The organism is Streptomyces sp. NBC_00557 (genome assembly GCF_036345995.1).
Lineage (GTDB): Bacteria > Actinomycetota > Actinomycetes > Streptomycetales > Streptomycetaceae > Streptomyces.
In genome coordinates this window covers 5,708,309-5,823,187 of record NZ_CP107796.1, presented here as the reverse complement: position 1 = coordinate 5,823,187, position 114,879 = coordinate 5,708,309, and the positions used below count along the sequence as shown (strand labels likewise).

The 114,879-nt window shown below is 70.2% G+C and carries 96 protein-coding genes and 2 pseudogenes (1 of these 98 running past the window's edge); 43 read left to right on the top strand and 55 right to left on the bottom strand.

What is annotated here, in order from left to right; translation table 11 throughout:
• Positions 1–513, top strand: partial view of a carboxyl transferase domain-containing protein gene (locus tag OG956_RS25430; RefSeq protein ID WP_330340305.1) — the 3' end only. The gene continues 825 nt to the left of window position 1, outside the view; 513 of the gene's 1,338 nt are visible here — the last part of the coding sequence; its start codon lies off the left edge, out of view; its stop codon occupies positions 511–513.
• Here OG956_RS25430 and OG956_RS25425 read toward each other — a convergent pair.
• Positions 510–4,172 carry a S8 family serine peptidase gene (locus OG956_RS25425; RefSeq protein WP_330340304.1) on the bottom strand — a complete coding sequence of 1,221 codons (3,663 nt, stop codon included), beginning with the start codon at positions 4,170–4,172 and terminating at the stop codon, positions 510–512. The two genes, OG956_RS25430 and OG956_RS25425, sit on opposite strands and share 4 nt — an antisense overlap.
• A 222-nt stretch (positions 4,173–4,394) precedes the next feature.
• On the opposite strand from OG956_RS25425, the gene OG956_RS25420 reads away from it, so the two are divergent.
• The 3 genes from OG956_RS25420 (at position 4,395) to OG956_RS25410 (ending at position 6,174) form a co-directional block, all read left to right on the top strand.
• Complete coding sequence (locus tag OG956_RS25420; protein WP_330340303.1) at positions 4,395–4,784, top strand: CU044_2847 family protein; 390 nt, start codon at positions 4,395–4,397, stop codon at positions 4,782–4,784.
• Positions 4,781–4,933, top strand: a complete 153-nt coding sequence (locus OG956_RS25415; RefSeq protein WP_330340302.1) for a hypothetical protein — start codon at positions 4,781–4,783, stop codon at positions 4,931–4,933. The genes OG956_RS25420 and OG956_RS25415 overlap by 4 nt, the downstream gene beginning before the upstream one ends.
• A gap of 203 nt (positions 4,934–5,136) precedes the next feature.
• The gene (locus tag OG956_RS25410; protein ID WP_330340301.1) at positions 5,137–6,174 is read left to right on the top strand and encodes a rod shape-determining protein; all 1,038 of its coding nucleotides are present in this window, start codon (positions 5,137–5,139) and stop codon (positions 6,172–6,174) included.
• Between the two features lie 84 nt (positions 6,175–6,258).
• Here the strand turns inward: OG956_RS25410 and OG956_RS25405 are convergent, their stop codons facing one another.
• The gene (locus tag OG956_RS25405; RefSeq protein WP_330340300.1) at positions 6,259–7,224 is read right to left on the bottom strand and encodes an anti-sigma factor RsbA family regulatory protein; all 966 of its coding nucleotides are present in this window, start codon (positions 7,222–7,224) and stop codon (positions 6,259–6,261) included.
• Positions 7,225–7,382: 158 nt separating this feature from the next.
• On the opposite strand from OG956_RS25405, the gene OG956_RS25400 reads away from it, so the two are divergent.
• Complete coding sequence (locus OG956_RS25400) at positions 7,383–7,652, top strand: hypothetical protein (protein ID WP_330340299.1); 270 nt, start codon at positions 7,383–7,385, stop codon at positions 7,650–7,652.
• Positions 7,653–7,993: 341 nt separating this feature from the next.
• Here the strand turns inward: OG956_RS25400 and OG956_RS25395 are convergent, their stop codons facing one another.
• Positions 7,994–8,416: an Hsp20/alpha crystallin family protein gene (locus tag OG956_RS25395; RefSeq protein WP_330340298.1), complete on the bottom strand. Its 423-nt coding sequence runs from the start codon at positions 8,414–8,416 to the stop codon at positions 7,994–7,996.
• A 315-nt stretch (positions 8,417–8,731) separates the two neighbouring features.
• On the opposite strand from OG956_RS25395, the gene OG956_RS25390 reads away from it, so the two are divergent.
• From OG956_RS25390 to OG956_RS25380, 3 genes are all read left to right on the top strand, one after another.
• Complete coding sequence (locus OG956_RS25390) at positions 8,732–9,151, top strand: Hsp20/alpha crystallin family protein (RefSeq protein ID WP_330340297.1); 420 nt, start codon at positions 8,732–8,734, stop codon at positions 9,149–9,151.
• A 59-nt stretch (positions 9,152–9,210) separates the two neighbouring features.
• Positions 9,211–9,390, top strand: coding sequence for a hypothetical protein (locus OG956_RS25385; protein WP_330340296.1), 180 nt, complete (start codon positions 9,211–9,213; stop codon positions 9,388–9,390).
• Positions 9,391–9,579: 189 nt separating this feature from the next.
• Complete coding sequence (locus OG956_RS25380; RefSeq protein ID WP_330340295.1) at positions 9,580–11,598, top strand: amino acid transporter; 2,019 nt, start codon at positions 9,580–9,582, stop codon at positions 11,596–11,598.
• A 161-nt stretch (positions 11,599–11,759) separates the two neighbouring features.
• Here the strand turns inward: OG956_RS25380 and OG956_RS25375 are convergent.
• A pseudogene (locus tag OG956_RS25375) lies at positions 11,760–12,937 on the bottom strand (SpoIIE family protein phosphatase).
• A 663-nt stretch (positions 12,938–13,600) separates the two neighbouring features.
• Between OG956_RS25375 and OG956_RS25370 the strand changes: the two are divergent.
• Both OG956_RS25370 and OG956_RS25365 read left to right on the top strand, forming a co-directional pair.
• Entirely contained in the window at positions 13,601–13,858 is a 258-nt protein-coding gene (locus tag OG956_RS25370) for a type II toxin-antitoxin system VapB family antitoxin (protein WP_330340294.1), read from the top strand.
• Complete coding sequence (locus OG956_RS25365) at positions 13,855–14,268, top strand: PIN domain nuclease (protein WP_330340293.1); 414 nt, start codon at positions 13,855–13,857, stop codon at positions 14,266–14,268. Before OG956_RS25370 ends, OG956_RS25365 begins: the two co-directional genes overlap by 4 nt.
• Before the next feature lie 47 nt (positions 14,269–14,315).
• On the opposite strand, the gene OG956_RS25360 is transcribed toward OG956_RS25365, so the two are convergent.
• The 6 genes from OG956_RS25360 to OG956_RS25335 all read right to left on the bottom strand — a co-directional run bounded on the left by OG956_RS25360 (position 14,316) and on the right by OG956_RS25335 (position 22,757).
• Positions 14,316–15,998, bottom strand: a complete 1,683-nt coding sequence (locus OG956_RS25360; RefSeq protein WP_330340292.1) for an SWIM zinc finger family protein — start codon at positions 15,996–15,998, stop codon at positions 14,316–14,318.
• 278 nt (positions 15,999–16,276) lie between these two features.
• Complete coding sequence (locus tag OG956_RS25355) at positions 16,277–17,515, bottom strand: IS256 family transposase (protein ID WP_330340291.1); 1,239 nt, start codon at positions 17,513–17,515, stop codon at positions 16,277–16,279.
• A 1,316-nt stretch (positions 17,516–18,831) separates the two neighbouring features.
• Positions 18,832–20,003, bottom strand: a protein-coding gene (locus OG956_RS25350) for an IS3 family transposase (protein WP_443065564.1) whose coding sequence is annotated in 2 segments (ribosomal slippage) — positions 18,832–19,739 and positions 19,739–20,003 — 1,173 coding nt in all. Because the reading frame shifts where the segments join, the coding sequence is not laid out codon by codon here.
• Between the two features lie 282 nt (positions 20,004–20,285).
• A complete protein-coding gene (locus OG956_RS25345; protein WP_330340290.1) occupies positions 20,286–20,708 on the bottom strand; it encodes a hypothetical protein in 423 nt (140 codons plus the stop codon).
• A 223-nt stretch (positions 20,709–20,931) separates the two neighbouring features.
• Entirely contained in the window at positions 20,932–22,026 is a 1,095-nt protein-coding gene (locus OG956_RS25340) for a helix-turn-helix domain-containing protein (RefSeq protein ID WP_330340289.1), read from the bottom strand.
• 71 nt (positions 22,027–22,097) lie between these two features.
• Positions 22,098–22,757 (bottom strand): hypothetical protein, encoded by a 660-nt coding sequence (locus tag OG956_RS25335; protein ID WP_330340288.1) that lies wholly within the window; start codon positions 22,755–22,757, stop codon positions 22,098–22,100.
• Between the two features lie 453 nt (positions 22,758–23,210).
• Between OG956_RS25335 and OG956_RS25330 the strand changes: the two genes are divergently transcribed.
• The 3 genes from OG956_RS25330 (at position 23,211) to OG956_RS25320 (ending at position 28,884) form a co-directional block, all read left to right on the top strand.
• Positions 23,211–24,593, top strand: coding sequence for a hypothetical protein (locus OG956_RS25330; RefSeq protein ID WP_330340287.1), 1,383 nt, complete (start codon positions 23,211–23,213; stop codon positions 24,591–24,593).
• Between the two features lie 140 nt (positions 24,594–24,733).
• The gene (locus OG956_RS25325) at positions 24,734–25,150 is read left to right on the top strand and encodes a hypothetical protein (RefSeq protein WP_330340286.1); all 417 of its coding nucleotides are present in this window, start codon (positions 24,734–24,736) and stop codon (positions 25,148–25,150) included.
• The gene (locus tag OG956_RS25320; RefSeq protein ID WP_330340285.1) at positions 25,147–28,884 is read left to right on the top strand and encodes a caspase, EACC1-associated type; all 3,738 of its coding nucleotides are present in this window, start codon (positions 25,147–25,149) and stop codon (positions 28,882–28,884) included. The genes OG956_RS25325 and OG956_RS25320 overlap by 4 nt, the downstream gene beginning before the upstream one ends.
• Positions 28,885–28,903: 19 nt before the next feature.
• Here the strand turns inward: OG956_RS25320 and OG956_RS25315 are convergent, their stop codons facing one another.
• Positions 28,904–29,560: a restriction endonuclease gene (locus OG956_RS25315; protein ID WP_330340284.1), complete on the bottom strand. Its 657-nt coding sequence runs from the start codon at positions 29,558–29,560 to the stop codon at positions 28,904–28,906.
• 171 nt (positions 29,561–29,731) lie between these two features.
• Positions 29,732–30,610, bottom strand: coding sequence for a potassium channel family protein (locus tag OG956_RS25310; RefSeq protein ID WP_330340283.1), 879 nt, complete (start codon positions 30,608–30,610; stop codon positions 29,732–29,734).
• Positions 30,611–30,878: 268 nt separating this feature from the next.
• Between OG956_RS25310 and OG956_RS25305 the strand changes: the two genes are divergently transcribed.
• Positions 30,879–31,556, top strand: a complete 678-nt coding sequence (locus tag OG956_RS25305; RefSeq protein WP_330340282.1) for a CBS domain-containing protein — start codon at positions 30,879–30,881, stop codon at positions 31,554–31,556.
• Positions 31,557–31,579: 23 nt separating this feature from the next.
• On the opposite strand, the gene OG956_RS25300 is transcribed toward OG956_RS25305, so the two are convergent.
• Together OG956_RS25300 and OG956_RS25295 are read right to left on the bottom strand one after the other, a co-directional pair.
• The gene (locus tag OG956_RS25300; RefSeq protein ID WP_330342941.1) at positions 31,580–32,497 is read right to left on the bottom strand and encodes a DUF1918 domain-containing protein; all 918 of its coding nucleotides are present in this window, start codon (positions 32,495–32,497) and stop codon (positions 31,580–31,582) included.
• 172 nt (positions 32,498–32,669) lie between these two features.
• Positions 32,670–32,969, bottom strand: a complete 300-nt coding sequence (locus tag OG956_RS25295; RefSeq protein ID WP_330340281.1) for an SHOCT domain-containing protein — start codon at positions 32,967–32,969, stop codon at positions 32,670–32,672.
• A gap of 251 nt (positions 32,970–33,220) precedes the next feature.
• Here OG956_RS25295 and OG956_RS25290 point away from each other — a divergent pair, with 251 nt between their 5' ends.
• On the top strand, positions 33,221–34,537 hold the full coding sequence (locus OG956_RS25290) for a PP2C family protein-serine/threonine phosphatase (RefSeq protein ID WP_330340280.1): 1,317 nt from the start codon (positions 33,221–33,223) through the stop codon (positions 34,535–34,537).
• Between the two features lie 476 nt (positions 34,538–35,013).
• The gene (locus tag OG956_RS25285) at positions 35,014–36,708 is read left to right on the top strand and encodes a sensor histidine kinase (protein WP_330340279.1); all 1,695 of its coding nucleotides are present in this window, start codon (positions 35,014–35,016) and stop codon (positions 36,706–36,708) included.
• On the opposite strand, the gene OG956_RS25280 is transcribed toward OG956_RS25285, so the two are convergent.
• The 3 genes from OG956_RS25280 to OG956_RS25270 form a co-directional block, all read right to left on the bottom strand.
• Positions 36,697–37,071 (bottom strand): anti-sigma factor antagonist, encoded by a 375-nt coding sequence (locus tag OG956_RS25280; RefSeq protein ID WP_330340278.1) that lies wholly within the window; start codon positions 37,069–37,071, stop codon positions 36,697–36,699. The genes OG956_RS25285 and OG956_RS25280 overlap by 12 nt on opposite strands.
• A 169-nt stretch (positions 37,072–37,240) precedes the next feature.
• Positions 37,241–37,645, bottom strand: a complete 405-nt coding sequence (locus OG956_RS25275) for a DUF1003 domain-containing protein (protein WP_330340277.1) — start codon at positions 37,643–37,645, stop codon at positions 37,241–37,243.
• 91 nt (positions 37,646–37,736) lie between these two features.
• Positions 37,737–40,121 (bottom strand): phosphoketolase family protein, encoded by a 2,385-nt coding sequence (locus OG956_RS25270; protein ID WP_330340276.1) that lies wholly within the window; start codon positions 40,119–40,121, stop codon positions 37,737–37,739.
• A 265-nt stretch (positions 40,122–40,386) separates the two neighbouring features.
• On the opposite strand from OG956_RS25270, the gene OG956_RS25265 reads away from it, so the two are divergent.
• Positions 40,387–40,554 (top strand): hypothetical protein, encoded by a 168-nt coding sequence (locus OG956_RS25265; RefSeq protein WP_330340275.1) that lies wholly within the window; start codon positions 40,387–40,389, stop codon positions 40,552–40,554.
• A 38-nt stretch (positions 40,555–40,592) separates the two neighbouring features.
• On the opposite strand, the gene narI (OG956_RS25260) is transcribed toward OG956_RS25265, so the two are convergent.
• From narI (OG956_RS25260) to OG956_RS25235, 6 genes are all read right to left on the bottom strand, one after another.
• Positions 40,593–41,360, bottom strand: a complete 768-nt coding sequence (narI, locus tag OG956_RS25260; RefSeq protein WP_330340274.1) for a respiratory nitrate reductase subunit gamma — start codon at positions 41,358–41,360, stop codon at positions 40,593–40,595.
• The gene (gene narJ, locus OG956_RS25255; RefSeq protein ID WP_330340273.1) at positions 41,357–42,019 is read right to left on the bottom strand and encodes a nitrate reductase molybdenum cofactor assembly chaperone; all 663 of its coding nucleotides are present in this window, start codon (positions 42,017–42,019) and stop codon (positions 41,357–41,359) included. Before narJ (OG956_RS25255) ends, narI (OG956_RS25260) begins: the two co-directional genes overlap by 4 nt.
• A complete protein-coding gene (narH, locus tag OG956_RS25250; protein ID WP_330340272.1) occupies positions 42,016–43,725 on the bottom strand; it encodes a nitrate reductase subunit beta in 1,710 nt (569 codons plus the stop codon). The genes narJ (OG956_RS25255) and narH (OG956_RS25250) overlap by 4 nt, the downstream gene beginning before the upstream one ends.
• A 1-nt stretch (position 43,726) precedes the next feature.
• Complete coding sequence (locus tag OG956_RS25245) at positions 43,727–47,467, bottom strand: nitrate reductase subunit alpha (protein ID WP_330340271.1); 3,741 nt, start codon at positions 47,465–47,467, stop codon at positions 43,727–43,729.
• A gap of 198 nt (positions 47,468–47,665) precedes the next feature.
• Positions 47,666–48,139: a hemerythrin domain-containing protein gene (locus OG956_RS25240; protein ID WP_330340270.1), complete on the bottom strand. Its 474-nt coding sequence runs from the start codon at positions 48,137–48,139 to the stop codon at positions 47,666–47,668.
• A 22-nt stretch (positions 48,140–48,161) separates the two neighbouring features.
• Positions 48,162–49,409, bottom strand: a complete 1,248-nt coding sequence (locus OG956_RS25235) for a nitrate/nitrite transporter (protein WP_443065604.1) — start codon at positions 49,407–49,409, stop codon at positions 48,162–48,164.
• A gap of 303 nt (positions 49,410–49,712) precedes the next feature.
• On the opposite strand from OG956_RS25235, the gene OG956_RS25230 reads away from it, so the two are divergent.
• A complete protein-coding gene (locus OG956_RS25230; RefSeq protein ID WP_330340268.1) occupies positions 49,713–50,156 on the top strand; it encodes a pyridoxamine 5'-phosphate oxidase family protein in 444 nt (147 codons plus the stop codon).
• A gap of 49 nt (positions 50,157–50,205) precedes the next feature.
• Here the strand turns inward: OG956_RS25230 and OG956_RS25225 are convergent, their stop codons facing one another.
• From OG956_RS25225 to OG956_RS25200, 6 genes are all read right to left on the bottom strand, one after another.
• Positions 50,206–51,240, bottom strand: coding sequence for an Acg family FMN-binding oxidoreductase (locus OG956_RS25225; RefSeq protein WP_330340267.1), 1,035 nt, complete (start codon positions 51,238–51,240; stop codon positions 50,206–50,208).
• Between the two features lie 131 nt (positions 51,241–51,371).
• Positions 51,372–51,818 carry a hypothetical protein gene (locus OG956_RS25220; protein WP_330340266.1) on the bottom strand — a complete coding sequence of 149 codons (447 nt, stop codon included), beginning with the start codon at positions 51,816–51,818 and terminating at the stop codon, positions 51,372–51,374.
• Positions 51,818–54,421, bottom strand: coding sequence for a multicopper oxidase domain-containing protein (locus OG956_RS25215; protein ID WP_330340265.1), 2,604 nt, complete (start codon positions 54,419–54,421; stop codon positions 51,818–51,820). Before OG956_RS25215 ends, OG956_RS25220 begins: the two co-directional genes overlap by 1 nt.
• On the bottom strand, positions 54,418–55,680 hold the full coding sequence (locus OG956_RS25210) for a TIGR04053 family radical SAM/SPASM domain-containing protein (RefSeq protein WP_330340264.1): 1,263 nt from the start codon (positions 55,678–55,680) through the stop codon (positions 54,418–54,420). Before OG956_RS25210 ends, OG956_RS25215 begins: the two co-directional genes overlap by 4 nt.
• 648 nt (positions 55,681–56,328) lie before the next feature.
• Entirely contained in the window at positions 56,329–56,850 is a 522-nt protein-coding gene (locus OG956_RS25205) for a hypothetical protein (RefSeq protein WP_330340263.1), read from the bottom strand.
• A gap of 87 nt (positions 56,851–56,937) precedes the next feature.
• Positions 56,938–57,756 carry a DUF2249 domain-containing protein gene (locus tag OG956_RS25200; protein ID WP_330340262.1) on the bottom strand — a complete coding sequence of 273 codons (819 nt, stop codon included), beginning with the start codon at positions 57,754–57,756 and terminating at the stop codon, positions 56,938–56,940.
• Positions 57,757–58,413: 657 nt separating this feature from the next.
• Here OG956_RS25200 and OG956_RS25195 point away from each other — a divergent pair.
• A complete protein-coding gene (locus OG956_RS25195) occupies positions 58,414–58,734 on the top strand; it encodes a hypothetical protein (RefSeq protein ID WP_330340261.1) in 321 nt (106 codons plus the stop codon).
• 37 nt (positions 58,735–58,771) lie between these two features.
• Here the strand turns inward: OG956_RS25195 and OG956_RS25190 are convergent, their stop codons facing one another.
• Entirely contained in the window at positions 58,772–59,455 is a 684-nt protein-coding gene (locus tag OG956_RS25190; protein ID WP_330340260.1) for a TetR/AcrR family transcriptional regulator, read from the bottom strand.
• 164 nt (positions 59,456–59,619) lie between these two features.
• On the opposite strand from OG956_RS25190, the gene OG956_RS25185 reads away from it, so the two are divergent.
• Positions 59,620–60,303 (top strand): SDR family NAD(P)-dependent oxidoreductase, encoded by a 684-nt coding sequence (locus OG956_RS25185; protein ID WP_330340259.1) that lies wholly within the window; start codon positions 59,620–59,622, stop codon positions 60,301–60,303.
• 129 nt (positions 60,304–60,432) lie between these two features.
• Here OG956_RS25185 and OG956_RS25180 read toward each other — a convergent pair whose 3' ends face one another.
• Positions 60,433–61,341: a helix-turn-helix transcriptional regulator gene (locus OG956_RS25180; RefSeq protein ID WP_330340258.1), complete on the bottom strand. Its 909-nt coding sequence runs from the start codon at positions 61,339–61,341 to the stop codon at positions 60,433–60,435.
• A 250-nt stretch (positions 61,342–61,591) separates the two neighbouring features.
• Here OG956_RS25180 and OG956_RS25175 point away from each other — a divergent pair, with 250 nt between their 5' ends.
• The 11 genes from OG956_RS25175 (at position 61,592) to OG956_RS25125 (ending at position 73,931) form a co-directional block, all read left to right on the top strand.
• Complete coding sequence (locus tag OG956_RS25175) at positions 61,592–62,593, top strand: alpha/beta hydrolase (protein WP_330340257.1); 1,002 nt, start codon at positions 61,592–61,594, stop codon at positions 62,591–62,593.
• A 118-nt stretch (positions 62,594–62,711) separates the two neighbouring features.
• Positions 62,712–63,734, top strand: coding sequence for a zinc-dependent alcohol dehydrogenase family protein (locus tag OG956_RS25170; RefSeq protein WP_330340256.1), 1,023 nt, complete (start codon positions 62,712–62,714; stop codon positions 63,732–63,734).
• Positions 63,735–63,882: 148 nt separating this feature from the next.
• On the top strand, positions 63,883–64,593 hold the full coding sequence (locus tag OG956_RS25165) for an SDR family NAD(P)-dependent oxidoreductase (protein ID WP_330340255.1): 711 nt from the start codon (positions 63,883–63,885) through the stop codon (positions 64,591–64,593).
• 267 nt (positions 64,594–64,860) lie between these two features.
• Positions 64,861–68,559, top strand: a complete 3,699-nt coding sequence (locus tag OG956_RS25160; protein ID WP_330340254.1) for a nitrate reductase subunit alpha — start codon at positions 64,861–64,863, stop codon at positions 68,557–68,559.
• 1 nt (position 68,560) lies between these two features.
• Positions 68,561–70,096: a nitrate reductase subunit beta gene (narH, locus tag OG956_RS25155; RefSeq protein ID WP_330340253.1), complete on the top strand. Its 1,536-nt coding sequence runs from the start codon at positions 68,561–68,563 to the stop codon at positions 70,094–70,096.
• Positions 70,093–70,869, top strand: coding sequence for a nitrate reductase molybdenum cofactor assembly chaperone (gene narJ, locus OG956_RS25150; RefSeq protein WP_330340252.1), 777 nt, complete (start codon positions 70,093–70,095; stop codon positions 70,867–70,869). The genes narH (OG956_RS25155) and narJ (OG956_RS25150) overlap by 4 nt, the downstream gene beginning before the upstream one ends.
• A complete protein-coding gene (gene narI, locus OG956_RS25145) occupies positions 70,866–71,639 on the top strand; it encodes a respiratory nitrate reductase subunit gamma (protein WP_330340251.1) in 774 nt (257 codons plus the stop codon). Before narJ (OG956_RS25150) ends, narI (OG956_RS25145) begins: the two co-directional genes overlap by 4 nt.
• Complete coding sequence (locus tag OG956_RS25140) at positions 71,636–72,271, top strand: vitamin K epoxide reductase family protein (protein ID WP_330340250.1); 636 nt, start codon at positions 71,636–71,638, stop codon at positions 72,269–72,271. Before narI (OG956_RS25145) ends, OG956_RS25140 begins: the two co-directional genes overlap by 4 nt.
• Before the next feature lie 59 nt (positions 72,272–72,330).
• The gene (locus tag OG956_RS25135; protein WP_443065603.1) at positions 72,331–72,687 is read left to right on the top strand and encodes a DUF6457 domain-containing protein; all 357 of its coding nucleotides are present in this window, start codon (positions 72,331–72,333) and stop codon (positions 72,685–72,687) included.
• 45 nt (positions 72,688–72,732) lie between these two features.
• Positions 72,733–73,578 (top strand): class I SAM-dependent methyltransferase, encoded by an 846-nt coding sequence (locus tag OG956_RS25130; RefSeq protein WP_330340249.1) that lies wholly within the window; start codon positions 72,733–72,735, stop codon positions 73,576–73,578.
• Between the two features lie 14 nt (positions 73,579–73,592).
• Positions 73,593–73,931 carry a cupin domain-containing protein gene (locus OG956_RS25125; protein WP_330340248.1) on the top strand — a complete coding sequence of 113 codons (339 nt, stop codon included), beginning with the start codon at positions 73,593–73,595 and terminating at the stop codon, positions 73,929–73,931.
• 63 nt (positions 73,932–73,994) lie between these two features.
• Here the strand turns inward: OG956_RS25125 and OG956_RS25120 are convergent.
• A pseudogene (locus tag OG956_RS25120) lies at positions 73,995–75,204 on the bottom strand (PP2C family protein-serine/threonine phosphatase).
• A gap of 227 nt (positions 75,205–75,431) precedes the next feature.
• Between OG956_RS25120 and OG956_RS25115 the strand changes: the two are divergent.
• Positions 75,432–75,794 carry a DUF488 domain-containing protein gene (locus tag OG956_RS25115; protein ID WP_330340247.1) on the top strand — a complete coding sequence of 121 codons (363 nt, stop codon included), beginning with the start codon at positions 75,432–75,434 and terminating at the stop codon, positions 75,792–75,794.
• A gap of 61 nt (positions 75,795–75,855) precedes the next feature.
• A complete protein-coding gene (locus OG956_RS25110) occupies positions 75,856–76,263 on the top strand; it encodes an STAS domain-containing protein (protein WP_330340246.1) in 408 nt (135 codons plus the stop codon).
• 32 nt (positions 76,264–76,295) lie between these two features.
• Here OG956_RS25110 and OG956_RS25105 read toward each other — a convergent pair whose 3' ends face one another.
• Positions 76,296–77,630: a PP2C family protein-serine/threonine phosphatase gene (locus OG956_RS25105; protein ID WP_330340245.1), complete on the bottom strand. Its 1,335-nt coding sequence runs from the start codon at positions 77,628–77,630 to the stop codon at positions 76,296–76,298.
• A gap of 248 nt (positions 77,631–77,878) precedes the next feature.
• Between OG956_RS25105 and OG956_RS25100 the strand changes: the two genes are divergently transcribed.
• Entirely contained in the window at positions 77,879–78,211 is a 333-nt protein-coding gene (locus tag OG956_RS25100; RefSeq protein ID WP_330340244.1) for a cupin domain-containing protein, read from the top strand.
• A gap of 457 nt (positions 78,212–78,668) precedes the next feature.
• On the opposite strand, the gene OG956_RS25095 is transcribed toward OG956_RS25100, so the two are convergent.
• Together OG956_RS25095 and OG956_RS25090 are read right to left on the bottom strand one after the other, a co-directional pair.
• Complete coding sequence (locus tag OG956_RS25095) at positions 78,669–79,874, bottom strand: globin domain-containing protein (RefSeq protein ID WP_330340243.1); 1,206 nt, start codon at positions 79,872–79,874, stop codon at positions 78,669–78,671.
• A 309-nt stretch (positions 79,875–80,183) separates the two neighbouring features.
• Positions 80,184–81,773: an oleate hydratase gene (locus OG956_RS25090; RefSeq protein ID WP_330340242.1), complete on the bottom strand. Its 1,590-nt coding sequence runs from the start codon at positions 81,771–81,773 to the stop codon at positions 80,184–80,186.
• A gap of 358 nt (positions 81,774–82,131) precedes the next feature.
• Between OG956_RS25090 and OG956_RS25085 the strand changes: the two genes are divergently transcribed.
• The gene (locus OG956_RS25085) at positions 82,132–82,482 is read left to right on the top strand and encodes an STAS domain-containing protein (RefSeq protein WP_330340241.1); all 351 of its coding nucleotides are present in this window, start codon (positions 82,132–82,134) and stop codon (positions 82,480–82,482) included.
• A gap of 751 nt (positions 82,483–83,233) precedes the next feature.
• On the top strand, positions 83,234–83,875 hold the full coding sequence (locus OG956_RS25080) for a carbonic anhydrase (protein WP_330340240.1): 642 nt from the start codon (positions 83,234–83,236) through the stop codon (positions 83,873–83,875).
• 404 nt (positions 83,876–84,279) lie between these two features.
• On the opposite strand, the gene OG956_RS25075 is transcribed toward OG956_RS25080, so the two are convergent.
• Together OG956_RS25075 and OG956_RS25070 are read right to left on the bottom strand one after the other, a co-directional pair.
• The gene (locus OG956_RS25075; protein WP_330340239.1) at positions 84,280–85,257 is read right to left on the bottom strand and encodes an L-threonylcarbamoyladenylate synthase; all 978 of its coding nucleotides are present in this window, start codon (positions 85,255–85,257) and stop codon (positions 84,280–84,282) included.
• Positions 85,258–85,474: 217 nt separating this feature from the next.
• Positions 85,475–86,470, bottom strand: coding sequence for an Acg family FMN-binding oxidoreductase (locus tag OG956_RS25070; RefSeq protein WP_330340238.1), 996 nt, complete (start codon positions 86,468–86,470; stop codon positions 85,475–85,477).
• Positions 86,471–86,770: 300 nt separating this feature from the next.
• Between OG956_RS25070 and OG956_RS25065 the strand changes: the two genes are divergently transcribed.
• Positions 86,771–87,166 carry an ATP-binding protein gene (locus OG956_RS25065; protein ID WP_330340237.1) on the top strand — a complete coding sequence of 132 codons (396 nt, stop codon included), beginning with the start codon at positions 86,771–86,773 and terminating at the stop codon, positions 87,164–87,166.
• Positions 87,167–87,249: 83 nt separating this feature from the next.
• Here the strand turns inward: OG956_RS25065 and OG956_RS25060 are convergent, their stop codons facing one another.
• The 5 genes from OG956_RS25060 to OG956_RS25040 form a co-directional block, all read right to left on the bottom strand.
• Positions 87,250–87,801, bottom strand: a complete 552-nt coding sequence (locus OG956_RS25060; protein WP_330340236.1) for a hypothetical protein — start codon at positions 87,799–87,801, stop codon at positions 87,250–87,252.
• A 3-nt stretch (positions 87,802–87,804) separates the two neighbouring features.
• Positions 87,805–89,475, bottom strand: coding sequence for an aa3-type cytochrome oxidase subunit I (gene ctaD / locus OG956_RS25055; RefSeq protein WP_443065693.1), 1,671 nt, complete (start codon positions 89,473–89,475; stop codon positions 87,805–87,807).
• 224 nt (positions 89,476–89,699) lie between these two features.
• On the bottom strand, positions 89,700–90,713 hold the full coding sequence (locus tag OG956_RS25050; RefSeq protein WP_330340235.1) for a 2-hydroxyacid dehydrogenase: 1,014 nt from the start codon (positions 90,711–90,713) through the stop codon (positions 89,700–89,702).
• Between the two features lie 385 nt (positions 90,714–91,098).
• Positions 91,099–93,783 carry a pyruvate, phosphate dikinase gene (ppdK, locus tag OG956_RS25045; RefSeq protein ID WP_330340234.1) on the bottom strand — a complete coding sequence of 895 codons (2,685 nt, stop codon included), beginning with the start codon at positions 93,781–93,783 and terminating at the stop codon, positions 91,099–91,101.
• Positions 93,784–93,799: 16 nt separating this feature from the next.
• On the bottom strand, positions 93,800–94,702 hold the full coding sequence (locus OG956_RS25040) for a universal stress protein (RefSeq protein ID WP_330340233.1): 903 nt from the start codon (positions 94,700–94,702) through the stop codon (positions 93,800–93,802).
• Positions 94,703–94,881: 179 nt separating this feature from the next.
• Between OG956_RS25040 and OG956_RS25035 the strand changes: the two genes are divergently transcribed.
• The gene (locus tag OG956_RS25035; protein ID WP_330340232.1) at positions 94,882–95,577 is read left to right on the top strand and encodes a universal stress protein; all 696 of its coding nucleotides are present in this window, start codon (positions 94,882–94,884) and stop codon (positions 95,575–95,577) included.
• A 35-nt stretch (positions 95,578–95,612) separates the two neighbouring features.
• Here the strand turns inward: OG956_RS25035 and OG956_RS25030 are convergent, their stop codons facing one another.
• The 3 genes from OG956_RS25030 to OG956_RS25020 are packed head-to-tail and all read right to left on the bottom strand — an operon-like array spanning position 95,613 to position 99,563.
• Positions 95,613–96,110 carry a flavodoxin domain-containing protein gene (locus tag OG956_RS25030; RefSeq protein WP_330340231.1) on the bottom strand — a complete coding sequence of 166 codons (498 nt, stop codon included), beginning with the start codon at positions 96,108–96,110 and terminating at the stop codon, positions 95,613–95,615.
• Positions 96,111–96,124: 14 nt separating this feature from the next.
• Entirely contained in the window at positions 96,125–96,856 is a 732-nt protein-coding gene (locus tag OG956_RS25025) for a CBS domain-containing protein (RefSeq protein ID WP_330340230.1), read from the bottom strand.
• A gap of 13 nt (positions 96,857–96,869) precedes the next feature.
• Entirely contained in the window at positions 96,870–99,563 is a 2,694-nt protein-coding gene (locus tag OG956_RS25020) for a bifunctional acetate--CoA ligase family protein/GNAT family N-acetyltransferase (RefSeq protein WP_330340229.1), read from the bottom strand.
• 155 nt (positions 99,564–99,718) lie between these two features.
• Here OG956_RS25020 and OG956_RS25015 point away from each other — a divergent pair, with 155 nt between their 5' ends.
• Complete coding sequence (locus OG956_RS25015) at positions 99,719–99,994, top strand: DUF5808 domain-containing protein (RefSeq protein ID WP_330340228.1); 276 nt, start codon at positions 99,719–99,721, stop codon at positions 99,992–99,994.
• A 41-nt stretch (positions 99,995–100,035) separates the two neighbouring features.
• Here OG956_RS25015 and gap read toward each other — a convergent pair whose 3' ends face one another.
• Positions 100,036–101,049: a type I glyceraldehyde-3-phosphate dehydrogenase gene (gene gap / locus OG956_RS25010; RefSeq protein WP_330340227.1), complete on the bottom strand. Its 1,014-nt coding sequence runs from the start codon at positions 101,047–101,049 to the stop codon at positions 100,036–100,038.
• A gap of 77 nt (positions 101,050–101,126) precedes the next feature.
• Between gap and ppk2 the strand changes: the two genes are divergently transcribed.
• On the top strand, positions 101,127–101,930 hold the full coding sequence (gene ppk2, locus OG956_RS25005) for a polyphosphate kinase 2 (protein WP_330340226.1): 804 nt from the start codon (positions 101,127–101,129) through the stop codon (positions 101,928–101,930).
• 14 nt (positions 101,931–101,944) lie between these two features.
• Here the strand turns inward: ppk2 and OG956_RS25000 are convergent, their stop codons facing one another.
• The 4 genes from OG956_RS25000 to OG956_RS24985 all read right to left on the bottom strand — a co-directional run bounded on the left by OG956_RS25000 (position 101,945) and on the right by OG956_RS24985 (position 105,568).
• Positions 101,945–102,817: a universal stress protein gene (locus OG956_RS25000; protein WP_330340225.1), complete on the bottom strand. Its 873-nt coding sequence runs from the start codon at positions 102,815–102,817 to the stop codon at positions 101,945–101,947.
• A 5-nt stretch (positions 102,818–102,822) separates the two neighbouring features.
• Positions 102,823–103,845, bottom strand: a complete 1,023-nt coding sequence (gene adhP / locus OG956_RS24995) for an alcohol dehydrogenase AdhP (RefSeq protein WP_330340224.1) — start codon at positions 103,843–103,845, stop codon at positions 102,823–102,825.
• Between the two features lie 28 nt (positions 103,846–103,873).
• Positions 103,874–104,779: a universal stress protein gene (locus tag OG956_RS24990; protein WP_330340223.1), complete on the bottom strand. Its 906-nt coding sequence runs from the start codon at positions 104,777–104,779 to the stop codon at positions 103,874–103,876.
• 162 nt (positions 104,780–104,941) lie between these two features.
• The gene (locus OG956_RS24985; RefSeq protein ID WP_330340222.1) at positions 104,942–105,568 is read right to left on the bottom strand and encodes a hypothetical protein; all 627 of its coding nucleotides are present in this window, start codon (positions 105,566–105,568) and stop codon (positions 104,942–104,944) included.
• A 232-nt stretch (positions 105,569–105,800) separates the two neighbouring features.
• Here OG956_RS24985 and OG956_RS24980 point away from each other — a divergent pair, with 232 nt between their 5' ends.
• Positions 105,801–107,513 (top strand): SulP family inorganic anion transporter, encoded by a 1,713-nt coding sequence (locus OG956_RS24980; protein ID WP_330340221.1) that lies wholly within the window; start codon positions 105,801–105,803, stop codon positions 107,511–107,513.
• A 46-nt stretch (positions 107,514–107,559) separates the two neighbouring features.
• Here OG956_RS24980 and OG956_RS24975 read toward each other — a convergent pair whose 3' ends face one another.
• The 4 genes from OG956_RS24975 to OG956_RS24960 are packed head-to-tail and all read right to left on the bottom strand — an operon-like array spanning position 107,560 to position 112,240.
• Positions 107,560–108,483, bottom strand: a complete 924-nt coding sequence (locus OG956_RS24975; RefSeq protein WP_330340220.1) for a carbamate kinase — start codon at positions 108,481–108,483, stop codon at positions 107,560–107,562.
• Between the two features lie 3 nt (positions 108,484–108,486).
• Positions 108,487–109,488: an ornithine carbamoyltransferase gene (argF, locus tag OG956_RS24970; RefSeq protein ID WP_330340219.1), complete on the bottom strand. Its 1,002-nt coding sequence runs from the start codon at positions 109,486–109,488 to the stop codon at positions 108,487–108,489.
• Positions 109,489–109,506: 18 nt separating this feature from the next.
• Entirely contained in the window at positions 109,507–110,721 is a 1,215-nt protein-coding gene (locus OG956_RS24965) for an arginine deiminase (protein WP_330340218.1), read from the bottom strand.
• Positions 110,722–110,749: 28 nt separating this feature from the next.
• Positions 110,750–112,240: an APC family permease gene (locus OG956_RS24960; protein ID WP_330340217.1), complete on the bottom strand. Its 1,491-nt coding sequence runs from the start codon at positions 112,238–112,240 to the stop codon at positions 110,750–110,752.
• Positions 112,241–112,793: 553 nt separating this feature from the next.
• Here OG956_RS24960 and OG956_RS24955 point away from each other — a divergent pair.
• Both OG956_RS24955 and OG956_RS24950 read left to right on the top strand, forming a co-directional pair.
• On the top strand, positions 112,794–113,249 hold the full coding sequence (locus OG956_RS24955; protein ID WP_330340216.1) for a cyclic nucleotide-binding domain-containing protein: 456 nt from the start codon (positions 112,794–112,796) through the stop codon (positions 113,247–113,249).
• Between the two features lie 27 nt (positions 113,250–113,276).
• Positions 113,277–113,981 carry a CBS domain-containing protein gene (locus OG956_RS24950; protein ID WP_330340215.1) on the top strand — a complete coding sequence of 235 codons (705 nt, stop codon included), beginning with the start codon at positions 113,277–113,279 and terminating at the stop codon, positions 113,979–113,981.
• Between the two features lie 72 nt (positions 113,982–114,053).
• Here the strand turns inward: OG956_RS24950 and OG956_RS24945 are convergent, their stop codons facing one another.
• On the bottom strand, positions 114,054–114,746 hold the full coding sequence (locus tag OG956_RS24945) for a response regulator transcription factor (protein ID WP_330340214.1): 693 nt from the start codon (positions 114,744–114,746) through the stop codon (positions 114,054–114,056).
• Between the last annotated feature and the right edge of the window lie 133 nt (positions 114,747–114,879).

The window sequence follows — 114,879 nt, the reverse complement described above, 5'->3', positions numbered from 1 at the left end:
GGTGACCGGTGCGGGGGTGCGGACCCCGACGGCATGCTGTGCGGGTTCGGCGAGCGGGACGGCCGTACCGTGGCCTACGCGGCCCAGACCGGCACGGCGACCCGGCCCGCCGGGTACCGCACGGCCGCCCGGCTGATCCGGCTCGCGGACCGGCTCGACATCCCGGTGCTGACGCTGGTGGACACCCCCGGCGCCGCCAACGACGCCGAGGCGGAGCGGCAGGGGGCCGGGGCCGCGATCGCCGAGCTGTTCGGCGCGGTGGCCACGGCCCGGGTCCCGGTCACCACCCTCGTCATCGGCGAGGGCGGCTCCGGCGGAGCGCTCGCGCTGGCCGCGCCGGGCAACACCTGGGCCACGCCGGACAGTTACTTCTCGGTGATCGCCCCGGAACTGGCGGCCGCCATACTCAAACGCCCGGAGGACGAGGTGGAGGCGACCGCCGAACAGCTGCGCATCCGGCCGCAGGACCTGGTGGAGCTGGGGGTGATCCGGGGCGTGGTGTCACCCGGCTAGCTCACGGCCACCCCCCGGACGATCTCCTGCGTCACCGAACCTCCCTGGTCGTCATGGGCGGAGGCCCGCAGCGAGACGGACGCGGCGCCGCGCGGCACCCTCAGCGTGCCGTGCCAGGAGGCGCCGGCGCCGGTCAGCGGGACGGACGTCCAGGTGCCGCCGTCGTCGTACGACACCTCCAGCCGGCCCCCGCCCAGCGTGCCGGTGTGCTGCGCCCCCGCCACGTACGACGCGCTGAGCCCGACCGGGATCCGCGAGCCGCCGCGCACCGCCCCGGCGAGGTCGGTGCCGAGGGCGTACGCGAGGTTGATCAGCGGCAGGGAGGTCCAGTGGTCCTCGGGTGCCGCCGCCGAGCGGAACGTCCACTCGCTGTGCCCCCGGGTGGCCAGTGGCCAGCGTGCCGCGTCCAGCGCGGTGTCGGTGACGGCCTTGTAGGTGTGCGCGTCGGCCGGGGCGTCCCACACGTACGCGGCGGAGCCCGCGCCCTGGCCGACGAGTGTGCCGTCGAGGTAGACGGCGGTGGTCTGGGTCATGCCGCTGCCGGTGCTCCACACGTCGCCGAACCCGGTGTGGTCCGGCCCGGAGTCACCCCAGCCGGGGGTGTTCAACCGGATCTCGTTGCCGGAGCGTTGCTGCCCCCAGCCGAGCCCGGTGCCGAGCCAGGGGTGCCACACCGGCCCGAACCAGTTCAGCACCGGACGGGATGCGCCCTCGTACCGGACGAGGCCGCCGCGTTCCTCCAGGGTGCCGTCGCCGACGGCGACGGACTCGTGCCAGAACTGGCCGGGGCCGGTGGAGACGTAGTCGGTGCGTTCGGCGGGCAGGCGGACGCGTTCCTGGAAGCCGAGGCCGACCGGGAAGGCGTCGGTGAGGGAGTAGCGGGACTCGCCGCCGTCCACCGGGCGAGCGGCGTGGAACCTCACGTGCAGCGCGGCCAGTTGACGCTTACCGGGGGCGTAGGTGAGATCCCGGTCCGGGATCGCGCCCCGGTGGCCCTCGGACAGGTCGTACACGTACGGCGAGTCGGCGGTGCCGCTCATGTCGACCCACCGCATCGCACGCAGCCGGGCCGCGTCGGCGGTGTTCACCGTGGCGATCTGCAGCGGCCGGTCGGCGTTGTCGTCGGTGCCCCACCAGGCCATCAGCCGGCCGGGCGCGTCGTCCGTCACGAACAGCGCCCTGGCCCCCGCGTCCTGCGCGGCCCGGGCGAGCGCGGCCGGGTCGGCGCCGTCGGCGAGGCGGGCGAGCACCGCCTTGCCCGAGACTCCGGTGAAGGGCCCGTCGCCGACGTCGGCCAGCGGCAGCCGGGTGTGGCCCTCGATCAGCGTGCCGCCCGGCTGCACGGTCGCCTCGCCGATCCCCTTCACCGCCAGCTCCGGCTCGGCCAGCCGCCACACCGTGCGGTACTCGAAGGAGCCCCGGGTGACGGGCGCGGTGGGCGCGGCGAAGACGCTGTCGTAGGTGAGGGGCACCTGGACCGCGCCGAACAGGTCGGCGCCGTTCGCCTGCCGGTCGTACTCCATGAGGAGCTGGCGGGTCTCGGTGCGCCGGTCCACCGTGGTCCTGACCTCGCGCAGGGTACGGCCGTCGAGGGTGACGTCCTGGTCGTGGTCGAGGGTGATCTCCGGGGCGCTGAGGAAGCCGAGGCCGAGGGAGTCGGCGCCGTGGCTGGCGTGCACGTCGAGGAAGGTGGCGAGGGCGTAGGCGCCGGGCTTGAGGCGCAGCCGCAGCGTGCCGGAGTCGCCGACACGGGCCTGCTGGGCGTCCTCGCCCGCCGCGAGCCGCTGCACGGTGAGGTCGGCCGGGGCGGGCGCGCCCGCGCGGTCCTTGACGTGGACGGTGAGCGTGTACCGCTCGTCCTCCTTGACCAGCCCGAACGCGGTGTGCGCGACGGTGTTCCCGGCCGCGTCCGCGGCGACGATCTGCCCGCTGGTCTCGCCGGCCGGCGCCTTGGATCCGTCGCCGGTGACCGTGGTGGAGGCGGTGCCGTGGGCCGGGACGGTGAGGGAGGTGTCGGCGAGGGTGGCGACGCCGTCCGGGGCGCCCTTGACGGACAGCTTCAACTCGATCGGGCCGTCGGAGGAGTTGGTGTAGGTGAGGGTGCGGGTGACGGGCCGGTCGGTGTCGGGGGGCCAGCGGTGGAAGCCGAGGTCGGCGCTGCCGGTGGCGGTGACGGACGCGTGCACGGCGTCCGGGACGCTCACCCGGCCCGCGCCCAGCTCGTACACGGAGGCGTCGAGTTGCTTCGAGGTGGACATCAGCGCGTCCTTCAGCTGCGCGCCGGTCCAGTCGGGGTGCCGCTGCGCGAGGAGCGCGGCGACTCCGGCGACGTGCGGAGTCGCCATGGACGTGCCGCTCATCGAGGTGTAGTAGCCGCTGCCGTCGGTGAGCTGGGAGCGGGCGGCGAGGATGTCGACGCCGGGGGCGGAGAGGTCGGGCTTGAGGGCGTTGTCGCCGTAGCGGGGTCCGGCGCTGGTGAAGTAGGCGGGCTGGTCCGCCGGGTCGACGGCGCCGACGGTGAGGGCCGCGTCGGCGGCGCCCGGCGAGCCGATGGAGGAGGGGGCGCCGGTGTTCCCGGCGGCGACGACGAAGAGCGCGCCGGTCTCCTTGGACAGGGAGTTCACGGCCTCGGCCATCGGGTCGGTGCCGTCGCTCGGCTCGGTGGAGCCGAGGCTCATGGAGACGATCCGGGCGTGCACCTCGCGTGCCGCCCACTCCATCCCGGCGATGATCTGGGACTCGCTGCCCGAGCCCTGGTCGTCGAGCACCTTGCCGACGGCGAGGGCGGCCTCCGGCGCGACCCCCTTCTCCGTGCCGCCGGAGGCCGCTCCGCTGCCGCCGACGGTGGAGGTGACGTGGGTGCCGTGCCCGTCGCGGTCGGCGACGTCCTCGCCGTCGACGAAGCTCTTGGTGGTGGTGACCCTGTCCGTGAGATCCGGGTGGCCCAGGTCGACACCGGTGTCGAGGACGGCGACCGTGACGCCCTTGCCGGTGAGACCCGCGTCCCAGGCGGCCCCGGTGCCGATCTGGGCGTTGCTCTCGGCCATGTCGGCCTTCACCATGCCGTCCAGCCACACCTTGGCGACGCCGTCGTGGTGCGTGAACGACCGCCAGAAGGTGCGCCCCTTTCCGGCCTCGACGGCGGCCCCGCGCAGGCTGGGCAGGCTCCGGATGCGTTCGGCGCCGGCCGGGGTGGCGGCCCGCGCGCCCTTGCCGTAGGCCACGATCAGCGGGGTCGCGTCGGCCTGGGCGTCGGTGAGCCCCTGCCGGATCAGCCCGCTCACGTCGAACAGCCGCCGGTCCAGCGTCCCGGCCCGCAGGTACGGCAGCGCCTCGTCCGGTACGACGCTGATCTCGCCGTCGCTCCGCTCGGTCCGCACGGCCCCGGTGGCCCCCTCGGGCCGCCGCACGGTGACCGTCTTCTTTCCGTGCCCGAGGTCGGTGACGGTCACCTTGTCGCCGGTGACGAGGGTGACGGTGGCGGCCCTTGCGGCCGTAGCGGCCGGGGCGGGGGCCGTGGTGTGCGGGGCCGGGGCCGCCGCCGCTGCCGGTCCGGCCGGCAGCAGGGCGCCCACCAGCCCCGCCGCCACGACCGCTCGGCGTGCGACTCGTGGGCCGGGTCTGGCCGACCCGCTGCGTCCGACTGGTCCTCTGGTCATCCACGCCTCTTCTCGTCGGTGTGTCTGTCCGAGTGGCTCGCGTGCTGGGACGAGTGTCATGTGCCGTCTGCTGCGGGGGTGTTGACCGTGCGCGGCGGAAACGTGCCCTGGCGGCTTCCCGCCACAGCCGGTGATCGGTGCCGCGGGTATCCGAGACACCGTCAGCACCGTTCTCGCACAATGGACTTGCCGTTGGACCGAGCGCGCGGGGGCGATGAAACCATGGGCAGACTGCTGGAGTTCACCACGGACGACGGCGCGGTGGTCGTCGTGGAGAGCGTGGAGCCCGGGACCGGGACCCGCCTGGTGGGCCGCGGCGACGGCGGCCCGGCGGCCCAGGCGTCCCACACCTTCGAGGGCGCCCTGGACGGGGTGCGCTCGGCGGCCCAGTCCGCGCTGCGGGTGTTCCGTGACGGCAGCCTGCGCCCCGACTCGGTGGAGCTGGAGTTCGGGGTGAAGCTGACCGCGGAGGCCGGCGCGGTCATCGCCAAGGGCGCGGCCGAGGGACAGCTGGTGGTGCGCCTGGGCTGGTCGGCGCCGCACCCGGCCACCGCACCGCCGGCCGCGCCCGCCGCACCGGCCGGCATCCCGGAGCCGACGACCCGCTCATGACGGGCGCTTCCTGGCACGCCCGGATCGAGTGCCGGGGCCGGGTGGCGGGGGCGGGCTTCCTGGTCGGCCCCCGCACGGTGCCGACCTGCGCGCACCTCGTGCACCACAGTGAGCCGGGCACCTCCGCCCGCTCGGCTCCCCCCGGCTGACGAGCCCCGGCCTTCTACCTCTCCTGCGCGCCGCACAGAGCCTGTGACACGCCCGGGGGCCGCCAAGTACGCCCGTTCGGCGGCACCCCGCCCGGCCCCCTCCAGAAGGCGCCCGCCCCCGTGCCCCGCGCACGATGCAGGGAGAGGAGGACACCCGCCGACCGGGCGGGCGCCCACGCCCCGCGCACTCGGGAGGATCCGCCGTGACCGTCAGTCTGGAGCAGTTGCGCCGCTGCCACTTCGCCGTCGACCTGGGCGCGGCCCGCACCCGGGTGTATGTGAAGGGCGCCGGTCTCGTCGTCGACCAGCCCTCCGTCGCCGCCGTGAACACCCGGACCGGCGCGCTCATCGCGGTGGGCGAGTTCGCGGAGCAGATGACGGGGCGGACGCCGGCCTACATCCGGGTCGTACGGCCGATCTCCGGCGGCACGGTGGTGGACATCGAGATGGCCCAGCGCATGCTGCGGCAGCTGATCGGGGACAAGACGCGCCGTCAGCTGCGCCGGTACCTCCGGCTGCGCGCGGCGGCCTGCACCCCGCACGACGCCGATCCGCTGGCCCAGCGGGCCACTATAGAGACGCTGGTGGGGCTGGGGGCGAAGCGGGTGGAGCTGGTGGACACGCTGATCGCCGCGGCCGTGGGCTGCGGGCTGCCCGTGGAGCGCCCCGAGGCCACCATGATCATGGTGTGCGGGGCCGCCGCCACCCAGGTGGCCGTCCTCTCCCTCGGCTCCATCGTCACCGCCGAGCGGATCCCGGTGGGCGGCGAGGCCGTCGACCACGCGATCGTGCAGCTTCTGCGGCACGAGCACGAGCTGATGCTGCCCAGCCAGGCGGTACGGCCGCTGCAGGTCGCCCTGTCGGGCAACGGGCTGACCTCGCAGGGCCCGGAGCTGACCGAGATCCACGGCCGGGACGTGGCCACCGGGCTCGCGCGCAGCGTGAAGGTCGACACCGCCGCCGTACGCGACGCGATCCAGACTCCGCTGACCGCGGTCCTCGACGGCATCGGCAAGGTGCTGCGCGAGTGCCCGCCCGACCTGGTCGCCGACCTCGCCGACCGCGGGATCATGATGGTCGGCGGTTCGGCGCTGCTGCCCGGCTTCGACCAGATGCTGCGGGAGGCGACCGGCATGCCGGTGCACATCGCCGAGCGCCCCGACATCTGTGCGGCCCAGGGCCTCGGCGCGATGCTGGAGGGCCGGATCGAGCCGCTGGTCCTCAACCCCCTGGCGGCATAGGTCCGTTCGCTCCGAGCTCGCGCCGTCCGCCCCGGGGGCGGGCCTCCCGCCGGCGGCGGAGCGGCTGACGTGCCTGGCCCGGGGTCACAGAGCCACGTAGCACCGGACCGTCGTCCCGCCGTCCGCCGCGTGGATCCGGACCAGGTCCGCCAGCAGGTTGACCATCAGCAGTCCCCGCCCGCCCGGCTGTTCCGGAGGGGCCGGGCGGCGGCCGGCCAGGGGGTCGGCGAGCTTGCCCCGGTCACGCACCTCGCACAGCACGTGCCCGGCCTCGGCCCACACCGTGACCTCCCCGGAACCGCCGCCGTGGACCACGCTGTTGGTGGTCAGCTCGGCGATGATCAGCGACAGGTTCTCCAGGGCCCTCCCGGCCAGGCCCAGCCGTTCCCCGTGCCCGGTGACCAGGTGCCGTACGACGGGCAGGCCGTCCTCGTCGAAGGCGGCGGTGAGCACGCCCGGCCCGGCGCCGGGCGCGGGCGGCAGCGGCGCGTTGTAGCGGGCGACGACGTCCTCGGGGTCGTACGCCTCGCTGCCCCGCTGCGGGCCGGGGCCCGCGGGGATGACGACCGGGTGGGTGGCGTGGGCGTCGGCGAGGGCGCGCTCGTCCAGAGCGGAGGTGTCGTACGGGCACAGGATGGTGACCTCGCGGCCCCGGAAGGCGGCGTTGATCAGCGCCTCGTGCTGGGCGCAGGCCGGGTACTCGGCGGGGCTGCGGCCGGCCCAGACGGGCTCGCCGATGATGTGGACGCGCCGGCCGGGCGGCTGGGCGTCGGCGAAGGCGCGCAGCACGCCGGGGATGATCCGCCCGGGATTGCGCCCGGCCTCCCGCATGTCCAGGAACCGTACGGCCTCGCCGTCGGCCCCGAGCGCGTCCTGGATCAGCCGCAGGTTCTCCCCCGGCACGGCGACCGCGACGGGCGCGCCGGCCGCGAGCGCCTCGCGCACGAAGGGCACGGTGCCGGCGAGGTACTCCTCCCTGTCGCCGTAGAACAGCGCGGGATGCACGAAGGGCCCGGCCGGCCCGGCGAACGCGCCGGTCGTCTCACTCATGCCGCCGACGCCCCGATCCCCGGACGCCCGGACCGCGACGGCAGGCGCGGTGGAGCGGCCGGAGGGGTGTGCCTTCGGCCGTTGCGCCGCGACGCTGCGTCAGTTCCGGCTCCTCTCCCCTGTTCTCCCGTTCGCACGAAGGAAGGTGTGCCCCGAATGTGGCTCGTCTCACTCCTCCGGTACGACAACCGCGCGCGGCGAGCACAGCCGTACCGGCGCCCATGCGCGGACACCCCGGCCGGATCCTGGGCGCGCCACCGGCGGACGTCACCCGGACCGAGCTGGATCCGACGGCTCTGACCTTCATTTCCCACACCAGGCTCCGCCGGACGGCGGCGGTGATCACGGCGGGCGCGGCCCCGGACGGCCCCGCCCTCCCGGACGGACTGCGCACCGCCCCGCGGACTGCGGTGGACGGCACGGAGTGAATACGGCTCGTTCGGGCCGTGTGCTCAGTACGGCAGGATGCGTCCGGACGGTGTCCGGCGGTCGATCTCCTGCCCGCGCGGGGCGGCGGGGCGCCGGCTGACGCGTACCCGGATGCGACGGTCCATGACGCCCTCCCTCTGCCGAAAGCGGCCCGGCGATCGACGCCGGTAGGAGGTCCGTGCCCAGGACGCGGGCCGTTCAAGCATGTACGGGTCAACCAGGACACCCGCGTACCGCTGAACCGGTGTGCGACACGGCGACGCCCCCGGACGCGGCAAGGCCCCGGGCTTCCGCCCGGGGCCTGCAGAAATCGCGCGTGTCAGCCGGCGAACCGTGCCTGTCAGCCGGCGAGTTCCTTGCGGTCGCTGCCGCCGCTGATGGCGATCTTGCGCGGCTTCGCCTGCTCCGCGACCGGGATCCGCAGCTTCAGCACACCCGCCTCGTACGAGGCTTCGATCTTCTCGGTGTCGAGGGTGTCGCCGAGGAACAGCCGGCGGCTGAACGTCCCCGCGGGCCGCTCGGTGATCACCGTGTCGGTGTCGTCGCCGTACGCGGGCTTGCGTTCGGCCTTCACGGTCAGGACGTTGCGCTCCACATCGAGGTCGATGGACTCCGGGTTCACACCCGGCAGGTCCAGCTCCACGAAGAACGTGTCGCCCTCGCGCCAGGCGTCCATCGGCATGCCGGCCGGGTGCGCGGCGGTGCCCCAGACCCGATCGACGAGCCGTTCGAGCTCGCGGAAGGGATCCGTGCGCATCAGCATCTTCATCCCTCCTTCGAGGTTTCCCTGTGTCCCTGCATCCCTCGCTCTCCTACTGCTCTACCACACCTACGGAAATTTGATGCCTGTCGGCTCAACTTTTTTCGCCATCGCCGGCCTGAGCCACTCAGCACCGGATGCCGGTTACAGCCAGGACCGGGCAGAACGTTCAAGGTCTGTTCGGCAGCTTGAGTCCCCATCTGTCAACTTCACCCAGCCTGTCCTTGTCAATTAACCTGCGGTCGGCTATATGGATAAGCGGTTCTCGTCGGACCCGTCCACGACGACCGGTATCCGGAAGCGAAGGGAGAAGTGGCCATGCTCGTGCGTCCTGGCGCCCTGGGGGATCTCGACCGGCTCACGCACCGGCTGCCGTCCGCCACCGCGGCCGACAACGTCATCCCCGCGGACGCATGGCGTGACGACGACGCGCTGTACCTGCAGTTCGACCTGCCCGGCATGGACCGCTCCAGCGTCGAACTGACCGTGGAGCGAAGCACGCTGGTGCTGACCGCCGAGCGCCGCTCCCCCATCCCGTCCGACGCGCGTCCCGTACTCACCGAGCGGCCCACCGGACGGTTCGTCCGCCGCCTGACGCTGTCCGACGCGCTGGACGCCGACGCCGCCGAGGCCGCGTACGACAACGGCGTCCTCACCCTGCGCATCCCGGTGGCCGCGCACGCCAAGCCCCGCAAGATCGCCATCTCCGGTGGCTCGCCCAAGCAGCTCACGTCCTGAGAACCGTCGCCCGGGTTCCGGGTTCCGCACGTACCGCCCCGTCGAAGGAGGTTGTCCTCGTGGCCGCCCTGCTGTGGCCGCTCATCCCGCTCGTCACCGGTGTCGCCGCGAGCGTCTGGGCGTGGAGCACCGGACGCCGCCGCCCCGGACCCGGTCGGCACGGCACCTGGGAGGACCTCGACCGCCATCAGCGGCTGCGGACCGCACTGGGCCGCCACGAGCACTGTCAGGCGGCCTGAAGGGACGGCGTCGCCGCCCCTCCCTGCAAGATCGTCCTCCCCGGCTCGTCGGCTGTTACAGGCCGTATGCGCGGGTAACCGTGCGAAGAACCCACCGCCGGCAAGCGCGCGAAGAACCCACCCCGTTTCCCGCGCCGGCGGTGGCACGACGGCCGCCCGGCGCTCCGTCGGATCGCAGAAGGGGATCGCATGACGGACATCGACGCGGAGCGGACGCGTACCCGCACCATCGACGCGGAGCGCACGCGTGGACGCGCCCTCGACGATCCGCGGGCGTCCTCCCCGCCGGCAGCGCCGTGGTGGCGGTCCTGGCTCCTGGAGGGGCTGAGTGAGCAGACGGCCCGGCATCCGGGCCCGCACCGCACGCCCCACCCCGAGCAGGAGGGGCACCGGTGGTGGCGGGTGATGTGCCTGACCGGCGTCGACTACTTCTCCACGCTCGGCTACCAGCCGGGCATCGCCGCGCTCGCCGCCGGCCTGCTGTCCCCGCTCGCCACCCTGGTGCTGATCGCGCTGACCCTGTGCGGCGCGCTGCCGGTCTACCGGCGGGTGGCCCGTGAGAGCCCGCACGGCGAGGGGTCGATCGCCATGCTGGAGCGGCTGCTGCCCTGGTGGCCGGGGAAGATCTTCGTGCTGGTGCTCCTCGGCTTCGCGGCCACCGACTTCATGATCACGATCACGCTGTCGTCCGCGGACGCCGCCGCGCACGTGACGGAGAACCCCTTCGCCCCGCACTGGCTGCACAGTGCGCACCTGTGGATCGCGCTCGTCCTCGTCGGCGTGCTCGGCGCCGTCTTCCTCAAGGGCTTCCGCGAGGCCATCGGCATCGCGGTGGCCCTGGTGGGCACGTACCTGGCCCTCAACGTCGCGGTGCTCGCCGTAGCGGCCTGGCAGGTCCTCGCGCATCCGGTGGGCATCGGCGACTGGGCCCACGCGATGACCGCGCAGCACTCCTCCCCCCTGGCGATGGTGGGCGTCGCCCTGCTGGTCTTCCCGAAACTGGCCCTGGGCATGTCCGGTTTCGAGACCGGCGTCGCGGTCATGCCGCAGATCAAGGGTGATCCCTCGGACGCGTACGAGAAGCCTCGGGGCCGCATCCACGGGGCGCGCCGGCTGCTGACCACGGCCGCCGTCATCATGAGCTGCCTGCTCCTGCTGTCCAGTCTGGCGACGACGATCCTCATCCCGCAGAGCGCCTTCCAAAGCGGCGGACCGGCCAACGGCCGCGCGCTCGCCTACCTCGCCCACCACTACATGGGCGAGGCGTTCGGCACGGTGTACGACGTGTCGACCATCGCGATCCTGTGGTTCGCCGGCGCCTCCGCGCTGGCCGGCCTGCTGAACCTGGTCCCGCGCTACCTTCCGCGCTACGGCATGGCCCCCGAGTGGACACGTGCCGTCCGCCCGCTGGTGCTGGTGTTCACCACGGCGGCCGTCCTGATCACCGTGTGGTTCCACGCGGACGTGGACAAGCAGAGCGGGGCCTACGCGACCGGCATGCTGGTGCTGATGCTGTCGGCGTCCTTCGCCTCCACGGTCGCCGTACGCCGCCAGGGCCGCCTGAGGGCGACGGCCGGCTTCGGCCTGATCACCGCGGTCTTCGGCTACACGCTGGTCGCCAATGTCATCGAGCGTCCCGACGGCATCAGGATCGCGTTCCTCTTCATCGTGGCGATCCTGGTCACCTCCTTCGCCTCGCGCGTCCACCGGGCGTTCGAACTGCGCGTCGGCGAGGTCGTGTTCGACGACGAGGCGCAGCGGATCGTCGACGAGGCCGCCGCGCACGGCCCGCTGCGGCTCATCGCCCGGGAGCCGCAGGAGCGCGGCACCCGGTTCCGGCCGGGGGAGGGCGCCCCGGGAGCGCTGCCGTCGCGGCAGGAACGGCCGATCCTGCTGGAGGTGCTCGTGCGGGACTCCTCGGACTTCACCGCGGACGTCACCGTACGCGGCGCCGAAGAGGACGGGGTGCGCCTGCTGCGGGCGCAGGGGCCGACGGTGCCCAACACCATCGCGGCGATCCTGCTGGCCCTGCGCGACCGCACGGGCGAGGTGCCCCACGTGTACTTCAGGTGGACCGAGGGCGCCCCCATCAGCCACCTCGTCCGCTTCCTGGTCTTCGGCCACGGAGAAGTCGCTCCGGTCACCCAGGAGGTACTCCGCCGCGCCGAACCGGCCCGCGCACACCGGCCCCGCGTCCACGTCAGCTGACCCGAGGACGCCCTCCACGCCACCGGCGCGGGACGAGCAGGGCGAGGAGGGCGTCGCGAGGTGTTCCGCGCCGAACTCGGTGCAGCCAGGACGGCGTCATGAGGGCCTCCTCGCGAGCCGGCTTCCGCGCGGGTTCGCGGTGCCATGTCACCAGGGGATCCTCAGTACGGCCGGGTCGTGCGGTCCAGGCGTACGACGACGATGGCGATGTCGTCGTCGGCGCCGCTGGCGAGGCCCAGGCGGGCGAGGAGGGCGTCGGCGAGGTGTTCCGCGCCGAACTCGGTGCAGGTGGCAAGCGTGGAGGTCAGTCGGGTCAGCCCGGCGTCGATGTCCTCACCGCGGCGTTCGATCAGGCCGTCCGTGTAGAGGACGAGGGTGTCGCCGGGAACGTAGGTCGCGTTGGCCTGGGGACGTGGTCGGGGCGGGCGCCCAGCGGTGGGTCGGTGGCCTGGTCGAGCAGGTCGCAGGAGCCGTCCGGGTGCAGCAGGACGGGCGGGGGGTGGCCGGCGCTGCTGTAGACGAGCAGGTGGCTGTGGCAGTCGACGAGCACCTGGACGGCGGTGGCGGCCAGTGCTCCGTCGACCGAGCGCGCGTAGAGCCCCAGGACCTCCAGTGCCTGGGCGGGACCGTGGACGGTGCGGGTGGCGGCGCTCAGCGCGCTGCGGAGCCTGCCCATGACGGTGGCGGCCATCAGCCCGTGGCCGACCACGTCGCCGACCGTGACGGTGAAGCGGTCCCCGGGCAGGTCGACCGCGTCGTACCAGTCGCCGCACACGTTCAGTGATCCGGTCGCGGGCAGGTAGCGCACGGCGATGTTCGGGTGCCGGGCGAGGTCCGGGGAGTGGAGCATGGCTTCTTGCAGGGCGACTGCGACGCGCCGCTCACGGGCGTGGGCCTGCCGCAACTCCTCGTTCAGCTGCTGCAGTTGCCGCGCCCGGGCGTACAGCTCGGCCTCCATGGCCGCTTCCCGGCCGGGACTGACCGACTGCTGGCCCGCCGTGCGATGGGCGCGGACGACGTCGGTCATGTCCTCGGAGCGGTGGATGATCCAGATTACCTTTCCGTCCGGGCCGATCACGGGCACGTTGATCGCGGTCCACCACCGCTCCTTGAACACCTCGGGGCTGCCGGGGACCGGGATGTCGTACTTCTGCAGCGCCATGTGATCGGTGTGCCCGGAGGACAGGACGCGGTGCAGCGAGGCCTTGAGCGTGTCCACCCCGTCGGCCTCCGGGTCGGCGGGGTTGTCCGGGAACGTGTCGAAGAGGTACCGCCCGAGCAGCTCGGCCCGGCTCCGTCCGGTCACCTCGCAGAAGGCCACGTTGGCATCGGCGATCACCAGGTCCGTGCCGAGCACGAGGCACGGGCTCGGAAGGGCGGAGAACACCCCTGGGTAGTCGATGTTCGGTGTCACACGCGTTTCCCGCCAGTCGCTCCCTCCTCAATCTACCGACATGTCCAGCTCCCGCACCCCCCGAGCCGCCCCTGAGCAGCAGCGGCGCACGCTCACCGGACGCACGCCGTGATCCGAACGCCGTTCCACCCGCCCCCGTCACCCGGCCCGGGCACTCCCAGCACCGCGTTTACGCACCCGCCCCCCGGCAGATCCACTCCTGCGGCGTCATCCCCGCGCTCGGCCGCTCCCCTCTGGACACGACGCTCGTGACCGACGGGACGTACGCATCTCGGCGTTCCGGTTTTTCGGTTTACCTCGCGGCGGGCCTTGCTGCTGGTGGTGACTGTGCGTCTACAGGGCTCCCATGCGATCTCAAAGGTCCAGACCAGGCCGTACCGGATCCGCATGACCATGCACGGGGGAGAAAGACAGCACAACAGCTTCAGCATGCGCCTCCCCGTGCCGCTCGAGCTTCACGAGGGGGAATCCTTTGGGCCGCATACGAGCCCTCGGCGGGACGGCAATCGCGGCCGCCGTCCTCAACCATCGCTCAGACATCAAGGATCATGTATATTGATATACGCCTACGTATACACAGGGGGCGCCATGAGCCGCACCGTGATCGATCTCGACGACGAGGCGCTGGAGGCCGCGGCCAAGGAACTGGGCACCACGACCAAGCGCGACACCATCAACACCGCCCTGCGGGAGGTGACGGCTCGCTACCGGCGACTGCGCGCGCTGGCAGAAGCCCGCGAGCTGGTCGCCGACGGCGCCCTGGACGTGGACGTCCTCCTCGACAAGAGCGCATACCGGCCGACCGGCGGGCAGGACGGGGTCCGCGACGCAGGAGCGGATGCGTGACCGTCGCCGACTACCTGATCGACACCTCCGCCCTCGCCCGCGTCCTGCTCGGCCGGACCACGGCCGAGTGGGACGACAGGATCGGCGCGGGACTCGTCGCCCTGTGCGACCTCACCGAACTGGAAGTCCTCTACTCAGCCCGCTCGGCAGCGGACCGGGAACGCGTGAAGCGCGCGCTGGACGCCCACTACACCTGGTGCCCCATGCCCGACGGCATCTACCGGCGCGCACGCGTCGTCCAGGAACTGCTCACCGCCGAGGGAGAGCACCGCAGTGCCGGCCCCGTCGACCTGCTGATCGCCGCTGCCGCGGAAGAGGCGGGGCTGACACTGCTCCACTACGACCGCGACTTCGAAACGATCGCCCGTACGACCGGACAGCCGGTAAGGACGATCGATCTCAAGGCCTGACAGACGCCGTCCAGCACGCAGTGAGCGGGCACCGGGCCCGCCCGCCTTCACAGCCCATGCCGGTCGAGAATGCTCATCAGCTTGCGCCTGCGTTTCAGTTCTGTCCGCAGGCCGGCGAGATACCCGCCGAACACCTCCTCGGTGCCCAGCGCACGATGGCAGTCACGGACGCCCTGCAGCAGCCGCGCCAGGTGCTCGTAGGCGTGGTCCCCCGTCGGCTCCTTCGCCCGCTCGACCAGCCGCAGGTACACGCCGAGCGCCTCGGCCGGGCGCGTCTCGCGCGACAGGTCGGCGAGCTGCTCCCACTGCCGGTCGTCGGCGCGGCCGGGGGCCTCCCGCCAGGCGGCGTCCAGGTCGCCGTCGTCGAGCAGCGCGTCGATCAGCACGGGCCCGCCGTACCGGCCGCCGCGCTCCCGACGGGCGTCCTCCTCCAAGGCGGCCAGCGCCGCCGCGCGCTCGGCCTCCCAGCAGTCCACAGCCCCGGCGGCGGAGCGCAACTGCCGGTAGGCGGCCAGGGACCGCTCGACACGGAACCGGTCCCGGCGCACCGCGACCGCGTCGGCCGCCCGCCCCGTCTGCGCGTACCGCACGCACACGTAGTCGACCAGACGGCCGTCGATGTACGTCTCGGCGGCACACTCCTGCAGTCCGCGCTCCGCCCAGCCGAGCGCCTCGTCCGCACGTCCCGCCGATTCCAGCTCCTCGGCGATACGCAGATGAGTGGCACCGGACGGGTCGAGGTCCTGCGCATGCAGGGCGACCAGCGCGTCGACGTCACCCGCTGCCTTGATCAGACGCTCCATCAGGTACCGCTCCGCCCAGCCGGACGGCCTGCGCCTGAGCGCCTCAGCCGCCAGCTGCCGCGTGCGGGCCAGTCCGCGCGGCCCCAGCACGTCGGCATAGTCGAGCGGATCCAGGTCTGTCACGTCGTTGCTGTCGTCGAGCACCGTGCCGACCAGCCACTCGGCCAGCTGGTCCGGATCTGGGCGGGCGACCCCGCAGGCCTCCACATGGGCTTCGGCCACCGCGGCGGCGGCCTCCCCGACCACACCCTCGGAGTCGTCGATCTCCCCGTATGCCTCCCCCAGCACCCGGATCGCCTCCTCGGCCAGACCGACCGCCTGTGCCGCCCGCCCGTCGGCGGTCAAGGCGCGCAGGGCGCTCGCCGCCTCGGCGACCTGCCGCGCATACCCGGAGGCATCCGCGTACTCGATGTAGCCGTACCGGGCGAACGGCCGCGGATCGATCAGGGCGATGATTCGATCCCGGACCGTACCGAGGTCGGAACGAGCAGCGGCTGCCCGCAGCTCCAGACGCCGACGCAGTTCCCGGTCCTCGGCGATCTGCTCCCGCACCAGCGCCAGGAGTTCGTCACGTGACAGCGCCGAAAGCCACGCCTCCAACGCGGAAGACCGCGCCCGTGCCGCGGCCCGCTGATGCGGGATCGTCTTCGCCCGCCGCAGCACGGTCAGCCCGACCGCCACACAGTGCTTGCAGAAGTTGCCCTCCTGCCCGTACGGGCAGCCGCACCACCCCGAAATGCCCTGGCCGCCACCGAGAGTGAGCTCCACCTCGTAGACATCCGTACCGTGCACCACGGCGGTGACCGAGCCCTCCCCCACCTCCAGTCCGCTCACCGCGTCCAGATACCCCAGCCCCCGCTCGAAGGACCGGGCCCCGGCCAGCGCCCTCAGATCGTCCTCGCCGAACCCCACCACTTTCCGTGCCACACCGGTATTCAACCGCGGAAGGCGCGCTGCCGACCGACCTGAACGAAGAGTGGATGGAGGCCCCGCTGCATGGGACTCGGCCTTGCCGGCCAAGGCCCGCCCCTACCCGATCGGGACAGAAATCGGCGAGACAGGCCGCCCTGCCCACCGAACCCACTGCATAGCCACATACGAGACCGCCCAGTGGCCTTCGATACACCACTCCAGCGGACGCGCCGGGATCGGTCACGTCCGCTGGAGTGGTGTATCGACGGCCACTCGGTGATCTCGTTTTGAGGCTATGCGGTGAGTTCGGTGGGCAGGACGGTCTCGTCGGTTTCTGACCCGATCGGGTGGAGGCGCGCCTTGGCCAGCAGGTCGAGTCCCATGTAGCGGCGGGTCTCGGTCCACTCGTCGTTCTGCTCGGCCAGCACCGCACCGACCAGGCGGATCACGGCGGAGCGGTCGGGGAAGATCCCGACCACGTCGGTGCGGCGGCGAATCTCCTTGTTCAGCCGCTCTTGCGGGTTGTTCGACCAGATCTGCCGCCAGATCTCGCGGGGGAAGGCGGTGAAGGCCAGCAGCTCGTGCTGGGCGGCGTCGAGGTGTTCGGCGGCCTTGGGGAACTTGGCCTCCAGGGCGTCGAGGACGTGCCGCAGCTGGGCCTTCACCGCATCGGAGTCGGGTTGTTCGAAGACGGTCCGTAGCAGCGTGGCGACCCAGGGCTGGGCGGACTTGGGGACCTGACAGAGCAGGTTGCGGGCGTAATGGGTGCGGCATCTCTGCCACGAGGCGCCGGGCAACACGGCGCCGATGGCGTCCACCAGGCCGGCGTGAGCGTCGGAGATGACGAGCTGGACGCCTGTCAGGCCGCGGGCGATCAGCGAGCGCAGGAAGGCCAGCCAGCCGGCGCCGTCCTCGGCGGTGGCGACGTCCAGGCCGAGGATCTCGCGGTGCCCGTCGGCGTTGACGCCGACCGCGATCAGGGCGTGGACGTTGATGACGCGGCCGCCCTCGCGGACCTTCTGGGTCAGCGCGTCGACCCAGACGAATGAGTAGGGTCCGGCCTCCAGTGGCCGGTTGCGGAAGGCGGCGACCTGCTCGTCCAGGTGCTTGGCCATCGCGGACACCTGGGACTTCGACAGCTGCGTGACGCCGAGGGACTCGGCAAGTTTCTCGACGCGGCGGGTTGAGACACCGAGCAGGTAGGCGGTGGCGACCACCGAGATGAGGGCCTGCTCGGCCCGGCGTCGTCGTTCCAGTAGCCAGTGCGGGAAGTAACTGCCGGACCTGAGCTTGGGGATGGCGAGTTCGACGGTGCCGGCGCGGGTGTCCCACTCGCGCCGGCGATATCCGTTGCGGTGGTTGACTCTCTCGGCGCTGACCTGCCCGTATTCGGCGTTGCAGAGGGCGTCGGCCTCCGCGGACATGAGCGCGTCGGCGAACGTTTTGACCATCGCGCGCAGCAGATCGGGACTCGCCGCGGCGAGGTTGTCTTCCGCGAGAGCGTGCAGGGGCAGACTGTCGGGTGCGGTCATCGTGCTGATCTCCTTCGGGCTTCGACACCTCGAAGATCAGCCGGTGGCCGTTCATCTATGCGGGCATCATCCCGACGCCGGAGCAAACCCCCGGATCAGGTCGAACCCGTACACCATCTCCATGGACGCAACCCGCACTTCCTGTTTTCGCAGGTCATAGCCACATGTTCATGCGGTGCCCCCCTGCCCTTTCCTGATCTTAGCCGGTCGTTCTGGCCTCTTGCGGGTCCCTGGGCGCCGTCCGGGGCCCCTGGCGGGTACCTGAGCGCCTTGAGGCATGCTGAGGCGCTTCACCGCGCACGAGGCCGCTGGTCACCGCTGCGCGTGGGTGGTGCCCCGAACAAGAGAGCAGCGGAACAGCATTCCAAAGCGCAGAGGCTCCTCCCCAGCACTCGGGGCGGTTCCTCTGTGGCCGGTGCCGTAGGCCATGACGTCCTCTCACAGCCCAGAGCGTTCGGACAGGCTCGCGACTCCTTGTGAATCAAACGCCCCACCCATGGACATCGCAGCGTGGTCCAATTGCGAGAGCGCGATGAGGGCCGGGGGCAGTACGTGAGCGGAACGAATTTCTCGAGGTCGGACGCTGGCGGCAGTGCTGGAGCTGGCGGCTTTGATTACCAGCATCGAGTGACAGCATGGTTCTGCACCCATGCTCTGGCAGGTACGGCCGCGGCTCCCGTTCGGCGCGTGTGGAAGGGTGAGGTACGACGCGTTGCGTGCGAGACGGGTCAGCCCGTTGACGACTGTTTCGTCAGCACGACGGACGGGATCGTCTTGGCAGTGCAGGCCAAACGCTCGATCGATCTCTCTCAGGGCGGGTCGAGCGAGCTCGCGAAGACGGTCGAGCAGTTCGTCCGACAGCACCATCAGCCTGGGCACGCTGAAGACCATCTGGTCCTGGCCACGTCCCCCGCCGCGTCCAGGAAAGTCCGGAGTGACCTGCCGAGGGTCCTAGACCGCTTGCGTGCTGCCGATCCTTCCAAGGCTGTAAGTGATCTGGTCTTGAACGCGGATCAGACCTCCGCTTACGAGGTATTTGCGACCCATGTGGAGCGTGCGTGGGAGGGAGTCACAGGCGCTGGTCCTTCTGCTGCGGAACTTCGGGCCTTCCTCTCCTGTTGCTACGTAGTGGTACTGGACGTCGAGCCGGATGGGTCGGACGAACGGGAAGCTCGTGGGTTGCTGCGATCGGTGTTGGTTGACGCGCAACAGGCAGATGCTTCATGGGACTTGCTGCTGCGGGTCTGCGCGAGACTCGCTGCTGATCAGTCGGCTGCGAATGTCGGGGCTTCCACCTTGATCGCGGACACCGGTTGTCATGCAGCGATGGCCAGCGTAGTTGATCTCTGTTCGAAGGCGACCGGCGCGAGGTAGCCGATTGTGGAGTGCCTGCGCCGGTGGTTGTAGAAGCCGAGCCAGCGGAAGACCGCGAGCCGGGCGGCTCGTTCGCTCGGCCAGCCGCGCCGGTCGGGAAGGATCTCCCGCTTGAGCGAGGCGAAGAACGACTCCGCGGCGGCGTTGTCCGCGGAGGTGCCGACCGCTCCCATGGATCGGAGAATCCCGGCCTGGTGGCAGGCGTCGGCGAACGCCTTCGACCCGTACTGAGCCCCGTGATCGCTGTGGAAAATGATGCCGTCCCCCTGTCCACCGCGAGTGCGGACGGCCGCGTTGAGCGCGTCGATGACGAGCTCGGCCCGCATGTGCTCGGCCATCGACCAGCCCAGCAGGCGACGAGAGAACACGTCGATGACAGTGGCCAGATAAAGGAATTTCCCGCCGGCGACGGGCAGATAGGTGATGTCACCGACCCAGGCCCGGTCGGGGGCGGACGCGGTGAAGTTCCGCCGCAGCAGATCGGGCACCGCCTGGGCGGCGGGGTCCGGGATCGTGGTGCGGTGCCGCCGCTTCAACCTCCGCCCCTGGATGCCGTGTTGGCGCATGAGTCGCTCGATGCGCTTGCGGTTCACCATCACACCGCCCGCGCGGAGTTCGGCGGTGATCCGCTTGGCCCCGTACGTCTTCCCGGACTCTGTGTGCACCTTGCGTATCCGCCGGGTGAGCGCGGCGTCGTCGGCCTTCTTCGCTGCGCGCGCCGGGGCGGTCTTCAGCCACCGGTAGAACCCGGACCGGGACAGATTCAGCACGGTGCACAGCCGCTTCACGCCAAAGGCGTCGCGATGGTCGGCAACGAACTCGAAGCGGCTCACCAGTTCGTCTCGCCCGCAAAATACTTGGCCGCCCGACGCAGGATGTCACGTTCCATCTCCAGCTCGCGGACCTGCTTGCGCAAGGCCGCGATCTCCGCGTCCTTCGCGGACTCCGCGATCGCCTCGGGCCTCTCGGCCTTCTCCGCGGCCTTGATCCACTGCCGCAGCGTCTCGTGGTTCACGCCGAGCTCGGCGGCGATGCGTGAGACAGGCCGGCCCGACGAACGGGCCAGCGCCACCGCGTCGGCCCGGAACTCCACCGGGTACTTGTAGGTCCCCACCTGGGACTCCTCTCCCTGGACTCAAGATCCAGTGTCGAGGTGTCCACGATCAAGGTGGAAGGCCCCACAGCCACGACGGCTGACGCTGCGCCGCACGCGCGTGGTGATGTAGCCATCCCTCGTGCGGCAGCCCGTCACAGTCCGGCACCTCGCACGCCCACCGCCGCGCCGACACCTCATCAGCCCGGATGAGAGCAGCAACCTCCCCACGAAGCTGATCCAAACTCATGCCGCGCGGGTCCGGCAGACTCTCAATCGCACGACGCTTCGACCACCCGCCGCTCACCGCTCGCCCTCCGACAGCCGCCGCTCCAGCTCACGCCGCAGCTGCTCCATCCGGCTCCGACGGTCCTCATCGCCCAGCTGCATGACGTCCGCCCCTTCGGCACCGTCCGCCGCGGACGCCAGTGACGACTCCTCGCCTACGGCCCTGCGCTCGACCTCGGCCGCAACCTGGAAGTAGCGCAGCAGCTCGCCCGGCGTCAGCTCCCTCGGGTCCAGGCCCTGCAGCCGAGCCACAGCCTTCCCGAGAAATGCCTGGGCCAGCTTGGCGTGACGACGGGCGATGTCACGGCGCGCCTGGCGCTGCTCGGCGAGGAACACGCGGTCCTGCTCGCGGTCGTACGCGGCCGCCCGCATCACCCACGTGTACTGCTTCGACCACCGCCCCAGGAGCGTCCGGGACTTGCCCAACTCCTGTGCCACTTTCGTGACACTCCGGGCTGGGCCGAGATCCCGGTACAGAGCGAACGCCTCGAACGCCTGGGGAGATTCATGGCTCTGGCGCTCCCAGGGGTCGACGACACCCCGGCCATCCACCGACTGGCCTTCCTTCTCCCCATGCGCCCTTGAATCACAGCCGCGTGCAGGCACAAGGGTACGGGTGGGTCAGAACCCTCACTCGTGAAGCCGCACGTCGACGGTCCGCTCAGTGCACCAAGCTCAGTGTCCTGCCGGCCTTGTGCTCACTGAAGGGTTCGCCGCCGCCCACCACTGCCGTCTTGGTCAGCCCGAAGAGCATCTTCTGCATCTCCTCCCCCGTGACGCCAAGCTCATCGGCCACGTCACCGGGGCGAATGCCCTTGGACCACAGCCCCTGGAAGACCTTGGTCAGGATCTGCGACGTCTCCCGCTTCTTCAGCCCCTGCGGCTCGTCGGTGCGGTATCCGCGCGCGCTCAGCTCGGCGCAAGTGGAGCGGTACTGCCAGTCGGTGAGCAGGCCCAAGTCGTGCATCCGGTACGTCAGCGCCATCGCAGAGACTTTCCAGATGCGCTTGCCCTGGAGGATCTGGTCGACCCGAGCTCCGGCGGGCATGTGTCCGAGCACGCTGGCGGCCGGCATCAGGAAAGCACTGGCAAAGTCGTTCGCCTGCCGCTCGGCTTCGGGCCCGCTGCAAGGACGCTCGCCACTGGCGTGCATCACCAGGTGGCCCAGTTCGTGGGCGGCGTCGAACCTGCTGCGCTCGACGGACTTCATCGTGTTCAGGAAGACGAACGGGACGCTGCCTCGCCACACGGCGAAGGCATCCACCTCCAGTGAGTCCGGCGGCAGGGAAAAGACCCGAACGCCGTGCGCTTCCAGCAGGTGGACCATGTTGGGTGCTGGAGCGTTGCCCAGTTCCCAGCGGGTACGCACCATTTCCGCGGCTGTCTCAGGGTCCGGCTTGCCCAGGGATGGCAGGTCTGGCCCGGGCAGGTGAAAACGCTCGTCGATCCAGTCGTACAACTGCGCGGCAAGGGTGCCCGCCGCCCGTGCCGAGTCCAGAACACGGGGTGGCGTCTTTGTTCGGGCACGCCACGAGATGCCCTCTGCAGGCAGCTCGTCGACCTCCGGGCCGCTGAAGAACTGCTCCGGAAAATCGAGCGCCTCGGCGATCCGCCGGACGGTAGGCGTTCGAGGCGACGTACGCCCTGTCTCGTAGTTCGACAGACTCTGCAGGGACACACCGGCCCGCTTGGAGAGTTGTGCGAGGGTCAGTCCCCGGCGCTTCCGGGCCAGCGTGATGCGTGATGGAGTCACCATGGTGGACTGCCTCGTTTGTCGGTGGTGCAGGGTGCGGCACTGACAGAACAGTGCCGCACCAGGACGGACGATCAGCGGAAGTCGACGGGGATGTCGATCTCGCCGGGTCCATCTTCGTACGGCGGTTCGATTCCGTCCATTTCGAGGACTGGGAGAGGGATGCGCCGCTTCCACTTCGTGACGTAGCCGTTCACGACCTCTCCGGGCAGCGACAGCTCGTTGTGGATGTGGACCTTCTCGCCGACCTCGATCCGGTACGAGACAAGGAACCAGATCTGGAGTCGATCAGTCTCCTCGGCACTCAGGACGATCTCGTCGCGCCGCATCGGATGAGGGAAGAGTTCGAGCTGGGCGTTGACCTCGGCGGCCCGTGCAGTGGCGGCGCCGCGCCTGTGCAGGTTCCGGGGAGGATTCGCACGCTCGCCCGTCGCCGCGTCCCCGATCATGACGCCGATGGCGATCGTCTTGTCGGAATTGCAGACCAGTTCCAGGTGGTCGTGCAGAAGCCGCTTCCAGCCCTCGTGCTGGATGTGCATCTCACGAATGATCCGGACGTGCTCCTGGTACGCCCGGGTGCCAGGCGTGTTGGCCGGATGGTTCGGCGTCGCGGTACGGCGGGCGATCTCGCCGGCCCGCAGGGCCGGGTGCAGGTACTCCAGCTTGGTGCCGAGGGCGGCAAGCTGCGCGCGATAGTCGTCAGGGTCGGGCGCAGCGACGGCGAGGACGGCCATTCAACCTCCGGGTTCGACAGACAAGACGTGATCTTATAAGAATGCTACCGCAGATGCGGTCCAGTTCTTATAAGGGTCGCCCTCCAAGTCCGCGTGACACCAAGGGACTTCGTTGCCTCGCCAACGACCCTGCCTTCAACCCCCGTTGCCGATGCTTCCAACACGCGCCGCAGACCCCGTTCGATTGCTGCGCGGCCCAGCCGACCTCCAGGCCGGACGGGCTCGGCCCGTCAGGGGATTCGGCCAATTCCCAGAAACTTCCTGTACCGCCGTTCGAACTGTCGATCCGCGTTCGACTCCTGGCTGCCTCCCCGACACGCAGCAGCATGACCGCACTTCCGGGATCTGTTTTCGGACTCTGAGCGCGTATGTCCCCTTGTGTGCGCCCCTCACAACCGGCTTAGCGTCTCGATCTTGTCGTGACGCCACCGATGCGACGTAGGGGGAGAAACCGTGGCAGAAGCAGCACAGGTGCTCGAGGAGCTCGTGCAGTCCTGGAGTGTCCAGGTCCACTCAACCAGCGGATTGGCGGGGGCCGTCGCGGACGCTGCCGCCAAGGACGACAAGGAGCGGCGCCAGGAGGGACGTGAACCGCTTCGCCGGAAGCCGGAGCTGCAGGCCCTGCCAGCCGCCGAGGTGGGGCCGTCCGTCAAGCTCATGCCGTGGGAGGTGCTGCATGCGCTGGGGCGTGCAACCGTCTTGTCCCGGCAGGGTGCCGGGCGTGGGCTGGCCGAGCACTGGGGCTGTTTGAAGTACTGCCAGGCGCTGGACGGCAGTTCCGGAAGGTACATGAAGCTGTCGGAGGAAGGGCTGAATCCGAGGCGTCACTACAAGACCGTCCAGTCCGGCGAGTTGGGCATCGGGTTCGCGCTCGCTGTCGCCGAGCGCGCCCTCAGGAGGCGTTACCCAGACCACGTGGTCTCGATCGTGGACGCGGACATCGCTCTGCAGGCGGGCTGGGCGCTGGTGGGCAAGGATGTGCAACGGCGCGACTGGGTACGGCTGCGGCCCGACTTCTTCCTGGAGGCGTGGAAGCCTGGCGAACCGTCGAAGGTCATCCCTATCGCGTGCAAGGGCACGCACGGCAAGACGCAGTACGTGCACACCCAGCTGGCGAACGCATCGGCTCAGGTGGAGGCGGTGCATGTGGGCCCGTGGAACCAGACGCCGACCCTGGTGACCTCCACGGAACTGCTCGGGCAGGGCGGCATCACCGTCCACGTCCTGCACACCCCAGGCGACGGCTCGCTCACTGTGGCGCCTGATGCGCTGGACGCGGACCACGCGCTCGACGACCGGAACTTCTATCCGGACGTCCGTATACCGGGTGGCGAGGGCGAGGACGAACAGCGCGTGAGCGGCTTCCAGGTGCTGGCGGACGAGTACGCGTGGTTCCGCACCGCCCTGGTTCGTGCAGGAGCTGCCGGGCTGATGGGCTTCACAGGCGGCGGCGAGCCCACCGCCCGATACCTGACGGAGCGACAAGGCCGACGTCACTTCGAGGGCTTCACGCATGCCGGTACGGGAATCGTGCAGGACATCGATCACGAGATCGGCGGCTTCACCTTCGTCGGCACGGACCATGTCTTCCGGTTGAACGGCACCCGGGTCGAGGCGTTCTCAGGTCTCGAGGCCAGCCTCTTCGACCACCTGCGCGACGGGCGAGTGGAGCAGTACCGGCGCGAGGCGTACAAGCTTCGGTCCAGGTGGCATAAGGCATTGCGCGACCAGAAGGACTGGGAAGGGCCGGTTTCCCTGCGAGCGGACGGCTCCGTCATGGCGATGCGTCTGCTGCCCGAACAGCCCCGGAAGCGCCGCCATCTCACCGCGCTCTGAGCGGCACCGGACGGGGGGCGTAGGTGCCGGCTGGCGCGGGTGGCCGAATGATGTCCCTGCGGATGGCTGTTGAGCCATTGCCGGGGGCATCTTCGTGCCAGAGTCATCGCAGGTAACGGATCGACAGCAAGGAGTGGTGAATGGGGGACGGGGGGCGCCGGTGGTACCTCGTGGTGCCGGCCGGTGGGGACGCGCTGCGGCAGGAGCGGCTCACGCGTGATCTGTACGTCGCCCTGGACGAGGCGGAGGACCTGGAGGTCGGGTTCGTCGACGGCCAGGCGTCGACCGAGCCCGGTCACAAGGGTGCCGGTGTCGGCGACGTCGCGCTGTGGGCGACCACCGCCACCGCGATCGCCAGGCCTGCTTCCCAGGTCCTGATCACCGCGATCAAGGAGTGGTGCGCCAAGGAACGGCACCGCAAGGTCGAGGTCACCTACGACGGGCACTCCGTCGCCATCACGGGCCGTCCAGACGCTGCCCAGGAGCGCGTGGTCCGCGACTTCCTGGACAAGGTGAGCCCCGACCGGTCCGGCGGGCCCGAGGGCGGCGGGGAGTGACGCGACTCGTCAGGCGCCGGGCCCTGCTGATCGGCAACGAGCACTATGACGACAGCCGCTTCCTGCCCCTGCCGTCCACTCGGGCGGACATCTGGGGCCTGGAGCAGGTCCTGAGGCACCGCAACATTGGCGGGTTCGGCTCCATCACTTCCCGGGACAACCTGACGGCCGACGACATGCGAATGGTCATCAGCGAGTTCATGGAGGAATGCGAGCCGGACGAACTGGCTCTGGTGTACTTCTCCGGACACGGCACCCGGCTCGTGCGCGACGGCGGGGAGTTCCACTTCATCGCCACAGACACCGACTTCGACCGGATCGCCGAGACCGGCGTCAGCGCCGGCTTCGTCAACGAACAGCTGGAGCAGGGCTGGGCCGCACAGAAGATCATGATGATCGACTGCTGCCGCAGCGGCGGCTTCGCCGTGGGTCTGCGTACCTCCGACCGGCAGCCCCTGTCGGTCGCGAAGTCCGCCGAGCAGGAACAGCCCCTGCTGACCAGCCGCGGCGTCTACGTGCTCTCCTCCTCACGGGCCGGTGAGGATTCGTACGCCGACACGGCCAGCACCGGCGAGGTACGTCCGTCCGCCTTCACCGCCGAGGTCATCGAGGCCTTGCGCACAGGCAAGGTGAGCAAGGACGGCAAGGGCGACGTGTCGGTGGAAGATCTCTTCCACTACGTCAACCGGCGCATGCGAGCCCAAGGCGCCCGTCAGGTCCCGGTCAAGTTTGCGCACGCGGTGGACGACCGCATTGTCATCGCCGACTGTCCCCTCGGCGCCGCGCCGCTGCTCGCCCCTCTCACACGCCAACCCACCTCGTCCGCCGAACAGCCAAATCAGGGACCCACTCGCAAGTCCGCACGGTCTCAGCCAACTTGGCCGCGGCTTCTGGACTACTACCGCGAGTGCCTGCTGTCCGACGAGACCGAGACGCCGCTTATGTCGGTGGGCGACCGTGAGACCTCGTACGTTTGTCTCTCCGGCACGGAGCGTTTCCTGTCCGGCGAAGTCGAGGACGACGGCTGCGTCCCCGTCCCCGCGGAGGCGGAGGCGCTGATCGAGTCGGCCACCGAGCAGGAGGCCGAGCTCTGGGCCGGCTACCCGGCCGTCGTCGTGACAGGACCGCGCGGCGGCCAGCCCTGGCGGCACCCAAAGTTCGCCCCGTTGCTGATCCGCCGCGTGGAGATCGTCTCCCAGGACGGCCAGGTACGGCTCAAGCCCTACGGTCCCGTCCAGCCGCACCCCCAGCTGGCCCGGGACTGGCTGGGCGAGGAGGAGGCCGCGCAGCTCGCCGACACCTTCCAGCCGACCTGGCATCGCGGCCAGCACGACCGCCTGGCCGTCGAGGCGAGAAAACTCCTGATGGAGGAGTTCGAGATACCGTGCGTCCAGGAGCTCCATCCTGATCAGCTTGCCGACCGCATCGACATCCACACACCCGGCCACGGCGCTCGCAACGCCGCCGTTCTCTTCGCGGCGCTGCCCGATACCGCCTACACGAAGAAGCTCCTCGACGACTTCGCCGACATCGCGGGAACAACGGACCGCATCCAGGCGACGGCGCTTGCCGCCCTCTCCCCCGACCCGTCGGAGCGCACCCGCGCGCTGGCCCTGTCGGAGCCCGAGCCGCCTCGTCTGGTGACGCCGCTGCCCTGCAACGAGGCCCAGGCTGCCGTGCTGCGTTCCGCGATGACCCGGCGTCTGACCGTCGCCACCGGACCGCCCGGCACCGGAAAGAGCCAGCTTGTGGCCAATCTCGTCGCCACAGCGGTGACCAGCGGGCAGACGGTTCTCGTAGCCTCCAACAACAACGAGGCCGTGGACGAGGTCTGGCGCCGGTGCGAGAAGCTCGTACCGGGAAGTGTCATACGCACCGGCTCGGCCCGGGCCAAGACCGGGAACTACGTCGAGACCGAGGCGGCAGGGCTCCAGGCCCTGCGCACTGCGCCGGACCCCGTGCCCAACGTGAGCACGGCGTCCATGGACGTCGACATCGCCGTCGAGCAATTGACGCGCGCTCGCCGCGACCTCGCCCAAGTCGCCAGGACCGAGAAGGACCTTCTGCAGGCCGGTCAAATGCGTGAGGAGCACGCCGAACAGCTCGGACTGCCGGTGTCCGAGCTCGCCGAGAAGCTGTCGCAGACCGAGCGCCTGGACGAGCTGGAGGCCAAGGCGCGACGGCTCGCTCACGCACGAGTCTTCGGCTCGTGGCGGCGCGCCCGCTTCCTCCACAAGACGGGCCTGGGCACATTCGAAGGCGACCGCGTGGAGGGCTGCCTTGCTCTCGCCGGCTTCGCGGCCGCCGAAGCATCCTGGCGAAGCGGATACGCACAGGTCGCCGACGTCGATGACACGGCCCTCGCTGCGACGCTCGGCACCGCCGAAGCTGGCGTGCAGTCCGCCTCACGCACACTCCTGGAAAGCACGGTGCGAACCAATGCGCGCAGCGGGCGCCAACGCATCCTCAGCCTTCTGAGCGCCAGGGACAGAAACCGCACCGACTGGCCCGCCGTCCGCGAAGTACTTCCCGCGGCACCCGGCTGGGCGGTCACCAGTCTCTCCGCTCGCCGCTTTCCTCTGGGGCCCGCACTCTTCGACCTGGTCATCATCGACGAGGCCAGCCAGTGCGCCATCCCCCACGTGCTGCCCCTGCTCTTCCGGGCCCGGCGCGCCCTGGTCATCGGGGACGCGATGCAGCTTCCCCACATCGCGAAGATCAGCCCCGAGAGGGAGGCTCTGATCCGCCGCAAGACGGGCCTGCGCTCCGACTGGCTGGAGAAACACCGCCTCGCCTACCGCCGCCACTCCACGTTCCACGCCGCCGAGCGTGCCGCGGGAGGCACGCTCCTCCTCGACGAGCACTTCCGCTGCCACCCGGACATCGCCGCCGTCTCGAACGACCTCTTCTACGACCAGGGACTGACCGTCCTCACCGACACTCGCGGCCGACCGTCCCTGCCCAGGCAGCCGATCTTCTGGTCGCACGTCCCGGGACGGGCCACCCGGCCCCCGTACGGCAGCTCCTGGGTGAACCACGACGAGATCCGGCAGGTGGACAGCTTCGTCCGCGCGCTGCTGGAGCAACTGCCGGACGAGGCCACCATCGGTGTCGTCACACCCTTCAAGCCACAGGCAGACGAACTCCGGGGCCGACTGAAGCAGTACGACCGGCAACGCGTCCGCGTCGGCACCGTGCACACCTTCCAAGGCGGCGAACGCGACGTCATGGTCTTCTCCCTCGTCGCGGGTGAGGGCATGCACGACGGCGCGATCAGCTGGGTCCACGGCCAGCTGAACCTCTGGAACGTCGCCATCACACGAGCGCGCAGCCACCTCATCGTGGTCGGCGACATGAACCTCTGGCGCGCTCGCGGGGGCGTCGCCGCCGAACTCCTCAACGCCGCCACCACCAGCGGCTCCAGGATCGACGCCCGGGAGGGAGACGACCTCGTGCGGCGTCTCTACCAGGTCATGTCCACGCAGCCTGGAACGACAGTGACGCTCGGCGAGAGCGTCAACGGGCACCCCGCCGACGTACTGATACGCCATCCAGACGCTGCCGGCCCAAGCGCCGTACTGCTCGATCGTGGCCCGGACGACGGCAGTGACGAGGCACGCCACCTGCGTCTGATGCTGCGTCGCCGCCAGCTCCTCGACGGCGGTGAGAAGGGCGGCGCGGCCCTGCGGTACCCGGCGTGGAGGCTCTACGACACCAGCACCAGCCGACTCTGAGGCGGGCCCGCGGCGCTGTTCACTTCCCGTAGGCCTGCTTCCAGCGCGTACGGTGCCGGGCGTCTCCCTGACCGCGACCGTTGACACGGCTCAGCGACAGCAGGGACGCCCCGTTGTTCCACAGACCGAGGTGATCGCGGTGGATGGCAAGAATGCTGTGCTCCACCGCGAACCTCTCGGAGGGCCGGCTGAACCTGGTGGTCGTCACGAACACCGCGACGTCGGCCTGGAAGTGCACCTTGGCACCCAGCAGGTCACGTAACTCACGGCTGGCGATGGTGCTGCTGGGCGCGTACCGCTTGCACTGGATCACCATCGTCCGGCCGTCAGGAAGCCGACCAAGGACGTCGGCGCCGTTGTCGTGGGAACCGCCCACCCGCCGGACCTCTGTGCACCCGTCCCGGCGGCACAGGGCGGCGACCAGCTCCTCGAACTCGGTTCCGGTCATCGCGTCCACGTCGGCCAGGGCCCGCCGCCCGGCCTTCACCGACTCTTCCCGCCGCCACCGACAGTCCCGGGCACGCACCCTCCGGTCCGTACGCCACAGCCACCAGCCCGCTGCGGCCAGACCGGAAAGGAGTACGCCTCCTACGACGTAGGGCCACACCTCAGACCAGAACATCACCAGTACGAGCAGCAGCCCGCCACCGCCGAGCACGATCTGCCTTGCCCCCACCCTCCATCGGCGACGGCCAACCGGAATCCGTCCACGCCGCGTAGCCATCTCAACCTCCCCCGCACCGTTCTGAACGAGAGTGTCGACAACACGCGGCAAGCAGAGAAGAGCGCGAGTCAGCCATGGCCGATTCGGACCTCTGAATACAGCTCACGCCCGAACCAGGCAAAGTCAGGGTTGAGTGACGCTGCGCCCGTGGTCAGCGGCGTAGGCGGCGAAGACCGTCGCCGATGGTCCGCCCGTGTGGAGAAAACGCTGGTCAAGGATGTCGGCGAGGTCTTCCAGTGCGTTGGCGAGCAAGTCTCCGGTCAGTCGGACGTCCGGCCGCTGCGCGGCCTGGCCGCGCTGGGCAAGGGCTGAGGCGTACCCAAGGATGGCCGCCAGGGAGGAGTGGTCCTCCCCGTCATGGAAGTAGTAGGCCTCGGCGTACTGGGTGAAGTCGATGCGGACGCGCACGACCTCGGTGGCCAAGCTGTCCAGCAGCAGCGCCCCGGCGACGCTGTCAAGCTGCTCGGTCGTCGGAGCCGAGTCGCGCAGGAGCGCCAACCGGATGGCCAGCACCCTTCTGCGGGTCAGCGCGGGGTAGATCTCGAGCACCCAGGAGACCGTGGCGGTCAGGAGGGCGAAGCCGACGAGCGCCTCCAGCGGCGAGATCAGGCGAAGCCACCCTGCGGCGGGTGTGATGTCGCCCAGCCCGAGGGTGGCGACGGTAACGAGTGACAGGTAGACGGAGTCGAGGAGTGCCGGCTGCTGCGCTGCCCTGGAACCGGGGGTGAGCGTGAAAGCCCCCGGCATGTGGGGCCAGTAGATGATCGCCCAGCCGAGGATGATGACGGCGGCCCAGAGACCGACCACCGTCACCATGGCGAGAGGGCCGACGAGGCCGACCACGCGTCTGCGGGCGCGCAGGCGCCGGGCCAGTCTCCACATCCCAGTCATGACGAGGCGGCTCAGGCCGGCATGGCGGGTGGGGTGCCAGAGGGTATGGAACAGATCTCGCAAGGCGGCCATGACCAGCCCAACCCCTACCAGCGAGACCAACCACGCCATGCTCGTCTCCCACGGGCCCGTTCCGTAAAGCAGCCTCGGCAACCCCAGGAGATGAGGATCCTCGCATCAGCCACCCGATTTTGCCCCGATTTCGGAGCGTAAGGCACGTGCTCGCCGCCGCCATGGATCGGGCCGTCTTCGCCCCGCGTGCCACCCCGCCGGTTTGCAGAGATGGTGGGCTCATACGGCCGCGAGGACCAAGGCGAAGCGCCTTCCTGTACAGCGCGCAGGCCCGGTGCTGTGATGAGGCGAGTGGAGGAGGTCTGAGATGCCCGCGACTCCGCGCCTGGTGCGCGATGTGATGACCCTGACTGTCGTGGCTGTCGGTCGCGACGCGCCCTTCAAGGAGATCGTCCGGACCATGGAGCAGTGGAAGGTCAGTGCACTGCCGGTCCTGGATGGCGAGAGACGCGTCATCGGTGTGGTCTCCGAGGCCGATCTGCTGCCCAAGGAGCAGTTCCGTGACAGCGCCTCGGGTCTCAGTGACCAACTCGGGCGACAGTGCGAAGTCGCCAAGGCGAGGGCGGTGACTGCAGCGGAGCTCATGAGCGCCCCTGCGGTCACGGTGTCCCCCGGGGCCACCTTGGCTCAGGCAGCCCGGATCATGGCCGTGCGCCACTTCAAGAGGCTGCCCGTGGTCGACGACGCGGGCACGCTGCAGGGCATCGTCAGCCGAGGCGATCTGCTGAAAGTGTTCCTGCGGTCGGACGAGGACATCGCGGAAGAGGTCCGCCGCACCGTGGTGTCCTGCCTGTTCCCCGCCCTCAGTCACACGATCCATGTGCACGTGCACGAGGGAGTCGTCACCCTCCGCGGAGAGCTCCGCGACACCTCGCTCGTCTCGGTTGCTACGCGTCTCGCCCGTGCCGTCGAAGGCGTGGTTGATGTCGAGGCGCAACTGACCGGCAAGCCCGCCACACCGGCTGGGCCAAAGAGCACGCGGTGACGGATGCGTGGACAGGCAGCCTCTCACTGGTCGGCCGGCCTGATGCGGCGGCCTGTGAGCCGCTTGGGCTGGATCGACACCCACATCTCACGCTTGCCGCCCGCCCACGGCTCGGTGTGGACGTGCTCGGCCAGCCGTCGCACGACGTCGTGCTCCGTGACGACTCGCGCAGGACCGACGAGGAGAACGCTCCAGCCCTGGCTCATCGCCTCGTCCACATGGTCGACCTCGAAGGCGACCTCCGCGCCCACAGCCGCCGCGGGCACTGAGTCGGGCATCGTCCGGTAGACGATCGCGTCCTCGATGACCTCGTAGTTCACCGGGACGACCGCTGGCCCCTCGGGGGTCGACACCGCTACACGCCCCACACCGTGCGTGGAGAGCAGAGCGCGGCATTCGTCGGGGCTGAGGTCCCGAAGCTCGGGGTGCAGAAGTGCGTGTCCCTGACCCGGAGGCAGATCGATACCGCCCCCACGCAGGGCTGCGACGCTGGTACCAAGCGCCGAGGCCAGCCGGATCAGCGTCGCCAGGCTCGGATCGGCCTGGCGTTCTTCCAGGTACGCGAGGTAGTCCGGAGCCATCGCAGCGCGGCGGGCAGTCTCTTCCCTGCTCAAGCCCTGTCGCTCACGCTCGGCAGCCACACGCCGGCCGAGGTCGCCGGGGCTCGGTCCCGCCTCCCGTGGAGTGCTGTCGGACTCGCCTCCCCTCTCCGCAGTGATCCGCCCGGAAGGCTCGTTGGTACTCCCCGGCGCGTGCTGGAGATGGCGGACGTGCGCGTCGGGCCCGGGGAACACCAGCGTCACCTCGTCTGTGTCCGACCAGCGCACGTCGTACGGCGGTGTTCCATCCGCATGGTGCAGTCCGACGATCTCTCCGTCGCGCCGGGTGGTGCCCGTCTTCGGACTTTCGATGACGAGTTGATCGCCGAGTTCAGCTCGCATGATCACCACCGTCTCCTCAAGGGTGAATCCGTAGTCGAACGTGTCACGAGCGGCGTGCCGCCCCATCTGGTCCGGCACTCGGGTGGCCGAGCGGGCCGGTCTCGGGACCGCGGCTGCGACGATGGGCGGGGGCTTCCCGCTTCTATGACTTCAGCCGCGGTGGGGCGATCGGCTACAGGGCTGAGGGCCTGGCCGCGTCTGTGGGTGATCCACGGAGGGTGGCCAGACGGCGGTGGTACTCCTCGTCGTCGATCTCGCCGCGCGCGTACCGCTCGGCGAGGATCTGTTCAGGGCCGGTCCCCGGAGGCGTCTTCTGCCAGGAGCTGTGACCTTCGCGGGGAGGGGCGGGGCGGGCCAGAGCCCGGAAGAGCAGGGCGCCGACTGTGATGATCAGCGCCCAGAACAGCAGCGTACTGAGCGACATCACGAACCAGCCCCAGCCGTTCATGCCGTGGCCATACCAGAACATCATTTTCTGCCTCGCCTTCCCAGGTCATCCGCAGTACGAGGCCCGCGGCGGCAGATCTCTCGGCATCCATCGTCGCTCGCCGCCGGCGTACGTGCGACGGGCCGGACGGCCCTGCTGCAAGGGCCACCGAGCCCCGCTCGGCACGAGTCGGTCCGGCGGGTGAGGCCCTTCCGGCGAAGGGCGATGACCAGCCCTATCGTGGAATCTGCAGCCCCGTGACGACCGGGCTGCCCGCTCCGTCACGAAGGGGCGCCATGAAGCCGGACCGACAGTCGCTCCCGCCCCGACAGCACCTGCGCGTGGACGCCGAGCCAGGGCGCGTCACAGAGCAGCTCAACGCGCTCGCCCGCGCCCAGGAACGTTTGCAGGGCCTGCTGGACGCTGTGCTGGAGATCAGCCGGGAACTGGAACTGCCAGAGGTGCTGCGCCAGATCGTGAGCACCGCGATGGAACTTGTCGGTGCCCGCTACGGCGCTCTGGCCGTCGTGAACGAGCAGCGCACGGGCCTGTCCGAGTTCATCGCGGTCGGCCTCAGCAAGAGGGAGCGGGCCGACCTGGCAGAGGTCGGGCAGCCGCAGGGCCGAGGGCTCCTGGGGCAGCTGATTCACCACACCGAACCCCTGCGGGTCGACGACATCCCCACCCACCCCCTCGCAGCAGGCTTCCCGCCAGGACATCCGCCGATGCGCACCCTGCTGGGGGTGGCGATCACCGTGCGCGGCGAGATCTACGGGAACCTGTACCTGTCCGAGCGGCACGACGGACAGCCCTTCGACAGACAGGACGAAGCGGTGGTGGTAGCCCTTGCCGGTGCCGCGGGAGTCGCCATCGATCATGCCCGGCTGTTCACTCAGGTGCGAAGCGGAGCCGAGCAGTTCCAGCGCCTCCTGCTGCCGCAACTGCCGGACCTGCGTCCTTTCACAGCCGCCGCCATCTACCGTCCGGCCACAGCTCCCGCGCACCTGGGCGGAGACTGGTACGACGCCGTCCTTCTCCCCGACAGCGCCTGCGCCGCCGTCATCGGCGATGTCGTCGGTCATGACCTTCAGTCGGCGGCCGCCATGGCTCAGACCCGTCACATGCTGCGCGCCCTGCTCTACGACCGGCGTACCCCGCCGAGCGCCGTCCTCTGCCAGCTCGACCGCACGTTGCAGGCGATCACCGACAACCCCCTGACCACGGCCTGCCTGGCCCGCATCGAGCCCCAAGCCGACACTTGGACGCTGCGCTGGAGCACTGCGGGACACCTCCCACCACTGCTGATCACCCCCGATGACCAGGCCGTGTATCTACACGCGGAGCCCGGTGTGCCCCTGGGCGTCGACACCGACCAGCCCCGCCCCGACCACAACTGCCCCCTGCCGGCGGACGCCACTCTGATCTTCTTCACGGACGGCTTGGTGGAACACCCTGCACGGTCCATCGACACGGGTCTGCGGGCCCTCCGCGCAGTGGCCACTGCCCACGCCCACCTGCCCGTCAAAGATCTGTGTACAGCCCTCGTGGACCACCATCCCAGCGACGGACACGACGACCTGGCCATCCTCGCCCTGCGCACACCGCACAGGTAGCCCGGGCAGACGTTCCTGCCTGCCGATCCGCGCCATCGACGTCACGGGGCGGCTCTCCGCACCTCACCCATGGCGCAGGCGCTCACCGACGTCTGAAAATGAGCGGTCGCCCGCCACCCCGTAGATCGTTGAAAGCTTCATGCAGCAGATCAGCAGCGACGTGGACCGGCAGCCACGGCCAAGATTCGCCCGTCTATCGGATGCCTACTGGATGTTGCCCGACTCTCCCCTGTACGACGGCATCCGAGACAGCCCGAATCGGGACTCTTATCCATGTAACACCCGATGTCACCGGGCCAAGCCGTGCGACGTCCCACCAGCAGCCAACCGCTCGTGAGCCGCGCCGATGCAAACCGCCGGGTGCCGTCCAACGGCTTCGGCTCGTCGGGCATGCTTGGGGGGTGTGCCGCGAGACGGTGAGGAGAGCTGTGGTGGACGAACGCGCGCAGGGTTCGCGTGAGGTGGAGACGTCCGGGATGTCTCCACAGCTGCGGCTGGACGCACTGCTGGACGACCTACAGCAGCAGGTCGCGCAGGTCCGGGCGGCCCGGGACCGGGTCCACACGCTGCTCGACGCGGTGTTGGCGGTCGGCTCCGACCTCGACCTGGAGGTGGTGCTGCACCGCATCGTGGAGTCGGCGGTCGCCCTGGTCGACGCCCAGTACGGGGCTCTCGGCGTGCTGGGCGAGGAAGGCACGATCAAGCAGTTCGTCACCGTCGGCATCGACGAGGAAGCCATCGCCCGGATCGGCCACTACCCGCGTGGCCAGGGCATCCTCGGCCTGCTCATCCGCCACCCGGAGCCACTGCGCTTGGCCAACCTGGCGGATCACCCGGCATCCGTCGGCTTCCCGGACGGGCACCCGCCGATGACCAGCTTCCTCGGCGCCCCCGTCCGCGTACGCGACCAGGTCTTCGGCAACCTGTACCTGACCAACAAGAAGAGCGGCGCGGAGTTCGACAGCGACGACGAGGCGGTGCTGCGCACCCTAGCCGCAGCGGCCGGCGTGGCGATCGACAACGCTCGACTCTACGACGACGCCCACCGCCGACAGCGGTGGCTGGCCGCCAGCAACGAACTGACCCGCAGCCTCCTGTCCGGCGCGGAGCCTGCCGCCGTGCTGGACTCCTTCACTGCCACCGTGCGCGAGATCGCCGGTGCGGACATGGTCACCCTGGCCGTGCCGGTCGGCGACAAGGGCGAACTCGTCATCGAGGCCGCCTCGGGCGCGCCGGCCGAAGAGGTCCGTGGGCTGCTGCTGCCTGCCTCAACTCTGGCCGCCAAGGTCTACACGTCCGGAGAGACGATCACCAGCGAGGCCGTCAGCGCCGACCCGCGCGCGGAGGGCGGCAGCGCCTCGGTGGTGGAGCTCGGACCCGCCTTCTTCGTCCCCCTCGGCACCCGCGAGCACGTCCGCGGCGTGCTGCAGGTCGCGAACGTACCAGGCGGCGCCCTCTTCACCGACGCCGTCATCGACATGGTCACCGGGTTCGGCAACCAGGCCGCACTGGCCCTGGACGTCGCCGAGCACCGGCGCGATACCGAACGCATGGTCGTACTCAACGACCGCGACAGGATCGCCCGGGACCTGCACGACCTGGTCATCCAGCGGCTGTTCGCGGGCGCGCTGTCCCTGCAGTCCACGCTGGGTCGAGTCACTGACCGGCCGCAGGTCAGCGAACGGATCCAGCGCGTCGTGAACGACCTGGACGACACCATCAAGATCATCCGCTCGACCATCTACGGTCTGCGCGAGCACGACCAGACCCGGCACGGCAGTGGACTGCGCGCGCAACTCGTGGCGGCCACCGAACAGGCAACCGAGCTGCTCGGCTTCGCCCCCGCGCTCCGCATGACCGGGCTGCTGGACACGGCCGTGTCCGCCGACCAGGCCGAGCAACTGCTGGCCGTGCTCGGCGAGGCCCTGTCCAACGCCGCCCGGCACGCGCACGCCACCAGCGTCGACGTCGGCGTCGAGGTCACCGACTCCGCTCTGCGGCTGCATGTGGCGGACAACGGCCGCGGAATCGACCCGGCGATCACCCGCCGCAGCGGCTTGGCCAACCTGCGTAAGCGCGCGGAGGAGTTGGGCGGCAGCTTCAGCGTCTCCGCTAACCAGCCGAGCGGCACCGTCGTCGAGTGGGTCGTTCCGCTCTCCTCAACAGGCTGACGCTTCCCGCCGATCGAGGGCTTCGTCGAGCGTCTCGTAGACAGGGAACATCACCGTCAGGCGGACGATGTGCAGGATGCGCAGGGTCAGAGGGTGTGTGCACACGAGCACCAGCTGTCCGCCGCGCTCGTCGGCCCTGCGGCGGGCGCGGCACAGGAGGCGCAGACCGGAGCAGTCGAAGAAGTCCACATCAAGGAGACTGACGATGACGGAGGGAGCGGCCGGTTCGGTGACGGTGTCCAGAACCGGGATGATCTCGTCCGCCGCCACGATGTCGATCTCTCCCCGCAATTCGACGACGGCATGTCCTCGCGTGCGGTAGGTGCGGATGTGGCTGCGGGCTGGCTGAGGACTCAGGCGCATGATCGATTCATCTGAGGGTAGGCAGCGGCTTCGACGCAAGGGAACTGGGAGAACGGCTCCCTAGAGTCAACTTCCCCTCAACCGGCGGGCTTTCACCACCGCTTCTTGACAACGGGCAGCCTGTATTCCGGCCAGCCAAGACGCGAACGTCGCCGAGACGCGTTGGCGGCTACGGGTCGCCGCCGCCGTCGATCAGACGCCTGTGGAGTTCCGTGGTCATCATGTGGATGGCCCGAGTCAGCTCGGTATTGGTCTTGAGCTCCAACTCCTGCTCGACGAAGTCGTGGTCGGCCTTGATCTGCTGGAAGGCCGCCTGCCGGTTCTGTCCGATCATGACGAACGTGGACAGGAAGATCGCTTCCAGTGACACCACCAGGGTCAACGTGGGCCAGGGGCTGGACTCGAAGAGCAGCATCCAGGCCGCGAAGGCGACGGCGTGGATGTAGACGAACGTCATCGAGCCGGCGAACTTGGTGATGGCGTCGGCGACGCGTAGCTGAATGTCCTCGGCACGCCTGCTGTGATGAGCGATCACCGCTGGGTGGTGTCGTACCTCGGCTACGGACTGACTCATCTCGGCGTACCTCTCACGTAGGGATCGTGCGCGCCGCACGCCCCGGCTGCCCTGTCGGGCGGCCGGGGCGTCGGGGACGTAAGACGGCTGGTCAGCCATCCCACGTCCAGTCGGCGACCTCGGGCAGGTCCATACCGTGCTCGCGAATCCAGGCGTGGTGGCGCTGGCGGGCGTCCTCCATCTGCTGGCGTACGGCGGCTGCGCGGACCGCGAGGCCGGGGACGCGGTCGATGACGTCCATGACGAGGCGGTAGCGGTCGAGGTCGTTGCGGACGACCATGTCGAACGGCGTGGTGGTGGTGCCGATCTCCTTGTAGCCGCGCACATGCAGGTTGCGGTGGCCGGTGCGGCGGTAGGCCAGGCGGTGGATCAGCCACGGGTAGCCGTGGTAGGCGAAGATCACCGGCTTGTCGGTGGTAAACAGGCCGTCATACTCGAAGTCGCTCATGCCGTGCGGGTGTTCCTCGCTCGGCAGCAGCCGGGCGATGTCGACCACGTTGACGACCCTTACCGCCAGCTCTGGCAGGTGGCGGCGCAGCAGTTGGGCAGCGGCTAGCACCTCCTGGGTCGGGACGTCGCCGGCGCAGGCCAGCACGACATCCGGTTCACGGGTACTGTCCTCGGTGCCGGCCCACTCCCAGATACCTGCGCCGCGTGCGCAGTGGACCTTCGCCTCCTCGATGGAGAGCCAGTCGAAGCAGGGCTGCTTGCCGGCCACGATCACGTTGACGTAGTCCTTGCTGCGCAGGGCGTGGTCGGCGACCGACAGCAGGGTGTTGGCGTCCGGCGGGAAGTAGACCCGCACGGCCTCGGGGCTCTTGTTGAGGATGTGGTCGACGAAGCCGGGGTCCTGGTGGGAGAAGCCGTTGTGGTCCTGGCGCCACACGTGTGAGGTGAGCAGGTAGTTGAGGGAGGCGATGGGGGCGCGCCAGGGCAGGCGTCGGGTGGTGCGGAGCCACTTGATGTGCTGGTTGACCATCGAGTCGACGATGTGGACGAACGCCTCGTAGCAGGAGAACAGTCCGTGCCGGCCGGTGAGGAGGTAGCCCTCCAGCCAGCCCTGACAGGTGTGTTCGGACAGGATTTCCATCACCCGGCCGTGACGCTCGAGGTGCTCGTCCACTTGGAGCACCTGGGCCTGCCAGGCCTTGCCGCTGGCCGCGTAGACCGCCTGGAGCCGGTTGGAGGCGGTCTCGTCGGGGCCGACGAGGCGGAAGTCGCGCCGCCCGCTCGTGGCGTGCATGACGTCCTGGAGCATGTCGCCGAGAACACGGGTGGGTTCGTGCAGGGTGGCGCCGGGCTTGTCGACCTCGACGGCGTACTTCTCCAGGGGCGGCAGGGGCAGCTCGCGCAGCAGCAGGCCACCGTTGGCGTGGGGGTTGGCACCCAGCCGGCGCCTGCCCTCGGGGATACAGGCGAGTACCTCGGGGCGCGGGGCGCCGTGCTCGTCGAACAGCTCCTCCGGCCGGTAGGAGCGCAGCCACTGCTCCAGTTGCCGCAGGTGCTCGGGGTTGTCCCGTACGGCGGCGAGCGGTACCTGGTGGGCGCGCCAGGTTCCCTCCACGGGCAGGCCGTCGACCTCGGCAGGGCCGGTCCAGCCTTTGGGGGTGCGCAGCACGATCACTGGCCAGTGCGGCCGCTCCACTACGCCGTCCTCACGGGCACTGCTCTGGATGGCCGCGATGCGTTCCAGCGCGTCGTCCATCGCGGCGGCCATCGCCCGGTGGACGGTCATCGGGTCGTCGCCGGTGACGTGGATGGGGGCGTGTCCGTAGCCGCGCAGCAGGTCGTCGAGTTCGTGCTCGGGCAGGCGGGACAGCACGGTGGGGTTGGCGATCTTGTAGCCGTTGAGGTGCAGGATCGGCAGGACAGCGCCGTCGTGGACGGGGTCGAGGAACTTGTTGGAGTGCCAGGAGGCGGCCAGCGGCCCGGTCTCGGCCTCGCCGTCGCCGATCACGCAGGCGACCAGCAGGTTCGGGTTGTCCAGGGCGGCCCCGTAGGCGTGGGAGAGCGAGTAGCCGAGTTCGCCGCCCTCGTGGATCGAGCCGGGCGTCTCCGGTGCGACGTGGCTGGGCACCCCGCCGGGGAAGGAGAACTGCCTGAACAGCCACGCCATGCCCGCCGCGTCCCGGGTGACGTCCGGGTACGTCTCGGTGTACGAGCCCTCCAGCCAGGAGTTGGCCAGCACGGCCGGACCACCGTGACCCGGCCCCCAGATACACAGGGCGTCCAGGCCGCGGGCCTTGATGACGCGGTTGAGGTGGGTGTGCACCAGGTTCAGGCCAGGCGACGTGCCCCAGTGGCCCAGCAGCCGCGGTTTGACGTGCTCGGGGCGCAGAGGCTCGGTGAGCAGTGGGTTTGCCATGAGGTAGATCTGGCCGACGGACAGATAGTTCGCGGCGCGCCAGTGGGCGTCCAGCGACCTCAGCTCATCCTCCTCCAGCTGGACGGGCCTCTGCTGCGTGTCGACGGACATCGAGGATCCTTTCCGAGTCGGGGCAGGGCTCCGGGTGCCGTGCATGCCGGTCTGCACGCCCTACCCTCTGCCGCCGCGCCGGGTACCCGACAGGGCCGTTCGGGCCACACCTGCCGCGCAGAACCAAACGGAGCATGTGTCGAAGGGAGCCGAGCCGGGGGTTCGTCACGAACACGCCCCGCTGGGCCAGCAGGCCAGGACTCATCCCGTTTATCCCACCGGAGGTCGGAAAGGCGTCCGCACACGACCCGAAGGAGGCGTACCCGTGGGAGCACTGGTCTGGCTGTTGATACCGGTCGTCGTCGGGGTGGGGGCCGCTATCTGGTCCATCCTCGTGCAACGCATCCACAGGCCGCCGCTGGGTCGTGACTTCGCCCGCCGCCAGCGGATGAAGGAAGTGCTGGAGCGGAACTCGGTCCCTGACAGGCGCTGAGGTCACAAGCCTTCAGCGGAATGCCTGCACGGCATTGGTCAGCCCACACGCTCCCAGCCGCGGCGGGGAGGGCGTGCACCGAGCTGGGTGTCGCGGCTGCGGTAGACGATGTAGGGGCGGGTGAGGTAGCCGATCGGCGCGGTGAGCATGTGGACGAGGCGGGTGAAGGGCCAGGCCGCGAAGAGCAGCATCGCGCTGATCGCATGGAGCTGGAAGAGGACGGGGGCCCCGGTCATCCGGTCGGGCTTGGGCTGGAGGTAGAAAATAGAGCGGAACCAGATGGAGATGGTCTCCCGGTAGTCGTAGCCGCCGCCAAGGAGGTTGGCCGCGACCGTGGCGGACAGTCCGAGCGCGATCGTCAGCGTCAGGGAGACGTACATCGCCTTGTCGTTGCGGGTGGTGGCGGAGAAGACCGGGCCGACGGTGCGCCGCCGGTAGATCAGGATGGCCAGCCCGCCGAGCGTGGCGACGCCCGCGATTGTGCCCAGGACGACCGCGCCCATGTGGTAGGCGTTCTCGCTGATGCCGGCCGCTTCGGTCCAGCTCTTAGGAATGACCAGGCCACCGATGTGGCCCAGCAGGACCACCAGGATGCCGAAGTGGAACAGCGGGCTGCCGATGCGCAGCAGACGCCGTTCGTAGAGCTGGGAGGAGCGGGTGGTCCAGCCGAACTTGTCGTAGCGATAGCGCCAGACGTGGCCGAGGACGAAGATCGCGAGAGCGATGTACGGCAGGACGATCCACAGCAGGATGCCGCCGGTGCCGACCTGCGCCGCCAGGATGTGGGACTGCGCGGGTGTCGTCATCGGGGGCCTCCTACGACGGGGGTGGGCAGGAACACCGGGGATGCGTATGGGTCGAGGCCGACCTCTTCCTCGGGCGGGCCGTCCGCAGCAAGCCGGAGGACGGCTTCGCGTTCGTCGCCTGCGAGGGCGGGGAGGGTGGCCGAGACGGAGTTCAGCACGTGGGCCCAGGGCGAATTGTCGTCGTTCAGGGCCAGGCGCAGCAGCTCCAGGCCGGCGCGGTGTTCGGTGAGCAGGCGGCGGCCGGTGGGAGGGTCGGTGGCGGCGAACTCGAGAACGACGGCGAGGTGGTCGGGCAGTTCGTCGTCGCCCAGACGCCACCCGCTCGCGGCGTAGGTCTGTTTCAGCCGCAGCAGGGCGATGCCGCGCTTCCGGGTGTCACCGTGGGCGTAGTACGTCAGGTACGGGCAGCAGCGTTTGCGGTGGTCGAAGGTGGCGACGTAGGCCGTGGCCAAGTCGGATGTGGTCGTCTGCTCGGCATGGGTGGTGAAGCGGAGCAAGGGGCGGGCGACCGGTTCCGGCAAGGTGGTGGCGACCCTGCCCGCCAGGGACAGGCGCTGCTCGAACTGCTCGTCGGGGTAGGCGAGAAGCAGGGACTGGGCCTGCCAGGCGTAGGGGTGCAAGGGCTCGGTGCGGGCTGTGCGCGTGGTCTTCCTCTTCATGGCTTCGGCTCGACCTCCCCACCGCCGCCGGTGGCTGTCGTCCCGTCGTCGCCGGTTGCCGCTCTGGCCGGAAAGAGGCCGGGTGGGGAGCCCTTGCCGTCCCAGTTGAGGAGGTTGACGCGAGTGGCCTTGTCGGTAGGAGCTGCGGGGGTGTCGGAGGTCTGCCGGTCCCGCAGGGCGTGGAAGTTCTCCACCGCGATGGGTGCGGCACCGCCGGAGGCCTCGCCGAACGGGCCGGAGCCTCCCATACCGGGGCCGCCCTCGTAGTCCAGGCTGCACTCGGTGGCCAGTTCCTCCAGCTTGTGGGCCTGTTCGGCGTGGGCGGGTGGGATGACGTACCGCTCGTCGTACTTAGCCAGCGCCAGCAGCCGGTACATGTCGTACATCTGCTCCTCGCCCATGCCGACTTCCTTGGGAATGGCGGCGTTGGGCTCGCGGCCGAGGTTGATGTCGCGCATGTAGGAGCGCATGGCCGCCAGGCGTCGCAGCACCGCGTCGACGGGGGCGGGGTCGCCCGCGGTGAACAGCTGGGCGAGGTAGTCGACCGGGATGCGAAGGGCATCGACAGCGGCGAAGAGGTTGCGATGGTCCTCGGCGTCGTGCCCGGTGTCACGGACCGCGTCGACCACTGGGGACAGCGGCGGGATGTACCAGACCATGGGCAGGGTGCGGTACTCCGGGTGCAGCGGCAGCGCCACCTTGTACGTGTTGATCAAGGCGTGGATCGGGGAACGTTGGGCGGCCTCGATCCAGTCCCGCGGGATGCCTGCCTTCTCCGCCTCGCGTACCACGTCCGGGTCGGTCGGATCGAGGAATACCTGGCGCTGGGCCTCGTACAGGCCGGTCTCATCGGGCGTGGACGCGGCCTCGAGAACCTTGTCGGCGTCGTAGAGGACCAGGCCGATGTAGCGAAGCCGGCCGACGCAGGTCTCGGAGCACACGGTGGGCAGTCCGACCTCGACGCGCGGGAAGCAGAAGGTGCACTTCTCGGCCTTGCCGGTGCGGTGGTTGAAGTAGACCTTCTTGTACGGGCATCCAGTCACGCACATCCGCCAGCCACGGCAGCGGTCCTGATCGACCAGGACGATGCCGTCCTCGGTGCGCTTGTAGATCGCTCCGGAGGGGCAGGAGGCAGCGCAGGACGGGTTGAGGCAGTGCTCGCAGATGCGCGGCAGGTAGAACATGAAGGTCTGCTCGAACTCGAGCTTGATCTTCTCGGAGACCTCGGCCAGGAGGACGTCCTTTTCGCCGGTAGCGGCGGAGTTGCCGAGGTCGTCGTCCCAGTTCGCCGACCAGGAGATCTTCATGTCCTTGCCGGTGATCAGGGACTTGGGACGGGCGACCGGGGTGTACTCCTGCAGGGGCGCGTTGGTCAGCGTCGCGTAGTCGTACGTCCAGGGCTCGTAGTAGTCGTCGAGCGTGGGCAGTTTGGGGTTGGAGAAGATCTGGATCAGCTTCTTGAACCGGCCACCGGCCTTGAGCGTGAGCCGACCGCGCTTGTTCAGTTCCCAGCCGCCCTGCCAGGTGTCCTGGTCCTCGTAGCGGCGGGGGTAGCCCTGACCGGGACGGGTCTCGACGTTGTTGAACCACACGTACTCGACGCCGGTGCGGTTGGTCCACGCCTGCTTGCAGGTGACCGAGCAGGTGTGGCAGCCGATGCACTTGTCGAGGTTCATCACCATCGCCATCTGGGCCATGACGCGCATGTCAGTACGTCACCTCCTGGTTGCTGCGGCGGCGGATGACGGTGACCTCGTCGCGCTGGTTGCCGGTCGGACCGAGGTAGTTGAAGGCGTACGACAGCTGGGCGTAGCCGCCGATCAGGTGGCTGGGCTTGATCAGCAGGCGAGTCAGCGAGTTGTGGATTCCGCCCCGGCGACCGGTGGTCTCGGTGCGGGGCACATCGATGAGCCGGTCCTGGGCGTGGTGCATGTAGACGGTGCCCTCAGGCATGCGGTGCGAGACAATCGCGCGGGCGGCGACGACGCCGTTGCGGTTGACCGCTTCGATCCAGTCGTTGTCCTGCACGCCGATCTTCGCCGCGTCGGCGGTGGACATCCAGATCGTGGGCCCGCCCCGGGAGAGGGAGAGCATGAACAGGTTGTCCTGGTACTCGGAGTGGATGGACCACTTGTTGTGCGGGGTCAGGTAGCGCACCGTCACGCCCAGCTCGCCCACCTCACCGAGGTGGGGTTCGCCGAACAAGGCGTCCATGTTCAACGGTGGCCGATACACCGGGAGTTGTTCGCCGAGTGCGGTCATCCAGTCGTGGTCGAGGTAGAAGTGCTGGCGGCCGGTGAGGGTGTGCCAGGGCTTGAGGCGTTCGACGTTGACCGTGAACGGGGAGTAGCGGCGCCCGCCGGTCTCCGAGCCGGACCACTCGGGCGAGGTGATGACGGGGACGGGGGCGGCCTGGGTGTCGGCGAAGGTGATCTGCTTGCCCTCGTGTTCGGCGGCAAGGTCCGCCAGCCTGGTGCCAGTGCGCTGCTCCAGGGTGTGGAAGCCCTGCGTGGCCAGGTGGCCGTTGGTGGTGCCGGACAGCGCCAGGATCGCCTCGCAGGCATGCACGTCCCGGGCCAGCAACGGGCGGCCGTCGGCCGCTCCCCCGCGCACGGTGCCGTTCTTGTGCCGCAGGTACTCCAGCTCCCGGGCGACCTTGAAGGTGATCCCCTTGGTGGTGGCGCCGAGGGAGTCCAGCAGCGGGCCGAGCGCGGCCATCTTCGCGGCGACGGCACCGTAGTCGCGCTCGACGGTGACGAGCTTGGGCATGGTGCGGCCGGGAACCGGCTCGCACTCACCGGCCTTCCAGTCGCGGACCCGGCCGTGCGGGGTCGCCAGGGCGTCCGGGGTGTCGTGCAGCAGTGGGGCCGCCACCACATCCTTGCGGACGCCCAGATGCTCGGCGGCCTGTCGGCTGAACTCCTTCGCGAGGGTCTGGAACGCGTCCCAGTCGGTGCGGGTCTGCCAGGGCGGGGCGATCGCCGGGTTGAACGCGTGCACGAACGGGTGCATGTCCGTGCTGGACAGGTCGTGCTTCTCGTACCAGGTGGCGGCCGGCAGCACCACGTCCGAGTAGAGGGTGGTGCTGGTCATGCGGAAGTCCAGGGTCAGCAGCAGGTCGAGCTTGCCGGTCGGAGCCTCCTCCCGCCACGTCACGTCCCGGGGGCGGCCCTCCGGCGGCGCCTCGGACGCGCGGACCGAGGAGTCGGCGCCCAGCAGGTGCTTGAGGAAGTACTCGTTGCCCTTGGCCGAGGAGCCGAGCAGGTTGGCCCGCCAGACGGTGAGCACACGGGGGAAGTTCTCGGGGGCGTCCGGGTCCTCGCCCGCGAACCGCAGCCGCCCCGCCTTCAGCTCCTCCACCACGTGCTCCCCCACCGCGCGCCCGGCCGCCTCGGCCTCGTCGGCGAGGTCCAGCGGGTTGCGGTCGAAGGTCGGGTATGAAGGCATCCAGCCCATCCGCGCGGAGGCAGCGATGACGTCGGCGGTGGTCTTCCCGGCGAACCGACCACCAGCCACCCCGGCCGCCGACAGGGTGTCGGCCGAGAACGGGTCGTAACGGAACTGGTCGCTGTGGAGGTACCAGTACGCGGTCTGGATCATCTGCCGGGCGGGGCGGTTCCAGTCGGAGGCGGTGGCGATCGCGGAGTAGCCGGTGATGGGGCGGACCTTCTCCTGGCCGACGTAGTGGGCCCAGCCGCCGCCGTTGACGCCCTGACAGCCGGTGAGCGTGGTGAGAGTCAGGAACGCCCGGTAGATGGTGTCGGAGTGGAACCAGTGGTTCGTCCCCGCTCCCATGATGATCATTGAACGGCCGCGGGACTCCTCGGCGTTGGCCGCGAACTCCCTCGCGATCCGCGTGGCCTTCTCCGCGTCCACGCCGGTGATCGCGGTCTGCCAGGCCGGTGTGTACGGCTGGTCCGCGTCCTCGTACGACGTCGGCCACTGGCCCGGCAGTCCGTCCCTGGCCACCCCGTACTGCGCCAGCAGCAGGTCGAAGACGGTGGTCACCAGTTGTCCGCCCACCCGGCGCACGGGAACGCCCCGCCGCAGCAGGCCCGCACTCCCGTTGGGAGCGTCGAAGCGCGGCAGCTCCACCATCACGGGCGCCTCGTCCGAGCCGTCGACGGACAGCAGCGGGTCGATGCCACCCAGGTCGAGGTTCCACTTCCCGGCGCCCGCCTCGCCGAAGCGGTCGCCGAGTGTGCCGCCCGGGACCACGGGCTGCCCGGTGGCCGCGTCCAGCAGCACGGTCCGGAACTCCGCGTGTTCCGCTGCCGCCTGCTCGCCGCCGAGATCGGCAGCGGTCAGGAACTTCCCTGGGGCGTACGTCCCCGGCTCCCGTTCCTCCAGGGTGACTACGAAGGGCAGGTCGGTGAAACGCTTGACGTAGTCCTCGAAGTACGGGGTGCGCCGGTCGACGAAGAATTCCTTGAGGATCACATGGCCCATCGCCATGGCCAGGGCCCCGTCGGTGCCCGGCTGGGCAGCGAGCCACTCGTCGGCGAACTTCACGTTGTCCGCGTAGTCCGGGGAGACCGCCACCACCTTCTGGCCGCGGTAGCGGGCCTCGGCCATCCAGTGGGCGTCCGGGGTGCGGGTGACCGGGAGATTGGAGCCCCACATGATCAGGTATCCGGCGTCCCACCAGTCCCCCGACTCCGGTACGTCGGTCTGGTCGCCGAAGACTTGCGGGGAGGCGACCGGCAGGTCCGCGTACCAGTCGTAGAAGGAGAGCATCACCCCGCCCAGCAGCGAGTAGAAGCGCGCGCCGGCCGCGTGCGAGACCATCGACATCGCCGGGATCGGGGAGAAGCCGGCCAGCCGGTCGGGGCCGTGGGTCTTGATGGTGTGCACGTGGGCGGCGGCGACCATCTCGATCGCCTCGTCCCAGCTCGCGCGCACCAGGCCGCCTTTGCCGCGCACGGACTTGTAACGTCGGGCGCGCTCCGGGTCGGAGACGATGTCCGCCCAGGCAGCCACCGGGTCGCCCAGCCGCGACTTGGCCTCGCGGTACATCTGCAGCAGCACCCCGCGCACGTACGGGTACCGCACGCGGGTCGGCGAGTAGGTGTACCAGGAGAAGGCGGCCCCGCGGGGGCAGCCGCGGGGCTCGTACTCGGGGCGGTCGGGGCCGACGGAGGGGTAGTCGGTCTGCTGCGCCTCCCAGGTGATGATGCCGTCCTTGACGTACACCTTCCAGGAGCACGAGCCGGTGCAGTTCACGCCGTGGGTGGAGCGGACCACCTTGTCGTGCGACCAGCGGTCCCGGTAGAACTCGTCGGCCTGGCGGCCGCCCGTCTTGTGGAGGGTGCGCAGGTCGGCGGAGACCTCGGCCCGGGTGAAGAAGCGGCGGGAGCGGACCAGTGCCTCCGCCACCTCGCCGTCCAGCCCGGCCCTTTCTGAGCGCCTGCGCTTCCTGTCCGGTGTCGGCTCGGTCTCCGTGGCCATCGCGCCGCCTCTTCCCGGGCCTCACGGCCCCTCGGATGCTCGCTTCGGTCCCTTCAGGGAACGCCATTCCTCGCCTTGCCACAATGACCGACACCGACACCTCCGGCCCCGGGATTTCTGCCGTGCCCGGACGCGCAGCAGTCCGCCCGGCGGCAGAGGCTGCGCCGGGCGGACAGGGGCTGAGCAGGGGGCTTCGATTCAGGCGGACGGCTCCGGCATGCGGGTGCCGACCCGGGCACGTACCGCCTCGACGGTCTCCCACTGCTCGGTGCTCAGGAACGCCAGCGCGGCCGGGAAGACGCCGTCCTGCTCCTTGAGGATGTGGTCGCGCAGCAGGTCGAGGGTCTCGATCAGCCGTCCCGGCCAGGTGGGGTCGGCCAGGTACGGTCCGTTCGCCTCGGCCAGCACGGCCTCGATGCGGCGGTGCTCGTCCTCCAGCGCGGCAATCTTCTCGGGGAAGTCGGCGGCCATCGCCGGGAACAGGCCGTGCTCCTCCACCTGGGTGTGCGGCTCCAGTACGGCGGCGATCTCCCGGACCAGCTCCGCCATGTACGCGATCTTGCCGTCGCGGTGGGCGTCGCGTACCTGGCTGATGAGGTTCACCACGGTCTCGTGCTCCAGGGTCAGTTGGTCGATGGACTCCAGCGCCTGGCAGCCGCAGTATTCACACATCGTCCTGTCCGTCCTCTCCCGATCAGTGCGTCTGGGCCGCGGGCAGGCGCCGCATGACCGCGTGGCGCACACCCGTCCCGGTGAAGGCCAGTGCCGCCGCGGCCACGACACCGAGCAGGGCCAGGCCGGCCGCGTAGGAGCCGTAGGTGCCGTACAGCGAGCCCATCACCAGCGGCGGGAGGAAGCCGCCGAGGCCGCCTGCGGCGCCGACGACGCCGGTGATCGAGCCGACCTTGTTCGCCGGGGCCAGGAGCGCCACCAGGGCGAAGACGGCGCCGCTGCCCGCGCCGAGCGCGGCGGCCATGGCCAGGAAGGCGATCGTGCCCACCGGCGCCAGGGACGGTGTGAACGCCTGCACGAAGGCTCCGGCGAGGACGACCGTCAGGACGCCGGCCAGCACCCGCACCGGGCCGATGCGGTCCGACAGCCAGCCGCCGACCGGCCGCATGGCCACCGCCAGCAGGACGAACCCGGCCATGCGGTTCGCCGCGTCCGCCTGGGTCAGGCCGTAGCCGGTCTTCAGGTAGGTGGGCAGGTAGACGGAGAAGGCGACGTAGCCGCCGAAGGCCACCGCGTACAGGGCGGACGCCTGCCAGGTGATCCCGAGCTTCAGGGTGGCGGCCAGGCGGCGGCCCATCGGCTCGGTGGGCATCGTACGGCCGGGTGCGTCGCGCAGCAGCAGGGCGGCGATCACCGCGTAGACCGCCAGGACGGCGGCGGTGATCAGGAAGGGGTTGGCCATACCGTGTGCCTTCACCAGCTTGACCGTGGTCAGCGCGCTGATGGCAGTGCCGCCCATGCCGGCGCCGAAGATCCCGATGGCCAGGCCGCGCCGCTCCGGCGGGAACCAGGCATTGACGAAGGGCACGCCGACGGCGAACGCGGTACCGCCGATACCGAGGAAGAACCCTCCCACCAGCAGTTCGGTGAGCGACGAGTGCCCGGCCAAGCCGAGGTAGAGCACCGGCACGATGGTGGCCGCCGAGACCAGCGGGAACATCACGCGCCCGCCATACCGATCGGTGAGCGCGCCCACCGGGATCCGGCCCAGCGAGCCGACGACCACCGGCACCGCCACCAGCAGCGACTGCTGGAAGGAGCTCAGGTCCAGGCTGTCCTTGAACCGCGGGCCGAGCGGGCTCAGCAGCGCCCACGCCCAGAAGTTGACGGCGAAGCCAACCGTGGCCAGCGCCAGCATCAGCCACGCCCGACCGGATACGGCCGCAGCCGTTGCCGGTCCCGCTTCCTGCTTCCTCGACGGCTGCAGCATTGCCGCCCGTCCCTTCGTCCTCGCAGTGGTGCGGCCCCGGTGATCGGTCCGGGACCGCCAGCCCGCCGACCGCACGACGCGGGCCGGTGACCTGCTGCCAATATCCGCGTGCGGACTCCCCCAGGGGGTGGGCCATCCGGCCTCATCACCCGGCCCGGCCGTCCCCGGTTTCCCGCCCGATGGGGTCGGGCCAGGGCCCCCTCGTCCGAGGTTGCCGGCAGACCTTGGCTGAAACTCTGGAGGTCAGGATCGAGGGCCGTCCGGCCCTAATGCCGCACCGGTCTACCGAGGCACCATGGACTGATGTCCCACAACGACGGCTTTCGCACACTCGACCGGCAGGAGTGCCTGCGCCTGTTGGCCAAAGCGCCGGTCGGTCGTGTCGTATACACCCGGCAGGCGCTGCCCGCCGTGCTCCCGTTGAACTTCTCCCTGGACACGGACTCCTCGGTGCTGCTGCGTACCTCGGCGAGTTCGGACCTTGTGCGCGCGATCGACGGAGTCGTGGTCGCCTTCGAAGCCGACGAGTTCGACGCCGCCTCCCGGTCCGGCTGGAGCGTGGTCGTCACCGGCCGCGCCACAGTGGTGACGGACCCCGCCGAACACGAACGGCTGTCACGGACCGGGCCACGCTCGTGGGTCGTCACGAGCGACGGGGTCTTCGTACGCATCGAGTCCGAGATGGTCACCGGCCGGGAACTGACTGGTACACAGCAGGGGATGACCGGGTCGGCGCAGCTCCGATAACGGTTCGCCGCGGCCGGGCCCGGACAGGGCCTTCAGAGCCCAGGGGGACTCAGGTCGTCGGCCTGGTGTCCCTGGCCGAGCGTGTCGAATCGGTCGCCTCCGCGGAACGGGGCGTGGTCTGCACGGAAGCGCGTGGGGTCCGGCCGCCGTCGGGGCCGTAGCCGAAGCGGATCAGTACCTGCGGATGGCACCGCTGCTGCGGAAGGCTGCTGGCCGCTCGCAGGTCCGGCCATTCCATGGCCTGGTGCAGGAGCGAGGTGCGCACTCCGTGCATGGTTGCCGTGAGCAGCACGTGCTGCAGCGCCTGGCCCGCGCGTAGCCAGTCCTCCGGTCGGTCGTGGGAGGTCCACAACAGGGCTGCCTGGGCGTGGCGTTCGAAGCGTAGGGCGGGCAGGTTCAGGGCGGGCAGCGGGCCGGTGAAGTCCCGCATTGGTATCCGCCCGGCGGCGTCTGTCGGGCCGAGCGCGGTGACGGGGATGCCGTAGGGGGTGTCCGTTCCCGGCCGGGTGATCCAGCTACGGGTCTCGGCGGTGCGTGCCGGGCTGGCGTGGTTGCGCGCCTCGGCCATGGCGGTCAGGCGCAGCAGCCTCCGGATTCCGACGAAGTCGGGCATGTGCAGCCGTGCGCCCTCGGCGTGCGCGGCCACCGCCAGCTCCGCGACGATCGGATCGGGTACGGGGCGGCCCGTGAACGGCATCCGGCTGGTGTGGCGTCGCGCGATGGCGGCGTACAGGTCCGGTTCCGCCAGTCGGCTGTCCTCCGGGCGCGGAGGATGGGTGAGCTCGATGGCGGCCAGCAGTTCCGGCTCCCCGGGATCGGGCAGCAGTCGTACGCCTGGGTGCCAGCCAAGGCGTACGGCGGCGAGCCTGATGTTGAACACGGCGGCCCCCACGGACAGATGCTGTGCGCGGCCATCGGGGTCGGCCAGCGGCAGTGACCGCTCCGGCGCCGCCCGGACCTCCAGCAGCTGGTTGGCGGGGTTCAGGCGGAAGCGCCAGGGTTGCGTGTTGTGGATGGACGGAGCTGCCACGGCCGCCGCGAGCAGCGTCTCCAGGGCAGCAGCGTCCAGGTCGGGAATGGGCACCGTGCTTCCTTTCTCGTCCGAGGCCACCGGCCGCCCTCCGCCCGCCCGAGAGGTGCAGTGGTGCATGTCTTCGCCGTGCTCTCCCGTGTTCGACGGACCAGGCAGCCCGTCATGGACGGAGTGATCGCCGCTCATGTCGCGGGCAGGGCGGTGGCGAGCAGTACGACGCCCAGGGAGCCGACGAGGGAGACGACCGCCAGGCCCCGGGCAAGGTCGGGGCGGTTCCGGGCGTGCGCGATGCCGTGTCCTGCCGCGGCGAGCATCACCACCACGAACAGCCCGAGTTTGGCCGCCAAGGTGCGGCCGTATCCGGGCTCGGCGAGCGATGCCCAGGTAACGCCCTTGTGCCAGGCCATGGCCCACCCGGTGCCCAGCTGTACCGGCAGGAACACCACCCCGGTCAGCAGCCCGAAGCGGCGGCCCGCCTCGGCGGCGAAGCGGTCCCTGGCCTCCGGCGCGAGCATGCGACGAGCCAGCGGAAGGACCACGAGGGTCAGGGCCAACTGCCCGCCGACCCACAGCACTGCACCGGTGACATGGAGGAACCGCACCACGGACCACAGACCCACCGTGCCCACTACTCGCTCACCTCCACCATGCCCATGGCCCCGGCTTCGGCGTGGCGCATGTCGTGGTCGACGAAGGAGTAGTGACCGGCCGCGGGGAACCTGGTCTCCACGAACCCTCCCTGGGCGGGGGCGAGATCGAGCGCCTGGGAGCCTCCTGGCTCACCGGGCCTGAGCAGGTAGGCGCCCTCCTTGTACACGGTGTCGAAGACGGTGCCGACGACGTGGAAGGCGATGCCGTCGCTCGGTCCGGCGGCCACCACCCAGAAGCGAGCCCGCTCGCCGGCCTGCGCCTTCAGCGGGGCCTTGGCGTACTGCGCGGCGGCGCCGTTGAACACCCAGGTGTCCGGAGTGTCCTGACGCATCTTCGCCACCTGGGCCGCGCTGCCGGGCGTGCCGAGGTACAGCTCGGAGGAGACCAGCACGTACTCGTGGTCCACCTTCTTCAGGCCGGGCGGGTCGATGATGACCGCCCCGTACATGCCGTTGCCCATGTGCTGGAGCATCGGCGCGCTGCTGCAGTGGTACAGCCATGCACCCGCCTTGTCGGCGCGGAAGCGGTAGACCAGGCGCTGACCGGGCTGGAGGGTACGCATCGACGTGTCCGGGGACAGCGAACCGGCGTGGAAGTCGATGCCGTGGCCCATGGTCGTGTCGTCGTTGACGAGGGTGATCTCGAAGACGTCGCCGACGTTCCCGTGGAGGGTGGGGCCGGGGGCGGTGCCGCCGAAGGTCCACATCTGCTGCTTGACGCCCGGGGCGACCTCGATGGTCCTGGAGGCGGCGTGCAGTTCGATCCGGTGCACTCTGCCGGCGGGCACGGGAGCCAGATCGGGATCACGGGGCTTCCATCCACGGGAGAAGTCGGCGGAGAGGTCAAGCCCCGTGCTGTCGAGGATGGTCGTATGCCCGTCATGTGGGCTGGTGGCCGTGTCCGTGGCGTTCTTCACAACGAGGGCCATCGTCATTCCGGCGGCGCGGTGGCCGGGCAGCGTGCACCATGCGGTGCGGTCCTTGGTGAGCGGCCCGAGGTCGAGGGTGCGGCTCTGCCCGTGGGAGAGGAGGGGGGTGGAGGGGCCTCCGTCGAGCTTGAGGTCGTGCCGCTGGGCGTCCTTGTTGGTGACCTTCAGCTTCAGCGCGGTGCCTGCGGTGACCTCGATCCGGCTGGGCCGGATGCGCATGTCGGTCAGGGTGACGTCGACGGTGCGCGTGGCGGTGGCGGCGCCGCTGCCCGCCCCGGCGGCGACGGCGGGGCGGTGGGTGTCGCCGCCGCTGTTGGCGAGCAGCACGGCCAGCGCGATCAGGACAGCACCGGCCGCACTGCCCACCAGGACCGGCCCGCGCGCCGAACGGCTCTCTCCGGTACGGCGCCCCGCTCGGACGAGAGCGGAGACAGTGAGGGCGATGAACACAGTTCCGGCCGTCGCGGCCAGCAGCATGCCCGCCGCGCCGGAGGGACCGGGCAGCGGCAGTGCCACCAGTGCGACGCCCCCATTGAGGGTCACCAACCGGGCCAACCAGCCTCGTTCCAGTACCGCCCGGACCGCGGCCCGCTCCTTCGGTCCGCTGCCGAGCACGATCGGCAACAGGTAGGTCAGGGCGCCGACGAGGACCTGTGCGACGACACCGATGAGCAGCACCGGGACCAGGGCGCCGACCTCCTCCCCTGCCTGGGCGAGGGGCCGGATGGTCAGGATCACCGCATCCGTGGTCACGCCGATGCACAGCCATACGACAGCTGCTCCGAACGTCCATGCGGCCGCCGCCGAGACCGGGCGTCGCCCGCGTACCGTGCGGGCGAACAGTTCCACCGCCAAGGCCAGGCCGACGGCGTATGCCACGACACCGATCACGGCCGGCGGGCGCCACCCGGCGGCCAGCCCGACGACAGTGGTCAGCAGTCCGCCGCCGGTCAGCCCCAGCACCCAGCGCGCCACCCGAGTGGTGCGTTCGGCCATGCGGACGCCCAGCACGGTGGGCCAGAGCATGAACAGGGTGCCCAGCACGGGAAGTCCGATCCAGCCGAGCAGGGTGACATGGATGTGGGCGAGCCTCAGTTCGGCGTAGTGCTGAGCACCGGCCCGTCCGGTGGCGAGCAGCCCGCCCAGGACCACGCCGACGATCAGCACCCCTGCGGCCACCCGATAGAAGTCGACGATGGGAGCGAGCCGCCCGCCCAGTGCGCCCCGGCCCATACGCACCAGCACCACCAGGTGCGCGGCGACCGCGACCACCAGCAGGGCGGCTGCGGCACCGATCAGAAGCGGCCGGTCCATCCACACGCCGACGAGGACACCCACCACGGCGAGGTTGACCCCGGCCAGCCGAGCGTCACTCCACCGTTCGTCGGGGCGGCGGGCGTGCAGCAGAGCGACGGTGAAGTGCTCGCTCCAGACCACGATGGCGGTGGTGGCGGCGCCGAGCAGGAACAGGTGGATCGCCAGCCAGCGGGCGATGGGCAGCGACTGCTGTGCGGTGGCTGCCAGCAGCGCCAGGGCCGCCCACACCACGACGACGATGTGGGCACGCAGGTGACGGGCCTTCAGCCCCGACTGCTTGAACCTGCTGGGATACCGGCCGCCGGTGGATTCGGGACGTTCGAGCTCGGTGGTCACGTGACTTCCTGTTGCTGCGTATGGCGTTCGGGCGACGGATGACGAACCGGCTCCGGTGAGGCACCGAGGCCCGCCGTACCAGGCGAGTCCGCCAGCAGCGCCGCCAGTTCCCGCTGGTGGGGGAAGGACCCGGGCCGGTATACGCACCACGGCTCCTCGGCGTACGGATCGCCCGTGACGCCGTAGGCGCGGGAGCGGGAGCCGCCGCAGACCCGGCGGAACTCGCACGCTCCGCAGCGCCCGCCGAGCCGGTCCGGGTCGCGCAGGCCGGTGAACAGCTCGGAGGTGCGGTAGATCTCGGGCAGCGGTGTCTCGCGCACGTTGCCCGCGCCCAGGGGCAGGAATCCACTCGGGTGCACGGTGCCTGTGTGTGAGACGAAGACGAAGCCGCGGCCCGCGTTGACGTCCAGCGGCGGCCGTCGTGCTCGGCGGCCTCCGGCGCTCAGGCCCAACGCGGAGGCGCGGTCGCGAAGTTCCTGATAGAGCGGGCCGAGCCCGAGCACCCTGACATGGTCCTCGCAGGCGTCCGCCAGCACCTTCCGCTGGAGTGCGACGCGGCGGAAGTGATGGGCTTCGGTCGTCTTGGCGGGGACGGTCAGGCCCACGTCGTACACGAAGTTGAGGACGTCTTCCGTCTCGGCCGGGGTGAGCACGCCGAGCTGTCGGCCACGGCCGGTCGGCACCAGGAAGAAGGCGCTCCACAGCATCGCGCCGTGCTCGACGACGAGACGGACGATGTCCGGCAGGTCCTGGAGGTTGTGCCGGGCGACCGTGGTGTTGATCTGCACCTTCATGCCGAGCGCGCGGGCGGTGTCCCAGGCGTCCAGGGTCCAGCGGTACACCCCGGGCACACCACGGAATCCGTCGTGCAGGTCGGCGGTGGAGCCGTCGAGGCTCAGCGACAGCCCGACCGCACCCGCGTCGTGCACGGCGCGCAGCCGGTCCGGGGTGAGCGTGGGCGTGCCGGAGGGAGAGACAGCGACGCGCACACCCGCCGTTTCACCGTAGGCGATCAGCTCCAGCAGGTCGGGGCGCTGGAAGGGATCGCCGCCCGTGATCACGAACAGCGGTGCCGGGGCCCCGAAGGCGGCCACTTGGTGCAGCAGCTCCTTGGCGGCAGCAGTGTCGAGCTCCCGCGGGTCACGGTCGGGCACTGCCTCGGCCCGGCAGTGCAGGCAGGCGAGCGGGCAGGCCCGGGTCGCCTCCCAGATCACGATGAACGGCCGGTCGTCGGCGTTCTGGCGCTGCCGACGGATCACTCGGAGGACGCTCACCGGTCCCCCCGCTCGGAATCGCTGCGTATCGTGCGTCCGGCCGCCCTGGAGTCAGGGCAGACGTGGCGGGCGGCCGGACGATGACCTGTCCGGCCCGTGCGTGGCGCCCGCCACGGGGGACGGCGGTGGAGACAGCCGCACGGGCGCTCGATTCGGTCGTACACGGGATACCTCCGGTTCGGTCGCCGTCAGCATCGGGCAATGAGCGACCTGGGCGCGGCGGCCGATCCGCCCATGAGGATGGGGCCGACGGTCCCTCGTTCGGTTCGCAGGACAGGGCCGAAGGGGCCGGATGGGACTAATGGGGTGAATGCCGCACCAGGTGGGTGCTGATGGCATGCGGCGCCGAGTGCCTCCCCCGCCACGGCGGAGACGCACATGATCTTTGTGCCGACGACCACCCAGGAGCACGAGTAGATGTTGTGAATTGGCTGTTCGAAAAGGGTCAACTGCTGCTTGGCGATGGGAGATTGGGGAGGCGGCCTCCGCCATGGTCGGCGATGGCGGCGGCCGCATGCGGAGATCTCGTGTCTCGCCTGCACGGGATCCTGGCGCGATTCGTCCTCGCGGCGGCCGGGGTCGTGCGGGATCCGGATCGAACCGGTCAGAGGACGGAGTGAATTCGACAGGCGGCTACCCCATGCGCCGCGGGCTCCCGCCGCCGCTCCCGTCCACGCCCAGGGCGTCCGCCGTGGCCACCAGGGCCGTACCCAGGCCGGTCAGCAGGGCACCGAGCCCAGTGACCAGGGTGGTGAGGTGCCATGCCTGGTAGGCCGACAGCAGCGAACCGCGCAGGGTTTCGCCCATGAACGCGGTCTGGCGCAGGGCGCTCAGCTTCTCGTCGTCGTTTCCTGTGGCGTGCAGTTCCTCGGTGATCTCGGCGTAGGTGCGGCCGCCGGTGGCCTGGACGAGGTGGTCCTTGATGAGTTCGGCGTAGGCGTGAGCCTGGGGACCGGTCTCCACTTGCCGGCCGGTGAGGGGGACGAGGTGGTCAGGCAGCCCGTGGTCCGGGAACGTGATCTTCTGGGCTGCCAGTTCCGTACGGATCTCCTTACGGCCGTTGCGCCCGCGCCAGACCATGACGGGTCCAGCGGCCACCAGAGCCGCACCGACCGTCCTGACCAGTGGACCGGTCCACCAGTGCGCACCATTCATGAAACGTGCCTTTCCTCTGTTCGGTGTTCGTGCGGGCCACGGGAGGTTGCGGCGCGCACGCTGCAGGGCCGCCGGTCGCGGGCCGGGTCAGTGGTGGCTGAGCCGGAGCCGCCAGGCTTCGGGACCCCGCTGCAGGTATTCCACGGCGAAGCGTCCAGGGTTGCGCTGTTCGATCTGCCCGAGCAGCGGCAGCGGGTCGTGCGGCGCGACGAGCACCATGGCCTGCCCGGCCTGGACAGCGTCCAGCGCGCCGAAAACCGTCGCATGGCGGAGGGCGTGGGGAACGGATCGCACATCCAGTTCGGGCTCGGCGGCCTCTTCCTCGCCGCCGCAGCCGCACCCTCCACCGCAACCGGTCTCCTCCCCGTTTTCCTGGGCCGCCGTATGGCTGTCGGCTCCAGGACCGCCGCCGGACCGGGTGCGGTGCTCAAGCCGGTCGTGCATGCTGGCGAGCAAGTCGGCCAGCCGGAGCCCCGGGGCCGCGGCGAGCAGGGGGAGCACAAGGCCGTTCTCCTTGGCCACGTGTTCTTCGAAGAAGACCTGAAGAGCGCGGGCGTCGGCCGCCGCGCCGGTCACGTCGGACGGGGTGCGCAGGGCGTCGACCAGCGCGGTCAGGCAGCTGTGTTCAGCGATCAGGCTCTCAACGAGCAGGCGACTGTCCGGTAGGCGGCGCGCGGCGGGGTAGAGCGCGGCTTCCTCGGCAATCGCGTGCGGCAGGATCTCACGGTCACAGAAGGCGACGAGGCCCGCACGGATTCGCTCCGCGGCATCCGGATCCCGGTTCGCCGCGGTGAGCAGCATCGCCACGCGGCCAGCCAGCTCCCCGGCCATGCGGGCATGGTGCGCCTCTGCGGCTTCGAGGGCTGTGGCGTCCTCGGGGGCCGAGGCAAGGGTGAGAGCACTCACGAGGGTGCCTCCAGTGGTTCACGGCCGGGCAGCCCGGCCAGGTGCGGGTAGAGGTGCCGGCTCGTCCGCCACGTCCTGACGTGACCCGCGGACGACGCGGCCAGGCAGGGACCAACGACGACGACGCGATATGGCGGGCGACCGTGGGCCGTGGCGGAGAGCCGGACGGTGACCGGACCGGGAGCGCGCCGTGTCTGCCGCGGCCGTAGGCACGAGAAGACGTGGCCGGGCAGCCGGGCGCAAGGGCCTTCCGGCCGTTCCCGGCCGGTCGGAAGTCAGCGTCCCCGTGCCGCTCCTGCCGCAGCTTGGGCCGAGCGGCCCTGCAACGCCGTCCAATGGTCCTCCATCACTACCTCGGGCCTGTCCGGGTGGCCGCCCGGGGACAAGAACTCAGCGCGCCCGCCCGGTGGACGGCCTCCTCGGGCCGGGCACACAGCCGCCGCGATCGCGACCCCAGCCCGCGCGTGGATGCAAGTAAGCCCCGTAGTCCTAGCTCCAACCCCGGCCGCAAGGTAGCTCGGGCTGCACGTCCACGGCTCGTCTGGTCGCCCATTGCCGCGGGGCGCCGGTTCGTTGAGCCGTTCGGGTGAATCCGTGGACTGAGGCGAGGGACGGCGGGGACGTGCGGCAGGAGTGGTCACCGGAAGACGTGGTGGCGTGCTGGACACTGGTGGACGGCGACTGGGACCTGGTGGCGAACAAAACGGTCCGACGCGGCTGGGCTTCTCTCTGGTGCTGAGGTTCTTCGAGCTCGAGGGCCGGTTCCCGGAGTTCGTTGAGGAGATCCCACCGCAGGCGGTTGAGTACGTCACCGAGTTGGTGAAGGTGCCGGCGGCGGACTTTGTTCTGGTCGGACTCAACCCGTATGGCACCTTCCACCTGGACATGGACAAGCGCCTCGACCTGGGGCTGGTCAACGCAGTACCCCGCCCTCGCGGCCAGGCGGACGCCGATCGATCGAGCGCGGAGACACGGTGACCGCGGTGTTGGGCGACGACCGGGTGGCCGGGTGCTGTCAGCTGCCCTTGCCCGGCTTTGACGCGGTGTCACCCGTCGTGCTGGCGCGGAGCATGGCCCGGTAGAGAGCGTCGTGCTCGGGCGAGGCGGGCAGGGAGCCGCGAGCGGGGGCCTCGAAGGACTGGATGAAGAAGGCCACCACGCGCCGCCACGCGTCGGGCGCGGCGTCGCCGGTGGCGTTGACGACGCCGGCGTTGGCCATGTGCATCAGCACCAGGTCAGAGGGATCGAAGTCCTCGCGCAGGCGGCCTGCGGCCTTGGCGCGGTCGATGAGCCGCAGCATGGCCTCGTACGCCTCGGTGCGGCGCTGCTCCAGGGCCTTGGCGGTGGGGAAGGTCGTGGTCAGCACGTCGGCGAAGCCGTAGTCGGCGGCCTGCATCGCGCAGGCGGTCTCGATGTAGCCGGTGAAGCCGCGCCAGGGGTCGGGGTCTGCCAGCGCAGCCGTGACCGCGTCGGCGTAGGCGTCCATGCGGCCGGCGAAGACCGCGGCGACCAGGTCCTCCTTGGTGGGGAAGTGCCGGAACAGGGTGGCGATGCCCACGCCCGTCTCGCGGGCCACCGAGGCCATGGAGGCGCTCAGGCCATCGCGGGCGAACACCGTGCGCGCGGCGGCGATGATCCGGCCCCGGTTGCGTTCGGCGTCGCTGCGCAGGGGCTGGGCGGTCGTCTCGTCCCTGTTCATGCCGCCAGTCTAGCGAATCGGAATGCCCTATCCGATTGCCGTGTTACCGTGGTCGGGACGAACCGGATAGGCCTTTCCGGAATAGAAACCGGATAGGCCTATCCAATTCATTCAGGGCTGCACAGGAGCACTCGGCTCCGTGACAGTCCGCGAAAGGATCTTCTGTGACCAGCATCGCCATCGTCGGAGCCGGACCCCAGCTGGGCCTGGCCATCGCCCGCACCTTCGGCTCCCACGGCTTCGACGTCGCCCTGATCTCCCGCAACCGGGACAAGCTCGACACCCTCGTCGGCAAGCTCGCCGCCGACGGCATCACCGCCGCCGCGTTTCCCGCGGACGTGCTCGACCGCAACGCGCTCACCCAGGCGCTGGGGGACGCCGCCGCCAGGTTCGGCGGCATCGACGTCCTGGAGTACTCCCCGGTCGGCACGTTCGGCACCACCGCGCTGACCTCCCCGACCGGCACGGAGCCCTCGCACGTGGAGTTCGAGATGAACTTCCAGCTCTACGGCGCCATCGCCGCCACGCAGGCGGTGCTGCCCGCGATGCGCGAGGCCGGCGCGGGCACGCTGCTGTTCACCACCGGCGCGGGCTCGATCGTCCCCGACCCGCGGGTCGCCAACGTCAACGCCGCCGCCGCGGCGCTGCGCAACTGGGCGATGAACCTGCACAACGAGCTGGCCGACGCGGGCACCGGTGTCCAGGCCGCGCACGTCGGCATCGACGTGTCGATCGGCACCGCCGTCATCCCCGGCCTGCCCACCGCGCAGCCCGAGCAGATCGCCCCGGTCTACTGGGAGCTGCACACCACCGCCCGTGACCAGGCCGAGCGCGTCTTTTCCCTCTGAAGCTCCGGTCGGGCCGGCGGCAGCGCCGGGGGTGGCGCTGCCGCCGGGCCCGGCCGGGCGGACCCGGTCCGCGACGAGGGCTCGTCCCCGGTCCCGCCCAGGGACGGGGACGAGTCCTTGCCGGGCCGGTCAGTCGTGCTGCAGATGCTGGCTGGAGGATGTGCTGCCCTGAGTGGCGGCCCAGGAGGCGAGCAGGCGCAGCGCCTCTTCGGAGGCGGTGCCCGGTTCGGCGCAGTAGACGGTGAGGACGTGCGCGCTCCGGTTGGGCAGGGGCAGGCCCAGGGAGTGGTAGGTCAGCTCCAGGTCGCCGACCACGGGGTGGCGCAGGCGCTTGGTGCCGTCGTGGTGGATGCGGACGTCGTGCGCGGCCCAGTGGGTGCGGAAGGCGGCGCTGAGGGTGGACAGCTCTCCGATGAGTTCGCGCAGCGCCCGGTCGCCCGGTTCGCGTCCGGCTTCGGCGTGCAGCAGCGCGGCGGTGGAGGCACAGGCGGCGTCCCAGTCGGCGAAGTAGTGCTGGGCTCCGGGGTCGAGGAAGATGTAGCGGGCCAGGTTGGCGCGGCCGTGCTCGCGGGTGGTGGGGCTGTCGTACATCGGCGCCCACAAGGCCTTGAACAGCGCGTTGTGGGCGATGACGTCCAGGCGGCCGTTGCAGACGAAAGCGCAGGCCATCGTCATGGAGTCGAGCATCCACTGCACCCGGGGCGGGACGTCGACGTCCTTGCGGCGCGGCGCAGTGCGGCGGGCAGGGCGGGCGGATTTGGCCAGGTCGAACAGATAGGTCCGCTCGTCCTCGTCCAGGTGCAGCGCCTGGGCCACGGCCGCGAGGACGTCCTCGGACACGCCGCTGATGTGGCCCTTCTCCAGCCGGGTGTACCACTCGGTGCTGACCCCGGCCAGCACGGCGACCTCCTCGCGCCGCAGCCCCGGCACGCGACGGCGGGTGCCGGCGGGCAGCCCGGCCTGCTCCGGAGTGATCTTGGCCCGTCGGCTGACGAGGAAGTCGCGGATGTCGGCGCGGTTGCCACCCTGCTGGTCCATGGCTTCCACGGTAGTCGCGGGCTGCCGGCGAGGGAGGTCGAGCTTGTCCCCCCTCAATCCGCGGCGCCGGACGGCGCGCGGACCCCAGCGGGGGGAGAGCCGGTCCCCCCGATAAGTGCGACCTTCTCCCTGCCCGGCCTGGGCGGTTTTCTGGACATGCGAGCCCCATCGGCCGCGAAGAACATGAAGCGGAAAGCGGTCCCAGCACCCCACGCGAGGCTCGGACCAGCAACGTCTCAGGAGCGAGAACATGACCACGTCGGACGGCTACACCTTCCAGCTGGACGAGAACGTCGACCGCACCCCGGTGCGGTTCAAGAACCGGTTCGGCATCGAGATCGCCGCGGACCTCTACACCCCGAAGAACGCCACCGGCAAGCTCCCGGCGCTGGCCGTCAGCGGGCCGTTCGGCGCCGTCAAGGAGCAGTCGTCGGGCCTGTACGCGAACGAGTTCGCGCGCCGCGGCTACGTGTCCCTCGCGTTCGACCCCTCCTTCTCGGGCGAGAGCGGCGGCGAGGTCCGCGATGTCGCCGCCCCCGGCATCTACACCGAGGACTACAGCGCCGCCGTCGACTTCCTCGGACTGCAGGACCTCGTCGACCGCGAGCGCATCGGAGCGCACGCCATCTGCGGCCTGAGCGGCATGGCGCTCACCGCCGCGGCCGCCGACGGCCGGATCAAGGCGGTGGCCACGGTCTCGATGTACGACATGTCGCGCAGCATGTCCCGCGGCTACAAGGACAGCTACACGCCCGAGCAGCGCCAGGAGATCGTCGACTACCTCGGCCGGCAGCGGTGGGCCGACGCCGAGAACGGCACCTTCGCACGGGGATCCCACGAGATCCCCTTCAACGCGGACGGCACCATGGCCATCTCCGACCGCATCCTGCCCGAGACCCTCCCCGAGGGCGCGGACCCGGTCACCTCCAGCTTCTTCGACTACTACCGCACCGAGCGCGGCTACCACCCCCGCTCCGTCAACTCCAACACCGTGTGGACCGCGACCACGCCCCAGGGCTTCTTCGCGTTCCCGCTGATGGCGAACATCGGCATGCTCGCGCCCCGCCGCGCCCTTCTGGTGGCTGGCGCCGACGCGCACTCGCGCTACTACTCCGAGGACGTCCAGGCGATGGCGCCCGGCAACATCGACCTGGTGATCGTTCCGGGCGCGGACCACGTCGACCTGTACGACCGCAAGGACCTCATCCCGTTCGACAAGCTCGACGAGTTCTTCACCAAGAACCTGGCCTGACCAGCATCGCCTTGCCGTACGGCAGGCGGCCCCGCCCGCCTGCCGGCAGCGAAACACCACTCACGGCCGTCAGAGCGGTCGAGCCCCGCACGCAACAAGAAGCACGGAGACGCACAACATGCGTGGAGTCATCATGCACACCGCCGGGGACGTCCGGGTGGAGGACCGTGACGACCCGAAGATCATCGAACCGACCGACGCGATCGTGAAGCTGACGGCGACCTGCATCTGCGGGTCGGACCTGTGGCCCTACCGCGGCATCGAGCCCGCCGACCACACCCTCATGGGCCACGAGTACGTCGGCGTGGTCGAAGAGGTCGGCTCCGAGGTGAAGACCGTCAAGCCCGGGGACTTCGTCGTCGGCTCCTTCGTCATCTCCGACAACACCTGCGAGATCTGCCAGGCCGGCTTCCAGTCCAAGTGCGTGCACGCCGAGTTCGTCCACGCCGGGATCGGCACCCAGGCCGAGAAGGCCCGCATCCCGCTGGCCGACGGCACCCTGGTGGCCACCCCAGGACAACCCGACCCCGAGCTGATCCCCGCCCTCCTAGCCGCCTCCGACGTGCTCGGCACCGGCTGGTTCGCCGCCGTCGCCGCCGAGGCCGGCCCCGGCAAGACCGTCGCCGTCGTCGGCGACGGCGCCGTCGGCCTGATGGCCATCCTGGCCGCCAAGCAGCTCGGCGCCGAGCAGATCATCGCCATGTCCCGCCACCCCGAGCGGCAGAAACTCGCCCGCTACTACGGCGCCACCGACATCGTCGAGGAGCGCAGCGACGCCGGCGTCGCGAAGATCAAGGAACTCACCGGCGGACTGGGCGCGCACTCGGTCGTCGAAGCGGTCGGCACGAAGGAATCGTTCATGCAGGCCGTCGGCTCCACCCGCGGCGGCGGCCACATGGGCTACGTCGGCGTGAACTACGACGTGCAGATCCCCGGCATCGAGCTGTTCTTCGCCGGCATCCACACCCTGGGCGGCCCCGCCCCGGTCCGCCGGTTCCTCCCCGACCTGATCCAGCTCATCTGGGACCGCAAGATCGACCCCGGCAAGGTCTTCGACCTCACCCTCCCCCTGGAACAGGCCGCCGAAGGCTACAAGGCCATGGACGAACGCCGCGCCACCAAGGTCCTCCTCACCCTCTGACCAACCCCTCCCCGCCGCCCCGTCCCGTCGCACAGCGCGGACGGGGCAGGGAACTGAGCAGGGGCGCCGACACGGCGGCCGCGGCAGGGCCAAGGAGAACCTGGTCATCGCGCAGCTGCACCGCAGACCGGAGACGAGGGACAGGGACATGGCATTGATTCTGGTGACCGGCGCCTCCAGCGGGCTCGGACACAACACCGCGGACGCACTGGCCGACCAGGGGCACGACGTCGTCGTCCACGCCCGCAACCAAGGCCGTCTCAACGCGGAGGCCGCCGGCCGGTGGAAAGGCACCATCGTCGGCGACCTGGCGAAACTCGACGAGATCCGGCACGTCGCCGACCAGGCCCAGGAGTTCGGCCGCTTCGACGCCGTCATCCACAACGCCGGTGTCCTGGACTCTCCCGACGTCGTCACGGTCAACACCCTCGCGCCCTACCTGCTGACCGCGCTCATGGACAAGCCCGGCCGACTCATCTACCTCAGCAGCTCCATGCACCGCGGCGGCTCCACCGACCTGCGACGCCTCACCGACGGCACCGCCTCCTACTCCGACGCCAAGCTCTGGGTCACCACCCTCGCGCTCGCCCTCGCCTCCCGCTGGGACGGAACCACCAGCCACGCGGTCGACCCCGGCTGGGTACCGACCCGCATGGGCGGCCCCGGCGCACCGGACGACCTGACCGCCGGCCACCAGACACAGGCATGGCTCGCCACACACCACAACATCACCCCGAACACCGGCGGCTACTGGCACCACCAGCGCCCCCAGGAACCTCACCCTGCGGCGCCAGACGAAGAGTTCCAGGCTCGTCTCATCCAAGCCCTGGAGAGCCACACCGGCGTCCAGCTCGGCTGACCACTCCCCACTCGAAGCGAGCCCCGAGCGACGCGGCATGCGTCGATCCGCCTCCGCGTCCACTCGCGGCGTGCAGACCGCCACCGCAGCGAGCATGTGATCGTCTCGCACAGTAGCCTCGCCGCTCTCGTACACGCACATCTCGCCCCCACTACCCGAAGGGCCCTGGGTCCCCTCGCCCCAGGTGAAGAGCGGGCCATACGGTCGGCCAAGCAGGGCCGTTCGGCCCCAGGCCCGGCTGGAATCCGACGCCTAGCGTTCGTGCTCATGGAGAACGACAAGATCGCGCGCCCCGCGCAGCGGCGCGAAGGTGACAGTTGGCCGCTGGCGGCCCGCAGGCTGCTGACCCGCCGCGAGGTCTCGGCCGACGGACGCGCTGTCTTCGGCACCGGCGACCCCTCGTGGGAGGGGTTCTACCGCGACCGCTGGGCGCACGACAAGGTGGTGCGCTCCACGCACGGCGTCAACTGCACCGGGTCGTGTTCGTGGATGGTGTACGTCAAGGACGGCATCATCACCTGGGAGCACCAGGCCACCGACTACCCGTCGATCGGCGCGGACTGCCCCGAATACGAGCCCCGCGGCTGCCCGCGTGGAGCGTCGTTCTCCTGGTACACCTACTCCCCGAGCCGGGTCCGCTACCCGTACGTGCGCGGCGCGCTGCTGAAGCTGTGGCGCGAGGCCCGGCGGCGGCTCGGCGATCCGGTCGCGGCCTGGGCGGAGATCACGGGCGACCCGGCGAAGGCGCGCGCCTACAAGCGGGCTCGCGGCAAGGGCGGCCTGGTGCGGGCCGACTGGGACGAGGTCGCCGAGCTGGTCGCCGCCGCCCACGTCCACACCATCAAGGCCTACGGCCCCGACCGCGTCGCCGGCTTCTCCCCGATCCCCGCGATGTCAATGGCGTCCTTCGCGGCCGGCTCCCGCTTCATGTCGCTGATCGGCGGCACGCTGCTCTCCTTCTACGACTGGTACGCCGACCTGCCGATCGCCTCCCCGCAGGTCTTCGGTGACCAGACCGACGTGCCCGAGGCCGCGGACTGGTGGAACGCCGGCTACCTGATCATGTGGGGTTCCAATATCCCCGTCACCCGCACCCCCGACGCTCACTTCCTCACCGAGAGCCGCTACAACGGCACCAAGGTCGTCGCGGTCAGCCCCGACTACGCCGACAACGTCAAGCACGCCGACGAGTGGCTCGCCCCGCACCCCGGAACGGACGGCGCGCTGGCGATGGCCATGGGCCATGTGATCCTGCGGGAGTTCCTCGTCGACCGCGACGTGCCCTACTTCCGGGACTACCTGCGTAAGTTCACCGACGCCCCATTCCTGGTGACCCTGCGCGAGCACGAACACGGACTCGTCCCGGACGGGTTCCTGACCGCCGCCGACCTCGGGCACGACACAGAACACGCCGAGTCCAAGACCGTCCTCCTCGACGCGGCCACGGGTGAGCCCGTCGTGCCGAACGGCTCGCTCGGCTTCCGCTGGGGAAAGACCGAACAGGGCCGCTGGAACCTTGAACTGGGCGAAGTGGAGCCCGAGTTGAGCCTACTCGACTCGGCCGAGGACCGGGTGCGCGTGGCACTTCCCCGGTTCGACGAGGGCGCCTCGGAGGGCGGCTCGGTGATGGTGCGCGGCGTACCTGTGCGGCGGATCGGCGGCCGACTCGTCACCACGGTCTTCGACCTGATGCTCGCCCAGTACGGGGTGGCCCGGCCCGGTCTGCCGGGCGTCTGGCCGCTCGCATACGACGACGCGTCCCAGCCGTACACCCCGGCCTGGCAGGAGACGATCACCTCGGTGCCCGCCGAGCAGGCGGCCCGGATCGCCCGGGAGTTCGCCCGTAACGCCGAGCGCACTCAGGGCCGTTCGATGATCGCGATGGGTGCGGGCACCAACCACTGGTTCCACTCGGACACGATCTACCGGGCGTTCCTGGCACTGACCACGATGACCGGCTGCCAGGGTGTCAACGGCGGCGGCTGGGCGCACTACGTCGGCCAGGAGAAGGTCCGTCCGCTGACCGGCTTCCAGCACCTGGCGTTCGCCTTCGACTGGCAGCGGCCCACCCGGCACATGGCGGGGACGTCGTACTGGTACCTGAACTCCGACCAGTGGCGCTACGAGGCGTTCGGCCCCGACGAGCTGGCATCCCCGCTCGGTGAAGGCCGCTTCAAGGGGAAGGCGTTCGCGGACACGCTCGCACAGGCGGTACGGCTCGGCTGGACGCCCGGCCATCCCGGCTTCAACCGCAACCCGCTGGACCTGACCGACGAGGCCGCCGCCGAGGGGCGCCCCGTCGCCGAGCACATCGTCGACGAGCTGAAGTCCGGCAGGCTGCGGTTCGCCGCCGAGGATCCCGACGACCCGGCCAACTTCCCCCGCGTGCTGACTGTGTGGCGGGCGAACCTGCTGGGCTCCTCCGGCAAGGGCAACGAGTACTTCCTGCGCCATCTGCTCGGCACGGACGCGGCAGTCCGCTCCGCCGAGACCCCGCCCGAGGGACGGCCGAAGGAGGTGGTGTGGCGGGAGGAGGCGCCCGAGGGCAAGCTCGACCTGCTGGTCTGCATGGACTTCCGGATGACCTCCACCGGGCTGCTGGCCGACGTGGTCCTGCCGGCCGCCACCTGGTACGAGAAGGACGACCTGTCCTCGACCGACATGCACCCCTTCGTGCACGCCTTCACACCCGCCATCGCCCCGCCCTGGCAGGCCCGCACCGACTACGACACCTTCCTGACCATCGCCGACCGCTTCAGCGAGCTCGCCGCCGGGCACCTCGGCACCCGCACCGACGTCCTCGCCGTGCCGCTCACGCACGACACCCCCGACGAACTCGCCCAGCCGGGCGGTGTCGTACGGGACTGGAAGACGGGCGAGTGCGACCCGGTGCCCGGCCGTACCATGCCGAAGCTCGTAGTCGTCGAACGCGACTACGCCGCGACCGCGCAGAAGATGCGCGCCGTCGGCCCCCTGCTCGACACCCTGGGCACCACCACCAAGGGCATCACCGTCCACCCGGACCAGGAGCTGGAGGAGCTACGGCACCGCTGCGGGACCGTACGGGGCGGAATCGCCGCCGGGCGGCCCTCCCTGGCCACCGCCTCCGACATGTGCGAGGCGATCCTCGCTCTGTCCGGCACCACCAACGGCCGCCTGGCCACCGAGGGCTTCCGCGCGATGGAGCGGCAGACCGGCAGCGAGGGCCTGGTGGAACTCGCCTCTGAGCGCGAGGCCGAGCGGATCACCTTCGCCGACACCCGCACCCAGCCTCGCGCGGTCATGACCTCCTACGAGTGGTCGGGCTCGGAGACCGGCGGGCGCCGCTACTCCCCCTTCGTGATCAACACCGAGCACAAAAAGCCCTGGCACACGCTCACCGGCCGCCAGCACTTCTTCGTCCAGCACGACTGGATGGCCGAACTCGGCGAGCAACTCCCCGTATACCGGCCCCCGTTGAACACCCCCCGGCACTGCGGCGACGAGCAGCTGCATGAGCACGGCCGGGCGGAGGTCACGGTCCGCTATCTGACCCCGCACTCGAAGTGGTCCATCCACTCGAACTACCAGGACAACAAGTACATGCTCGACCTGTCCCGGGGCGGCCCGGTGATCTGGATGTCCACCGCCGACGCCGAGAAGATCGGCGTGACGGACAACGAGTGGATCGAGGCGTACAACCGCAACGGCGTCGTCGCCGCCCGCGCCGTGGTCACCCACCGGATGCCCGAGGGCACCGTGTACATGTACCACGCCCAGGACCGCAACGTGAACGTGCCGAAGACCGAGGTCAGCGGCAAGCGGGGCGGCATCCACAACTCCCTGACGAGGCTGCTGCTCAAGCCCACCCATCTCGCGGGCGGCTACGCGCAGTTCACCTACGCCTTCAACTACTACGGCCCGACCGGCAACCAGCGCGACGAGGTCACCGTCATCCGCCGCCGCTCGCAGAACGTGGAGTACTGAGATGCGCGTCATGGCACAGGTGGCGATGGTGATGAACCTCGACAAGTGCATCGGCTGCCACACCTGCTCGGTCACCTGCAAGCAGACGTGGACCAACCGCACCGGCGTCGAGTACGCCTGGTTCAACAACGTCGAGACCAAGCCGGGCGTCGGCTACCCGCGCCGCTACGAGGACCAGGAGAAGTGGAAGGGCGGCTGGATGCTCGACAAGCGGGGCCGGCTGGTCCTGCGTTCCGGCGGCCGGGTGAAGCGCCTGCTGTCCCTGTTCTCCAACCCCGACCTGCCGGGCATAGAGGACTACTACGAGCCGGTCACCTACGACTACGACAACCTGGTCAGCGCCCCCGCCGGCAAGGACATCCCCGTCGCCCGCCCCCGCTCCGTCCTCACCGGCAGGCCCACCGCGATCACCTGGGGCGCCAACTGGGAGGACGGCCTCGGCGGCGCCCCCGAGCACGCGGGCGGCGATCCCAACCTGACCGGGGCATGGGCGGAGAAGGTGAAGTTCGAGTTCGAGCAGACGTTTCTCTTCCACCTGCCCCGGCTGTGCGAGCACTGCCTCAACCCGGCGTGCGTCTCCGCCTGCCCGTCGGGCGCGATGTACAAGCGGGTCGAGGACGGCATAGTGCTGGTCGACCAGGACCGCTGCCGCGGCTGGCGGATGTGCGTGACGGCGTGCCCGTACAAGAAGGTGTACGTCAACCACGCCACCGGCAAGGCCGAGAAGTGCACCTTCTGCTTCCCCCGCATCGAAGCCGGCCAGCCCACCGTCTGCTCCGAAACCTGCGTCGGCCGCCTGCGCTACCTCGGGCTGCTGCTGTACGACGCCGACCGCGTCGGCGAGGCCGCGGCGACCCCCGACGAGAAGGACCTGCTGGATGCCCAGCGCAGTGTCTTTCTGGACCCGCATGACCCAAAGGTGATCGCGGCTGCCCGCGCGTCCGGCATCCCGGAGGACTGGCTGGAGGCGGCCCGCCGCTCCCCGGTGTACGACCTGGTCATGCGCTACAAGGTGGCGCTGCCACTGCACCCGGAGTACCGCACCCTGCCCATGGTCTGGTACGTGCCGCCGCTCTCCCCCGTCCTGGACGCCGTCACCTCCGCGGGCGGCAACCAGGACGACCCCGACCACGTGTTCGCCGCCGTCACCAGGCTGCGCATCCCGCTGGAGTATCTCGCCGAGCTGTTCACCGCCGGAGACACCGACGTGGTCGCCGGGGTGCTGATGAAGCTCACCGCGCTGCGCTCGTACATGCGCGAGCGCATTCTCGGTGAGCCGGGCGACGAGACCGCGCTGAAGGCCGTGGGCCTTACCGTACGCGAGGCGGAGGACATGCACCGGCTGCTCGCCGTCGCCAAGTACAAGGACCGGTACGTCATTCCCGCCGCGCACAAGGAGGACGCGGCCGCCCTGAGCGCCATGGAGAACCGCTGCCCGGTGGAGTCCTCCGACGAGCCGGCCGAGCGGAAGGTCATGCTCGGCATCCCCACCCTCCGCCGCCGTACACCCGAAGCCCCCGCCGGAGGCCGTCCGTGAGCCCGCTGCCCGCCACCGTTCCCGCCATCGTCCGCACGCGTCTGCGAGCGGCCGTACGCCGCCCGGCCCGGCTCACGCCCGAGGAGGCCGAGGCTCGCGTCCTGCTGCTGCGGCTGTGCTCGCTGCTGCTGCAGTACCCCGACATCGAACTCACCGCCGCCCGTCCGACGCTCACCGCCACCGTCGAGGCCCTGCCGCCCTCGTCGGCCTCCACGGAACTGGCTGCCTTCACCGCCTGGTTCATCGCGCAGGAACCCGACGCGCTGGAGCGGCACTACGTCGAGATGTTCGACCTGCGGCGCAAGAGCAGCCTCTATCTCACGTACTACCTGCACGGTGACACCCGCCGCCGCGGCATGGCCCTGCTCACCCTGGCCAACCGGTACAAGGTCGCAGGTTGGGACATTCAAGGCGGCGAGTTGCCCGACCACCTCCCCGTCGTCCTGGAGTTCGCCGCCCTCACCGGTCCCGGAACGGGCGAGGCACCGCTGCGGCAGCACCGCCGCGGACTGGAACTCATCCACCGAGCCCTGACCGACGCCGAATCTCCCTACCGGCACGTCCTGGCCGCCCTCCTCAGCCTCCTGCCGCCGGCGACCGAAGCCGACCTGCAAGCCGTGGCCGAACTGGCTGCCCAGGGACCGCCCAACGAGGACGTCGGCCTCGACCCGTACGGAAGCGGGGAGTTCGCCCCGCCCGGCACCTTCGTCCCGCCCGAGCAGGCCCCGCCCACCCTCATGCCGCCCCTGTCCTCCCCGGAAGGCCTCCGATGAGCACCGCCTCTTCCCTCGTCGCAAACAGCGGACCGGACCTGCTGCTGTGGGTGGCGTTTCCCTACATCTGCCTGGCCGTGTTCGTCGTAGGGCATGTGTGGCGCTACCGGCACGACCAGTTCGGCTGGACCTCCCACACCAGCCAACTGCTGGAGAACCGCTGGCTGCGCTGGGGCAGCCCGCTCTTCCACCTCGGCGCCTTCATGGTGATCGCCGGGCATGTCGTGGGCCTCGCCGTGCCCGCCTCGTGGACCGAGGCCGCCCGCATCAGCGAGCACACATACCACACTACCGCCGTCTGGGCGGGTTCCGTGGCGGGAGTCGCCATGGTCACCGGACTCGGCATGCTGTGCGCCCGGCGGCTGCTGACCCGCCGGATCCGGCTCGGTACCGACCGCAGTGACAAGCTCCTCTTCCCTCTGCTGTCCGCCACCGTTCTGCTGGGCATCTCCGCCACCGCCGCGCACAACGTCTTCGGGCCCGGCTACGACTACCGCCAGACCGTCTCCGTCTGGTTCCGCGGCATCTTCACCCTGCAGCCGGACCCTGCGGCGATCAGCGGAGCTCCGCTGCTCTTCCAGCTCCACGCGCTGACCGCATGCCTGCTCTTCGCGGCCTGGCCGTTCACCCGCCTCGTCCACGTATGGAGCGTCCCGATCGGCTACCTCGCCCGCCCCTACCTCGTCTACCGGAGGCGGCCCACGTCGACGGCCGGTTCGGCCGCCCGGCTCCACACCCGGCCGACCCGTTCCGGGCAGCGCGCCACATGATCAACGGACCCGCCCGCACACCGAACGCCACGGCCGCACAGCGCACCCAGGGGTCGGGCGCGAGCCGCGGCACCGGCCTGGCGCTTCTCCTGACCGGCGCTCTCGGCTGGCTCGCCTCCTTTCAGCTCGCCGTGGACGACTGGCGCCTGCTCAAGGACCCCTCCTACCAACCGCCGTGCAACATCAGCCCGGTGGTGAGCTGCGGCAGCGTCATGTCCAGCCCTGAGGGGAGTGTGTTCGGCTTTCCCAACATGCTGCTCGGTCTGGGCGCGTTCGCCGCCGTCGCCGTTCTGGGTGCCGCCGTGCTCACCGGGACACGCCTGCACCGGCGGCTGTGGCTCGCGCTGGCCGCCGGGGCGCTGGCGGGGGTCGTGTTCGTGCACTGGCTGATCGTGCAGTCGCTGTACGAGGTGAACAAGATCTGCCCCTACTGCGCCGTCGTCTGGGTCGTCACCATCGCCGTCTTCTGGTGCGTGGCCCAGCACTGTGTGAACCAGGGAATCGTCCCGGTGCCAAACGGCGTCCTCCGGTTCCTCCAGGACACGCACCTGCTGCTGCTCGGCGGCTGGTACGGGGTGATCGCACTGCTCGTGCTCACCCGGTTCTGGCCCTACTGGAGCAGCCTGATCTAACCGGCCGCCGCACGGCCTCGCAGGCCGGTGCACAGGCCGTACGCACGGAAGGAGATCTCATGGACGACGTACTGGCGGAGTGGACCGCCGCCGTGAAAACCGACTTGGGCATCGACCTCGAGGTCGACCGGGCGCTCCTCCTCAGCCTCGCGGGCGACGCCGCTCATGGCGTGGCCCGGCCCGCCGCCCCGCTCACCACCTTCCTGGTCGGCTACGCGGCGGGCCGCGCGGGCGGCGGCCCCGACGCGGTGGCGGCCGCCGCCCGGCGCGCGGGAGAACTCGCGGCCAGGTGGGCCGACGAGGACGACCACCGGCCGAGCGCGTCCGGGACGCGCGACGGAGCCCGCCAGGAGCGGCCCACAGGGCCCTTCAGTCGGGACCTTCGGCCCCGGCACCCGGGCAACACATCGAATTAGGTTCACCTAAGTAAGACCGGTGCGCTCAGAGAGCGAGGCACGAACATGGCATCGACGGACCCTCAGGCCCTCCCGAACAGCATCCCCATGCCGGGCGACGGACTGGACGCCGCCCGTATGCCCGGCCACTGGCTGCTGGCCCGTCTGGGCAAGCGCGTGCTGCGCCCGGGCGGGCTGGAACTGACCCGGTGGATGCTCGACAACCTGGCCCTCGGACCGGACGATCGGGTGGTGGAACTGGCCGCGGGGCTCGGGGCCACCGCCCGGCTCACCCTCGCACGCAACCCGGGCTCCTACACGGCCGTCGACCGCGACCCCGCCGCCGTGGCGGGACTAGGCACCCTCACCGCCCCCAGCGCGACCGAGGTGGCCGCAGTGCGGGCCGACGCTGCGGACACCGGACTGCCGACCGGCAGCGCCACCGTCGTGTACGGGGAGGCCATGCTGTCGATGCAGCCCGAGCCCGCCAAGCGCCGGATCGTACGAGAGGCACGCCGGCTGCTCGCCGACACCGGCGGCCGGTACGCCATCCACGAGATGTGCCTGCTGCCCGAAGACCTCGACACCGAACACGCCAAGGAGATCACGAGGGACCTGGGCGAGGCCATCCACGTCGGCGCCCGCCCGCTGACCCCACGTGGCTGGGTCGCCCTGCTCGCCGACGAGGGCTTCACGGTCACCGCCCGCCGGAGAGTGCCGATGGCGCTGCTCGAACCACGCCGGCTCATCGCCGACGAGGGGCTCACGCACGCCGCGCGCATCGCCGGCCGGGCCCTGCGCGACCCGGCTACCCGGCGCCGCGTGGTGGAGATGCGCCGCGTCTTCCGCCGCCACCAGGCCCATCTGAGCGCGATCAGCATCATCGCTGTCCCCACCTCGCCGAAGCCCTGAGGAGAAAGACCCCCATGTCCACGACCGTGATCCAGGATCTGGCCGCCGAACTTCCCGTACCCGAGGACGGCACCCTCAGCCGTGTCCTGTACCGCGACGACCGGCTGCGCGTGGTTGGCTTCGCGTTCGCCACCGGACAGGAGCTGACCGAGCACACCTCGGCCCTTCCCGTCGTCATCCAGGTCATCAAGGGCCGGCTGGACCTTGTACTCGGCGATGAGAAGTTGGAGGCGACGCCCGGCAGTTGGATCCACCTGCCCGCCCGGCTGCCGCACACCGTCCGCGCCACAGAGCCCACCATCATGCTGCTGACCATGCTGCCCGCCGCATCCAACAGCTCGGCGGACACCTGACCGTCGCCGTACCTCTGCGGGACCGCAGCGTCCCCGTCCAGCGAGGCTCGGCGCAGTACCGCGTCACTGGTACTGCGGACGCCATTCGAAGAGCACGATGGTCACGTCGTCGCGCAGTTGGTTGCGCTGGTAGTCGAGGATGGCGTGGATGAGCAGCCGGAGCACTTCGGCCGGACGCTGTCTGGCGGCGTTGGAGCGGATGATGAAATCGGTGAACCGGTCGAGGCCGAACTCCGCGCCGTCCACGTCGTGCGCCTCCACGACACCGTCGGTGTAGAGCAGGACGCAGTCACCCGGTTCCAGGGTCGTCTCGTGGACCTTCCGGGCTGCCGGGGCGAGTGGGCCGGCCAGGCCGATCGGCGGCTGTGGAGGGCTGTCCAGCGCCCCGGCGAGCACCCGCTCGGCACGGATCAGCAACGGCGGGGGGTGACCGCAGTTGACCCAGCGCAGCACTCCGGTCTCTGCATCGAGCCGGCACAGCACACCGGTGCAGAACTGTTCGGGCAGCCAGCAGGCGAGTGCCTGGTCGACAGCACCGACGACGTCGACCAGATCGCGCCCGTCGCGGCGGGCGTTACGCGCCGCAGCCATGGCGACCGACGTGGTCGACTCGGCGATCAAATCGTGACCCATGGCGTCGAGGATCATGGTGTGCAGCACGTTCTTGACCACCGAGTGGTCGAAGGCGTCACCGGCGATGTCGTACGCCGGCTCCAGGACCGCGGTCGAGACACACCTGATGCTGCCGATGGTGCGGGGTGGCAGGAAGGCCCGCAGCATCTCTGCGGGCAAAGCCATGGTCGCGGTGCGGGTGCGGGCGGCGAGCCAGTCGCTGTAGGCGCGCTTGGAGGTGATCAGCATGGCGAGCAGATGGGCCAGCATCCGGCTACGGCGCATCCGCCTCCCGTCGAGCGAGGCGGTCCGCACCGCCAGCACACCCAGCCGCTCCGAACCGTCGACCAGAGGCACCCAGACGATGAGGCCATCGTCGGCCGCGTCCACCCGCAGGGAGACCGTGCGGTACGCCCAACCGGCCGACGAGCGATCCACCTGCAGCGGCTTCCAAGGCCTCGTCGAGAGGGACGAGCAGCCGTTGTTGCAGGTCGACGAGGTAGATCAGCGCAGTCTCCAGCCCGAGGGCCGAGGCGCACCGGTTCGCCAGGTCGGGCAGTTCGACCGGCAGAGCCGTCTGCGCCTCGATGATCAGCTCTTCCAGGCGGTTCTCGTCGACAACAGTGTCGGGACCGGCGGACGCGGGCGGTGGGTCCGGCACGGGGATCACTCCTTGCGCGGCCAGTCTCACACCGATCCGGACCTCTCTCACGTCAGGCGTGATCGCGCGGGTGCCGAACCGTGGCCCATGTGTCACGGGCGCTGCTGCGGATTCGGCTCTCGGTAAAATGGGCGAGACGGAGACATCCGCCTTCGCAGCAGGGGAACGAGGCCACGCTCCCCCACTCGCCGGTCGGTTCGGCCGGCCGATCTGGAAGGGCACCCGTCATGGCCAAACAGATCACCTGCCACAGGGTCTACGAGGAAACCTCACCGCAGGACGGCAAGCGCGTACTCGTGGACCGGGTCTGGCCCCGGGGCATGCGCAAGGAGGACGCTCATCTGGACGAGTGGCTGCGTGACGTCGCCCCGTCGAGCGAGCTGCGCAAGTGGTACGGCCATGAGCCCAGCCGCTTCACCGAGTTCCGTCGCCGCTACCTGGCAGAACTGCGCGACGCCGGGCACCGCGAGGCAGCCGGACATCTGCGTGATCTGGCGGGGCACGACAAGCTTGTGCTGCTGACCGCCACAAAGGATGTGGACCACAGCCAGGCCGCCGTCCTCGCCGAATGGCTGGCCAAGAACCGGTGACGAAGACGCGGGATGCCAACGATGAGGCTGGTGCCGTCCGGGGACGTGGAGAGGGTTGGCCATGCGAACGAACATCATCCGGCACGAAAGCATGATGGCCAGCTACGACGTGGTGAACGGCTGGACCGTTGTCGAGGTCGACGGTGATCTGGACGCCCACACTTCCCCCATGATCCGTGAAGCGGTGATCAAGCTCCTCGATGAGGGACACCGTCACTTCGTCCTCGACCTGGGCTTCGTCCCCTTTATGGATTCGATGGGGCTGGGCGTGATCGTGGCCGTCACGAAGCGCATTCGTGAACACGACGGCTCACTGCGTATCGCGTCCGTCTCTGGCCGGATACTCAAGATCTTCGACCTCAGCGGCATGCGCGAGAGCTACGAGATCCACCACTCGTCGGAGGAGGCGACGCGATCCGCTCCCTCACTCGGCAGCCTCGCGCACTGGCCGCACCCCTCCCCCGGCTGAGGGGAGGGGAAAGGTCGGAGGGAGTGGCCGTCTCATCGAGCTGGACCATCTGGGGTGCGCAGGGCGAGGACGGCGACGTCGTCGTCGAACACCTGCCGGCTTTGGGCGATCAGGGCGTCGCACAGCTCCTCCAGCGGGGCCCTGGCCAGGTGGGCGGCGTGCTCGGCCAGATCGTCCAGCCCCGTGTCGATGTCCTGGTCGCGGCGCTCGACCAACCCGTCGGTGAACAGCAGCAGGGTGGTGCCCGGCGGGAGCGGGTGCGTGTGGTTGAACCGTGGGACGGACGCATCGATGCCCACCGGGATCCCGTGCCGGGCGGGCGCCAGATAGCAGGTGCTGCCGTCCGGCCCGATCAGCAGCGGAGGCGGGTGCCCGGCGTTGCTCCAGCCAAAGGTGTACCCCTCGCGGGTCCGTTCGAGGCGGCCGAACACCAGGGTGGCGGTCGGCGGCTCCTCGAACATGGTCAGGGCGCGGTCCAGGCGCGACACGACCAGGCCGGGTGGCCCGCACCGGTCGAAGGCGAGCGCCCGCAGCATGTTGCGGATCTGGCTCATCAGCGGGGCGGCCTCGACGTCGTGGCCGGTCACGTCGCCCACCACCACACAGGTGGCGCCGTCGGGCAGGACCATGGCGTCGTACCAGTCCCCGCCGAGCCTGGGCAACTCGGATGCGGGCTCGTAGCGAGCCGCGGCCTGCAGCGGCGCCAGGTCCGGAAGAACGGGCAGCATACGGCGCTGGAAGTGCTCGGCAGCGCGTTTGAGGTGCTCGTACAGACGGGCGTTCTCGATGCTGATACCCGCTGCGCTGGCCAGTGCGGTCAGCAGGTGCTCGTCATCATCGTCGAAGGGCGTGCCGTCCGTCTTGTCGGCGAGGTAGAGGTCGCCGTAGACGGTCCCGCGCACCGTCAGCGGAACCCCCAGCAGGGTGCGCATGACCGGATGCCCGGCCGGAAAACCTGCAGAACGAGGGTGCGCGGCCACGTCCGCCACCCGCAACGGCTGCCGGTCGGCCGTCATGGTGTGCAGCAGGCCGTGGCCCTGCGGCAGGCCCATGGCGGCGCACAGGTGCGGGTCGTCGATACCCACGGTGTACAGGTCGGTCACCTTGCCGCTCTCCGAGAGCACTCCCAGGGCCCCGTAGCGAGCGCGGACGAGATGGGCGGCCACTTCCACGATGCGGTGCAGCACGGCGCGGGTGTCCGTGTCACCGCTCATCGCCACGACCGCGCCGAGCAGCTGCCGCAGCCGTTGTGGATCGAGAACGAGCGGCGACGCATGCGCGGTCACTCCGTCCCGGGCCGCTTGCCACGCCTCGCCGACCGGAAAGGCCCCGGACCGCGGACTGTCGTTGGACGGATCGTGCACCATGGTGATTCCTCCTGGCGCCGCCCGACGCCGTCATCACCTCGCCGTTCCCTGTCACCCTACGCGCTCACCCGACCTTGGGCAGGCCTCCGCGACACGGCCGGAGGCGCGGCGGTCAGCCTGTCGGTCGGTACGGTGCTGTTCGGCCTCCTCCACCGCATCACCCGGCCCAGCGCAGTCCCGAAGACGGCAACAGCGGACGCCACAGCTGCCGCATCAGCGTCCCCTTCTGACGGAAAGGACACACCACCATGCAGAAGCTCTCTCTCGACGCCCGGGTCCGCGAACACCTGGAACGGGCCGCCGCATCCTCCGCCGGCCGTAGCGCCGAGACCGTCTACGGCGGCCACGAACACGCCCTGCGCCAGACCCTCTTGGCACTGCGCTCCGGCACCGTTCTGGCCGAGCACGAAAACCCCGGCGAGGCAACGGTGCTGGTGCTGCGTGGCCGAGTACGGCTGCGCAGTGAGGAGGACGTGTGGGAGGGCATGGCCGGGGACCTGCTCCTCGTGCCGCCCTCCCGGCACAGCCTGGAGGCCCTCGAGGATGCGGCCGTCCTGCTGACCGTCGCCAAGATCCCCTGAACCGCCCCGCCGATCCTCCGTTTTCCGCAGCCGGTGCGGGGATGGGGCGCGCTCACGTACGGCTGCCCGGCAGGCGGGCTACTGCTCCGGCACGCTGATTCCCACCGCGAGCGCGGCCAGGACCCGATCCGACCTACTGTTCAGCCGGGGCCGACCGCCCTGAACTGCACGACGAGCAGCCCTGCCACGGCGGCCGCTGAGGGCGGCCGACGGTCCTTCGCCGCGACGACCACTGCCAGGGCTGCCCTTACGCGGTTCAGTTGCGCATCCCGTGGGCGTTGACCGCTGGAACCCGTGGTCGAGGCCGCTGTGCCTGGCCCCACTTCCCTCGTGGATCAGCACCGGTCGGGCCGCGCAGCCTGGCCACGCCAGGGCGACAGCGCCGGGTTCTCTGCCCATCGGATCGCCCTTGACCTGGTCCAGCCGTACGCCACTGCGCCTACGCCGTCAGGAACCCTCAGCCTTCCGCGTGGGCGAGCCACAGATCCGGGCCGAAGACCTCGTAGCGGATGCTGCGCGCCGGGACGCCGACCTGGAGCAGCTGGGTGCGGACGGCGCGCATGAAGGGCAGCGAGCCGCACAGGTACACGTCGGCGTCGGTGGGCAGGTCGAGGCCGTCGAGGTCCATCAGGCCAGTGTGGGCGCGGGGTTCCTCGGCCGCCTCTTCCTCGTACCAGAACTCGGCCTTCGCGTCGGGCAGTTGGTCCACCAGGCGCCGGGTGTCGGCGCGCAGGGCGTGGTCGGCGGGGGTGCGGTCGGCGTGCAGGACCCACACCGGCCGGGACGAACCGGTGGCGGCGAGGTGTTCGAGCATGCCGACCATCGGGGTGCAGCCGATGCCAGCGGAGACCAGTAGGAGCGGGCTGTCGGCGTCGTCGAGGACCACGTCTCCGAAGGGGGCCGACAGGGTGAGTTCGTCGCCGGCTCGGACGGTGCGGTGGAGCTGGTTGGAGACCTCGCCCTCGGGGGCGTCGGCGACGCTCGCCACCCGCTTGACGGTGATGCGCCGCAGCCGGTCGCCGGGAGCGTTGGACAGGCTGTACTGGCGGGTCTGGTGGATGCCGTCGGGCATGAGCACCCGGACGCTGACGTACTGACCGGCGCACGCCTTGGGCATGGGGCCGTCGTCGGCCGGGCGCAGCAGGAAGGAGACCACATCCGGGGTCTCCTCGCGCCGCTCCACCACGGTCCACTGCCGCCACGGCTGGCGCGGATCGACCTCGGCTTCCTGGTACAGGCGCGCCTCCTGGGCGATCAGCGCGCCGGCCATCAGCCAGTACACCTCGTCCCAGGCGGCGGCCACCTCCGGGGTGACGGCCTCACCCAGCACGTCGCCGATGGCGCGGAAGAGGTACTTGTGGACGATGGTGTACTGGTCCTCCGTGACGCCCAGCGCGGCGTGCTTGTGGGCGATCCGGGCAAGGAGGGCGTCCGGCCGGGCGTCGGGGTCGGCCAGCAGGGCCTGGGCGAAGCCCGCGATGGATCCGGCCAGCGCCCGGCGCTGCTCGCCGCTGGCCTGGTTGCCGCGGTTGAACAGGCCGTCCAGCAGCTCGGGCTGCTCGGCGAACATGGTGCCGTAGAAGCGGGTGGTGATCTCGTCCAGGGCCCCGCCGACGGCGGGCAGGGTGGCGCGAACGACAGCGGCCGACTCGGGCGAAAGCATGGAACTCCCCTGAGATGTGGATAGGTAGAGGGACGGCGTTCACCGTCACAGCCGGGATCCGTCGTGCGGGTCCGACCGGCACATCGATCATCCGGGGTAGCCGCCACCCGGAATAGGGCCGAACCGCCCTGGAGGACTGGGCCCCTCGGTCCGGTCCCCCAGGCGAGACGTGATGCCCATCACAAGACGGCAGCCCGGTGCGCCCCTTCGACGGAAGCCGGGCCTGGTTTTTCGAACGGGTCACCAACAGCAGCAGGAGGAAACCTGGGCCGGCGACGCGTCCTCACCTGCGGTCGGGCCGACTACAGGTCAGGCCAGGGCGGCCTTGAGCACGCCGATGGCCGTCTTCGGGTCGGCGAGGGCGTGGTAGATGCCAGGGATCTCGCGGTCGAGGCCGAGCAGGCCGTAGACGGCGTGCATGGCGCCACGGACGGAGTACTCGACCGTGAAGACGACGTCCTCCGGGATCTCCGTGAACTGGCCGAGGAAGGCGAAGTTCGCGGCGCCACGCGGAATGACCAGCGGTCGGTCGTGTGTGGTGCGCGGGGCGAACTGGCTGGTGATGTAGGGCAGCATCACCGGGATCACCGTCGTCGTCGCCGCGACCTGCTCCTCGATGTCCCACAGGCCGAGGTGGTTGAGCAGTTCGGTGAGGATCTCCCGGCCGGTGGCCTCGGCCATCGTCTTGCCGACGAAGTCGCCCTCGTTGTCGACGAAGAGCCCGTAGCCCCACAGGGTGTAGACGTCCTCGGGCTGTCCCTCGAAGTGCGGCGCGTGCGGTACGACAATGGACATCAGCCAGTTGGAGTCCTTGAACGTCATCAGCGCGCCGGTGCCGGGGAGGTTGCCGGACAACTCCTCGATGCGGTGCAGGAGCAGAGGGCTGCGCATGGTCAAGGTGAACGACTCCCACTTCGCCTCGTCCACGTTGCCGTAGAAGGCAGCCGGGCGCCCGAAGTCGTCCGCCTTGGCAGCGATCGTCTCCCACAGCCGCCATCCGCCGTCACGCTTGTCACGGATCAGCTCGGGTGCGGTGTCGTCACTGCCGTAGGCTGCGTCGGCGGTCATCGAGCCGAGGGTGAGGAACGCGTAGTCGGCATCGCCGAGGTCGTACGCGTCCGGATACCCGGCACGGTCGACATGGAGGCGTCGCACCCGCCGGCTGCCGTCCTCCTCGGTGACGAAGTCGACGTCGGTGACCCGCACGCCGTGCTCGAAGCGAACGCCGCGCGCCTCCAGCCAGGCCTCAAGCGGGCGGATGATCGAGTCGTATTGGTTGAGCCGGGTGCGGCGCACGCCCGCCAGGGTGTGCATGCGCGGGAACTCCTGCATGAAACGCAGGAAGTAGCGCCTGAGCTCGATGGCACTGTGCCAGTTCTGGAAGGCGAACGTGGTACGCCACATCGCCCAGAAGTTGGTCTCGAAGAAGTGCGGGGAGAAGAAGTCCTCGATCCGGCGCGCCCCGATCACCGCCTCCGGGAGCACGAGCAGCCGGGTCAGCTCCATGCGGTCCCGGGTGTCGAGGCCGTAGTCGGAGGCGTCAAGGATCTCGGCGCCCTTGCCGATCAGACGGGCCTTGGCATCGGTGGGCCACTTGGCGTTGAATTCGTGGATCTCCTCGCGCACCGACACGGTCTCGTCGGTATGGGTGGGGATGGTCTCCAGGAGGTTCCACAGGCACGTGTAGGCCTCGTCCTCCAGCATGCGGCCGCCCCGGGTGACGTATCCGGCGGGCTCAGCGCGGCCGTCCATGGAGCCACCTGCGACCGGGAGTTCCTCGAGAATGTGGATGTTCTGGCCGGGGAAGCCGCCGTCGCGTATCAGGAAGGCGGCGGCTGCCAGGGAGGCGATACCGCCGCCAACGAGGTAGGCCCGGGACTGCTGCGGAGCGTCGGTCATGACGTCCCTCCGTTCTGCCACCCACTGCCACGGGCGGCCGACTGTGGTCAACAGCCGTGCAGCGGCCCCGCCCATGAGGCGGCAGCGGTGTGCGCACGGCACAGCGCCGACGGGATGCGGTCGGCACCTGTAACCGTCAGTGAACTCGTGAGGAGGCGGTGCAGGCAGGGCCGGACGTCCCTGTTCACATGCCGACCGACCCCGTGGCTCTGCCAACGCCCTGCTCTCGACGCGATGTTCGTTGGTGAAGGCCGTGTGCTGGTCTGGTGTGTCACGCTGGTCGCTAACGGGACGGCCGATGACGGCAGATAGGCTCCGCAGAGCTCTACGCCCCTGGTGAGACGGTTTGGTACGCGTCGTGAACGATGTTCCCTCATCCGAAACAACCGTGGACAGCCATGGGTCGGTTGCGCGGATCAACGGCGCGATGGACTATCTCACGCAGCCCTGGGTCCGTGAACGGTTGCGCCAGGTGATCGCGGGCGCTGACCGGTTCGTCATCCTGGAACTGACCGGGGTGTCGTTCTGTGATTCGGCGGGACTGAGTGTCCTGCTCTGGGCCCGCGGTGAAGCCGAGGCCCACGGCGTGGTGCTGGTGCTGGCGTGCGTCCCGGCGACTCTGCGGTGCGTCCTGCAGATGACGGGGGCAGATCAGGTTCTGCGAGTCTTCGACACGGTCGTTGACGCTCAGGGGTTCCTGGGTGGCTGACGGCCCCGAGACTGGCCAATGGAACCATTGTTGGCGCTGAGATTGATCATGGCGGGCCAGCACAGGGGTGAAGTGCCGCGTCGGGTTCCCGGGAAGATCGTTGGTCGAGCAGCACACACCCGAATTGCTCGTCAGCTTGCAAAGGAAAGAGTCCGGGCCGGGCGGCCTACGCCTCGCCGCGGGCCGACGGGGAGGTGCAGGCGGTCAACATGCGCATTACCCCATTCGGCCCCACACTGAGGAGTGCTTCGCGGCACGGCGCCCGCGAAACACAGGCAGATAGCTCGTTCGCGCTCCCCCTGGGAGGCACCGTGCTCTTGATCGCCCTGTGCACGCCAATCGCGATGTTGCTGCTCCTCTTCGGGATGGACGCCTATGAGGGCCTCCTGGCCCCACCGCCTCCCGAGCCCGATGAAGCAGAAAAGCCCTGACCACAGGCCAGCGCCCGGGCAGTCAGCGCCTGGCGTGAACCCGTTGCCGTACGGCGGTCGCTCAGATCCGCCGGGTACTCAACCGTCTCGGTGCGAGCGCGGAAGAGGCAGTGCGAGGCAGGGCGGTTGCGCCGTGCACTGCGATCCGGCATCGAGGCCGCCCCGGGCCCGCGGCCTGGATGTGCCCCCCGTTATGTTTTCCGCGGTCCTGCAAGAGGGCCGCTGGCCTCCGGGGCCGAGCCACCAGCGTGGCCTTGCCCGGCGAGCCGCGGCGGAGCCAAGCGGTTCGCCAGCCGGCGCGGGGTCCTAGCCTTGCAGCCATGAGCGAGATCCAGAGCCCGACGCCCCGCGACGCCTTCGAGCTACTACTGACCGGTAACCGGCGCTTCGTCACCGGCTCCCCCGAGCACCCGAACCAGGACGCCACTCGCCGCGCCGAGATCGCACCGGCCCAGCAGCCCTTCGCCGTGCTGTTTGGGTGCTCCGACTCCCGGCTGGCCGCCGAGATCATCTTCGATCGCGGCTTGGGCGACCTGTTCGTGGTACGCACCGCGGGCCACGTCCTGGGGCCGGAGGTGCTGGGCAGCATCGAGTACGGCGTGGACATCCTGGGCTGCCCGCTGGTCGTGGTGCTCGGTCACGACTCGTGCGGGGCGGTCGGCGCGGCGTGCGCCGCGCTGGAGGAAGGCATGACACCGGCCGGGTACGTCCGGGACGTCATCGAGCGGGTCACCCCCAGCGTGCTGGCCGCGCGGGCCGCCGGACGCATCGAGCCCGAGGAGATCCTCGCCGAGCACACAAGGCACACCGTCGACCTGCTGCTGGACCGCTCCCGGGTCCTCGCCGAGAAGGTCGCCACCGGCCAGGCCGCCGTGGTGGGCCTGTGCTACCGCCTGGCCGACGGCAGCGCACAGCTCGTTGCCTCTCGCGGCCTCGATGCGGCGGTCCCCGCCGCATCCTGAGCGCCCGACCACGGTCGTTCAGCGTGATACGTGGATGAAGGAACCATCGGGCTCACAGCTCTGATCATCCGCGGAGGGACATCTCTCGGTGGTTCACGGAGCCGATCACCCGTCCAGCAGCCTCCCCCGCGCCGACCTGGCGTGGGGGCTGCGAATCGTGCCGGGCTGGGGAGCCCTCCGGCCTAGCCAGGGACAAGCACGCCCACACCGGCTAAGATCACCCGTCCGGCGGGGACTGCCGGACCGGACGGGCACCGCGCTCTGGGGACGTTCGGTCCGGCAGACCCTGTGCCGCCCTTGGCGCTGTGCCAGGGCCAGGTCAGCGCCACGGCCATCGCCGACTACGCCGTGTTTCCGGGGCGCGGTGGGCGTTCGACAGGATCATCGGACGGCATCGGTGCTTTTCAGTCGGCGGGCCGGGGCCCTGCGGCGCGGCGGAGCCGGTTGGCGATCGCCAGTCCCAGTCCCTCCTCCGCGGGCACGGAGGCGATGATGAGGTCGCACCCTTGCTGGTCGAGCTCGCGAAGGTATCCGTACAGCCCGCGCGCATAGGCGGCCATCGAAGCGGGGACCGCCACCACGGCGTGCGCCTTGACCGGGGCATAGGCGAAAGAGGTGGGAAGAAAGACGCCCACCTGGTGCCCCAGCTCCTGCGCAATCTCCGCTTCGGTGACGACCTTCTCGGGCTCGACGAGGACGACCCGCGCACGCGGCGCATAGTGCGACGGATGCTGGCCAGGCACCCGGACACGGCTCGTCGAGTCCACAGCGAGCGGGCCGCCCAGCACCGCTTCGAGTTCCTCGCGCGTCACCCCGCCAGGCCGCAGGATGCTCGGGAGCTCGCCCGTGGCGTCGACGATGGTCGACTCGACGCCGACCTCGCAGGGGCCGCCGTCCAACACGAAGTCGACGGCATCACCAAGCTCGGCACGGACGTGGTGCGCCCTGGTGGGGCTGACCTGGCCGAAGCGGTTGGCGGACGGGGCCGTGACACCGCCGCCGAACGCCGCCAACAGCGCGAGTGCGACGGGGTGGTCGGGCACGCGCACAGCGACCGTTTCAAGGCCTCCCGTCGCTTCGAGGGGCACCCGGCGACCGCGCCGCAGGACCAGCGTGAGTGGCCCCGGCCAGAAGCGTTCGGCCAACAGGCGTGCCGTCGCCGGCACGTCCTTGACCCAGTCGTCCAGGTGCTCCGCGCCGCCGATGTGGACGATCAGCGGGTGGGAGGGCGGACGCCCCTTGACCTGGAAGATCCGCGAGACAGCGGCGGGATCCTCGGCGTTCGCGCCCAGACCGTAGACGGTCTCGGTCGGGAAGGCCACCAGCCCGCCGGCGCGCAGTGCACCGGCCGCCTTCTCGATATCACTGGTTCTTGCCGTCACCCTCGCATCCTCTCACCGTCCCGCTCTCCCACATTCCGTGGTCTCTGTCGGTGTATAACGACGAGACCACGGCCGACGGCACCGCATCCAAGATCGCGCCAATAGGCCCATGGCGGTTCCGTCGTTCCTGGGCCGACTGAGGTCCCTGGCACGGAGGCGAGACGCACAGCCGAAGTAGCCTCCGAAAAGAGGCAAGTGCCTTTACCCGGCCAGATTCCTAGACGACTTCGAGGACGTCACGAACAGGGCGGCGTGGCGTAGCGGGCCCCTGTGGCCCGTAGCCGAGGCGCAGCACCATCTGTACGTGGCCTCTGCCAGCCACCGGTTCGCGGGCCAGCAGGCGCAGGTCCGGGCTCTCCAGAGCGTGGGAGGTCAGGGAGGTGGCGAGCCCTGTGAGGGTCGCCTCCAGAAGGACGCGTTCCAGTGCCTGGCCCGCGCACAGCCAGTCGGCGGGGGCATCTCCTGGTGTGCTGAGCAGCGCCAGGTGCGGATTCTTCTCGAAGGCGGTGGCTCCGCGGTCGGCCACCGGGCGACGACCGGCGAAGTCGCGCAGCGGAGCCTTGCCGTCGCGCATCCGGGGCCCGAACGCGTACTCCGGGACGCCGTCGGTGGCGACGTCCGCTTCTGGGCCGAGCCGGGTCCAGCGGTGCAGATCCTCCATGCCCGCGGGGTTCAGGGCGTCGCGGCTCTCCGCGTCGTGGACCAGGTCCAGCACGGTTTCCACGTGCCAGGGGCCGGGGAACAGCAGCTCGGCTCCCTCGACGTTGGCCGCTTTCTGCAAGGCGGCCCGGACGTCCTCGGGGATGTCCTTTTCGTCGAAGGGGTGCCGGCTGGTGTGCCGCTCGCGGATCGCGGGATGCAGGCGCGCAAGGTCGTCCTCATCTGTCGTGGGACGGCGGGCCTCGCCCAGCTGGACAGCAGCGAGCAACAGCGGCTCAACGGGATCCGGCAGCAGCCGAACCACCGAGGTGAACCCGGCATGGGCCGCAGCGACGCGGAGATTGAACAGTGCCGCTCCACAGCCGATGTGCAGCGCCCGGTTCCCCGGGTCGGAGCGAGTCATGGCCCGGTCAAGATCGGCAAGCAACAAGAGAGCACGATCACGAGCCACGTAGCGGAAGCGCCATGGCTGCGCATTGTGCATGGAAGGGGCGAACACGGCCTCGCCGACCAGCGCGGCGGCGGTCTTCGCATCCAGTTGCCGTGTGTCCATCGCGCCCTCCTCACACACCACGCGCCTTCGGCTCACGTGGCGAGTACCCAGGCTCCACAGGCGCACGTCCGGTGCTGCTGTGAGAACGCCGTTGTCACATCGTCCCGCGCTCTGTGAGCCCGTTTCCAGTATCCGGCGGGGCATCGCAGCTTTGTGCTCTTCGCCGTGGATCAGCAGACATCAGCCGTCGCGGTGCTTAGCCTGGCGCCCGCTCCTCGTCAGGTCAGGCGTTCGAGGGTGGTGAGTGCATTTTGGGGCAGGCGGACTCGTACCGGATTGTCTACCGTGGCGGAGGCTGCGATGTCGCATTCGTCCGAGGAGCGATACGACCCCCTGAACGGAGACACTCCTCAGACCGCGGATCGGGCGAGGGATGTGGCTCGCAGCTTTCTGTCCGTTCTTGCGCCCTCTGGTGGGGACGAGGCGGACGCGGTGCTGCTGGTGGTGACCGAGCTGATCAGCAACGCGGTCCGCCACGCCGGCGGCGTGACCGGTTTCGGGCTCAGGGCGGGCCCAGGGACGGTGACAGTGACAGTGCACGACGCCAGCCGCCGGCCCCCGCGGCCACAGCTCACAGATCCGAGAGAACCCGGCGGGTTCGGCTGGCTTCTGGTACAGGAGCTGGCGCTTGACGTCCAGGTCAGCGTGGGTCCCACCGGGAAGGCGGTTTCGGCGGTCTTGCCGCTGTTCTGCTGAGCGCAGCACCAGCTCGGTGCGTGGGCTGGGGTCTCGCCAGCGGCTGACCGACACGCATGGTGAAGCCGCGCTACTGCGCTTCGTCACGGACGGCGACCACTTGGGTGGTGTCGGAGCGCCCGGCCATAGAGGACCGCGAGGATGAGAAACAGTGCGACCACCGCGGAGGGCACGGCGGTAACCGCCCACCAGTCCACGCCGCGCTCGCGCTCTGCGACCGCCCCGAGGGCCGCTGCGGCCACCGCGGCGGCCAGCCCGATACCGAGGAGCACAGCGACGACGTACCGGGCACCTCCGGTGTCCCGTGGTCGCCGGACGTTGCCAAGCGCCGCCCAGTCGCGTGCGGCCTGTCGCATCTCACGGCGACGCTGCACTGCCGCCTGTGCCCGAAGGCCAACCGTGACGGCGGCGCCGGCCACCGCCACCCCGGAAGGTGTCCACCACTCTTCGCAGGCGAATAGGAGTACCGCGACGACCCCGGTCGTGGCCCAGCCGCTGAGGCAAGCCGCCGCGGCTCTGCGCCGGGCCGGCGGCCGGTCGGCTCCGGCGCGCAGGTCGGCAAGGGCCGGCAGGTACCAGACGCAGCCCGCCGCCGTCACCGTGGCGGCCCCCAAGGCGAGGACGCGTTGAGGCATGGCCTACCTCACCGCCCCTGCTTCAAGTGCCGCGATCTCCGGGTGGTGCAGGTCGAACGCCGGGGACTCGCTGCGGATACGAGGCAGGGAAACGAAGTTGTGGCGCGGGGGCGGACAGGAGGTCGCCCACTCCAGCGAACGCCCGTAGCCCCAGGGGTCGTCGACCTCGACCGGCTTGCCGTACTTGGCCGTCTTCCAGACGTTGTAGAAGAACGGCAGGATCGACAGGCCGAGCAGGAACGAACCGATCGTCGAAACGGTGTTGAGAGCCGTGAAGCCGTCGGCGGCCAGGTAGTCCGCGTAGCGGCGGGGCATGCCCTCGACGCCCAGCCAGTGCTGGACCAGGAACGTGGTGTGGAAGCCGACAGTGAGCGTCCAGAACGTGATCTTCCCGAGGCGTTCGTCGAGCATCTTGCCGGTGAACTTGGGCCACCAGAAGTGGAATCCGGCGAACATCGCGTACACGACCGTACCGAAGACCGTGTAGTGGAAGTGCGCCACGACGAAGTACGAGTCAGAGAGGTGGAAGTCCATCGGCGGGGAAGCCAGGATCACGCCGGTCAGGCCGCCGAAGAGGAAGGTGATGAGGAAGCCGGTGGTCCACAGCATCGGCGTCTCGAAGGACAGCGAGCCCTTCCACATGGTGCCGATCCAGTTGAAAAACTTCACCCCGGTCGGCACCGCGATCAGAAACGTCATGAAGGAGAAGAACGGCAGGAGGACGCCGCCCGTGACGTACATGTGGTGGGCCCACACCGTCACCGACAGACCCGCGATGGCGATGGTTGCGCCGATCAGTCCCATGTAGCCGAACATCGGCTTGCGGGCGAAGACCGGAATGACCTCGGAGACGATGCCGAAGAACGGCAGCGCCAGGATGTAGACCTCGGGATGGCCGAAGAACCAGAACAGATGCTGCCACAACAGGGCCCCGCCGTTGGCCGCGTCGAAGACGTGGGCGCCGAACTTGCGGTCCATCTCCAGCGCGAACAGCGCAGCCGCCAGCACCGGGAAGACGATCAGGACCAACACCGCGGTCAGCAGCACGTTCCAGGTGAAGATCGGCATCCGGAACATGGTCATGCCCGGCGCCCGCATGCAGACGATCGTGGTGATGAAGTTGACCGCGCCCAGGATCGAGCCGAAGCCGGACAGCGCCACGCCCATGATCCACAGGTCGGCGCCGAGGCCCGGCGAGTGGACGGCGTCCGACAGCGGGGCGTACAGGAACCAGCCGAAGTCAGCGGCGCCTCCCGGGGTCAGGAAGCCGAAGGCCGCGATCGACGAACCGAACAGGAAGAGCCAGTAGGCCAGCATGTTCAGGCGGGGGAACGCGACGTCGGGAGCGCCGATCTGCAGCGGCATGATCCAGTTGGCGAAGCCGGTGAACAGCGGCATCGCGAACATCAGCAGCATGATCGAGCCGTGCATGGTGAACGCCTGGTTGAACTGCTCCTGCGACATGATCTGCAGGCCGGGCCTGGCCAGCTCCGCGCGCATCAGCAGGGCCATCACACCGCCGACGATGAAGAAGGCGAAGGCGGTGACCAGGTACATGGTCCCGATCTTCTTGTGGTCGGTGGTCGTCAGCCACTCCGCCCACGACGGCCGTACGGCTCTTCTGGTCGTCCCTGCGGCCACGGTGACCCCGGCACTCGGCCGCGCGGTCCCCACCTTGTGTATCTGTGCCTGGTCCACCGGACGGTGCCCTCCCCATCTGCCATGTCGACGACGAGCCGGGAAGTGCCCTGGTGCAGGTATGGAACCGGCCTTCCCGGCCGCCGCATCATGATCGTCCGAGGGGTACCGGGGTCGGATAGGGCCGAACAGCCCCGGGCCGGCCGTCGGATGGGGTCCAACGGCCCCTCTTCGCGTCGCGCGGCGGGAGCAGACGTAGATCAGGGTGTCTCGGGGCGGACGAGCACGTTGTCGCCGGAGCGGCCGGCGAAGTAGTCCTCGATGTTGGCCACCGTGGTCTGGGCGATCTGCCCGACGGCGTCCCGGGTGAAGTAGGCCTGGTGCGATGTGGTCAGGACGTTGCTGAAGGTCATTAGCCGTGCGAGGCGTTCGTCGGTCATCACTTCCAGCGACTTGTCCAGGAAGAACACGCCGGCCTCCTCCTCGTATACGTCGAGGCCGACACCGCTCAGCCGTCCGGCGCGCAGCGTCTCCAGCAGGGCGTCGGTGTCCACCAGGCCGCCACGGCTGGAGTTGACCAGGATCGCGTCGTCCTTCATCAGCGCCAGGGCCTTGGCATCGACGAGGTGATGGGTCTCGGGCAGCAGCGGCACGTGCAGGCTGACCAGGTCCGCCTCGGCGAACAGCCGCTCGCGCGGCACGTACTTCATGCCGAGCGCCAGGCAGTCGGGGTTCTCGGCGACGTCCCAGCCCAGCAGCCGCATCCCGAACCCATGGGCGATCCGGGCGAACGCCGCGCCGATCTTGCCGGTGCCCACCACCCCGGCCGTCCGGCCGCGCAGGTCGCGGCCCATCAGCCCGTCGAGTCGGAAGTCGAACTCCCGGGTGCGGTGCGCGGCCCGGACGATCCGGCGGTTGACCGCCAGGGCCAGGGTCCAGGCGAACTCGGCGACCGAGTACGGCGAGTAGTACGAGACCCGGGCAACCGTGAGCCCCAGTTCCTTGGCTGCGGTCAGGTCGATGTTGTTGAAGCCAGTGGACCGCTGGGCGATCAGTCGGGTGCCTCCCTTGGTCAGCGAACGCAGTACCTTGGCGTCCAAGGTGTCGTTGACGCTGCTGAGCACGACCTCGTGGCCCGCGGCGGTCGGGACGGTGTCCCCGTCCAGGAACAGCCCCAGACACCTCAGCTCATGCCGGCCCGCGAACGCCTTGTCGAACGCGTCCCTCAGCAGCGGCTCCTCGTCCGCGAGGACGCCATAGGCGACGATCTCCACCTGCTCTCCTCCCGTCGATCGGTGATCACCTCCACCGTAGGCCGGGATCGCATAAGGCAAGAGGGCCGATTGGCTCCGGGGGTGCGACCTGCCGTCCCAGGACACCGGGCCGCCGCGCTGATTGCGAAGGTCGTGCGGAGAGGACGACGCTCCCCTCCGCGAAAGTCCCCACGCCCGTCCTCACCGGCGAGGCGAGCGTGCCCCGTTCGGGCGGCGGAGACGAAGAGGCGAGGCTGCGGATCCACACCCCTGGTGGATGCGGTTCCGGTCACCCGAAGCGGCCTCCCCGCCCGCCGGCGGGGAGGCCATGGGGAGCCCAGCACGCGCAACCCACGGGCTGCGCTGGGCTACCTGGGGAGCCCGATCGCCAAGCCGAATGCGACTGTCACCGGCTGTCGCTGGTTTCGGTTTCCGTGAGGGCTGCTCGTCCCGCCTCCAGCCGAGCGGCCGGGATGCGGAGGGGGGAGCAGGAGACGTAGTCGAGGCCCGCCCGGTGGAAGAAGTGGATGGACTCCGGGTCGCCGCCGTGCTCGCCGCACACCCCGGTCTCCAGCTCGGGGTTGACGGCGCGGCCCGCCTCCACGGCCAGCTCTACGAGCTTGCCTACGCCCTCCTGGTCGATCGTCTCGAAGGGGGACACGCTGAAGATGCCCTTCTCCAGGTACAGCGGGAAGAAGGACGCTTCGGCATCGTCGCGGGAAAGTCCCCAGGTGGTCTGGGTGAGATCGTTGGTGCCGAAGGAGAAGAAGTCGGCGGCGTCGGCGATGCGTCCGGCGGTGAGGGCCGCGCGGGGCAGTTCGATCATTGTGCCGATCGGGAGGTGCAGGGACTCCCCTGTCTCCGCCGTGACTTCGGCGAGCACGCGCTCTGCTTCCGTTCGGGCCAGGCGCAGTTCCTCGACCGTTCCGACGAGCGGGATCATGATCTCGGCGTGCGGCTGGCCGCCCTCGCGCAGCCGGTGGACGACGGCCTCAGCGATCGCGCGGACCTGCATGGCCATAAGGCCGGGAACGGCCAGTCCGAGGCGTACGCCGCGCAATCCCAGCATCGGGTTCTGCTCATGCAGACGCTCGATGGCATCGAGCAGTTCGCGGTCGTGGACGTCTGGATGGGTGGCGCTCGCCAGGCGGACGGCCAGCGCGGTGCGGTCGGGCAGGAACTCGTGCAGCGGCGGGTCGATGAGCCGAATGGTCACCGGCAGCCCGTCCATGGCGGTGAGGATGCCGATGAAGTCCTCGCGCTGCAGCGGCAGCAGCGTCGCGAGAGCCTCCTCGCGGGCCGTGTCGTCGCGGGCCAGGATCATCGCCTCGACCAGCGTCCTGCGGTCGCCCAGGAACATGTGCTCGGTGCGGCACAGGCCGATGCCCCGGGCGCCGAGCCGGCGGGCGCGGACGGCGTCCTCAGGGGTATCGGCGTTCGCCCGTACCTGAAGGCGGCGGACGGAGTCCGCGTGCGCGAGTGCCGTCAGGACCGCCTCTGTCAGCGGGCCGGTGCTCTCACCGGTCTCCAGCGCGCGCCCGACGTCGGAGGCGGTGAGCGGCAGCGCACCGAGGTGCACCGTGCCCGCCGTTCCATCGACGGACACGGTGTCGCCCTCGCGTACGACGGCCCCTGTGTCCGTGGTGAGGCGGCGGGCGACCGGGTCGACGGTCAGCGACTCAGCCCCGCACACGCACACCTTGCCCATGCCGCGCGCGACGACGGCGGCGTGGCTGGTCTTGCCGCCCCGGCTGGTGAGGACGGCCTGAGCGGCGATCATTCCGGGCAGGTCGTCGGGGGTCGTCTCACGGCGCACAAGGATGGTGTCCTGCCCGCCGGCGGCTCGGCGCTGTGCCTCGGCGAAGTCGAAGACGACGACCCCGACCGCTGCGCCCGGTGAGGCCGGTACGCCGTGCGCGAGAGGCACGTCGGCGGGGGTGGTGTCGAAGCGGGGGAACATCAGCCGGGTCAGCTCGGCTCCGTCCACGCGGGCCAGCGCCTCGTCGGCCGTGATCGTCTTCTCCTCGCGCAGGTCGTGGGCGATACGGAAGGCGGCCTCGGCGGTGCGCTTGCCGACCCGCGTCTGGAGGATCCACAGCCGGCCGCGTTCGACGGTGAACTCCACGTCGCACAGATCCCGGTAGCGGTTCTCCAGCGTGCGCAGGTGGTCTCCGAGCTCGACGTACGAGCGGGGATCGAGGGTCTTCAGCTCGCTCAGGGGCACGGCGTCGCGGACTCCCGAGACGACGTCCTCGCCCTGGGCGTCGGGCAGGTAGTCGCCGTACATGCCGCGGGCGCCGGTGGCGGGGTCCCGGGTGAAGGCGACGCCGGTACCGGAGTCGGGACCGAGGTTGCCGAACACCATCGCCTGGACGTTGACGGCGGTGCCGAGGTCGTCGGGGATGTGCTCGCGGCGGCGGTATACACGGGCGCGTTCGCCGTTCCAGGAATCGAAGACCGCACGGATGGCGCGCTGGAGCTGCTCGACGGGATCCTGGGGGAAGTCCTCGCCCGTCTCCCGGCGAATGATCGCCTTGAACTCCTCAGTGAGCAGCGCGAGTTCACCGGCGTCAAGGTCGTGGTCGTCACGCGTCCCCCGCTGCGCCTTGTGCGCGACGATGGCCTGCTCGAACAGGTCACCGTCGACGCCCAGCACCGTGCGGCCGAACATCTGCACCAGCCTCCGGTACGAGTCCCACGCGAACCGCTCCTGTCCGGACGCCTTGGCAAGGCCGGCGACGGACTCGTCGTTGAGGCCGATGTCGAGGATGGTCTCCATCATGCCGGGCATCGAGAAACGGGCGCCGGAGCGTACGGACACCAGCAACGGATCGTCGGGCGCACCCAACGTGCGCCCCATGGCTCGTTCCAGGCCGGCCAGGGCGCGAGCCTCCTCGATGCCGAGTTCGGGTGGCTCCTCGCACGTGGCGAGGTAGACCTTGCAGGCTTCGGTGGTGACGGTGAAGCCCGGCGGCACGGGCAGTCCGAGCCGGGTCATCTCGGCCAGGCCGGCTCCCTTGCCGCCGAGCAGGCCGGCCATCTCCCGGCTGCCCTCGGCGAAGGCGTACACGTACGTTGTCGGTGTGCTCATCGCGCTCTCCGGTCTCTCACATGTGGGGCACGACGGCCAGCGGGCAGCCGACGTGGTGGACGGCGGCATGGGTGACGGGACCGATGCGCGGAACCATCGGCCGCTCGGACAGGCGGCGGCCGACGACGAGGAGGCTCGCCGCCGAGGCGGCCCGGACCAGCGCGGTGGAGGCCTTGCCCTCCACAACGGTCTCCAGGACCTCGGTCTCGGGGTACTTGTCCCGCCACACCTTCAGGACAGCGGACAGGAAGCCCTGCCACTCCTCGGCCCGCGCAGGATCGTTGACCAGAACGATGTCTCCGGGGCCGAGGCTGATCGCGGAAGGCGGCTGCCAGGCGTACACGACCCGCAGCCGGGCCCGCCGCAACTGGGCCTCCTCGAACGCGAACTCGATCACCTCGTCGCAGGCATCAGCGAGGTCGATGCCGAGCACTACATCGAGGTAGCCGGTCCGGGTGGACGGGCTGCCGTCGTCCGCCGGGAAGTGCTCGTCCTCGGCCTCCTCCCCTGTCCGTACGAGGATCACGGGACGGGTGGCCTTCGCGACCACCCCTTGGGCGACGGACCCGACGAGGAGTCCGGTGAAGCCGCTCAGGCCGCGCGAGCCCAGGACCAGCAGTTCGGCCTGTTCAGCGGCCTTCAGCAAGGCCGCGGTCGCCGGGCCCTCGACCTGCTCATCGGCGACGTCCACGCCGGGTACGGCGCTGCGGATGCGCTCCTCCGCCTGCCGCAGAACGCGGCGCGCCAAATGCCGCTGCGCGGCGTTCGCCGGCTCCCCTTCCGTCTGGCGGGGATGCCAGTTCCAGGCGTGCACCAGTCGCAGCGGTCGGTCACGACGCACGGCCTCGCGGGCGGCCCACTCGGCGGCGGCGAGGCTCTCGGTCGATCCGTCTACTGCGGCGATGACGGGCGACAGCATGGTGCGCACCTCCTGCGCTTGTTCTGCTTGGTACTGCCAGCGTCTTCCTGAGGGGACCCGGTCGGATATGGGCCGCAAGGGCTCTCGCGGGTCCATTCGGCCCCTGCGCCGGTCCTGGGGCGGTCGGCACGGTAGGAGGAGTGAGAGCGGGTCACCCGTGTGCCAGGGAGGCGATCGTCGTGAGCCGAGTCATCATTGCCTGCGCCAACGGGACAGGCCGTAGTCATACGGCCGTGGACTGGGCGGCGCACGAGGCGTCGCTGCGCGACCTGCCGCTCGAGGTGCGGTACGGCTCACCGCCGAACGATCTGAGTACCACGGCGATGCTCGTGCTCGACCTGTCCGCGACGGGGGACGACACCACCGGCCTGGCAACGGGCCCGGCTGCACTCGCCGTTACGGCCGCCTCCGCGTGCCCCGTGGTACTCATACCGGACGCCGACGTCCCCGTCGCAGCTCCGGCCCGCCGGGTCACACAGGTCACCCTCGGGATTGACGCCCGTCACCCGGCGGAGCAGGCCATCGACTTCGCCTTCGGCGCCGCCCAGGTCCGGGGGGTACGGCTGCACGCCGTACACGCCTGGAAACTTCCCTCCTGCGCCGCCGGGTTGCCCTTCGGTGTTCCCGAGGCGGACCGTGCCACGTGGGAGGACCACGAAGTGCAGCTGCTGGGCGACGCGCTGCGGCCTTGGCGGGTGAAGTACCCGCGGGTTCCGGTCCTTGAGGACGTCGTACTGCTCAACCCCGTCGAGGCCTTGATCCACCACGCCGAGGCCGCCGCACTCTTGGTCGTGGGACGCGGCGCCAGCGGGACACCGGGCGTCGTGCAGGCCTTGTTGCGCGAAGCTCAGTGTCCGGTCGCCCTCGTGCCGTGAATCGTGGGCGGGAGCCAAGGCGAGGAGGTGATGACCTAAGCAGCCGTCAGTTCCTTTGCGATCCGCTGCGCCCAGGCCTCGATCGCGGGGAAGTCGCGGAAGTCACCGCCCTTGCCGTTGCGGAGGATCATCCGTGCGACTCTGCCCCGCGCGCCCTCCTCCAAGCAGCCGCCGAAGGTGAGGTGCTCCCTGACGCCGAGCCGGTCCATGGCGCGCCGCACGCCGGACACGGGCGGGATGTTCCGCTCCAAGGCTGAGGCGTCCAGCGGCCCGCTGCTGAAAAACCACAGGGGGCGTTCGGCCAGGGCACGGCGGTGGCGGCGGACGAAGCGGCGCGCGTCCTTCTGCCAGCGGCCGGTGTACAGCGCGCCCCCAATCACCACCGCATCGTAGGTCTCGATGTTCGCCACGGATGGTGCAGGCCGTACCTCGGCCGTCAGCCCGTTCTTGCGCAGGACCTGGGCAACGGCCTCGGCGATCTGCGCAGTCGATCCGTTCGTCGTCCCGTACGCGACCAGGACCTTGCCGGTCATGGCGGTCCGCCCCCTCACAGGCGACGCAGCCAGTCGTCGGCCACGCCGTGCAGTGCCTGTTCGGCGGGCTGGACGTGGCTGTCGTCCAGGCGGTAAGTGAGGTTGTCGACCACCGCGACCACGCCGTCGATCTGCTTGGCCATGGAGACGGCGATCTCCGTCTCACTCTTGCGCTCCATGTGGCCGGCGAGCGTGACCACACCCTCCACCACGGAGACATCGACGCTCCGCGGGGTCAGCCACAGCGCACGCACGAGGACTTCCTCGACCACCTCGTCGCGGATCTCCGTGTCCGGCCGGAGGAAGACCTGGAGCAGGTCACGGCGGGTGACGATGCCGACGAGCCGGTCCTCCTCGTCCACGACCGGCAGCCGTTCTACGTGCCGCTGGGCCATGGTCCGCGCGGCCTCGACGATGGTGTCCTCGGCGCGCACGGTGACGGGCGGTTCGGTCATCAGCCGGCCGGCGGTGCGGGCCGTGGCCTTGGCGGCCCTCCGCCTGCCGTCGCGCGTCAACGCCGCGATGCGCGAGCGGTGCTTCGGCTCGTACGGGTCGGGTGTTTCGGCCTGGCGGGCCATCAGGTCGGTCTCGGAGATGACGCCGATGACCTTCTGGTCCTCGTCCACGACCGGCAGTCCGCTGATCCTGTGGTGAGCGAGCAGCCGGGCGACTTCCTTGAAGGGGGTGCCGTACGAGGCGCGGATGACGTCCGTGGTCATCACGGAGCCGATCTTGTTGTGCTTCATCTCGGGTTCCTCCTCAGCGGAGTCGGCGCAGATAGGGGTCCTGGGGCCTGCGCGGCACCAGCCGCACCCGCGCGTCGAGCACGGAGACATCGGCCGTGGTCGCGAGCACGGGGTTGAAGTCGACCTCCGAGAGTTGCGGCAGGTCAGCCGCCATACGCGACAGGCGCGACAGCAGCTGCTCCAGGCCCTCGAGATCGGCCGGCCCGCTGCCGCGGGCTCCGAACAGCAGCGGTGCGCAGCGCGGCGCGGTGATCAGGTCGTGCACATCGTGGTCGGTGAGCGGGGCCAGACGGGCGGCGTGGTCGCCGAGGACCTCGGTGGCGGTGCCGCCGAGCCCGAACAGCACGAGCGGGCCGAAGACCTCGTCCTGGACGACGCCCGCGAACAGTTCGGTGCCCCGCGCGGCAAGCGGCTGTACGACCACACCGGTCAGCAGCCCCGCGAACCGGGTCTCGAAGTCCCGGAAGGCCGCCCGGACCTGAGCGTCGCCCTGGAGGTCGAGATGCACGGCGCGCTGCTCACTCTTGTGGACCAGCCCCGGCCAGTGGGCCTTCATCACCACCCGGCCGTCCGGACCGCGCAGCCGCCGGGCCGCGAGGACGGCATCGTCCTCGGTCTCCGCCCACGCCCACGGGATCTGCGGAATGCCGTAGCAGTCCAGCAGGTCGGCACAGGTGCGCGGGTCGAGCCAGCCGCCGTCCGGATACTCGGCCAGGAAGGTGTCAGTGATCTCCTGGGCACGGGTGGTGCCGATGCCGTCGAGTTCCGGGACCGTGCCCACGGGCCGGGCGAGCCAGGCCGCGCGGCGTGCGGCGTGAGCCAGCGCACGTGCCGCCGCCTGAGGTTCGGCGTACGAGGGGATCGTGCCGCCACCGGTGGCGGGTAGCAGCTTGACCGGCAGGTCCTGTTCGAGGCGTACGGCGGCAACCGGCTTGGCCCGGTGCGCGGGGGCGTCGGTGAGTGCCCGGACGAGGTCGTCACCGGTCGCGGTGGCAACCGCCGTGGGTACGAGAGCCACCAGTACGGCGTCGATGCCCGGGTGGTGCGTCAGCCGGTCCAGGCAGTCCGCGAGCTGTTCCTCCGTGACGGCCGCAGTGGCGTCGACAGGGTTGCCGACCGCCGCACCCTGCGGGAGCACGGCGAGCAGGTCGTCGACGACGTCAGCGGGCAACGGCGGCAGAGCCAGTCCCGCCTCCGTGCAGGCGTCCGCGGCGAGGACCCCGGCACCGCCCGCGTTGGTGACGATCGCGACACGCGTTCCTGCGGGGAGCGGCTGGGAGTGCATCAGGGCGGCGGTTTCGAGGAGTTCGCCGACCGAACGGGTGGCGGTGATGCCGGCCTGGGTGAACAGTGCCTGCCGGGTCATGGTGCGGGTGGCAGCCGCCGCCGTGTGCGAGGCGGCGGCGCGGCGGCCCGCCTCGGTACGGCCCGCGTCCACGGTCAGGACCGGCATACGGCGGGTGACGCGGCGCGCGGTGCGGGAGAACGCGCGCGGACTACCGAAGGACTCCAGGTGCAGCAGCGCCAGTTCAGTGCGGCCATCACTCTCCCACCACTGGAGCATGTCGTTGCCGCTGACGTCGTACTTGTCGCCGAGGGAGGCGAACGACGACACCCCGATGCCGAGCCGGGACAGCCCGTCGAGCAGTGCGATGCCGACCCCGCCAGACTGCACGGCGACGCCTGCGGTCCCGGGGAGCGGGTGGTCGGCGGCGAAGGTGGCGTCCAGACGCAGATCGGGGTCGGTGTTGGAGATGCCGAGGCAGTTGGGCCCCACCAGGCGCATGCCGTGGGTGCGGCACGTGGCCAGCAGCGTGTGCGCCTGGCCGGCGTCGAGGCCGGCGGTGACGACGAGCAGCGCCCGCACCCCGGCCTTGCCACATTCCTCGGCGGTGGCCGGGACGGCGGCTGCGGGGACGGCCACGACCACCAGGTCGGGGGTCTTGGGCAGCGCGCTCACGGACGGGTACGACGGCACGCCGAGGATGTGGTTCACGCTCGGGTTCACGGCGAACAGGCGGTGGGTGTAGCCGCCCGCCTTCAAGTGGTGCAGGATCGCCCGGCCGACCGAGCCGGGTTTGCGTCCGGCACCAGCGACTGCGACCACGTTCGGGCACAGCAGCGGCTCGAGGCTGGCCACGTCGGCGGCCCGGCCCCGGGCCTCCACGGCCGACAGATAGGCGTCGTCCGCGTCGAGCCGGATCGTGCAGCGCACCTCGGGCCCGTCGAACCGGCGGGCGGTACGCAGGCCGAGGTCGGCGAAGAGCCGGAGTATCTCGCGGTTCTCGCTGAGCGCGTCGGCGGTGAAGGTGGTGATGCCCTCCGCCCGGGCTGTGGAGACCAGGTGCTCGACGAGCAGGGTGCCCACTCCGCGGTGGTGCAGGCCGTCGCAGACGGCGATGGAGATCTCGGCCTCGTCCTTCTCACCCGCTGTGTCGTACTCGGCGAGTCCGATCACCTGACCGTGCGTCTCGGCCAGCAGGGCCCGGTAGCCGGGGTGCGCGGGGGCGCAGGCCCGGTCGGCGGCCAGGGCGGCGGACCGGGGGCTCAGCGAGAAGAAACGCAGACGGAGATTGTCCGGGGACATCTCCTCATAGAGTCCCTGCACCCGGTCGTGGTCGGCCGCGGTCACAGGACGGATGCACACGGTGGTGCCGTCCGCGAGCAGGGCGTGAACTGGGGGTCGGTTGAGCACGGCTTCCGACATCAGGGATCTCCTCCAAGCTTCTCGATGGTTCGAGCATCCGGCGGGCGGCACGGCAGTCCCAGGGGCTGTACGGGGCCGGACGTTGGGCCGGTCGGCCCTGGTTGCGCGGCGCCATGGCCTTGGCCTCGTGCCTGGACGCCACGTAGCGTCTGACCATGAACAGGCAACTGCGAAAGAACGTGGTGCTCGTTGCCGCCGGCGCGGTCGTCGCTGCAGCTCTGACGAAGGAACTGCGCCAACCCCCAGAGGCGCGCACTTGGACAGGGCGCATCTTCGGCCTCCCGTACGACTTCCGGCGGCCCACACCGGAGAAGATCGCCCGCGAGTTCTGGGATCCCGACAGCGACGCCTTCTTCACGCCGCACGCCTTCGGCGTCGGATACGGGCTGAACCTGGCCCGTGTGGCCCGTGTGCTACGCCGTTGTCGTTGACCGGGTTCCAGCAACCACCTACAGCGGCTGGCCGTTGCCCATCAGACGTCGGCGACCAGCGCAGTGAGGTCCAGCAGCCGGTTCGTGTAGCCCCATTCGTTGTCGTACCAGCCGAAGACCTTGACGAGGGTGCCACCCGCCTGGGTGAGCGCGGCGTCGAAGACGCAGGAGGCCGGGTCGCCGATGACGTCTCGGGAGACGATGGGCGCCGTCGAGACGCGCAGGATGCCGTTCAGCGGGCCCTCCGCCGCCGCGGCGAAGGCGGCGTTGATCTCGTCCGCGGTGGCCTCGCGGTTCAGCACCACCGTAAGGTCAGTGAGCGAGCCGTCCTCCACGGGCACCCGGACGGCGATACCGTCCAGCGCACCGTCCAGCTCCGGCAGTACGAGACCGACGGCGCGGGCGGCACCGGTGCTCGTCGGGATGATGCTCAGGGCTGCCGAGCGGGCGCGGCGCAGGTCCTTGTGAGGGCCGTCGAGCAGGGACTGGTCGTTGGTGTAGCCGTGGACGGTGGTCAGCAGGCCGCGGTCGATGCCGAAGTTCTCGTCGAGCACCTTGACCATCGGCGCCAGGCAGTTGGTGGTGCAGGAGGCGGCCGAGATGATCCGGTCGCGGTGCCGGTCGTACGTGTTGTCGTTGACGCCCATCACGAGGGTCGCGTCGACGCCCTTACCGGGCGCCGAGAGCAGCACCGTGTGGGCGCCTGCCTTCAGGTGCAGGGCCGCGGCGTCGCGGTCGCGGAAGCGGCCGGTGGACTCGATGACGATGTCGGCTCCGTAGTCGGACCAGTGCAGGGCGGCGGGGTCGCGCTCGGCGGTGACGGCGATGCGCCGGCCGTCGACGGTGATCGAGCTGTCGTCGTGCACGACCTCGCGTCCGATGTGTCCGAACGTCGAGTCGTACTCCAGGAGGTGGGCGAGGGTGGCGGGCGGGGCGATGTCGTTGATCGCGACGACGTGGACGTCCTGGGTTCCCGCCTCCGCGCGGTCGAGGGCCGCGCGGAGATAGGTGCGGCCGATGCGGCCGAAGCCGTTGATGCCGACACGTACGGTCATGGTGAGGGACTCCTTTACAGTCGGGGGCCTACCGTGGGTCGTGAGTGACTCAGTGGGTCGTCGGTGGTGGAGGCGGCATGGCCGGTAAGAAGGCGGCGAAGCTGCCGCGCGAGGTGTATGAGAAGGAACTGCTCCGTCTGCAGACCGAGTTGGTGAAAGTGCAGGAGTGGGTGCGGGCGGAGGGCGCCCGGCTGGTCGTGATCTTCGAGGGGCGGGACGCGGCCGGCAAGGGCGGCACGATCAAGCGGGTCGCCGAGCACCTGAACCCGCGGGTGGCGCGGATCGCGGCGCTGCCGAAGCCGACCGAGCGTGAGCGCACCCAGTGGTACTTCCAGCGGTATGTGGAGCATCTGCCGGCGGCCGGGGAGATCGTGCTGTTCGACCGGTCCTGGTACAACCGAGCCGGCGTCGAGCATGTGATGGGCTTCTGTACGAAGGAGGAGTACCAGCTCTTCCTGCGGCAGTGCCCGATCTTCGAGCGGATGCTGGTAGAGGACGGGATCCTGCTGCGCAAGTACTGGTTCTCGGTGAGCGACACCGAGCAGCAGGAGCGGTTCCGGCGGCGCCTGGAGGATCCGCTGCGGCGCTGGAAGCTGTCGCCGATGGACCTGGAGTCGATCACCCGCTGGGAGGCGTACTCCCGGGCGAAGGACGAGATGCTGGTGCACACCGACATCTCCGAGGCGCCCTGGTACGTCGTGGAGAGCGACGACAAGCGCCGGGCCAGGCTGAACATGATCGCCCACCTGCTGGACTCGCTGCCGTACCGCGACGTGCCGCCACCGGTTCTGGAACTGCCGCGTCGGCCGCCGTCGACCGGCTACGAGCGCCCGCCGCGTGATCTGCAGACGTACGTCCCCGATCACGCGGCGAGCCTGTAAGCCGGTCACTGCGCTCACGCCCGCTGCGGTACGACGGCGACAGGACAGGTGGCGTGGTGCAGCACCGCGTGGGCGACGCGGCCGAGTTGGAGGCCGTAGTGGCCCTCGCGGCGCCGGGCCCCGACGACGAGCAGGTCGGCGTCGGCCGAGGCGCCGAGCAGGACCTGGCGGGCGTGGCCCTCGACAGTACGGCGGTGCACCTCGATGTCGGCCGGGAGGTCCCGCAGAGCTGTTTCCAGCACCTCCGCCGCCTTCTCCTCGTGCAGTCGGGCCGGTTCGCCGGCTAGCAGGGGGTGGTCAGTCGTTTCGTGCGCGGGGCAGCGCCAGGCTCGTACGGCTTCCAGCGGCACGCCTCGGCGCTGTGCCTCGTCGATGGCGAAGCGCATCGCAGCCGCGTTCGCCGGCTCCTCGCCGACGCCCACGACGATGCGGCCGTGCCTGCCGGGTACGGCCCGGTTGTCGTGGCTGCCGCGCAGCACGATCACGGGGCAGTGCGCGTGGCCGGCCACCGTCACGCTGACGGAGCCAAGCAGCGCCTCGGCCAGGCTGCTGCGGCCCCGTGAGCCCAGAACCATGGCAGCGGCGGTGCGGCTTTCCCGTACCAGCGCGTACTCGGGTTCCTCGGGCAGCACGTCGATGGTGACCTTCACGTCTGGTCGGCGGGTACGGACCCGGCGTGCGGCGGTCTCGACGATGTCCTCGGCCATCACTTGGTCCGAGGGCTTGCCGAGGTCGTCCGCGAGTGAGGTGCCTTCGTACCGTTCCCAGAGCGAGGCGTACACCAGCCGCAGCGGCAGATCGCGCAGGGCGGCTTCGTCGGCCGCCCAGTCGACGGCGCGCAGGCTCGGCTCGGAGCCGTCGACGCCGACGACCAGGGGGAGTTCCATCGTGCTCACCGTCCCGCGGCCAGGTCGAAGACGATCCGGGCCTTGATGTCACCGCGCAGCACGGCGTCGATGGAGTCGTTCACGGAGGCGAGCGGGCGGGTCTCGTAGATGACCTTGGTGCGGCCGGCCGCGTGGAGCTGGAAGACCTCGGTGAGGTCCTGCCGAGTGCCGACGATGGAGCCGATCACGGACGTGCCGTTGAGGACGGTGTCGAAGATGGGGACCTGGATCGTGCCGTGCGCGGGCAGCGCCACCATGACGAGCTTTCCGCCGCGCCGTAGACCGGAGTTGACCGCCTCGAACGCGGCCGGGTTCACCGCAAGGGCGATCGCCGCGTGGGCGCCGCCGTGCTTCTTCAGCTCCTTGCCGACGTCCTGCTTGCGGGCGTCGATGACGAGGTCGGCCCCGAGTTCCGCGGCGAGTTCGAGCTTGTCGTCGGTGACGTCGATGGCCGCGACGGTGGCCCCGGCGATCTTGGCGTACTGCAGGGCGAGATGTCCGAGTCCGCCGACGCCGGAGATCGCCACAAGCTGGGTGGGCCGGACGTCGGCGACCTTGAGGGCCTTGTACGTGGTGACGCCCGCGCAGGTCAGCGGCGCGGCGTCGAACGGGGTGACGCCCTCGGGCACGGGCTGGGCGAAGTCGGCCCAGGCCAGCATCTTCTCCGCGTACCCGCCGTCGCAGCCGTACCCGGTGTTGACCTGCTGCTCGCACAACGTCTCCCAGCCGGACAGGCAGTGCTCGCACCGCCCGCACGCCCTGCCGAGCCACGGCACCGCGACGCGCTGCCCGACGGACAGGTGGGTGACGCCCTCCCCGAGCTTCTCGACGACGCCGACTCCTTCGTGACCGGGGACGAAGGGCGGGGTGGGCTTGACGGGCCAGTCGCCGTGCGCGGCGTGGATGTCGGTGTGGCACAGCCCGGAGGCCTCGACACGGATGCGGACCTGGCCGGGGCCGGGTTCGGGGTCGGGGCGCTCCTCGATGACCAGGGGCTCGCCGAAGGCTCGTACGACCGCTGCCTTCATGATCTGTTCTCTCCTCTGGAAAGGGGCGTCAGTCGTGGGCGACGACGGCGACGGGGGCAGTGGAGTGGTGCAGGACGGCGTGGGTGACGGTGCCGATGTGGGCGCCGACGGAGGAGCGGCGGATGCGGCGGCCGACGACGACCAGGGAGGCCTCGCGGGAGGCGTCGATCAGGAGGAGCGAGGGGCTGCCGAAGTCGGACTGCTCGACGACCTCGACGTCGGGGTACTTCTGCCGCCAGGGGCGCAGCACCTCGCTCAGGATGGTGGCGTCGCCCTTCGCCATCTCCCGCTCGACCGCGGGCTCCAGAGCCATGCCGTAGGCGTAGTAGGGCGGCGGGTTCCAGGCGTGCACGACCCGCAGCGGCACCGAGCGGCGCGCCGCGGCCTCGAAGGCGAACCCGATCAGTGCCTCGTCGGGGCCGGCGATGTCGAGCCCGAGGACGACGGGACGGAACCCAGTGGCCGCGGACGGGATGCCCGCCGGGTCCATCTCGTGCTCGTCCGCGGCCTGCTCGCCGGCGCGGACCAGGACCACGGGCCGCCGGGCATGCGCCACGACCGCGAGCCCGACCGACCCGACCAGGAAGCCGCCGACTCCGCCTAGGCCGCGTGAGCCGAGGACGAGTATGTCGGCGTCCTCGGCCGCGTTGACCAGGGCTTCGGCGGGCCGTCCGGTGAGCTGCTCGGTACTCACCTCGACGCCCGGGTGACGCAGCCGCAGGCCCTCGGCGGACTCGCGGGGGATCCTCTCGGTCCAGTGCTGGTGCGTCTCGGCGCCGAGGAGCGGGGCCTGGGCCATGGGCTCCGGGACGGGCTCCCAGACCTGGACGAGCTTGACCGGCAGTCCGCGCAGTTCCGCCTCGCGGGCCGCCCATTCCGCGGCGGCGCGGCTCTCGGGTGAGCCGTCAAGGCCGACGGTGATGGTGCGGGGCATGTTCTCCACCTCCTGAATCGGGGCCCCGAGGGGTCCCGATTCCAGCGTCGTGTCGGGGGGTTCTTCAGGGCAGGGGCCGCTGGTCCTTCAGCGGGGACGATGGGCCCTGCACAGGGGTCGGGGGGTCGGGTCCGGGGCGAGGTCCGTCCCGCCGCGTGCGGGTCAGTGCAGCCAGGTGTGGTCGCGGACGATCGGCAGCCGCGCCCATTGCCGGCCCAGGCCCCAGGTGGCGCCTGCGCCCGCTGCCGCCAGGGCGATCAGCGCGAGAGCGTAGATCACGTGGTAGTCGGTGAACGGATTCGTCGACATGCTCGGCGCGCCGTTCGACAGATGCCTGGCCGGCGGCCACTCGGCGATCCACATGAGCGCCATCATCGCCGTGCCCGCCACCGCGGCCGGCCACAGCGCCACACCCGCCATGACGGCCAGGCCGATGCCCAGCAGGCCGAGCATGAACAGCCAGTCCGCCCACCCGTCACCGGCCCAGGAGTGGAACGTCGACTCCATCGGCCCGGCGGCGACGGAACCCAGGAAGCCCTTCGTCGGCGACCCGCCGTCGATCCAGCCCTTGCCGGAGGCGGTCGCGTACCCCAGGCCGAAGGTCTTGTCCAGGAACGCCCAGAGGAAGACGAACCCGGTCAGGACGCGCAAGGACGCGAGGGCGTAGGCCTGCGCGGTGTGCGTGTCGAGACGTGCGGACACGGCGGACTCGGAGCCGGTCCGGTGCCGGCGGAAGGCGGCCGACAGGTGGAAGCCCGGGCTCCCGTGAGCGTGCTCGTGCGCGGCCATGATGGTGGTCCCTTCGGGGATGTATGAGTCGACGTCTCCTTGACGTGTCTCACTCTCGTCCGATGCTTGACGCCGCGCCGGATGCCGAAGGTCTCCATCCGTTGGGCTGAACGTCCCTGCATGCGCGGCCCGTTGGGCTGAAGGTGGCCAACCGGGCAGGTGGAAGACCGGGCGGGTGTCGCGGTTGATCGCGCGGCCATGGATGCTGGGCCCAGGCAGAGAGGGGCGGCAGATGGCTCAGGACACGGGCAGACGGTTGTCGTGGTGGTGTCGGCTGGTACCCGGCCTCGACGCCCTGCTCGGTTACCGGCGCTCGTGGCTGAGGGGCGACCTGCTGGCCGGCGTGACGGTGGCGGCCTACCTCGTGCCGCAGGTGATGGCGTACGCGGGGTTGGCAGGGCTACCGCCGGTCGCCGGACTGTGGGCGATCCTGCCCGCCCTCGCGATGTACGCGTTGTTCGGGTCCTCCCGCCTGTTGTCGGTGGGGCCCGAGTCGACGACCGCTCTGATGACGGCCACCGTGGTGGGCCCGCTCGCCGACGGGGACGCGGGGCGCTACGCATCGCTGGCCGCGGCCCTCGCGGTTACGGTCGGCCTGCTGTGCCTGGTCGCCCGGGCAGTGCGGCTGGGCTTCCTTGCGGACCTGCTCTCCCGCCCTGTCCTGGTCGGATATCTGGCGGGGGTGGGCCTGATCATGATGGTAGACCAACTGCCCCGGCTCACCGGCGTGCGGACCACCGGGTCGCAGTTCTTCCCCCAACTGTGGTCCTTCGTCCGACACCTGGCGGACGTCGACGCGGCCACGGTCGTCTTCGCCGCGGTCGCGCTGGTGTTCCTGTTCGCGGTGAAGCGGTACGTGCCGGCGCTGCCGGGACCGCTGCTGACGGTGATCCTCTGCACGGCAGCGGTCACCGTCTTCGACCTCGACCACCGCCATCGCATCACGGTGATCGGCGAGGTGCCCTCGGGGCTGCCCTCGCTCGCCCTGCCGGACCTGAGCGAGCTGCCGCACCTGGTACTGCCCGCGCTGGGCGTCCTGATCGTCGCCTACACCGACTTCATTCTCACCGCGCGCGCCTTCACCGGCCGCACGGACGACGAGCCGGGCCTGGACGCCAACCAGGAGTTCCTGGCGCTGGGTGCGGCCAACGTCGGCGCGGGCGCCCTGCACGGCTTTCCGGTGAGCAGCAGCGCCAGTCGTACCGCGCTCGCGGCCTCGACGGGTGCCCGCAGCCAGGGCTACTCCCTGGTGGCCGGAGCGGTGGTCCTCGCGGTCCTGCTGTTCTTGAGCCCCTTGCTGAGCCGGACGCCATCGGCGGTGCTGGGGGCGCTCGTCGTGTACGCCGCCGTCCGCATGATCGACTTGGCAGGCTTTCGCCGACTGGCCTCCTTCCGCCGCCGCGAACTCACGCTCGCGCTCGGCTGCCTGGCCGGCGTACTCGTTCTGGACATCCTGTACGGGGTGATCGTGGCGGTCGGCCTGTCGGTGGCCGAGCTGCTGACGCGGGTGGCGCGACCGCACGACGCGGTCGAGGGGCTGGTGCCCGGGTTGGCAGGCATGCACGACATCGATGACTATCCGCAGGCACGCACGATCCCGGGCCTGCTGGTCTACCGCTACGACTCGCCCCTGTTCTTCGCCAACGCGGAGAACTTCCGGCGCCGAGCCCTGGCCGCCGTCGACCGACAGACCGTGCCCGTCCGCTGGTTCGTCCTGAACACCGAGGCGAACGTCGAAGTCGACATCACGGCCCTCGACGCGGTCGACGAACTGCGCCGCGAACTCGGCCACCGTGGCGTTGTGTTCGCCCTCGCCCGAGTCAAGCAGGACCTCATGGACGACCTGAAGGCGTACGGCCTGGCAGACTCCGTGGGCACGGACCTCATCTTCCCCACGCTGCCCACCGCGGTCGCCGCCTACCGCGAGTGGAATGGCCAGCGATAGGAATCGGTAGTTGAGCGGCATGGAGCGGGACCGGCTACTCCCTCTGTCACCCGACCGTGAGGTCCGGCCGGATCAGCGTGCCCGACCTGCCGTGGACGATCTCGTACGCCGCGTCCAGGGCACCGATCGCAGCGAGACCTCCGGTGTGCTCGACGAAGCGGGCAGCAGCCTCGGCCTTGGGGCCCATTGAGCCGGCCGGGAACCCACCGTGCCGCAGTTCCCGGGGGGTGGCATCGAGCAGCGGGTGCTGGTCGGAGGTGCCGTACCCCTCGTAGACGTAGGGGACGTCAGTGAGGATGAGCAGGAAGTCGGCCTTGAGGTCCTCGGCGAGCAGGGCCGCGGTGAGGTCCTTGTCGATGACGGCCTCCACTCCGGTCAGTGCGCCGGTGTCGCGGTCGGCGGTGACGGGGACCCCGCCTCCGCCGGCGCAGATCACCAGGGTCCCGCTGTTCAGCAGTTCGTGGATGGTGTCGGTCTCCAGGATGCGTTCGGGTGCGGGTGAGGCGACGACGCGTCGCCAGCCGGTGGTGTCCCGGGCGATGTGCCAGCCCCGCTTGCGGGCCAGTGCCTTGGCCACTGGCGCGGAGTACACCTGGCCGACGAACTTCGTGGGCCGTTCGAAGGCGGGGTCGTCGGTCCGCACGAGGGTGTGGGTGACGAGGGCGGCGATCCGGTGCCCGGGCAGAGCGTCGTGCATGGCACGGGTGAGCAGGGAGCCGATCATGCCCTCGGTCTGGGCACCGAGCAGGTCCAGCGGATACGGGGCGCTCAGGGCCGGGTCGGCCTCACTCTCCATGGCGAGGAGGCCGATCTGCGGGCCGTTGCCGTGGGTGATGACCAGCTCGTGTTCGTGGGCGAGGGCGGCCAGTGCGGTGGCGACCCGGTCGATGTTGGCCTGCTGGACGGCCGCGTCGGGGCGTTCCCCGCGGTGCAGCAGGGCGTTGCCGCCGAGGGCGACGACGATGCGCATGGTTCAGTCCTCCAGGGTGGCGACGAGCACGGCCTTGATGGTGTGCAGCCGGTTCTCGGCCTGGTCGAAGACGATCGAGGCGGGCGAGGAGAAGACCTCGTCGGTGACTTCGAGGCCGTTCAGGCTGTAGGTCTCGAACAGCTCCTGGCCGAGCCGGGTGCGGTGGTCGTGGAGGGACGGCAGGCAGTGCATGAACTTCACGGCCGGGTTGCCGGTGAGGGCGAGCGTCTTGTCGTTGACCTGGTACGGGAGCAGCAGCTCGATCCTCTCCCGCCACGTGTCCGCAGGCTCGCCCATGGAGACCCAGACGTCCGTGTGCAGGAAGTCGGCGCCGTGTACGGCGGTCTCGACGTCCTCGGTGAGGGTGATGCGCGCCCCGCTTCGGCCGGCCGCTTCCCGGCATGTGACGACCAGCGCGGGGTCCGGCCACAGCGCCTGGGGCGCGGCGATGCGCACGTCCATGCCGAGCAGCGCGCCCATGGACAGCAGCGAGTTGCCCATGTTGTTGCGGGCGTCGCCCAGGTAGCAGTAGGTGACGTCCGCGAGGGGCTTGGTGCTGTGCTCGCGCATGGTGAGCATGTCGCACAGGCTCTGGGTGGGGTGGGCGGTGTCGGTCAGCCCGTTGTAGACGGGGACGCCGGCGTGGGCGGCCAGTTCGGTGACGATCGACTGGGCGGAGCCCCGGTACTCGATGCCGTCGAACATGCGGCCGAGGACGCGGGCGGTGTCGGCGATGGACTCCTTGTGTCCGACGTGAGTGTCGCCGGGGCCGAGGTAGGTGGTGCGGGCGCCCTGGTCGGCGGCGGCGACCTCGAAGGCGCAGCGGGTGCGGGTGGAGGTCTTCTCGAAGATCAGGGCGATGTGCTTGCCGCTCAGACGTGGCTGTTCGGTGCCGGCGTGCTTGGCTGCCTTGAGGTCGTGGGCGAGATCGAGGAGGTGGTGGATCTCGCGGGCGGTGAAGTCGAGTTCGCTCAGGTAGGAGCGGCCTCGCAGGTCGATGGTCATGGTGGTGTCCTTACGGGGTCAGGCGACCGGGTCGCGCTCGATGGGGCAGCTCATGCAGCGGGGGCCGCCCCGGCCGCGGCCGAGTTCGGCGCCGGCAATGGTGACGATCTCGATGCCCTGCTTGCGCAGGTAGGTGTTGGTGGTGACGTTGCGCTCGTAGCCGACGACCACGCCGGGTGCGAGAGCGAGGAAGTTGCTGCCGTCGTCCCACTGCTCGCGCTCGGCGTTGCGGATGTCCTGGGGAGCCGAGAGCATCCGCACCTTGTCCAGGTCGAGGGCCTCGGCGAGCGCGGTCGCGAGATCGGAGTTCGCGGTGACGTCGAACCCGGTCTCGCGGCTGTCACTGGGCCGCAGCGTCCAGGAGCGCAGGGAGTCGGCGAGGCCGGGGTAGACGACGAAGGCGTCGCGGTCGACCATGGTCAGCACGGTGTCCAGGTGCATGTACGCGCGGGCTGCGGGCAGTTGGACGGCGATCAGCCTGCTCGCCGTGCCGGCCGCGAAGAGCCGGGTGGCCAGGTTCTCCACGGCCTGGGCCGTGGTGCGCTCCCCCATGCCGACCATGACGGTGCCGTTGCCGAGGACGTGGACGTCTCCGCCTTCGAGGGTGCCGACGGGTCCGTCGAGCAGAGGTGCGGGCGCGACGCCGGCGAACATCGGGTGGAACCGGTAGATGGCCTCGGCGTGCAGGCTCTCGCGTCGCCGGGCGGGCTTGGCCATCGGGTTGACCGAGACCTGGTCGTACATCCAGCAGGAGTTGTCGCGCGGGAAGAGGTGGTTGGGCAGCGGGGCGAGGGCGAAGTCGTCGGGGCCGAGGGCGTTCCACACCAGGCTGTGCGGGGTGGTGAGCGGCAGGTCGCTCTTGAGGAGGCCGCCGATCAGGTATCCGGCGAGGGTCTCCCCGTCGAGTTCGGCGCACAGTTCGCGCACCGGGTCGATGAGGGCCGGGCCCACGGTGCCGGGAGTGACGACCCGGTCCAGGAGCCAGTCGCGGGCCTGCGGGACGTCGAGGGTCTGGGCGAGCAGGTCGGCGAAGTAGTGGACGCGGGCGCCGTGGTCGCGCAGGACCTGGGCGAAGGCGTCGTGCTCCTCGCGGGCGCGCTTGGCCCACAGGATGTCGTCGAAGAGCAGGGCGTCGACGTTGCGCGGGGTGAGGCGGGAGAGTTCGAGGCCGGGGCGGTGCAGGATGACCTGGCGCAGTGGGCCGACCTCGGAGTCGACGTGGAAGGTGTTCATCGCTGAGGTTCCTCTGTGCTGGGGGTGGTCAGTCGTGGTGGCGGAGGTCGTTGCGCTTCCGAGCTGCGCTGATGCGGCTGGTGCGGAGGGCTCGGGAGAGCCGCTGGGCCGGCGGGGGCGTCTCGGGTGCGCGTTCCGGCCGGTCCACGGTCGCCGCGGTCCTCGGGGCCGTGGCCTCGCCGAAGGTGTCCTGTCCCCGCTTCAGCCAGACGTAGACGGGGACGCCGAGCAGCAGGACGAACAGGCCGTAGTAGACGGTCTGGTAGCCGCTTCCCTGGATCGACCAGTACGAGAAGGCGAGGGCGAGCGCGGCGACGGTGATGTCACGGGCGAGTCTGCGGGGGCTGAGGTTCTCCCGGCCGCGGACCAGCAGCCAGTACAGCTGGGCGGCGGCGGAGAAGAGGTAGGGGATGACGGCGGTCAGCACGCTGAGCAGCACGATCTTGGTGAAGACGTCGTCGAAGCGCGTGTAGCTGAACACGGTGATCAGCGAGGCCAGCACGGTCGAGGCGACGATGCCGAAGGCCGGGACACCGCCCTCGCCGCGCAGCCGGGCAAAGGCCTGCGGGAACAGCCCGTCGCGGGCGGCCGCGTACGGCATCTCCGCGCACAGCATGGTCCAGCCGTTGAGGGCGCCGATGCCCGAGATGATCGCGGCGACGGCCACCATGTCTCCGGCCCAGCTGCCGCCGAAGATGCTGTTGGCCGCGTCGGTGAAGGGAGCGGTGGATCCGCCGAGCTTGCCGTGGGAGACGGTGCCGAAGACGGCGAGGGTGCCCAGGATGTAGATGATGGCGCAGATGAGTGTGCCGTAGACGGTGGCGCGGGGGACGTTGCGCTCCGGCTCGCGGACCCGGCCGGCGACGACGGAGGCTGCTTCCAGGCCCAGGTAGCTGAACAGGGCGATGGCGCCCGCGGCCGAGATCGCGCCCAGCGCCGACTGGCCGCTGGCGTTGAATGGGCCGAAGTTGTGGACGTCGATGAACAGCAGGCCGACGGTGGCCATGAAGATCAGGGGAACGAACTTCAGCACGGTCGTGATCACCTGGAACGCGCCCATGTTCCGGATGCCGGTGAGGTTGATCGCGGCGGGAATCCACAGGCCGACCAGCGCGAGGAGCACCGAAATCCACTTCTGGTGCCCGGTGTTGACGAACACCTCCACGTAGCCGACCCAGGCGACGACGATGGCCGCGTTGCCCGCCCATGCGGTGATCCAGTACGACCAGGCGTTGAGGAATCCGGCGAACTCCCCGAAGGCCTCGCGAGCGTAGACGTACGGACCACCGCTCGCCGGCACGCGCTTGGACAGCGCCCCGAAGGTCAGTGCCAGCGCGAGCGCGCCGAGGGTGACGGCGATGAAAGCGACGAGGGAGATGGGCCCGTACGGGGCGAGGGCGGAGGGCAGCGCGAAGACTCCGGTACCGATGATGCTGCCGATGACGAGCGCGGAGGCGGCGGGAAGGCCGAGCGCCGCCGTGGGCGCCGTCCCCTTTCCGCCTCCTGTGGTTCTGGGCATGGCTGAGGCTCCTTACAGACCAGTGTGGGTGAGTCGATCCGCGACTGATCTTTCTGCCCCTCAGCCGCGCACAGTCAGCGGCCACACGGCCCACGCCCGACCCCGATGGTCCCGTTGTCGCAAGCCTGGACAGCCCAACTCGGCCGCTTCCCGCTGCTCCTGGTCATAGGACATGGGCCGTTCGGTCCACGGCATGGTCCGCCCAGCCCCATCGTCAGCACCGTGCCGGGCTCGACAATCGAGGGCAGGAGCTACGGCCGGGCTCGCGACGCGATGCCAACCGGCCGACGGTGCCATGTCCTTACGGCTCGTTCGAGATGGGTCCCGCACACCCCATGAGCCGCGAGGGCTTCCGCGCGAGTCTCGTGTTGGGGAGGCATGATCCTCGCGCCGCGGCCGCCGCCCTCACCGACACGGGGGCGGCGGCCGTCTTCACTGCCATCTGCTCTGGGGCCGGATGGCCCTGCTCCGGCCCCATTGGCCCCTCGCACGGTCCGAGTCGGCGCCACAAGCTGGAGGCATCAGTCCGTACACCCTGACCGGGAGGCCGGCCATGAACACCCCGAGCATGCTGCGCGCACTGCCTATCGAGCACCGGCAACGGCTCATGCGTCTTGCTCGGGAGGTGTCCTTCCCGCAGGGGACGCGCATCTTCAACGAAGGGGCACGTGCGGACCGGTTCTGGATCATCCGCACCGGTTCCGTCGATCTCGACACACACGTCCCCGGCCGGCGCCGCGCCGTCGTCGAGACCCTCGGCCACAACGAACTCGTCGGTCTGTCCTGGCTGTTCGCGCCGCACGTGTGGCATCTGGGCGCCACGGCGGCGACACCGGTACGGGCCTACGAGTTTGACGCCACGGCCGTCCGCTCCCTCTGCCAGGACGACCCGGCACTCGGACGTGCCGTCACCCAGTGGGCCGGCGACGTGCTGGCCCACCGCCTCCGTACCACCAGGGCCCGGCTGCTGGACCTCTACGCCCCCTACGGCGCCGGAAGCGCCGTGTGAGCGGGCTGACTGGATGAAGGAGTCACCGTGCACAGTACCCCGCACATCGTCAGCGACGTCATGTCCCACACCGTCGCCGCAGTCGGCCGAGGGGCCGCCTTCAAAGAGATCGTGCAGCTCATGCAGGACTGGAAGGTCAGCGCCCTGCCTGTCCTGGAGGGCGAAGGCCGCGTGGTCGGCGTCGTCTCCGAAGCCGACCTGCTGCCCAAGGAGGAGTTCCGCGACAGCGACCCCGACCGGGCCACCCAGCTGCGCCGCCTCGACGACCTGGCCAAGGCCGGCGGCCTCACCGCCGAGGACCTCATGACCTCCCCCGCCCTCACCGTCCACGCGAACGCGACACTCGCCCAAGCCGCACGGACCATGGCACACGCCAAGGTCAAGCGCCTTCCCGTCGTCGACGACGTGGGCATGCTGCAGGGCATCGTCAGCCGCGCGGACCTGCTCAAGGTGTTCCTTCGGGACGATGAGGAGATCGCCGAGGAGGTCAGGCAGGAGGTCGTGGCGTATCTCTTCCCTGCGCCGGTGTCAGCCGTGCAGGTGGAGGTGCGAAACGGCGTCGTGAAGCTCATCGGCCACGCCCGGGGCACATCCCTGGTCCCGGTGGCCGCGCGCCTGGTCCGGGCCGTCGAGGGCGTGGTCGACGTGGAGTTCGAGCTGACGCGCTCCGATGGCCCTGCGGAGTCGAACGCTCCTGACGCGAACGGCGGCGAAGCCCTGTCTCCGGCCTGAGCCAACAGCGGGATCCTCGCCGGGCCGTACTAACCCTCCAGATTCGTTCTCATCTGTGCCGCTCTCCCGGTTTCAGTGCCCTTCCTGCCGCTGCCGGTCCTGGACCTGAGTGGCGATGACAGCGGCCTGGATACGGCGCTCGACGCCGAGCTTGGCCAGCAGACGGGAGATGTGGTTCTTCACCGTCTTCTCGGCCAGGTACAGTCGCTGGCCGATCTGGCGGTTGGTCAGACCCTCACCGATCAGAGCCAGGATCTCCCGCTCCCGCTCGGTCAGTCCTTGCAGTCCGTCGGGCTGCTGCTCCTCCTGCTGGCCGCCGCGCAGCCGGGCCATCAGCTTGGTGGTGGCACTGGCGTCCAGCAGGGACTGGCCGGCGGCCACGGTGCGTACGGCGGACACCAGGTCCGAGCCTTGGATCTGCTTCAGGACATAACCGGACGCGCCCGCCATGATCGAGTCGAGCAGTGCCTCCTCGTCGTCGAAGGAGGTCAGCATGAGGCAGGCCAGCTCAGGCATGCGGGAGCGCAGCTCCCGGCACACGGTCACGCCGTCGCCGTCAGGCAGACGGACATCGAGCACGGCCACCTGCGGGCGCAACGCGGGCACCCGCACCAGTGCCTGCTCCACGGTGCTGGCCTCGCCGATCACCTCGATGTCCGGCTCGTCGTTCAGCAGGTCGCGCACCCCGCGCCGCACCACCTCGTGGTCGTCCAGCAGAAAGACCCGGATCGGGTTGCCGGCGCCGGGCTGCTCGCTGTCCGCCATCAAACTGCTCCCTGGTTCCGCGTTCCGCACCGATGTCCGCTCGTGGACGGAATCGGCCCTCCGTTCAGAGATCCTTTCCCGTATCCGGGCCGAAAGGCCAGGGCCGGTCGGCCCTGTTGTCCACCCATAGTGC

What these genes read in the sequence shown, in the direction of transcription:
- OG956_RS25295 (WP_330340281.1), bottom strand. Translation starts at nt 32,969, where the DNA reads ATGATGTTCTGGTATGGCCACGGCATGAACGGCTGGGGCTGGTTCGTG.
- OG956_RS25405 (WP_330340300.1), bottom strand. Translation starts at nt 7,224, where the DNA reads ATGAGTGAGACGACCGGCGCGTTCGCCGGGCCGGCCGGGCCCTTCGTG.
- OG956_RS25340 (WP_330340289.1), bottom strand. Translation starts at nt 22,026, where the DNA reads ATGGTGACTCCATCACGCATCACGCTGGCCCGGAAGCGCCGGGGACTG.
- OG956_RS25100 (WP_330340244.1), top strand. Translation starts at nt 77,879, where the DNA reads ATGCAGAAGCTCTCTCTCGACGCCCGGGTCCGCGAACACCTGGAACGG.
- OG956_RS25105 (WP_330340245.1), bottom strand. Translation starts at nt 77,630, where the DNA reads ATGGTGCACGATCCGTCCAACGACAGTCCGCGGTCCGGGGCCTTTCCG.
- OG956_RS25325 (WP_330340286.1), top strand. Translation starts at nt 24,734, where the DNA reads ATGGGGGACGGGGGGCGCCGGTGGTACCTCGTGGTGCCGGCCGGTGGG.
- OG956_RS24985 (WP_330340222.1), bottom strand. Translation starts at nt 105,568, where the DNA reads ATGGCCGCGCACGAGCACGCTCACGGGAGCCCGGGCTTCCACCTGTCG.
- OG956_RS25060 (WP_330340236.1), bottom strand. Translation starts at nt 87,801, where the DNA reads ATGCCTCAACGCGTCCTCGCCTTGGGGGCCGCCACGGTGACGGCGGCG.
- OG956_RS25080 (WP_330340240.1), top strand. Translation starts at nt 83,234, where the DNA reads ATGAGCGAGATCCAGAGCCCGACGCCCCGCGACGCCTTCGAGCTACTA.
- OG956_RS25065 (WP_330340237.1), top strand. Translation starts at nt 86,771, where the DNA reads ATGTCGCATTCGTCCGAGGAGCGATACGACCCCCTGAACGGAGACACT.
- OG956_RS25230 (WP_330340268.1), top strand. Translation starts at nt 49,713, where the DNA reads ATGTCCCACAACGACGGCTTTCGCACACTCGACCGGCAGGAGTGCCTG.
- OG956_RS25425 (WP_330340304.1), bottom strand. Translation starts at nt 4,172, where the DNA reads ATGACCAGAGGACCAGTCGGACGCAGCGGGTCGGCCAGACCCGGCCCA.
- ppdK (WP_330340234.1), bottom strand. Translation starts at nt 93,783, where the DNA reads ATGAGCACACCGACAACGTACGTGTACGCCTTCGCCGAGGGCAGCCGG.
- OG956_RS24965 (WP_330340218.1), bottom strand. Translation starts at nt 110,721, where the DNA reads ATGAACACCTTCCACGTCGACTCCGAGGTCGGCCCACTGCGCCAGGTC.
- OG956_RS25235 (WP_443065604.1), bottom strand. Translation starts at nt 49,409, where the DNA reads ATGCTGCAGCCGTCGAGGAAGCAGGAAGCGGGACCGGCAACGGCTGCG.
- adhP (WP_330340224.1), bottom strand. Translation starts at nt 103,845, where the DNA reads ATGAAGGCAGCGGTCGTACGAGCCTTCGGCGAGCCCCTGGTCATCGAG.
- OG956_RS24980 (WP_330340221.1), top strand. Translation starts at nt 105,801, where the DNA reads ATGGCTCAGGACACGGGCAGACGGTTGTCGTGGTGGTGTCGGCTGGTA.
- gap (WP_330340227.1), bottom strand. Translation starts at nt 101,049, where the DNA reads ATGACCGTACGTGTCGGCATCAACGGCTTCGGCCGCATCGGCCGCACC.
- OG956_RS25240 (WP_330340270.1), bottom strand. Translation starts at nt 48,139, where the DNA reads ATGTGTGAATACTGCGGCTGCCAGGCGCTGGAGTCCATCGACCAACTG.
- OG956_RS25110 (WP_330340246.1), top strand. Translation starts at nt 75,856, where the DNA reads ATGCGAACGAACATCATCCGGCACGAAAGCATGATGGCCAGCTACGAC.
- OG956_RS25205 (WP_330340263.1), bottom strand. Translation starts at nt 56,850, where the DNA reads ATGAATGGTGCGCACTGGTGGACCGGTCCACTGGTCAGGACGGTCGGT.
- OG956_RS25135 (WP_443065603.1), top strand. Translation starts at nt 72,331, where the DNA reads ATGGACGACGTACTGGCGGAGTGGACCGCCGCCGTGAAAACCGACTTG.
- OG956_RS25380 (WP_330340295.1), top strand. Translation starts at nt 9,580, where the DNA reads ATGACGGACATCGACGCGGAGCGGACGCGTACCCGCACCATCGACGCG.
- OG956_RS25355 (WP_330340291.1), bottom strand. Translation starts at nt 17,515, where the DNA reads ATGACCGCACCCGACAGTCTGCCCCTGCACGCTCTCGCGGAAGACAAC.
- OG956_RS25285 (WP_330340279.1), top strand. Translation starts at nt 35,014, where the DNA reads ATGTCTCCACAGCTGCGGCTGGACGCACTGCTGGACGACCTACAGCAG.
- OG956_RS25395 (WP_330340298.1), bottom strand. Translation starts at nt 8,416, where the DNA reads ATGCTGATGCGCACGGATCCCTTCCGCGAGCTCGAACGGCTCGTCGAT.
- ppk2 (WP_330340226.1), top strand. Translation starts at nt 101,127, where the DNA reads ATGGCCGGTAAGAAGGCGGCGAAGCTGCCGCGCGAGGTGTATGAGAAG.
- narJ (WP_330340273.1), bottom strand. Translation starts at nt 42,019, where the DNA reads ATGAAGAGGAAGACCACGCGCACAGCCCGCACCGAGCCCTTGCACCCC.
- OG956_RS25310 (WP_330340283.1), bottom strand. Translation starts at nt 30,610, where the DNA reads ATGGCGTGGTTGGTCTCGCTGGTAGGGGTTGGGCTGGTCATGGCCGCC.
- OG956_RS25160 (WP_330340254.1), top strand. Translation starts at nt 64,861, where the DNA reads ATGGAGAACGACAAGATCGCGCGCCCCGCGCAGCGGCGCGAAGGTGAC.
- narI (WP_330340274.1), bottom strand. Translation starts at nt 41,360, where the DNA reads ATGACGACACCCGCGCAGTCCCACATCCTGGCGGCGCAGGTCGGCACC.
- OG956_RS24955 (WP_330340216.1), top strand. Translation starts at nt 112,794, where the DNA reads ATGAACACCCCGAGCATGCTGCGCGCACTGCCTATCGAGCACCGGCAA.
- narI (WP_330340251.1), top strand. Translation starts at nt 70,866, where the DNA reads ATGAGCACCGCCTCTTCCCTCGTCGCAAACAGCGGACCGGACCTGCTG.
- OG956_RS25015 (WP_330340228.1), top strand. Translation starts at nt 99,719, where the DNA reads ATGAACAGGCAACTGCGAAAGAACGTGGTGCTCGTTGCCGCCGGCGCG.
- OG956_RS25000 (WP_330340225.1), bottom strand. Translation starts at nt 102,817, where the DNA reads ATGGAACTCCCCCTGGTCGTCGGCGTCGACGGCTCCGAGCCGAGCCTG.
- argF (WP_330340219.1), bottom strand. Translation starts at nt 109,488, where the DNA reads ATGACCATCGACCTGCGAGGCCGCTCCTACCTGAGCGAACTCGACTTC.
- OG956_RS25020 (WP_330340229.1), bottom strand. Translation starts at nt 99,563, where the DNA reads ATGTCGGAAGCCGTGCTCAACCGACCCCCAGTTCACGCCCTGCTCGCG.
- OG956_RS25280 (WP_330340278.1), bottom strand. Translation starts at nt 37,071, where the DNA reads ATGCGCCTGAGTCCTCAGCCAGCCCGCAGCCACATCCGCACCTACCGC.
- OG956_RS25420 (WP_330340303.1), top strand. Translation starts at nt 4,395, where the DNA reads ATGGGCAGACTGCTGGAGTTCACCACGGACGACGGCGCGGTGGTCGTC.
- OG956_RS25090 (WP_330340242.1), bottom strand. Translation starts at nt 81,773, where the DNA reads ATGACCGACGCTCCGCAGCAGTCCCGGGCCTACCTCGTTGGCGGCGGT.
- OG956_RS25175 (WP_330340257.1), top strand. Translation starts at nt 61,592, where the DNA reads ATGACCACGTCGGACGGCTACACCTTCCAGCTGGACGAGAACGTCGAC.
- OG956_RS25165 (WP_330340255.1), top strand. Translation starts at nt 63,883, where the DNA reads ATGGCATTGATTCTGGTGACCGGCGCCTCCAGCGGGCTCGGACACAAC.
- OG956_RS25125 (WP_330340248.1), top strand. Translation starts at nt 73,593, where the DNA reads ATGTCCACGACCGTGATCCAGGATCTGGCCGCCGAACTTCCCGTACCC.
- OG956_RS25335 (WP_330340288.1), bottom strand. Translation starts at nt 22,757, where the DNA reads ATGGCCGTCCTCGCCGTCGCTGCGCCCGACCCTGACGACTATCGCGCG.
- OG956_RS25025 (WP_330340230.1), bottom strand. Translation starts at nt 96,856, where the DNA reads ATGAAGCACAACAAGATCGGCTCCGTGATGACCACGGACGTCATCCGC.
- OG956_RS25415 (WP_330340302.1), top strand. Translation starts at nt 4,781, where the DNA reads ATGACGGGCGCTTCCTGGCACGCCCGGATCGAGTGCCGGGGCCGGGTG.
- OG956_RS25270 (WP_330340276.1), bottom strand. Translation starts at nt 40,121, where the DNA reads ATGTCCGTCGACACGCAGCAGAGGCCCGTCCAGCTGGAGGAGGATGAG.
- OG956_RS25300 (WP_330342941.1), bottom strand. Translation starts at nt 32,497, where the DNA reads ATGCGAGCTGAACTCGGCGATCAACTCGTCATCGAAAGTCCGAAGACG.
- OG956_RS25290 (WP_330340280.1), top strand. Translation starts at nt 33,221, where the DNA reads ATGAAGCCGGACCGACAGTCGCTCCCGCCCCGACAGCACCTGCGCGTG.
- OG956_RS25305 (WP_330340282.1), top strand. Translation starts at nt 30,879, where the DNA reads ATGCCCGCGACTCCGCGCCTGGTGCGCGATGTGATGACCCTGACTGTC.
- OG956_RS25130 (WP_330340249.1), top strand. Translation starts at nt 72,733, where the DNA reads ATGGCATCGACGGACCCTCAGGCCCTCCCGAACAGCATCCCCATGCCG.
- OG956_RS24960 (WP_330340217.1), bottom strand. Translation starts at nt 112,240, where the DNA reads ATGCCCAGAACCACAGGAGGCGGAAAGGGGACGGCGCCCACGGCGGCG.
- OG956_RS25390 (WP_330340297.1), top strand. Translation starts at nt 8,732, where the DNA reads ATGCTCGTGCGTCCTGGCGCCCTGGGGGATCTCGACCGGCTCACGCAC.
- OG956_RS24945 (WP_330340214.1), bottom strand. Translation starts at nt 114,746, where the DNA reads ATGGCGGACAGCGAGCAGCCCGGCGCCGGCAACCCGATCCGGGTCTTT.
- OG956_RS25030 (WP_330340231.1), bottom strand. Translation starts at nt 96,110, where the DNA reads ATGACCGGCAAGGTCCTGGTCGCGTACGGGACGACGAACGGATCGACT.
- narH (WP_330340253.1), top strand. Translation starts at nt 68,561, where the DNA reads ATGCGCGTCATGGCACAGGTGGCGATGGTGATGAACCTCGACAAGTGC.
- OG956_RS25040 (WP_330340233.1), bottom strand. Translation starts at nt 94,702, where the DNA reads ATGCTGTCGCCCGTCATCGCCGCAGTAGACGGATCGACCGAGAGCCTC.
- OG956_RS25070 (WP_330340238.1), bottom strand. Translation starts at nt 86,470, where the DNA reads ATGGACACACGGCAACTGGATGCGAAGACCGCCGCCGCGCTGGTCGGC.
- OG956_RS25370 (WP_330340294.1), top strand. Translation starts at nt 13,601, where the DNA reads ATGAGCCGCACCGTGATCGATCTCGACGACGAGGCGCTGGAGGCCGCG.
- OG956_RS25140 (WP_330340250.1), top strand. Translation starts at nt 71,636, where the DNA reads ATGATCAACGGACCCGCCCGCACACCGAACGCCACGGCCGCACAGCGC.
- OG956_RS25245 (WP_330340271.1), bottom strand. Translation starts at nt 47,467, where the DNA reads ATGGCCACGGAGACCGAGCCGACACCGGACAGGAAGCGCAGGCGCTCA.
- OG956_RS24975 (WP_330340220.1), bottom strand. Translation starts at nt 108,483, where the DNA reads ATGCGCATCGTCGTCGCCCTCGGCGGCAACGCCCTGCTGCACCGCGGG.
- OG956_RS25115 (WP_330340247.1), top strand. Translation starts at nt 75,432, where the DNA reads ATGGCCAAACAGATCACCTGCCACAGGGTCTACGAGGAAACCTCACCG.
- OG956_RS25170 (WP_330340256.1), top strand. Translation starts at nt 62,712, where the DNA reads ATGCGTGGAGTCATCATGCACACCGCCGGGGACGTCCGGGTGGAGGAC.
- OG956_RS25190 (WP_330340260.1), bottom strand. Translation starts at nt 59,455, where the DNA reads ATGAACAGGGACGAGACGACCGCCCAGCCCCTGCGCAGCGACGCCGAA.
- narH (WP_330340272.1), bottom strand. Translation starts at nt 43,725, where the DNA reads ATGCGCGTCATGGCCCAGATGGCGATGGTGATGAACCTCGACAAGTGC.
- OG956_RS25095 (WP_330340243.1), bottom strand. Translation starts at nt 79,874, where the DNA reads ATGCTTTCGCCCGAGTCGGCCGCTGTCGTTCGCGCCACCCTGCCCGCC.
- OG956_RS25275 (WP_330340277.1), bottom strand. Translation starts at nt 37,645, where the DNA reads ATGAGTCAGTCCGTAGCCGAGGTACGACACCACCCAGCGGTGATCGCT.
- OG956_RS25180 (WP_330340258.1), bottom strand. Translation starts at nt 61,341, where the DNA reads ATGGACCAGCAGGGTGGCAACCGCGCCGACATCCGCGACTTCCTCGTC.
- OG956_RS24990 (WP_330340223.1), bottom strand. Translation starts at nt 104,779, where the DNA reads ATGCCCCGCACCATCACCGTCGGCCTTGACGGCTCACCCGAGAGCCGC.